This window comes from Halobellus ordinarius (assembly GCF_031823395.1).
Taxonomy (GTDB): domain Archaea; phylum Halobacteriota; class Halobacteria; order Halobacteriales; family Haloferacaceae; genus Haloquadratum; species Haloquadratum ordinarius.
The window spans coordinates 56209-141544 of the sequence record NZ_JAVQKJ010000015.1 but is presented as its reverse complement, the minus strand read 5'-3'; the positions used below and the strand labels follow the sequence as shown (position 1 = coordinate 141544).

General features: G+C 64.8%; 88 protein-coding genes, 2 tRNA genes, 1 other RNA gene and 1 pseudogene (1 of these 92 cut by a window edge). 46 read left to right on the top strand and 46 right to left on the bottom strand.

Annotated elements, in window-relative coordinates; all coding sequences use genetic code 11:
- Window positions 1-124 precede the first annotated feature (124 nt).
- Window positions 125-541, top strand: coding sequence for a tyrosine-type recombinase/integrase (locus tag RJT48_RS18995; RefSeq protein ID WP_311173931.1), 417 nt, complete (start codon window positions 125-127; stop codon window positions 539-541).
- A gap of 43 nt (window positions 542-584) precedes the next feature.
- Here the strand turns inward: RJT48_RS18995 and RJT48_RS18990 are convergent, their stop codons facing one another.
- Complete coding sequence (locus RJT48_RS18990; RefSeq protein ID WP_311173924.1) at window positions 585-1232, bottom strand: DUF8102 family protein; 648 nt, start codon at window positions 1230-1232, stop codon at window positions 585-587.
- 94 nt (window positions 1233-1326) lie between these two features.
- Between RJT48_RS18990 and RJT48_RS18985 the strand changes: the two genes are divergently transcribed.
- Window positions 1327-1506, top strand: a complete 180-nt coding sequence (locus RJT48_RS18985) for a hypothetical protein (protein WP_311173923.1) — start codon at window positions 1327-1329, stop codon at window positions 1504-1506.
- Window positions 1507-1729: 223 nt separating this feature from the next.
- Here the strand turns inward: RJT48_RS18985 and RJT48_RS18980 are convergent, their stop codons facing one another.
- Window positions 1730-2617, bottom strand: a complete 888-nt coding sequence (locus tag RJT48_RS18980; protein ID WP_311173922.1) for a hypothetical protein — start codon at window positions 2615-2617, stop codon at window positions 1730-1732.
- A gap of 368 nt (window positions 2618-2985) precedes the next feature.
- On the opposite strand from RJT48_RS18980, the gene RJT48_RS18975 reads away from it, so the two are divergent.
- Window positions 2986-3056 (top strand) — tRNA-Gly (locus RJT48_RS18975).
- A 158-nt stretch (window positions 3057-3214) separates the two neighbouring features.
- Here the strand turns inward: RJT48_RS18975 and RJT48_RS18970 are convergent.
- Window positions 3215-3913, bottom strand: a complete 699-nt coding sequence (locus RJT48_RS18970) for a hypothetical protein (protein ID WP_311173921.1) — start codon at window positions 3911-3913, stop codon at window positions 3215-3217.
- Window positions 3914-4047: 134 nt separating this feature from the next.
- Here RJT48_RS18970 and RJT48_RS18965 point away from each other — a divergent pair, with 134 nt between their 5' ends.
- A complete protein-coding gene (locus RJT48_RS18965) occupies window positions 4048-4776 on the top strand; it encodes a CPBP family intramembrane glutamic endopeptidase (RefSeq protein ID WP_311173920.1) in 729 nt (242 codons plus the stop codon).
- 27 nt (window positions 4777-4803) lie between these two features.
- On the opposite strand, the gene RJT48_RS18960 is transcribed toward RJT48_RS18965, so the two are convergent.
- Together RJT48_RS18960 and RJT48_RS18955 are read right to left on the bottom strand one after the other, a co-directional pair.
- Window positions 4804-5706, bottom strand: a complete 903-nt coding sequence (locus RJT48_RS18960; protein ID WP_311173919.1) for an acyltransferase — start codon at window positions 5704-5706, stop codon at window positions 4804-4806.
- Between the two features lie 139 nt (window positions 5707-5845).
- A pseudogene (locus tag RJT48_RS18955) lies at window positions 5846-6111 on the bottom strand (heavy metal translocating P-type ATPase); the annotation flags it as partial.
- Window positions 6112-6169: 58 nt separating this feature from the next.
- Between RJT48_RS18955 and RJT48_RS18950 the strand changes: the two are divergent.
- The gene (locus RJT48_RS18950) at window positions 6170-8026 is read left to right on the top strand and encodes an SLC13 family permease (protein ID WP_311173918.1); all 1857 of its coding nucleotides are present in this window, start codon (window positions 6170-6172) and stop codon (window positions 8024-8026) included.
- Between the two features lie 46 nt (window positions 8027-8072).
- Here the strand turns inward: RJT48_RS18950 and RJT48_RS18945 are convergent, their stop codons facing one another.
- From RJT48_RS18945 to RJT48_RS18935, 3 genes are all read right to left on the bottom strand, one after another.
- The gene (locus RJT48_RS18945; protein WP_311173917.1) at window positions 8073-8375 is read right to left on the bottom strand and encodes a DUF6360 family protein; all 303 of its coding nucleotides are present in this window, start codon (window positions 8373-8375) and stop codon (window positions 8073-8075) included.
- Window positions 8376-8529: 154 nt separating this feature from the next.
- Window positions 8530-10323 (bottom strand): nitrite/sulfite reductase, encoded by a 1794-nt coding sequence (locus RJT48_RS18940; protein WP_311173916.1) that lies wholly within the window; start codon window positions 10321-10323, stop codon window positions 8530-8532.
- A gap of 68 nt (window positions 10324-10391) precedes the next feature.
- A complete protein-coding gene (locus tag RJT48_RS18935; protein WP_311173915.1) occupies window positions 10392-10724 on the bottom strand; it encodes a DUF8134 family protein in 333 nt (110 codons plus the stop codon).
- 218 nt (window positions 10725-10942) lie between these two features.
- Here RJT48_RS18935 and RJT48_RS18930 point away from each other — a divergent pair, with 218 nt between their 5' ends.
- From RJT48_RS18930 to RJT48_RS18920, 3 genes are all read left to right on the top strand, one after another.
- A complete protein-coding gene (locus tag RJT48_RS18930) occupies window positions 10943-11125 on the top strand; it encodes a hypothetical protein (RefSeq protein WP_311173914.1) in 183 nt (60 codons plus the stop codon).
- Window positions 11122-11265, top strand: a complete 144-nt coding sequence (locus RJT48_RS18925) for a hypothetical protein (protein WP_311173913.1) — start codon at window positions 11122-11124, stop codon at window positions 11263-11265. Before RJT48_RS18930 ends, RJT48_RS18925 begins: the two co-directional genes overlap by 4 nt.
- A 104-nt stretch (window positions 11266-11369) precedes the next feature.
- Window positions 11370-12056, top strand: a complete 687-nt coding sequence (locus RJT48_RS18920; RefSeq protein WP_311173912.1) for a DUF7119 family protein — start codon at window positions 11370-11372, stop codon at window positions 12054-12056.
- A gap of 122 nt (window positions 12057-12178) precedes the next feature.
- On the opposite strand, the gene RJT48_RS18915 is transcribed toward RJT48_RS18920, so the two are convergent.
- Window positions 12179-14464, bottom strand: a complete 2286-nt coding sequence (locus tag RJT48_RS18915; RefSeq protein ID WP_311173911.1) for a PAS domain S-box protein — start codon at window positions 14462-14464, stop codon at window positions 12179-12181.
- A 195-nt stretch (window positions 14465-14659) separates the two neighbouring features.
- On the opposite strand from RJT48_RS18915, the gene RJT48_RS18910 reads away from it, so the two are divergent.
- Window positions 14660-14733, top strand: a tRNA-Lys gene (locus RJT48_RS18910).
- Window positions 14734-14948: 215 nt separating this feature from the next.
- Window positions 14949-15368, top strand: a complete 420-nt coding sequence (locus RJT48_RS18905; protein ID WP_311173910.1) for a universal stress protein — start codon at window positions 14949-14951, stop codon at window positions 15366-15368.
- A gap of 89 nt (window positions 15369-15457) precedes the next feature.
- Here the strand turns inward: RJT48_RS18905 and RJT48_RS18900 are convergent, their stop codons facing one another.
- The gene (locus RJT48_RS18900) at window positions 15458-16888 is read right to left on the bottom strand and encodes an FAD-dependent oxidoreductase (RefSeq protein ID WP_311173909.1); all 1431 of its coding nucleotides are present in this window, start codon (window positions 16886-16888) and stop codon (window positions 15458-15460) included.
- A gap of 203 nt (window positions 16889-17091) precedes the next feature.
- On the opposite strand from RJT48_RS18900, the gene glpK reads away from it, so the two are divergent.
- Window positions 17092-18630 (top strand): glycerol kinase GlpK, encoded by a 1539-nt coding sequence (gene glpK / locus RJT48_RS18895; protein WP_311173908.1) that lies wholly within the window; start codon window positions 17092-17094, stop codon window positions 18628-18630.
- Complete coding sequence (locus RJT48_RS18890) at window positions 18630-19400, top strand: carbon-nitrogen family hydrolase (RefSeq protein WP_311173907.1); 771 nt, start codon at window positions 18630-18632, stop codon at window positions 19398-19400. Before glpK ends, RJT48_RS18890 begins: the two co-directional genes overlap by 1 nt.
- 174 nt (window positions 19401-19574) lie before the next feature.
- On the opposite strand, the gene RJT48_RS18885 is transcribed toward RJT48_RS18890, so the two are convergent.
- A complete protein-coding gene (locus RJT48_RS18885; protein WP_345784767.1) occupies window positions 19575-20876 on the bottom strand; it encodes a dihydroorotase in 1302 nt (433 codons plus the stop codon).
- A 150-nt stretch (window positions 20877-21026) separates the two neighbouring features.
- Window positions 21027-21671, bottom strand: a complete 645-nt coding sequence (locus RJT48_RS18880) for a lipoate--protein ligase family protein (RefSeq protein ID WP_311173929.1) — start codon at window positions 21669-21671, stop codon at window positions 21027-21029.
- A 192-nt stretch (window positions 21672-21863) separates the two neighbouring features.
- On the opposite strand from RJT48_RS18880, the gene RJT48_RS18875 reads away from it, so the two are divergent.
- Window positions 21864-22868 (top strand): DUF8155 domain-containing protein, encoded by a 1005-nt coding sequence (locus RJT48_RS18875; protein ID WP_311173928.1) that lies wholly within the window; start codon window positions 21864-21866, stop codon window positions 22866-22868.
- A 72-nt stretch (window positions 22869-22940) separates the two neighbouring features.
- Here the strand turns inward: RJT48_RS18875 and RJT48_RS18870 are convergent, their stop codons facing one another.
- Entirely contained in the window at window positions 22941-23522 is a 582-nt protein-coding gene (locus RJT48_RS18870; protein WP_311173906.1) for a cysteine hydrolase family protein, read from the bottom strand.
- A gap of 106 nt (window positions 23523-23628) precedes the next feature.
- On the opposite strand from RJT48_RS18870, the gene RJT48_RS18865 reads away from it, so the two are divergent.
- Both RJT48_RS18865 and RJT48_RS18860 read left to right on the top strand, forming a co-directional pair.
- Window positions 23629-25086, top strand: a complete 1458-nt coding sequence (locus RJT48_RS18865; RefSeq protein WP_311173905.1) for an Hvo_1808 family surface protein — start codon at window positions 23629-23631, stop codon at window positions 25084-25086.
- 107 nt (window positions 25087-25193) lie between these two features.
- Window positions 25194-26351, top strand: a complete 1158-nt coding sequence (locus RJT48_RS18860; protein ID WP_311173904.1) for a nicotinate phosphoribosyltransferase — start codon at window positions 25194-25196, stop codon at window positions 26349-26351.
- Between the two features lie 27 nt (window positions 26352-26378).
- Here RJT48_RS18860 and RJT48_RS18855 read toward each other — a convergent pair whose 3' ends face one another.
- Window positions 26379-26981 (bottom strand): TIGR00296 family protein, encoded by a 603-nt coding sequence (locus tag RJT48_RS18855; protein WP_311173903.1) that lies wholly within the window; start codon window positions 26979-26981, stop codon window positions 26379-26381.
- A 195-nt stretch (window positions 26982-27176) separates the two neighbouring features.
- Between RJT48_RS18855 and rnpB the strand changes: the two genes are divergently transcribed.
- The 3 genes from rnpB to RJT48_RS18840 all read left to right on the top strand — a co-directional run bounded on the left by rnpB (window position 27177) and on the right by RJT48_RS18840 (window position 29304).
- An RNA gene (gene rnpB, locus RJT48_RS18850) (RNase P RNA component) lies at window positions 27177-27586 on the top strand.
- Window positions 27587-27820: 234 nt separating this feature from the next.
- The gene (locus RJT48_RS18845) at window positions 27821-28924 is read left to right on the top strand and encodes a matrixin family metalloprotease (protein WP_311173902.1); all 1104 of its coding nucleotides are present in this window, start codon (window positions 27821-27823) and stop codon (window positions 28922-28924) included.
- A gap of 47 nt (window positions 28925-28971) precedes the next feature.
- Complete coding sequence (locus tag RJT48_RS18840; protein ID WP_311173901.1) at window positions 28972-29304, top strand: WNWW family protein; 333 nt, start codon at window positions 28972-28974, stop codon at window positions 29302-29304.
- A gap of 14 nt (window positions 29305-29318) precedes the next feature.
- On the opposite strand, the gene RJT48_RS18835 is transcribed toward RJT48_RS18840, so the two are convergent.
- Complete coding sequence (locus RJT48_RS18835) at window positions 29319-30557, bottom strand: MBL fold metallo-hydrolase (protein ID WP_311173900.1); 1239 nt, start codon at window positions 30555-30557, stop codon at window positions 29319-29321.
- A 209-nt stretch (window positions 30558-30766) separates the two neighbouring features.
- Here RJT48_RS18835 and RJT48_RS18830 point away from each other — a divergent pair, with 209 nt between their 5' ends.
- On the top strand, window positions 30767-32071 hold the full coding sequence (locus RJT48_RS18830; RefSeq protein ID WP_311173899.1) for an acetamidase/formamidase family protein: 1305 nt from the start codon (window positions 30767-30769) through the stop codon (window positions 32069-32071).
- Between the two features lie 51 nt (window positions 32072-32122).
- On the opposite strand, the gene RJT48_RS18825 is transcribed toward RJT48_RS18830, so the two are convergent.
- From RJT48_RS18825 to RJT48_RS18815, 3 genes are all read right to left on the bottom strand, one after another.
- Window positions 32123-32383 carry a MoaD/ThiS family protein gene (locus tag RJT48_RS18825; protein ID WP_311173898.1) on the bottom strand — a complete coding sequence of 87 codons (261 nt, stop codon included), beginning with the start codon at window positions 32381-32383 and terminating at the stop codon, window positions 32123-32125.
- Between the two features lie 111 nt (window positions 32384-32494).
- Window positions 32495-32800, bottom strand: a complete 306-nt coding sequence (locus RJT48_RS18820) for a DUF5789 family protein (RefSeq protein WP_311173897.1) — start codon at window positions 32798-32800, stop codon at window positions 32495-32497.
- Between the two features lie 88 nt (window positions 32801-32888).
- Window positions 32889-33815 carry a DUF5806 family protein gene (locus RJT48_RS18815; protein WP_311173896.1) on the bottom strand — a complete coding sequence of 309 codons (927 nt, stop codon included), beginning with the start codon at window positions 33813-33815 and terminating at the stop codon, window positions 32889-32891.
- A 106-nt stretch (window positions 33816-33921) separates the two neighbouring features.
- On the opposite strand from RJT48_RS18815, the gene RJT48_RS18810 reads away from it, so the two are divergent.
- On the top strand, window positions 33922-34290 hold the full coding sequence (locus RJT48_RS18810; protein ID WP_311173895.1) for a universal stress protein: 369 nt from the start codon (window positions 33922-33924) through the stop codon (window positions 34288-34290).
- The gene (locus RJT48_RS18805; protein ID WP_311173894.1) at window positions 34287-34835 is read left to right on the top strand and encodes a GNAT family N-acetyltransferase; all 549 of its coding nucleotides are present in this window, start codon (window positions 34287-34289) and stop codon (window positions 34833-34835) included. The genes RJT48_RS18810 and RJT48_RS18805 overlap by 4 nt, the downstream gene beginning before the upstream one ends.
- A gap of 188 nt (window positions 34836-35023) precedes the next feature.
- On the opposite strand, the gene RJT48_RS20845 is transcribed toward RJT48_RS18805, so the two are convergent.
- Entirely contained in the window at window positions 35024-35410 is a 387-nt protein-coding gene (locus RJT48_RS20845; RefSeq protein WP_425604734.1) for an HNH endonuclease, read from the bottom strand.
- Between the two features lie 161 nt (window positions 35411-35571).
- Between RJT48_RS20845 and RJT48_RS18800 the strand changes: the two genes are divergently transcribed.
- Window positions 35572-36033: a hypothetical protein gene (locus RJT48_RS18800; protein WP_311173893.1), complete on the top strand. Its 462-nt coding sequence runs from the start codon at window positions 35572-35574 to the stop codon at window positions 36031-36033.
- A gap of 251 nt (window positions 36034-36284) precedes the next feature.
- On the opposite strand, the gene RJT48_RS18795 is transcribed toward RJT48_RS18800, so the two are convergent.
- On the bottom strand, window positions 36285-36743 hold the full coding sequence (locus RJT48_RS18795; RefSeq protein ID WP_311173892.1) for a universal stress protein: 459 nt from the start codon (window positions 36741-36743) through the stop codon (window positions 36285-36287).
- Between the two features lie 200 nt (window positions 36744-36943).
- On the opposite strand from RJT48_RS18795, the gene RJT48_RS18790 reads away from it, so the two are divergent.
- Window positions 36944-38173 carry a hypothetical protein gene (locus RJT48_RS18790; protein ID WP_311173891.1) on the top strand — a complete coding sequence of 410 codons (1230 nt, stop codon included), beginning with the start codon at window positions 36944-36946 and terminating at the stop codon, window positions 38171-38173.
- 21 nt (window positions 38174-38194) lie between these two features.
- Here the strand turns inward: RJT48_RS18790 and RJT48_RS18785 are convergent, their stop codons facing one another.
- Window positions 38195-39871, bottom strand: coding sequence for a glycosyltransferase family 39 protein (locus RJT48_RS18785; RefSeq protein ID WP_311173890.1), 1677 nt, complete (start codon window positions 39869-39871; stop codon window positions 38195-38197).
- A gap of 83 nt (window positions 39872-39954) precedes the next feature.
- On the opposite strand from RJT48_RS18785, the gene RJT48_RS18780 reads away from it, so the two are divergent.
- Together RJT48_RS18780 and RJT48_RS18775 are read left to right on the top strand one after the other, a co-directional pair.
- Complete coding sequence (locus RJT48_RS18780; RefSeq protein ID WP_311173889.1) at window positions 39955-41781, top strand: ABC transporter substrate-binding protein; 1827 nt, start codon at window positions 39955-39957, stop codon at window positions 41779-41781.
- A complete protein-coding gene (locus tag RJT48_RS18775; protein WP_311173888.1) occupies window positions 41781-42665 on the top strand; it encodes a phosphatase PAP2 family protein in 885 nt (294 codons plus the stop codon). Before RJT48_RS18780 ends, RJT48_RS18775 begins: the two co-directional genes overlap by 1 nt.
- 164 nt (window positions 42666-42829) lie before the next feature.
- Here RJT48_RS18775 and RJT48_RS18770 read toward each other — a convergent pair whose 3' ends face one another.
- Window positions 42830-44431: a Na+/H+ antiporter NhaC family protein gene (locus tag RJT48_RS18770; RefSeq protein ID WP_311173887.1), complete on the bottom strand. Its 1602-nt coding sequence runs from the start codon at window positions 44429-44431 to the stop codon at window positions 42830-42832.
- Between the two features lie 266 nt (window positions 44432-44697).
- Between RJT48_RS18770 and RJT48_RS18765 the strand changes: the two genes are divergently transcribed.
- The 13 genes from RJT48_RS18765 to RJT48_RS18705 all read left to right on the top strand — a co-directional run bounded on the left by RJT48_RS18765 (window position 44698) and on the right by RJT48_RS18705 (window position 56290).
- Window positions 44698-44967 (top strand): AbrB/MazE/SpoVT family DNA-binding domain-containing protein, encoded by a 270-nt coding sequence (locus tag RJT48_RS18765; RefSeq protein WP_311173886.1) that lies wholly within the window; start codon window positions 44698-44700, stop codon window positions 44965-44967.
- 11 nt (window positions 44968-44978) lie between these two features.
- Window positions 44979-45458: a type II toxin-antitoxin system VapC family toxin gene (locus RJT48_RS18760; protein ID WP_311173885.1), complete on the top strand. Its 480-nt coding sequence runs from the start codon at window positions 44979-44981 to the stop codon at window positions 45456-45458.
- A gap of 107 nt (window positions 45459-45565) precedes the next feature.
- Window positions 45566-45991, top strand: a complete 426-nt coding sequence (locus RJT48_RS18755) for a universal stress protein (protein WP_311173884.1) — start codon at window positions 45566-45568, stop codon at window positions 45989-45991.
- Between the two features lie 156 nt (window positions 45992-46147).
- A complete protein-coding gene (locus RJT48_RS18750) occupies window positions 46148-47854 on the top strand; it encodes an outer membrane protein assembly factor BamB family protein (protein ID WP_311173883.1) in 1707 nt (568 codons plus the stop codon).
- 157 nt (window positions 47855-48011) lie between these two features.
- Window positions 48012-48518 (top strand): FKBP-type peptidyl-prolyl cis-trans isomerase, encoded by a 507-nt coding sequence (locus tag RJT48_RS18745; RefSeq protein WP_345784766.1) that lies wholly within the window; start codon window positions 48012-48014, stop codon window positions 48516-48518.
- 251 nt (window positions 48519-48769) lie between these two features.
- Window positions 48770-49147 (top strand): cupin domain-containing protein, encoded by a 378-nt coding sequence (locus tag RJT48_RS18740; protein ID WP_311173881.1) that lies wholly within the window; start codon window positions 48770-48772, stop codon window positions 49145-49147.
- 83 nt (window positions 49148-49230) lie between these two features.
- Window positions 49231-49971 (top strand): metallophosphoesterase family protein, encoded by a 741-nt coding sequence (locus RJT48_RS18735; RefSeq protein ID WP_311173880.1) that lies wholly within the window; start codon window positions 49231-49233, stop codon window positions 49969-49971.
- Window positions 49968-52166, top strand: a complete 2199-nt coding sequence (gene ppk1 / locus RJT48_RS18730) for a polyphosphate kinase 1 (RefSeq protein WP_311173879.1) — start codon at window positions 49968-49970, stop codon at window positions 52164-52166. Before RJT48_RS18735 ends, ppk1 begins: the two co-directional genes overlap by 4 nt.
- A 452-nt stretch (window positions 52167-52618) precedes the next feature.
- Window positions 52619-53401 (top strand): DUF7260 family protein, encoded by a 783-nt coding sequence (locus RJT48_RS18725; protein ID WP_311173878.1) that lies wholly within the window; start codon window positions 52619-52621, stop codon window positions 53399-53401.
- Window positions 53402-54123: 722 nt separating this feature from the next.
- Window positions 54124-54276, top strand: coding sequence for a hypothetical protein (locus tag RJT48_RS18720; RefSeq protein ID WP_311173877.1), 153 nt, complete (start codon window positions 54124-54126; stop codon window positions 54274-54276).
- A gap of 109 nt (window positions 54277-54385) precedes the next feature.
- On the top strand, window positions 54386-54832 hold the full coding sequence (locus RJT48_RS18715; protein ID WP_311173876.1) for a cytochrome c maturation protein CcmE domain-containing protein: 447 nt from the start codon (window positions 54386-54388) through the stop codon (window positions 54830-54832).
- Entirely contained in the window at window positions 54829-55596 is a 768-nt protein-coding gene (gene ccmA, locus RJT48_RS18710; RefSeq protein WP_311173875.1) for a heme ABC exporter ATP-binding protein CcmA, read from the top strand. Before RJT48_RS18715 ends, ccmA begins: the two co-directional genes overlap by 4 nt.
- Before the next feature lie 19 nt (window positions 55597-55615).
- Complete coding sequence (locus RJT48_RS18705) at window positions 55616-56290, top strand: heme exporter protein CcmB (RefSeq protein WP_311173874.1); 675 nt, start codon at window positions 55616-55618, stop codon at window positions 56288-56290.
- Window positions 56291-56325: 35 nt separating this feature from the next.
- On the opposite strand, the gene RJT48_RS18700 is transcribed toward RJT48_RS18705, so the two are convergent.
- The 5 genes from RJT48_RS18700 to RJT48_RS18680 form a co-directional block, all read right to left on the bottom strand.
- Complete coding sequence (locus tag RJT48_RS18700) at window positions 56326-57039, bottom strand: halocyanin domain-containing protein (RefSeq protein ID WP_311173873.1); 714 nt, start codon at window positions 57037-57039, stop codon at window positions 56326-56328.
- Between the two features lie 76 nt (window positions 57040-57115).
- Window positions 57116-57235, bottom strand: a complete 120-nt coding sequence (locus RJT48_RS18695) for a CcmD family protein (RefSeq protein ID WP_311173872.1) — start codon at window positions 57233-57235, stop codon at window positions 57116-57118.
- Window positions 57236-57237: 2 nt separating this feature from the next.
- Window positions 57238-58023, bottom strand: a complete 786-nt coding sequence (gene ccsA / locus RJT48_RS18690) for a cytochrome c biogenesis protein CcsA (RefSeq protein WP_311173871.1) — start codon at window positions 58021-58023, stop codon at window positions 57238-57240.
- A gap of 4 nt (window positions 58024-58027) precedes the next feature.
- Window positions 58028-58720, bottom strand: a complete 693-nt coding sequence (locus RJT48_RS18685; RefSeq protein WP_311173870.1) for a cytochrome c biogenesis CcdA family protein — start codon at window positions 58718-58720, stop codon at window positions 58028-58030.
- 24 nt (window positions 58721-58744) lie between these two features.
- Window positions 58745-60100, bottom strand: coding sequence for a c-type cytochrome (locus RJT48_RS18680; RefSeq protein ID WP_311173869.1), 1356 nt, complete (start codon window positions 60098-60100; stop codon window positions 58745-58747).
- Window positions 60101-60357: 257 nt separating this feature from the next.
- Between RJT48_RS18680 and RJT48_RS18675 the strand changes: the two genes are divergently transcribed.
- From RJT48_RS18675 to RJT48_RS18665, 3 genes are read left to right on the top strand one after another with little or no spacing between them, the layout of a single operon-like run.
- Window positions 60358-60927, top strand: a complete 570-nt coding sequence (locus tag RJT48_RS18675) for a thioredoxin family protein (RefSeq protein ID WP_311173868.1) — start codon at window positions 60358-60360, stop codon at window positions 60925-60927.
- Entirely contained in the window at window positions 60924-63374 is a 2451-nt protein-coding gene (gene ccsA / locus RJT48_RS18670; RefSeq protein ID WP_311173867.1) for a cytochrome c biogenesis protein CcsA, read from the top strand. The genes RJT48_RS18675 and ccsA (RJT48_RS18670) overlap by 4 nt, the downstream gene beginning before the upstream one ends.
- Complete coding sequence (locus tag RJT48_RS18665) at window positions 63371-64582, top strand: hypothetical protein (RefSeq protein ID WP_311173866.1); 1212 nt, start codon at window positions 63371-63373, stop codon at window positions 64580-64582. Before ccsA (RJT48_RS18670) ends, RJT48_RS18665 begins: the two co-directional genes overlap by 4 nt.
- A 352-nt stretch (window positions 64583-64934) precedes the next feature.
- Here the strand turns inward: RJT48_RS18665 and RJT48_RS18660 are convergent, their stop codons facing one another.
- Complete coding sequence (locus RJT48_RS18660; RefSeq protein WP_311173865.1) at window positions 64935-66155, bottom strand: carboxypeptidase regulatory-like domain-containing protein; 1221 nt, start codon at window positions 66153-66155, stop codon at window positions 64935-64937.
- Between the two features lie 554 nt (window positions 66156-66709).
- Here RJT48_RS18660 and RJT48_RS18655 point away from each other — a divergent pair.
- Both RJT48_RS18655 and RJT48_RS18650 read left to right on the top strand, forming a co-directional pair.
- Window positions 66710-67177: a universal stress protein gene (locus tag RJT48_RS18655; RefSeq protein ID WP_311173864.1), complete on the top strand. Its 468-nt coding sequence runs from the start codon at window positions 66710-66712 to the stop codon at window positions 67175-67177.
- Between the two features lie 70 nt (window positions 67178-67247).
- Window positions 67248-68480, top strand: coding sequence for a DHH family phosphoesterase (locus RJT48_RS18650; RefSeq protein WP_311173863.1), 1233 nt, complete (start codon window positions 67248-67250; stop codon window positions 68478-68480).
- A gap of 83 nt (window positions 68481-68563) precedes the next feature.
- On the opposite strand, the gene RJT48_RS18645 is transcribed toward RJT48_RS18650, so the two are convergent.
- Window positions 68564-69946 carry a glycosyltransferase family 87 protein gene (locus tag RJT48_RS18645; RefSeq protein WP_311173862.1) on the bottom strand — a complete coding sequence of 461 codons (1383 nt, stop codon included), beginning with the start codon at window positions 69944-69946 and terminating at the stop codon, window positions 68564-68566.
- 196 nt (window positions 69947-70142) lie between these two features.
- Here RJT48_RS18645 and RJT48_RS18640 point away from each other — a divergent pair, with 196 nt between their 5' ends.
- On the top strand, window positions 70143-70631 hold the full coding sequence (locus RJT48_RS18640; protein ID WP_311173861.1) for a universal stress protein: 489 nt from the start codon (window positions 70143-70145) through the stop codon (window positions 70629-70631).
- 117 nt (window positions 70632-70748) lie between these two features.
- Here RJT48_RS18640 and RJT48_RS18635 read toward each other — a convergent pair whose 3' ends face one another.
- The 14 genes from RJT48_RS18635 to RJT48_RS18570 form a co-directional block, all read right to left on the bottom strand.
- Window positions 70749-71090 (bottom strand): 2Fe-2S iron-sulfur cluster-binding protein, encoded by a 342-nt coding sequence (locus RJT48_RS18635; protein WP_311173860.1) that lies wholly within the window; start codon window positions 71088-71090, stop codon window positions 70749-70751.
- A 66-nt stretch (window positions 71091-71156) separates the two neighbouring features.
- Window positions 71157-71675 (bottom strand): DUF5807 family protein, encoded by a 519-nt coding sequence (locus RJT48_RS18630; protein ID WP_311173859.1) that lies wholly within the window; start codon window positions 71673-71675, stop codon window positions 71157-71159.
- Between the two features lie 45 nt (window positions 71676-71720).
- The gene (locus tag RJT48_RS18625) at window positions 71721-71876 is read right to left on the bottom strand and encodes a DUF7563 family protein (RefSeq protein WP_175454551.1); all 156 of its coding nucleotides are present in this window, start codon (window positions 71874-71876) and stop codon (window positions 71721-71723) included.
- A gap of 121 nt (window positions 71877-71997) precedes the next feature.
- The gene (gene truA, locus RJT48_RS18620; protein WP_311173927.1) at window positions 71998-72894 is read right to left on the bottom strand and encodes a tRNA pseudouridine(38-40) synthase TruA; all 897 of its coding nucleotides are present in this window, start codon (window positions 72892-72894) and stop codon (window positions 71998-72000) included.
- 85 nt (window positions 72895-72979) lie between these two features.
- Window positions 72980-74275, bottom strand: a complete 1296-nt coding sequence (hisS, locus tag RJT48_RS18615; protein ID WP_311173858.1) for a histidine--tRNA ligase — start codon at window positions 74273-74275, stop codon at window positions 72980-72982.
- Between the two features lie 75 nt (window positions 74276-74350).
- Window positions 74351-75121, bottom strand: a complete 771-nt coding sequence (locus RJT48_RS18610) for an energy-coupling factor ABC transporter ATP-binding protein (RefSeq protein ID WP_311173926.1) — start codon at window positions 75119-75121, stop codon at window positions 74351-74353.
- Between the two features lie 80 nt (window positions 75122-75201).
- Window positions 75202-76017, bottom strand: a complete 816-nt coding sequence (locus RJT48_RS18605; RefSeq protein ID WP_311173857.1) for an energy-coupling factor transporter transmembrane component T family protein — start codon at window positions 76015-76017, stop codon at window positions 75202-75204.
- Complete coding sequence (locus RJT48_RS18600) at window positions 76014-76343, bottom strand: cobalamin transport operon protein (RefSeq protein ID WP_311173856.1); 330 nt, start codon at window positions 76341-76343, stop codon at window positions 76014-76016. Before RJT48_RS18600 ends, RJT48_RS18605 begins: the two co-directional genes overlap by 4 nt.
- Window positions 76343-77023, bottom strand: coding sequence for an energy-coupling factor ABC transporter permease (locus RJT48_RS18595; protein WP_311173855.1), 681 nt, complete (start codon window positions 77021-77023; stop codon window positions 76343-76345). The genes RJT48_RS18600 and RJT48_RS18595 overlap by 1 nt, the downstream gene beginning before the upstream one ends.
- A 228-nt stretch (window positions 77024-77251) precedes the next feature.
- Window positions 77252-78430: a PQQ-binding-like beta-propeller repeat protein gene (locus RJT48_RS18590; protein WP_311173854.1), complete on the bottom strand. Its 1179-nt coding sequence runs from the start codon at window positions 78428-78430 to the stop codon at window positions 77252-77254.
- Between the two features lie 177 nt (window positions 78431-78607).
- Entirely contained in the window at window positions 78608-79225 is a 618-nt protein-coding gene (locus RJT48_RS18585; protein WP_311173853.1) for a DUF7411 family protein, read from the bottom strand.
- 7 nt (window positions 79226-79232) lie between these two features.
- Window positions 79233-79595 carry a DNA-binding protein gene (locus RJT48_RS18580; protein ID WP_311173852.1) on the bottom strand — a complete coding sequence of 121 codons (363 nt, stop codon included), beginning with the start codon at window positions 79593-79595 and terminating at the stop codon, window positions 79233-79235.
- Between the two features lie 84 nt (window positions 79596-79679).
- Window positions 79680-80135 (bottom strand): 30S ribosomal protein S19e, encoded by a 456-nt coding sequence (locus tag RJT48_RS18575; RefSeq protein WP_311173851.1) that lies wholly within the window; start codon window positions 80133-80135, stop codon window positions 79680-79682.
- A gap of 111 nt (window positions 80136-80246) precedes the next feature.
- On the bottom strand, window positions 80247-81293 hold the full coding sequence (locus RJT48_RS18570) for a lysylphosphatidylglycerol synthase transmembrane domain-containing protein (RefSeq protein ID WP_311173850.1): 1047 nt from the start codon (window positions 81291-81293) through the stop codon (window positions 80247-80249).
- Between the two features lie 143 nt (window positions 81294-81436).
- On the opposite strand from RJT48_RS18570, the gene RJT48_RS18565 reads away from it, so the two are divergent.
- Together RJT48_RS18565 and thiL are read left to right on the top strand one after the other, a co-directional pair.
- On the top strand, window positions 81437-81850 hold the full coding sequence (locus RJT48_RS18565) for an OsmC family protein (RefSeq protein ID WP_311173849.1): 414 nt from the start codon (window positions 81437-81439) through the stop codon (window positions 81848-81850).
- Between the two features lie 36 nt (window positions 81851-81886).
- Entirely contained in the window at window positions 81887-82759 is an 873-nt protein-coding gene (gene thiL / locus RJT48_RS18560) for a thiamine-phosphate kinase (protein WP_311173848.1), read from the top strand.
- Window positions 82760-82901: 142 nt separating this feature from the next.
- Here the strand turns inward: thiL and RJT48_RS18555 are convergent, their stop codons facing one another.
- The 3 genes from RJT48_RS18555 to RJT48_RS18545 form a co-directional block, all read right to left on the bottom strand.
- Complete coding sequence (locus RJT48_RS18555) at window positions 82902-84041, bottom strand: site-2 protease family protein (RefSeq protein ID WP_311173847.1); 1140 nt, start codon at window positions 84039-84041, stop codon at window positions 82902-82904.
- A 121-nt stretch (window positions 84042-84162) separates the two neighbouring features.
- A complete protein-coding gene (locus RJT48_RS18550; RefSeq protein WP_311173846.1) occupies window positions 84163-84429 on the bottom strand; it encodes a DUF7123 family protein in 267 nt (88 codons plus the stop codon).
- Window positions 84430-85304: 875 nt separating this feature from the next.
- On the bottom strand, window positions 85305-85336 hold the 3' portion of the coding sequence (locus tag RJT48_RS18545) for a molybdopterin synthase (protein WP_311173845.1). 763 nt of this gene lie beyond the right edge of the window; the window shows 32 of its 795 coding nt (coding positions 764-795); its start codon lies off the right edge, out of view; it ends in the stop codon at window positions 85305-85307.

Sequence of the window (85336 nt, the reverse complement as noted above, 5' to 3'; positions counted from 1 at the left end):
ATCGCTAGCCGTCTGAGCGATCCCATATCGCCAGACGGCGTCCAATTCCCGGTTAGCTTGACGGTATTTTCCTGTGAGAGCGTCTGAAACTACAGTCAGTTAGCGGCAAAACAAGGCATTTAATCTGGAAAATCAGATGATGATCATACCGAAGGACGAATCCTCAAAAAATGAAGAACGGTGGCGCTGTGCGATCCAGAACCGGACAGCAAATGCTCTTGAAAACTGGTTCGGTGAACGTGACTCGTTAGAAAAGTACCGCGAGACGGACGCAGTATGGCTGACGAAGTATGGAAATGGATACTCGTCGCATTCACTTAATCCGCTATTGGGGAGGTTGATGAAGAAGGCTGAGATCAATCAGCAAGGCCGAAATCTGTCGTGGTATTCGATACGGCACGGCGTGGCTACAATTTGGGCAGAGGAGAAGGGAATCTACAAAGCGAAAAACCAACTGCGACACAAGGATATTGAAACCACCCTTCGGTACACTCGAAACTCTGGAGAAGCCTTATCCAAGGAGATCAATTCAGTTTGGTGAAACGAATCCGTTGAAATATTTGTAACTGGTCGGCGGAAGCCGCTTACCGCATCTCAGGACTTTGGACGTAGTGTTCAATCAGCTGAGATGCGACTTGATAGGGTATCTTTCTCTGCCGATACAGTTTCATTACCTCCTCAGCGGCCTCATCCGGTTCCGCGGCTAAATCATTCTGCACTTGTCGGAGATAAGTCTCTTGTAAGATCTTGTTTCCGTATTCGAGTGATAGCGAGGCGGCCACCTCTTGATAGGTTTTGTAATTCTCGTGCTGATACTCTCGAATCCCCCTCTCTAATCCCGTGGTAATTAACCCCCGCATCAAATCGTGAGTCTCCTCCATATCACCGGCCAGCATCCCGTATGCATAGAATTCGAACAAGCTCAGCCAACTTTGAAGAAACATCGAGAGGTCGGGCGTAGTTTCCGTGTGCCCCTGCTCATTGAGATGGCGTCTCTCGCGTGACCATTCGTATGCCGGCTCAAATACCTGCTCTATATCCCGCAACGGAAGATACCGTGAGAGGAGATAGAAGTCTAAGATCGCGTTCTCAATGCGGTTCCGAATGTTGTAGTACCTCTGGTATAATGCGTTCTCGGTCAATTCTTCATCGAAGTCGCCCGTCAAAATCTCTCTGTCTCGTTTCGTCAGGATTCCTCTATCTCGGTCGATCAGATCAACTTCGTCACGCATCTTATTTTACGAGCTAATATTTTTCCCCCCTTACTTAGTTTTATAGCAAATTCGTCAAAGAAGATAATAAAATATCCGTCCATCGAGCAATTGTATGTCAGCTGTTCCAACCGCAGGCGCACTGCTGGCGGTCGCCTTGACACACGTACTGGCCGGGATTCTTCCGATAACGTTCAGCGGTGACGCGCACTTGGCGCTATGGTTAGTGTCATTGCTGGTGGGGATACTCACCTACGTTTCTCTTGAAAGAGAGATGGCAGGAGTTCGTGCGTGAAGTGACTAAAGAGCGTCAACGCATTGAGGGTGGATGACTTCACTCTAAGAGCTTTTTTACGCGTTATCCCGAGATACGGCAGGTTGCTTTCATCCAGAGAATATCATAGAACTATCTCCAAGAGTTCTTTTCACACGTTTGAGACTGAATCAGCCATCAGAACGCTCTTGCGGACTGATTAGAACCCTACGCAACAAAGTGAGTTACTGTGGGATTGAGAGGGTTACTCTGGGAGACGACATTCGAGAAGTTCTCCATCTTCAGGCGTTGTGGTATCTTCAGCCGATGTGGATTCTGCTCGCCAAACCACGTACTCTGTCACATAGTATCGATACTCTCCGCCGATGTCTCCGTGGACAAGTGCGATATCAATCTCTAAGAGGACACCAGTTCCATTAACGTCGAAATAAGCCAACTCATTCCCGCCGTTATCACCAATGAGTGATACTGCTGAGGAGAGATTTGCAATTTGTTCTGCGTACCGCTCTATCTCGGCTCCATCGTAAATAAAATCACTCTTGGCGGTGCCAGATTCCGCGGCTGACTCAAGTGTCTCTCGGAGACGCTGATCCTCAACCTCTTCGATTGAAACATACTCGGAATCTTTTGGTAGTCGAGACTCCTTGATATTATGATCTTCAGCTTTTGGAATACCCTCAGAATCAACTTCATAAGCCTTCAAAAACATTGTAGGCCTTTCAGAATACCCTTCAAGAATAACCGTAACCTCATATCCGGTATCTACCTGGGTTGGATCCTCATTTATATACGGAGAGAAATCGGCAGAGTGGAATCGTGATTGTGAGGTACGACCCCGGTACTCCCGAAGGAGATACGCTTCTTCGTATGCTGTGACGAATTCACCAACTGTGTCTGCGTCGAGTTCTCGTGGCCACCGAACATCGAGATCGAGCGATGTTGGACACCCCTCTGGTAGTTCGTTTTCGGTGGTTGTTCCCGACTCACTGAGACTTTCGTTTTCGGTGGTTGTTCTTGACTCACTGGGACTTTCGCCTTCACTTGATGTTCCCGACTCACTGAGGCCCGTACAACCTGCAAGAGCTATCCCTGGGAAAGACGCCAGAATTGCCCGACGTGTATGAGAATTCATACCTGACTGTCATCCAACTGTTTGTAAATGCCTTCTGGTGAGGAATTGATTTCAACAATATTGACCGCTCATAATAACGGGCAGTTTATCGATTTCTCTTTTGCTTGTACCGAACGATTCGTAGTTCCCCTGTACTGACCGATTCCGGGTGCGTGTGGGAGTATTCTATAACACCTCGCCCAATTTAAGAAGAGGGTATTACTTCATCGAGGAGGATAGAAACAGTCAGGGTGCGCTGTGCCCTTTGTGTTACAAGAGGTCCTCTGCGGGTCCTTGGTCTACACTCCGAACGTTTTATAGTAATCAGAGGGTGTTCGTTAGATGTGGTCGTCGAGGGCCGCAATAGAAGCAATATATACCGCATACAAGCGCCAGTGGTCCAGTGGTAGGACAGTGGCTTCCCAAGCCACTAGCCCGGGTTCAATTCCCGGCTGGCGCATCCTGCGGTGAACGTAGCTAACCAGCGGCGGGGCTTTCTGCCGATGGAGACGAAAATGCTCCAACGTCTGATAATGATTACTCTCACTTTTTCCCGCCGAGCGCCACCCCCGGTGGCGGCGCTCGGCGGGAAGAGACGAGAGTAATCATTATGAACCGTCAGGAAACCCAGATTCCTCTGGAGACGACGCTCCCGCCCTGATACTCGAATTTTATGCCACGGCCGTACAGTGGCCCCCCTTGGAACTCGTGGAGGAGAGCGACCGATTCGAGCGATGCCCCGTCGAAGTACCCCATCGCAGTGTTCTGGGTGTATCCGGTGAACTCTGCATCATCGGTCGTGTCCACGTCTAACTCCTGGCCACAGTTGGAGCAGAAGTTTATCTCGCCAGATGACGACGTCGGCATCGAAGAGATATCCGTTCCGCAGTTCGGACAGTCAGAGATACTCTCACCGGAAGCCTCGGTCTCGGAATCACCCTCCCCGTGTTCGTCGTGAGTTATCCGATCGGTGACGAGGACGACATACCCCTCGTCCGTTTCCTCACGAAGTACGGAATCCGTTACCGGATCGTTCGGATCGAACTGCTGTGGCCCCTCGACATCTGCTTCCTCGAGGAGTCGCAGGAACGCCTCCGACGTTCGGATCCGTTCGGAGAGGCGTTCTGCCTCCGCGGAGTCCGAGATTTTCCGTGCCGACAGCGGGACTCGGTTCGGAAGAGGTGTCGCCGCCGATTCCGACTGCCCCGCTGATTTCGGAAACGGCGTCTCGCAGGCGGGACACCGGTAGTTGTCTTCGGGAGGAACGAACTCCGCACTACAATCGGGGTTCAAACAGGTGACCGGGTCGTCTGACATACGTGAGACCCGGCAATCGACTCACAAAAAGCTCCGGACTGAAACGGGGGGTGTCGGAACTGCCCATCGATTAGAGCGAACGGGACTATTGAGATTCAGAGACAGTTTTACCGACGGAAGCGGAAACCGCCGGTATGCGACTGGCTTCGACTAGCCGACTGGATCGGACCGCCGCCCCGTTCGGCGCGCTCTCGACCCGCTTTCTCCTCGTCCCGCTGGCCCCCGTAGCCCTCACGGCGCTCGTGATCACGATCGGGTACGTCGCAGCCGGCGGCGACGCGCCCGGCTTCCCGCCGCAGTTCCCGACGCTCGCGTACGGCGTCGCGAACGTCGTCGTCGTCGCTCTCCTCTACCGGCGGGTGCCGACCGATGTCTGGAACGCGACCGCGCTCTTTCGGAGGCCGTCGCGCCGCGAGATCGCGGCGGGTATCGTCGCGACCGCCGCGGGGATACTCCTCGGCTGGCCCGCGACGGCCCTCGCCGCCGACGCGCTGGGAGTCGCACGGTATACGGTTCCGAATCTCACCGGGCCGATCGGAATCGGATCGCTGGTCTTCGGCGCCGTGATCGTCGCCCCGGTCGCCGAGGAACTGCTCTTCCGCGGGCTGCTCGTGGGGATCCTGCTGGAACGCGGCGTCGACACGGCGGTCGTTGCCGCGGGATCGCTCCTCGTCTTCGCCGCGATGCACGTCTTCACCGCGGGCGTCGGCGGCGTCGTCAACGCCGTGCTGCTCGGCGCCCTCCTGACGTGGCTTCGGTTCCGGTTCGACAACCTCGTCGGCGCGTGGCTTTTGCACGCGCTCAACAATCTCGCCGAACTCCTCGTGGCGCTTTCGGTGCTGCCGTCGCTGTACGCGCTTTGATCCGGGTCCTCCGTCGTCGGCCGCACCTCACTCTCCGGGCGGCGCCAAGTCCCGCTGGAACTCGTCGAAGGCATCGAGGTCCGCCGGCAGGTCGTAGTCGATCCGGCGTTCGGACTGCCGGTTCGGGAGTGTGTCCTCGACCGGCGCTGCGACCGCCTCCCAGCCGGGTTTGACCTTCAGGCTCTTGGCGGGGATGCCCGCCGCGATGTGGTGGTCGGGGACGTCGCCCTGCACGACAGAGCGGGCGCCGACGACGGCGTTCTCGCCGATCCGGCAGCCGGCGCGGACCATCGCGTCGTAGGTGACCCGGGCGTCGTCGCCGACGATGGTGTGGTAGTTTTCGACCGCGGTCTGATCGACGACGTCGTGATCGTGGCTGTAGATGTGGGCGTTGTCGGAGATGGAGGCCCGGTCGCCGACGGTGAGTTTGCCGCGGTCGTCCAGGTGGACGTCGTCGTGGATCACGACGTTGTCGCCGACGGAGATGTTGTGGCCGTACGTGAAGGTGATCCCCTTGAAGAACCGACAGTCGTCGCCGCAGTCGGCGAAGAGGTGCTCCGCGAGCATCTGTCGGAAGCGGAGCGCAAAGGCGACGTTGTCCGCCATCGGTGTGGCGTCGAACTGCCGCCAGAGCCACTGGAGGTGCTTCGAGCGCTGGAAGCGCTCTGCGTCCTTCTCGGCGTAGTACTCGGATTCGAGCGTCGCGTTACAGGGGTCGTACCCCTGCAATCGGACGCATTCGGCCGGAGACATATCCTCGCCCGCCTGCCAGCGCTCGTACGCTTCACGGTCGCCGTGTAAGTCGACGAGCGTCTCCGTGACGACGCGGCAGGTGTCCTCGTCGGAGGCGAGTCGGTCGTCGACCTCCTCGATGAACGCATCCACGTTCGCTTCCGCCTCCGGAGGAAGGGAGACGTTGACTTTTGTCATCGGCGCCGGATTCGGACTCCGGCGGCATATCCGTTCGGTTGTGTACTGCGGTCGACAGACCGCGTCGGGGCGGCGAAAATTCCGTCGAGCGTCGGGACGGACAAAAGCCTCGCTGTCTGTCACCGCCGCGAAGGAGCCCCAGCACTGCGAACTCGAACGTGGAGACGGCGCCGCCGGCCGCGGCCGGACCGCCCGCGACGACGCCCCACAGGGAGAGCGTCCCGACGAACCCTGCGAGTGCCTCGGGGGAGAGGCTCCTTGACCGTCTGAACGTTCTGCTGGATCGACGTATCCGCCCCGACCCCCGTCGCCTCGACGACGAGTACGCCGTTTGTTCACCGTCGAGCCCAGGACCTCGCCGCCGATGCGCTCCCTGCGACTCTCGCCCGGCACGGTGTTCCCACTGTTCGCCCCGTTCGATGCCCCGTAATGTATACCCCGATGCAAGACACTCGGAGAGAGTATGCCGCTTGTCGAGGTGCCCGGCATCGCCGTCGTCTTCGCCCTGGTCGTCCTCGCGCTCGTCGCGTTCGTCACGGAGGTCGTCCCGAACGACGTCACGGCGATGGCGATTATGGCCACCCTCGTCGTTCTCGAACCGTGGACCGGTGTCGGCGCCCGCGGCGCCATCTCGGGGTTCGCAAACCCCGCGACGGTGACGATCATCGCGATGTATATGCTGAGTGCCGGGGTTCAGGAGACGGGGCTGATCGACCGCCTCGGCGCCTATCTGGCGATATTCACGCGTGGCGACGAGTTCCGGGCGCTGCTTGCGACGGTCGGGACGACCGGGCCGATCGCCGGGTTCATCAACAACACCCCGGTCGTCGCCGTCTTCATCCCGATGATCACGGACCTGGCGAAGCGATCGAACACCAGCCCCTCGAAGCTCCTGTTGCCGCTGTCCTACGCGGCGATCCTCGGCGGGACGCTCACGCTCGTGGGAACGTCGACCAACATCCTCGCCAGCGACTTTGCCCGCCGACTCATCGACGGCCGCGACGGGATCGGGATGTTCGAGTTCACCGCCCTCGGCGCCGTGTTGCTCGTCGTCGGTACCGCGTACCTCCTGACGGTCGGCCGGTGGCTCACGCCCGCCCGGATTCCGGCCGACGCCGACCGCGTCGCGGAGTTCGATCTGTCGGACCATCTCGCGATGGTGCGCGTCCGTTCGGAGTCGCCCGCGGTCGGGACGCCGCTGGACGTATTCGACGAGGCTCAGCCGGAGATCAGATTGCTTCAGCTCCGCCGCGACGGCGACGCGCTCGCAGGGCCGGGAGCGGACACACCGATCGAAGCCGAGGACGTCCTCGTCGTCCACGGTTCGCTGCAGGCGGTGAACCGCTTCCGGGAGACGGCGGACGTGAGCCACCTCCTCCGGAAGTCCGTCACGGAGGATACGTTCGAGGCGACCGCGACCGACGGCACCCTGGCGCGGGCGCTCGTCCCCGATGACTCCTCGTACGTCGGCGAGAGAGTGGCCGAGACCGGCCTCCGTAAATATCACGCGACGACCGTGCTGGCGATCCGGCGCGGGGGCGAACTGTTGCGCACCGACCTCGACGATCGGACGCTCCGCGCCGGCGATCTGCTGCTCGTCCGGACGACGCCGTCGTCGATCGGGTACTTCCGCGATACGGGGAAACTCGTCGTCGTCGACGACGGCGCCACCGCGGGATCGGCTGGCGACAGCGATAGTGGCGACGCCGGCGGGGCTCTGCCTCCGATATCGTCGAAGGCGCCGATCGCGGTCGGGATCCTGCTCGGCGTCGTCGCGGCCGCGGCGCTCGATCTCCTGCCGGTCGTGATCGCTGCCTTGGCGGGCGTCGTCGTGATGGTCGTGACGGGCTGTCTCACCACCGCCGACGCCTACGACGCCGTCTCCTGGAACATCGTCTTCCTGCTCGCGGGCGTCATCCCGCTCGGACTCGCCTTAGACGAGACCGGCGGTGCGGCGTTGCTCGCGGAGTTGCTCGTCGCGGCCGGCGACGTCCTCCCGCTCGTGGGCGTCGTGTTCGTGCTCTATGTGGCTGTCGGCGTGCTCGCGAGCGTCATCACCCCGGTTGCGACGATCGTGCTCGCAATTCCGGTCGCCGTCGACGCCGCCGCTCGCCTCGGCGCCAACGAGTTCGCGTTCCTCCTGGCGGCGATGTTCGCCGCCGCGACGTCCTTTGCGACACCCATCGGCTATCAGACCAACCTGATGGTCTACGGTCCGGGCGGCTACGAGTTCGCGGACTTCCTCAGAGTCGGCGGACCGCTGCAGTTACTCCTGGCCGTCGTGACGACGCTCGGCGTCGCCACGATATGGGGGCTGTAGCCGAGTCACGGAACCGACCCGGTCGACGATCTGTCGCTCGCTACCGTCACTCTACGGCGTCGTCCCCGTTATCAGCCGCCGCTTCGACCTTGTCCGCGTGGGACTGCAGCGCGTCGGCGACCGTCCGCGCCTCCGACGGCGAGAGCGTCACTTCGTCGGCGTGGGCCGGCAACGACTCCAGGTGCGTGTTGTCGAGTTCCAGTTGGAGCTTGATGTGGTCGGGGTTCTCCCGGGGCGAGGTGACGTTCAGCACCGCGACACCCGAATCCGCGAAGTCGTGCCCGCGCGCCGTGGCGTCGACGAGGTCGAGTGTCGTGTAGGCGTTGACCTTGAGCAGTCGGTTCGGCATCGTTTCTATTGGGTGGTGTATCCGTAAGTTGCTACCGTTCCACTATCGGTGGGAGGGAGTCAGCGCAGCGTTCGGAGGGCCGAGCGCTTTGGGAGACCCAGCGCCTCGGAGGGCTGAACCCCGTCACGCGTTCGAAGAGCAGAGGACGGTCCGATTAGTCGTCAGCAGGTGCCGGCGGCTGTGCGTCCATCCCGTCCTCCTCGGCGTAGGGGTACCAGGTCATCTTGGTGTTGTGCATCATCGGGTCCTCGTAGTCGGTCTCCTCGGGGTCGACGAGTTCGGCGAGTTCCTCGTCGTCGTGGCGGGCGACGAACGCGCGGAACGACTCGCCCTCGTCGCGCTTGGCCGCGAAGTGCTCGATCAGGTTCGCGAGCGCCCCGGGGACCTCGTCGACGGGGACGCGCTGGGTGACCCAGCGGGCAAACTGTGGCTCGTCGCCGAGGCCGCCGCCGAGGCCCACGTCGAGGGCCTCGACCGCGTCGCCGTTCTTGCGGGTCTTCATCCCGCGGAGGCTCACGTCGGCGATCTGCGGCTGCGCACACGAGGCGGTGCAGCCGGAGAGGTGGACGTGGAACTGGTCGACGTCCGCGGGGAGGTCGACGTTCTCCTTCAGCCAGCGCGCGTAGCGCACCTGGCGGTTCTTCGTCTCGACGATCGACAGCGAACAGAACTCCGTGCCCGTACAGGCGACCGAGCCGCGCATAAACGGCGACGGGTCCGGGGAGTAGTGTTCGAGCAGATCCTCGTCGCGGAAGTCGTCGAGTTCCGAGTCGGGCACGTCGGTGACGATGACGTTCTGCCGCTGGGAGAGCCGGACCTCGCCGGAGCCGTACTCCTCGGCGAGGTCGGCGAGTTCGAGGACGTCCGCGGCGCCCATCCGGCCGACCAGGACGTTCAGGCCGACGAAGTTTGTGCCGTCCTTCTGCTCGTGGACGCCGATCAGGTCGTTGCGCGCGCCCTCGCCCGTGTTGTAGGTGTACTCCTCGCGGACGTCGCGGCCCGCGGTGTGGAGGTCGAAGTCGACATACTCCGCCTGGAGCGTCTCTCTGACCGCCTCGGCGCCCCACTCGTCGACGAGGAACTTGATGCGGGCGTTGTAGCGGTCCTCGCGGTCGCCGTTGTCGCGGAACAGCGCCGAGAGGCCGCCGGCGACGTCGGCGACGCGCTCGGGGCGGACCCACACGTCGATGTCGCGGGCGAAACGCGGCTCGTTGCGCGCGAGGCCGCCGCCGACGCGGACGTTGAAGCCGACGACGTCCTCGCCGTCGCCGGACTCCGTCCGGCTGCTCGTCGAGGTTTCCTCGACGGCGTCGATCTCCTTGTACGCGGGCTCGAAGGCGAGGTCGTTGATGTCGCCCTGCCCGGAGCCGTCGGCGGAGCCCGTCACCGAGACCTTCCACTTCCGCGGGAGGTTCGAGTGGTCGTCGTTGCCCGTGAACGTCTCGTTGAGGTCGCGGATGACCGGCCAGGCGTCGATGACCTCCTGTGCGTCTTTGCCGGCGACGGGGTTGCCGACGATGTTCCGCCAGGAGTCGCCACAGGCCTGCTGCGTCGAGAGGCCGTTGGATTCGAGTTTCTCGAAGATCGCCGGCACGTCCGACAGTTCGATCCAGTGCAGCTGGATCGCCTGCCGGGTCGTGAAGTCGGCGTAGGCGTCGCCGAAGATCGGGTTCGTGCCCGGGCCGCGTGCGTACTCGTCGGCGATCTCGCCGACGACGCGGAGTTGTCCGGGTTCGAGTACGCCGTTCGGCGTCCCGATCCGCATCATAAAGTAGCCCTCCTGCCCGTTCCGCTGGTGGTACAGCCCCCACCACTTGAAGCGCTCGAACCACGCGTCGCGCTCGTCGTCGGGGATCGTCTCGAAGCCCTCCTCCGCGAATCTAAACAGGTGGTCTCGGATCTCGTTCCCGTAGACCTCCGATTTCCAGTTTTCGACGTCCGATGGCATCGTTGTCCGATACAGTACCCCCACCTTCAAAGGGGAGTCCGTGGCGTCAACCCTTCCCGCTGCTCCCGCTAACCGGAGTCTTTTGCCGGTTCGTCGTCGGGGCGTGCACGGAGGACGCCCTCGCGGTCGAGATCGACGAACTCGCCGTGGAGTATCCGGCCGACCGGGACCCACCCAGTCGTCGATTTCGCCCCACAGACGATACACTGGCCGTAGACGCGCACTTCGACGGTTCGGCCGTCGACCCCGACCTCGAGGAAGTTCTCGACCACCATATCCGCGAGGTCGCAGTCGCAGAACCGCTCGGAGTCGAGCCGCCAGAGTTCGCTCACGCTCACACGGCGTTCGTCGTCGACAGAGAGCCACGCGCCGTCGTCGAGGATGCGGAGTCGAGTCGTCACACCCGACCGTACGGGCCCTGCGACCCCGTCTCTGACGGCGGTCACAAACCGCGACGCTGTCGCTGACGTCGGCTGTGGGGAAGATCCGACCGCTGTCGTGCGATTCTCGGCGGATCACCTCGTCGTAGAAGCCGGAACAACGTTCCGGTATCCGGGAGTAGTGGTCCGAATTACTCCGGAAGCGCCCCTTATACGGGACGGGTCCGTACGGCTGTTCGATGAGTGATACGGTCTCGACTGAGGACTACGCCGCTATCGACGGCGACGCGGGCGGGGTGCGACAGCACGCACCGGCCGACGTTGCGCCGGAACTGTACCAGCCGCCGACGGGCGACACGGGGGCACACGAGCCGACAGCGGACGGCGCACCGACGCGTGACACCACAACGGAGTACCGATGAGCCAGACGATGGGACTGGAGCCTGACGACGACGCGGCCGAGGAGTCGGACGACGACGAGTACAGTCACCTCAAGGATCTCTCTGACGGCGCCGGCTGCACGGAAATCTGGGAGCACCTCTCGGACAGCCGCGAGGAGTAGTTCCGCGACTTCGCACCGACCGTACGGGGAGCCGGCTGGGCTTCTCGCGGCGGGCGCACGAGGGGGAGAGCCTTTTAATCGCAGCCCCGTTAGGTGGATCAGGAATGGCAAACGAGGACGCCGACCGGGACAGGCGACTTCCGGCCGACCGCGAGGAACCCGTTGGGGAGCCGGTCGTCCGCGCCGACCCGGCCGTCACCGGGGAGCGGGCCCAGGAGGCGGTGGGGTTCGACCCGGACGACCCCGAAAGCGTCGCCGAGGCCGCCGAGACGGTCCGGGCGTTCTCGGAGAACACCGTCGGCGCCGCGGACAACGTCTACATGCTCCGCGGGGCGGCCGCCTGTGCCGCGCTCGTCAGGGGAGTCGGCTCATACAAGGAGGCGGTCGAGCGGGCCGGCGGCGACGTCTCGGTCTCCTTCGTCCGCAAGTGGGCGCGCGTCCACGACCTCCCGCAGGCGATCCGCCGGCACGTCGCCCGCGGCGACATCGCACCGACGGCGGCGAAGCACATCGCCCGCGTCTCCGGCGTCGACCGGTTCGACCTCGCGTGGGCCGTCGTCGACGCCGACCTCACCGTCCGGCAGGTGCGGCGGATCGCGAGCGAGATCGACGGCGAGACGACCGCTGCCGCCGCCCTCGCCGCCCGCGGGATCGAACTCGGGCGGATCGAGCTGTCGCTGCCGCTCGACGTCTACCGGGAACTACGGCGGCGGGCCTCGATCGAGAACCGCGAACCGGGCGATTTGGTCGCCGAGGCGCTCGAATCGCACTTCGCCGACACCTCGTACTGACTGTTGTCGTCTGTGTCCGGTGCGCACCGGTCTCGGAGTGGTCAATGACCCACGACCCCAGTCGTGGACTTTCTCTTTGCATATCTGCGAGCACCGGAACACAGGTACCACAGCAGTATCGGTCACTCGCGGGTGAACGAGTCGCGATCGCCAACCGCCGATTCTTCCGCATCCGACGTCGCCGGCGAGTCGAGGACGGCGCCCTCCGAATCCGACGGTGCGGACTCGACGTCGGACGATTCCACAGGGACCGGCAGATACAGTTCGGCGACGGTGCCGATGGAGTCGTCGTCGCCGTCGTCAGTCTCCGGCGTATCGAAGCGCAAGGAGCCGCCGGAGCGGCGCGCGACGTGGTGGACGAACTGCAACCCCAGCCCGGACCCGTGGAACAGCGGGGTGATGTCGGTCACCGCCCCTGCCGATTCCCGTTCCATCTCCGGGATCCCGGGGCCACGGTCGGCGACGCTGACGACGATCCGGTCGCCGTCTCGGCGCACCGACACCGACACGTCCGGCGTCTCGCCGCCGTGGGTGATGGCGTTCTCGATCAGTTCCGCCACCGCGTCGCGGAGTTCGGGGATGGCTCGCACCTCGTGGGCGGTGGAGCACTCGAGCGTGATCGGGTAGTCGGGGTACGCGTCACGGAGGTCCAAGACGACCGTCTCCAGAAGCGGGCGGACGTCGAGCCGTCGTGGCTCAGACTGATTGGTGAGCAGTTCCACGACGCGCCGCTCCTTGTCGGCGAGTCCGACGAGTTCGTCGCCCGTTTGTCGAATCTGCTGTGCGGAGTCCTGCAGTTTCCCGCTCGTCCCCGCTTCGAGGAGTTCCGCGTGGCCCTGGATCAGGTTCATCTTGTTGTAGAGGTTGTGCCGGAGGATCCGATCGAGCACCCGGAGGTGGTGCTCGCGCTCGGCGCGCTCGGTGACGTCCCGACAGATTGCGACCGTCCCGTCGACCTCGCCGTCCTCGCCGTAGTGGGGGTACCGGGTCGTGACGAACGACCGTTCACCCTTCGTCGGGAACGTCGGCTCGATCTCGTAGGTGATCGCCCGATCCGCCTCGATGACGCGGGCCTTCCGCTCTTGGATCAGCCGCGCCGAGTGATCGTCCATAAACGCGAACTCGTCTTCGCCGGTCAGTTCCGATTTCGACAGCCCGGCGTAGGTGGCGACCGCGTCGTTGACAATCTCGAAGTCCCCGTCGCGATCCTGGAACATAATCGGATCACCCAGGCGATGGACGATCTCCCGGAAGGTCTCGAGCCGCTCTTTCGTGTGGACCTGTTCGGTGACGTCGGTCTGGATCGCGACGAATCCCTCGATGTCGCCGTCGTCGACGATGGGCGCGATCGTCTCGGAGGCGTGGTAGTGCTCGCCGGATTTCCGCGCGTTGACGATCGGCTCGGACCACACCGCTCCCGAGAGGATCGTGTTCCACAGCCGGGTGTAGTACTCCTGGTCCATCTCCCCGGATTTGAGGATCGACGGATCCCGGCCGATCGCCTCCGCGGCGTCGTAGCCGGTGATCTCCTCGAACGCGGGGTTGACGTACTCGATCGTTCCGTCCTGTGCGGTGATGAAGATCGCGTGCCCGGCGGCCTCGACCGCACGTTTGAACCGGCGGACGTTCTCCTGGCTCCGCTTCCGCTCGGTGACGTCCTGGAACGCCCCGCTAACACCGACGACCTCACCGTCCTCGACGATCGGCACGCCGCGGGAGCGAACCCAGCGCAACTCGCCGTCAGCCTGGTGGAAGCGGTACGTCTCGTCGAACGGTTCGCCCGCGAGCGCCCCCTCGACGTCGGCACGGACCGACTCCCGGTCGTCGAAATGGTAGAACTCGATCGCCCCCTCGAGGGTCGGGTCGTACGATTCCGAGACGCCGTGAAGCTGGTAGGTCTCGCTCGTCCATCGAAGTTCCTCGCGGTCGGCGTCGAGTTCCCAGCCGCCGACGTCGGCGAGCGACGACGTCCGCGCCAGGAGATCACGCTCTGCTTCGAGTTCGTCCACGTGTTCGTCGAGCGCGTCGTCGACCGCATCCACCAGGAGGGCGCGGTCGTCGGTATCGATCGCACCCGGCACGTACCGGACCGCGTCGCCGTCGGCCGCCGCACGAGCGAATGCGGACACGGGAGTCGACGGAGACAGGATGACCGGGCAGTCGGTGGCCATCTCGCGGATGTCGTCGACCGGTGACGGGGTGGCTCGATCGGAGTCAATCGTCGAGGATGGTGCGTCCGCCCAGACGACGCAGTCGACCGGGGTGGCAGCGAGCGTCGCCCGCCACGTCGACGCCGGCGTCGTCTCAACGCGAACGGGCGGCGAGCACGCTTCGAGGGCGGCACGGAGCGTCGAGGCGAGTGCGTCGTCCTCGGACACCAGAACCACGAGGCGTGCGGCGGCAGTCATCGTCCACCGCGCGGCCCGGTTCGTCCCCGGCAACCGACAGCCGTCTTCTTCCCCCAGATACCCCCTGTCACAATCACTCTGGGCACCGTTCCGTCGCGAGCGTTTATATCCTTTTTCTGTGCTGTTAGGTCCGGTCGGGAGCGCGGAGCCCCGAGAGTAAACGCTTATGCCGGCCGCCGGGTTATGCCCCACTGCGGGCCGGTAGCTCAGTTCGGCAGAGCGTCTGGCTTTTAACCAGACGGTCGGGGGTTCAAGTCCCTCCCGGCCCGTAAGAACCCGAGGAGCGGAGCGAGTCGTGGTTCGCGATACGTCGGAGGACTTGAATCAGGGAGCGGAGTGACCGTGGTTCAAGTCCCTCCCGGCCCGCTCGTCGTCTCCGAACGACAGTGAGGAGCGACGCGAATACTCGGAGGACTTGAACCCGACCCGTAAGAACCCGACAATCGGACCACCATTTTATCCACATCTGTAGCGTAGTCAACGTATGATCTCACGAATTCTCGTTCCGATGGACGACTCGGAGATGGCCAATCGGGCGCTCGAGTACGCCCTCGAGAACCATCCCGACGCGGAGATCACCGTCCTGCACGTCGTGGGCGGACCGTCACCGTGGGGGAGAGCAGCAACGTCACTTGCGCTCGAAGATGATATCGAAGCGGCCGCAGAGGAGCGCTCGCAGGAGGTATTCGAGGCCGCCCGGGAACTCGCCGCCGAGTACGACGTTGAGATCACCACCGAGGTTCAACTGGGACATCCAGCGCGGGCGATTCTGAACCGAGCCGATGACTTCGATGCGGTCGTGATCGGGAGCCACGGCGGCTCGTTGTCCGACCGACTGGTCGTCGGGAACGTCACCCAGAAAGTGTTCCGCAACTCGCCCGTCCCAGTCATCACCGCTCGCTGAGCCGCATCAACTGAAGCCAACACAGCGGCGTGCCTGCGGGAACCGTTCGATATCGAGACTGCACGAAAAGCGACGCGCCAGCCCGGAAATCAGGACAGCGACCCGTTCAGCACCTTCGCGGCGACGAGCACGGGATCCCACACGGGGCTGAACGGCGGCGCGTAGCCGAGGTCCTGCTGTTCGAGTTCCGCAACCGTCATCTCCCCACCGAGCGCCGTCGCGATCGTATCGATCCGGATCGCCGCCTGATCGGTGCCGACGATGGTCCCGCCGAGGAGCCGTCCGGTCGATCGATCGGCGGTGAGCGTGACAGTCGTCTCCGCCGCGCCGGGGTAGTATCCCGAGCGCGACCCGGCGGTGATCGTCTTCGAGACGGGGTCGAACCCGGCCTCGCGGGCGCGCTCGTGGTCGATAACCCCTGTTCGGCCGCATTCGAGGTCGAACGCCTTCACCATCGCCGTGTTCGCGACGCCGCCGATCGGCGTCGGATCGCCGCCGACGGTCGATCCGATCGCGCGGCCGGCGCGGTTCGCCGGGAGCCCCAGCGGGTCCCAGGTCGGTTCGCCCGTGACCATATGTGGCATCTCCGCGACGTCGCCGGCGGCGTAGACGTCGTCGACGGATGTCCCCCCGTACGCGTCGGTCGCGACCGCGCCCGACCCCCCGAATTCGACGGGTGTGCCGTCGAGGAGCGCCGTGTTCGGCCGGATGCCGATCCCGACGAGCGCGGCGTCGATCGCGAGTTCCGCGCCGCTCTCGCAGACCAGGCCAGAGACGTGGTCGTCGTCCCCGCGGAGGCGGACAACCTCCTCTTCGAGGTGCAGCGTGACGCCGGCTTCTCGGAGGTGTTCGGTGACCGCCTCGCCGACGGCCTCGCCGAATCCCGGGACCGGACGAGGGCCGCGCTGGAACAGGTGGACTTCCCGATCCCACGCCGCGAAGGCCTCCGCCATCTCGACGCCAACGTAGCCGCCGCCGACGATGGCGACCGTCTCCGGCGGCTTCATCGCGCCGTACCGCTCTGCAACTGCCTCGTCGAGCGCGTCGCCGCCGCCCAGTGCCGCGACATCGAACGCAGACGGTTGCGTCAGATACGACCGGATCGCGGCCGCGTGATCCAGGCCGTGTAGCGTGAAGACGCCGTCCAGCGAGGCCCCGTCGATCTGCTCCGAGACGGCGTGGGCGCCCGTCGCGACGAGGAGGTCGCCGTAGGGCTGTTCGAACCGCTCGCCGTCGCTCTCGACGGTGACCGTCTGCGCCTCGGTGTCGACGGCGACGACTTCGTGGCCCCGCCGGAGGTCGATCCCCCGCTCTTCGGCCGCCCCGGGCGACAGCGACAGGAGGTCTTCGAGGCGCTCGACCTCGCCTTTCACGAAGTACGGCGTGCCGCAGTGGGCGTAGGAGACCCACTGACCCTTCTCGAAGACGACGACGTCCCGGTCCGGATCGGTGCGGAGACACTTGCTCGCCGCCGAGAGACCGGCGGCGTCGCCACCGACGACGACAAACGGATCAGACATACCGTGGAGTGTGCGGGCCGCCCGTAGATAGCTTTCGCCGGACAGCGACTTCCGTGCACACCCGGTACCGTCGACAATCGAGACCGACGGCTTTTATTCGGCCGGCAGTGAGTGTAGTCAACACTCAACACTCATTCGGGGCCGCCACCGGCCGCGATCGATCGGAACCGTCACCACACCGAACCGGCTCAGACACACGAAAGATGCAGGAGAACACCTACGTCGGCGCGATCGACCAGGGGACGACCGGCACGCGCTTCATCGTCTTCGATCACGCCGGCCAGCCAGTCGCAAACGCCTACGAGACGCACGAACAGTACTATCCCGAACCGGGGTGGGTCGAACACGACCCCGTGGAGATCTGGGAGAACACCGTCGCGATCATCCGGCGGGCGCTCGCCGACGCTGGAATCGACGCCGCGCAGTTGGCGGCGATCGGGATCACGAACCAGCGGGAGACGACCGTCGTCTGGGATCGGGAGTCGGGGATGCCCGTCTACGACGCCATCGTCTGGCAGGATCGCCGGACCACAGAGCGCATCGAGGAACTCGAACGCGAGGGCAAAGACGAGTGGATCCGCGAGCGGACCGGGCTCGAACCCGACGCGTACTTCTCGGCGACGAAAGTCGAGTGGCTCCTGGAGAACGCCGATCCGATCAAACTCCAGCGGATGCGTCCGGAAGACGTCCGCGATCGCGCCGAAGCGGGGGAACTCTGTTTCGGCACGGTCGACTCGTGGCTGATCTACAAGCTGACCGGCGAACACGTGACGGACGTGACGAACGCCTCTCGGACGATGCTCTTCGACATCCACGACCTGACGTGGGACGACGACCTGCTCGCGGAGTTCGACGTCCCGGCGGCGATGCTGCCAGAGGTTCGCCCCTCCGCCGACGAGTCGTACTACGGCCACACCGATCCCGAGGGATTCCTCGGCGAATCCATCCCCGTGGCCGGTGCCCTGGGCGACCAGCAGGCCGCGCTGTTCGGGCAGACCTGTTTCGAGGCCGGCGACGCGAAGAACACCTACGGGACAGGCTCGTTTATGCTCCAGCACACCGGGACGGAGGCCGTCGCTTCCGACAACGGGCTGCTCACGACGGTGGCGTTTCAGCGCTCCGGCGAGCCCGCGCAGTACGCCCTGGAGGGGTCGATCTTCGTCACCGGCGCGGCCATCGAGTGGCTCGAAGATATGACGCTCATCGACGATCCCGCCGAGAGCGAGGCGCTCGCGCGGTCGGTCGATTCGACCGATGGGGTCTACGTCGTTCCGGCATTTACCGGACTCGGTGCGCCGCACTGGGACGGTCGGGCCCGCGGCACCATCGTCGGAATGACCCGCGGGACGCGCCGCGAGCACGTCGTGCGCGCGACACTAGAATCGATCGCGTTCCAGACCCGCGACGTCGCCGAGGCGATGGTCGAAGACAGTGGGATCGAACTCACGAGCCTGCAGGTCGACGGCGGCGCGGTGAAGAACAACTTCCTCTGTCAGCTCCAGGCCGACATCGTCGGGACCGACATCGTCCGGCCGGAGGTCGACGAGACGACCGCTCTCGGCGCGGCCTACGCGGCCGGGCTCGCAGTCGGGTACTGGGATTCGCTGACCGAACTCCGCGAGAACTGGCACATCGATCGAAAGTTCTCACCCGAGGAGACCGACGCCGACGACCGCTACGAGCGCTGGCGGGATGCCGTCGAGCGGTCGCTCGACTGGGCGCAGGACGGAAAAGGAGAATAATGCAGGTCGCCACCATCCAGCTCGCTGCCGAGAACGACCCCGACGCGAACCGGGACCGCGCCGTTTCCCGGATCCGAGCAGCGGCGGACGCCGGCGCAAATCTGGTCGTCCTGCCCGAACTGTGGCCGGTTGGCTACTTCGCGTTCGACGCCTACGCGGACGCTGCCGAACCGGTTCCCGGGCCGACGACGGAACAACTCGGTGCAGTCGCCGACGAGCACTCGATTACCCTCCACGGCGGCAGCATCCTCGAACGAGATGGCGAGGACCTGTACAACACCTCGGTGCTGTTCGGTCCCGGCGGAGAACTACTGGCGACGTACCGGAAGATGCACCTCTTCGGCTACGACTCCGAGGAAGCGACGCGACTCACCGCCGGCTCGGAGGTCTGTGCGGTCGAAACCGACCGCGGAACGGTCGGACTGACTACCTGCTACGACCTCCGGTTCCCGTCGCTGTACCGCTCGCTCGTCGACGCGGGCGTCGAACTCATCCTCGTGACCTCTGCGTGGCCCCGCGAGCGGCTCGATCACTGGCACCTGTTCACCCGCACGCGGGCCGTCGAGAACCAGGTGTTTCTCGTCGCCGCGAACCTCACGGGATCGATCCGCGGCGTCGACCTCGCTGGCGAGAGCGTCGTGGTCGACCCGTGGGGGATCGGGCGCACGAATGCCGGAACCGGTCCCCGGACCGGCCACGCGCAGATCGATATCGGGGAAGTCCAGGAGACGCGCGAGTCGTTCCCGGCGCTCGCCGATCGGCGGCTCTGAGAAACGACGACGCCCAGTTCGGCGAGAGTTTATATACGATCGCGGGACCACCGATCCCGTGACGTAGCGTCAGCCCCGCGCCGAGTAGCGATTGCCCGGCACGTCGGTGCGGGATGCGGTCGTGCCGGCTGTCAGCCCCCTCTCCAGCGTCTACGCTCCGCGTTCCTCACTGCGTCACTGCCGGACGTTCTCCCCGGCCGGCTCGCCGACGAACTCACCGCCTTCGTAGACGATGTTCCCGCGAACGACCGTCAACGACGGGAAGACGCCGTGTTCCCCCTCGAACGGCGTCCACCCGCACTTCGAGTGGAGGTCCTCGCCCCGAATCTCCCGGCTGTCCTCGGGATCGACGAGCACGAGATCGGCGTCAGATCCCTCGGCAACCCGCCCCTTCTGCGGCAGGTCGAAGACCTGTGCGACGTTCGTCGCGGTGACCTCGCGGACGCGCTCGTAGCCGATTTTTCCCTGACGGGCGCGTTCGAGGAGCAGCGGCAGCATCGTCTCGACGCCGGGGACGCCGCTCGGCGCGTCCCACAATTCGGCGTTCTTCTCGGCGGTCGTGTGCGGTGCGTGGTCGGTCGCGACGATGTCGATGTCGCCGTCGACCAGCCGGTTCCACAGCGCCGCGCGGCGCTCTTTGCTGCGGAGCGGCGGGTTCATCCGCCCGTACGTGCCCAGTTCGGTCGCGTCCTCCCGGGAGAGAAAGAGGTGATGCGGCGTCACCTCACAGGTCGCCCCGCCCGCAACGGCGGCGTCGACGCCCTCGGGGGTGCTCGTATGGGCGATGTGGATCTCGGCGCCGGCCTCACGACCGACGTCGACAGCGCGCTCGACAGCGGCCGCCTCGGCGTCAGCGCTGCGGTACTGGCTCCAGACGTCGGCGTCGGCGTCGCGGCCGGCACCCCCCGCGTCGCGGTCGCGCGCCGAATCGTCGAACCGGTCGGCATCCTCCGCGTGGACAGTGACGACGACGTCCGCGGCCGCAGCACGATCGACGGCGTCGGCGAATCGCTCGATGTCGATTCCCATCTCGCCAGTCGAATCCGCGAGAAACACTTCGCCGAGTGCAAACAGCGGCCGCTCGAACAGGGATTCGGGATCCCACTCGGGCGTGACACCGCCGTTGATGCCGTAATCGACATACGACGCCGCGGCCAGGTCGGCCTTCTCGTCGAAATCGGGGCCCGTGACCGTCGGCGGCGACGTGTTCGGCTGATCGACGACGGTGGTCACACCGCCGGCCGCCGCGCTCTGTGAACCGGTGGTCCAGGTCTCCTTCTGCGGATCGCCGGGCTCCCGAAAGTGGACGTGGGCGTCGATCGCCCCCGGCAGCAGCAGTTGGCCGTCGGCGTCGATCACGCGATCGGCCGACTCCGCGTCGACCGAGTCGGCGACGGCGACGATCCGCTCCGCGTCGGTTCGGACGTCGCAGACCCGTCCGTCGGCGAGTCGCGCGTCGCGGAAGAGTATCGACATACCCGGGGGTCGCCCGCGGGCGACCTAAGCCCGACGGTTCCGCGCGATCGGTCGCGGAGGCGCGGCTTCATAATGATTACTCTGGTCTCTTCCCGACGAGCGCCGTCACCGGGGGTGGCGCTCGGCGGTGAAAAGTGAGAGTAATCATTATCAGTCGTCGAGCAGAGTCGCAGCCGAGACGCTCTGCCGAGGGAGCTCCCCACAGAAGGCGTCGACGAGCGCCTCGATCACGGCCTCGGGGACTGCGGGCCCCCCGCCGCGTTCGACACTCCCGACCGAATTCGGGTCGAAGGGAACACCGAGCGCGGCGTACACCGGATCGAGGACAGCGGCGAGTTCCTCGTGACCGTTCACGACGACGATGCCCGAGACGAGCGTGACGTCCTGACGGATGCGCTGGGCGATTCCGACGATCTTCCCGTGGGCCTGCACGGAGTGATCGCCGGGACAGAACGAGGCCGCCGGTTCTCCCCGGCGTGCGTGAACACCCAGCGCACGGAGTGCGCGCACCACGGCGGTCGTCGCAGCGTCGTACCGGGCCGCCACTCCTCGGCGCGCGTCGGCGATCGGGACCGCGACGGCGAACGCCACGGTCGTGCCCGTGTATGCCACCGCTCGTCCGCCGACGCTCCGCTCGACTGTTGGATAGCCATCGGCTTCGGCGACCGCCCGAGCGAGGTCGTAGCCGTCCGCACGCGCATCGCGGCGGCCGAACGCCACCTGCTGGGGTGGCGTCCACGCGCGGACGGTGGGAACGCCGGTTTCGGCTGTGCGGTCCAGCGCCGCGGCCGTCATCGAGCGATCGTTCTCGATGGTAGCTCCACGGCCGCGGACGGCCCGGACCGTCTCGGCGTCGGGAACGGTCTCCTCGATCACGGCCACACCTGCGTGCCGACGCACCTAAGCGCTCCCGGTCCCGCACCGACGTATGATCGGTGATTCCGGGTGACGGGATCGAACGGAAGCGACGGCGGTGAAGAGTCGACAGTGGAGACCGAATACGCCAGCGCAGTTCGGGTTCCGGAATCGACGCTCCAGCGGTACCGACGGTTCTCGCTGTACAACTCGCCGTATCCCGCCCACGACCGGGGCTGTGCGATCGATCTGTATCCGGCGACGAACGATGGCGTCTCTCCGGTCGCTGGCGAGGTGCTGGAGACGCGGACGGTCCGCGCACCCTCGAAGCCGTACGCCCACGACGAAGAGTACCTCATCCTCGTCGACGTCGATCGGGAACGGAGCGGTCTCGGATCAGCGGCCGCCACGAAATCTGAATCCGGAAGGGATCATCTCGTCGCACGCATCCTGCACGTGCAGCCGCGCGTATCAGCAGGCGACCGCGTCGCCGTCGGTGACTCCCTCGGACAGATGGTCCGCTCCGGTTTCTTCGCTCCCTGGGTCGCAAACCACGTCCACCTCGGGTTCCGCCGGAGCGAACAGCACCTCCACCGCGCGGGCGGATCGCTCCCCGTCGTGCCAGATGTCGAAGCGGTGCCGGTCCCGTGGGACGGGGTCGGGACGGTCGTGGAAACGGGGACGACGTACGCTCGCCTCGATGCGCCCGATCATCCCGCTCCAGACGATCGATTCGCCGGAATCGCCGGGCAGCGAACGCCCGACAGCGGAGGGGATAATAGTGACGAAGCGACTCCCGCTACGGACGAGCGGACGGTCCTCGACGGCGGTTTTACCCACTACGCCGGGGGCGGCGTATTGACTCCCGGGACGGGGACGAACGAAACGGCCGATAGTGACACCACGGAGACGCTCTCGTTCCTCGATCATCCGGTCGGCGACGTCTCCGGACGAAACGTCGCGTGGCGCGACGTCGACGTCCTAGCGAACGGCGACCGGATCACCGGCCTCTCGCTATTTGTCGGAGTCGGCCCGGAGTTCGGGGCGAAACTGGTCTGCCCCGATCGGGAGTTCCGGGAGGGACAGCAGGTTCGGGTGACGATCCGCGACAGCGACGACCCGATCCGACTGGGATAGGTGGATCGCCCGTCGGCCGGTTTGCGGTGTCGCCATCGCCGCCGGAGCGGGGCGCTTCGTCGCTTCCGCGACCTACCGAAACGCCACGTCCGAGCGGGCGAGCACTTCCCCGAACAGCCACTCGGCGTGGTCGAGAACGTACTCCTTGTGGTCGTCCTCGATCGCGCCGATCGCGTCCTCGACGAGCGCTGGCCGGTAGTCGCGCAAGCCGGCGCTGCCGGCGGTGTGGAGGACGCAGACGTTCGCGAGCGTCCCGCACAAGAGCAGGTTGTCGATGCCGCGGGCCTGCAACCACCCGTGGAGTTCGGTCCGGTGGAAGGCGTCGTAGGTGTGTTTCTCCACGACCAGATCGTCTTCACGGACGTCGAGTTCGTCGACGAGTTCGGCATCCCACGAGTCCTCGAGGACGTGTTCGCCCCATCGGTCGAACTCGTCGTAGTAGTGTGCGTCGTCGAACTGCTCGGGCGGGTGAACGTCGCGCGTGTAGACCACCCGCGCGCCGGCATCGCGCGCGTCGGCGAGGAGCGCCGCGACGTTGTCGATGACCGCTTCGCTCCCGGGCGCATAGAGGCTGCCCTCGGGGTGGCAGAACCCGTTCTGCATATCGACGACCACGACGGCGGTTCGGTCGGGATCGAACGGTTCCACTGACATACGCGTTGTTCGTCGGCGCAACGGCAAATGGATTTCTCCCGGACGAGCCCACGGTGCCGACGGCGATGCGGAAAGGTACTTTGCCGCGTAGCCCTTCCGGCCCGTAATGACGCAGCGACGCGGACTCGTCGTGCCGGCCGTCGCCCTGCTCATCCTCCTCGCCGGGTGCGGCGCGCCGACGATGGAGGCCGGTCCCGAGTCGGCGGGCGTGAACGCGGGAAGCGAGGCCGTCGCGACGCCCAACGCCGACTTCGACGACCCAGAGCGGGACGTCCTCGGGTGGGAAGACGGCTACTGGTACAACGAGTCGATCGACGTCGACCAGTCCGACGGACTGAGCGACGAGGAACTGCGGGCGTTCGTCGCCCGGTCGATGGCGCGCGTCGAGTACCTCCGGGGAGAGGAGTTCGAAAAACGCGTGCCGGTGTCCGTCCTCTCCCGGGACGAGTACCGCAACCGATCGTCCGGCGGCAACACCGACGGTCCCAGCGAGTACGACCGCTGGAACGATCAGGTGTGGGAAGCGCTGTTCGTCACCGGCGAATCCGAAAGCAGCGGCACGGCGATCAGTTCGACCCGAACCGCCGCAGTCGCCGGCTTCTACTCGCCGTCTGACGACGAGATCAAGATCATTACCGATGATCCGGAGTCGCCGACGATCAACAACGCGACGCTCGTCCACGAACTGGTCCACGCGCTGCAGGACCAGAAATACGACCTCACGAAAGCGAAATACGGCGGCGACACCCAGGACGAACAGCTCGCGGCCGACGGTCTCGTCGAGGGTGACGCGAGCTACATCGAACGGCAGTACGCCGCCAAGTGCGGCGGCGCGTGGGACTGCGTCGAAACGCCGTCTAGCGGCGGCGGCGGCAGTGGCGGCGGTGGCGGCGGACAGAACCTGGGGATCCTCCTGACGATCTTCCAGCCGTACTCCGACGGCCCGGTCTACGTCCACGACCTCGTCACCGACGGCGGCTGGAGCGCCGTCGACCAGCGCTTCGTGACTCCACCGGCCTCATCCGAGCAGGTCATCCACCGAACGGCCGAGCGGCCGGTTCCGATCGAGTACCGCGACCGCGCACAGAACGGGTGGGAGACGTTCGAGAACCAGGGCGAAGACGGCTCCGACACCGTCGGCGAGGCGTCGATGTACGTGATGTTCTGGTACCAGGCACGGGAGGCAGGTGCGGACACAATTAACCCCGGGAGTATCACCGACATCGAGAGCCGCTACGACACGTACAACTACGACTCGGAACCCTCCGCAGGCTGGGGCAACGACCGGCTGTTCCCCTACCAGAAGGGCGAGGGTGAACAGGCCGAGTTCGGCTACGTCTGGGTGACCGAGTGGGACAGCGAGGCCGACGCCCGCGAGTTCAGACGCGCCTATGGGGCGATTCTGGACGCCCACGACGCCGAAAAACGGGCGGAGAACACCTACGTGATCCCCGACGGCGAGTTCGAAGACGCGTTCCGCGTCACCCGCTCGGGGACGCGCGTAACGATCGTCAACGGCCCGGAAGTCGAGGACCTCGACGACATCCGGCCGCGGCCGTCCTGACTGCCGGCCCACCGAAACTTCAGCAGTGGACTCGATTGAAGAAATATGCCCTTCGGAGAGTCGAGCCGAACGAGTGAACTTTTCAACGACCCGGGCGAACGGCGCGTATGGAGTTCGACATCGTCGGTCCCGACGCCATCTCCGAGGGGTCGGCGACGGATGCGTACTTCGATCGGACGGAGACGACGCTCCGGCACGCGGGGCGAAACCCCCGCGTCGTCGCGGAGATCACGGCCGATCAGTTCCCCGACGGCGACTACGAACTGCTCGCGGGCGTGAAAGACGTCGCGGCGCTGCTTGAGGGCCGAAACGTCGACGTCGACGTGATTCCGCCGGGGCGGTTGTTCGACGGCGGCCCAGTGATGCGGATCGAGGGCGACTATCTGGAGTTCGCCCGCTTCGAAACCTCGATCCTGGGGTTTCTCTCCCACGCCTCGGGCGTCGCGACCGCCGCGCTCGACGTTCGGCGGGCCGCGCCCGAGTCGCTCGTGCTCTCCTTCGGCGCGCGGCACGTCCATCCCTCGATCGCGGCGATGATCGAGCGGAGCGCCTTGGTCGCCGGCCTCGACGGCTTCTCCCACGTCGCGGGCGGCGAGGTGATCGGACGGGAAGCCGGCGGGACGATGCCGCACGCGCTGCTCATCTGTTTCGGCCGCGGGAACCAGGAGGAAGCGTGGCAGGCGTTCGACGAGGCGGTCGGTCCGGACGTGCCCCGAGTGGCGCTGTGTGACACCTACAGCGACGAGACCGACGAGTCGCTGCGGGCCGCCGAGGCGCTCGGCAACAGGCTCGACAGCGTCCGCCTGGATACGACAGGGTCGCGACGCGGTGACTTCCGGCACATCATCCGCGAGGTCCGGTGGACGCTGGACGCTCACGACCACGAGGACGTCGGCATCTTCGCCTCCGGCGGACTCGGTCCGGCGGAACTCCGGGAACTCAGGGACGTCGCGGACGGGTTCGGCGTCGGCGGCTACGTCTCGAACGCCGACCCGGTCGATTTCGCACTCGACATCGTCGAGCTGGAGGGCGAGCCGGCGGCCAAACGGGGCAAACTCACCGGCGTGAAGGACGTCTACCGGACGGCCGACGGCGGCCACCACGTCGGCCTGCGCGACCAGGAGGGCCCGGAGGACGGGGAGCGGTTGCTCAAGCCGCTGCTCCGTGACGGTGAACTCGTCGCGGAGATCGACCTCGGCATAGACGCCGCCGCGGAGCGGGCCGACGCCGACGCCGAACGGTGTGACTACGGCGCCGAGCGCTGATACTGAGAAACAGTCGCGGATCCGCCGTTACAGTTCTTCGACGCTGCCGCCGTCGGCGCGCTCGCGGAAGACCTGCCCGTCGAAGAGCGTCACCGTCGTCTCGTCGTCCTGCCACGCCAGCGGCGAGAGGCCGGCCTTTCGACAGGCGTGGGTGAGGAACTGCTCTTCGTTCCAGTCGTTTTCGATCGGGATTGTCGGATACAGCCAGCCGTGGTTGCTGTCCTTGTCGACGACGACGCCGTGTTTTCCCAGTTCGATGTCGTCAAGCGGACGGTCGGTGTGGGTGTGATCGCAGACGATACACACCGAGATCGTGAGGTTCGAGAGCTCCGGCTGTTCGATCTCCGAGCCGCAGGAACTCCCCGAGGCGGCCTGGATCGCGGCGTCGACGATCGCGTGTCCCAGCTGGTCTCCCCCGCGGTACTCGCCCGCACACCCTCGCAGTCGCCCCCGCCCCCGCGTCGATCGGATTCGAACGAACGCCCCGGTTCGGGCGTAGAACGCGTCCCGCATACTGCCCGGTTGCTCACGTTGACCGTGGAGTACGTACGATTCGACCGATTCACGCGCTAATTCGACCGCCCTCGCCCCATCATCGTAGGTGAGACGAACGGTCTGCGCCTCGGACATACTCCGGTAGAAGCGCTCGCCTGACTTGAACGCTTCCCTTCTTTCGGCACCTGATGGGCCTCAGACGGGATATTGGGGGAGTTTGCGGATCGCAGTCGGGTGATTTCGCGGCCTCACGACGGGACTGGGCCAGCGGCAGCGTCCCGTTTCCGGGCGACCGAACGCCTTATTGGACTCACTCGCCTCGGATCGAACGGCAGAGAGAGCTCGGCTCCCGTCGGTCCACCCGGATCGATGAGGAAAGTCCCCCCACCGTCCGGACAGGTGACCGGGCGCAAGCCCGGAGTCGGAGACGGCTGGCTCTGGAACAGAGACGAGACCCCTCGGCCCGACCGATGAGACGCGAGCGGCGGATTCCGCCGCCGGCGCGAGCGGGGTGACTCGCAAGCGCGCGAACCGACCCGCAAGGGGAGGGAGTTGACCCGTCGAGGGTCGCGGTCGGGGCTAGATCCCGATCGCGTGCGCGATCCCGCGCAGACGGCCGAGAACGGATGGAACGGCGAATCCTCACCGGTGCAAGTCCGCGCCGCAAAGGTAGTCCGGACAGGGCGCGGACGCTCAGCCGAATGCCGAGACGAACAGAAGGGGGCTTACTCCTCTCAGCCGCTCAAGACCCCGAGTACCGACTCCGTTCGTGTTCCTCACCGAGTACCGACTCCGTTCGTGTTCCTCACCGAGTACCGACTCCGTTCGTGTTCCTCCCCGAGTGCCGACTCCGTCCGTGTTCCTCCCCGAGTGCCGACTCTGTGCTACAGTCCAGCGCTCGCAGTCTCCGAAAAGACGGCAGTAGCCGGGTTCGCGGGCGAACATTCTTATCCATCTCTGCCTTCCGCACGCCTGTGTCGACTCGTCTCTCCCGAGCGGCCCCGCTTGCGCTCGCAGTCGTCATCCTGCTGGCGGGGTGTGCCGGTCCCGTCGTCGACCTCCCCGAAACGGAGCCGACGCCAGCCGCGGACGCGACCGGGACGGGGCAGTCCTCGTCGTTCGCTGAGGCGACGACGGAGAGCACACAGAGGACCGACCGCGAGCCAACCCCGACACCCACTGCGGTCCCGCAGGCGGAGAACCCCTGGGGGTCAGAACCGATCGTCGTCGCCGTCGAGGACAGCGCCGGAACCGGACGGGAGTGGACGCCGCTGGTTCGTGAAGCGACGGCGTACTGGGAGGAGAACGCCGAACGCTTCGCCGGCTTCCCCGTCGAGTACGCGGTCGATCCCGACGCGACGAACCCGGATCTCGTCGTCGAATTCGTCGACGAGGTCCCCGAGTGCGACGGTGCGGCGGACGCCGCGGGCTGTGCGCCACTGATCGATGACAGCCGGGAGATCGACCGCCCGGAGACGGTGTTCGTCCGGACGGACTTTTCCGACGACTCGACGGTCCTGGTAGTCGAACACGAACTCGGGCACACGCTCGGGCTGACCCACGAGGACGCGCCGCAGGACGTGATGGCGAGTCGGTCGGTCCTCTACACGGAGCCGCTGCCGGACGCGACCGAGCGGGCGTTCCCGTGGGACGACGGCGACTTTACCGTCTACATCGACGACGACAACGCCTCGGACCCCGACGGATTCCGGGAGCAGGTCACCCACGCCCTGGAGTACTACGAGGACGACCCGCCGGGAATGCCGACGAACCTCACCTTCACCACGGTCGACGAGCCCGACGACGCGGAGATCGTCGTCAGGCCGGTCGAGACCTCGTCCTGCGGTGAGGGCGCGGCCTCCTGCGGCGGCACGATCGGCTGGGATCCCGACGGCGACGGCGCCATCGAGACCTACTCGGAGCTGCGGATATCGCTCGTCGATCTCGACACCGACGCAGTCGGCTGGCACGTCGGCTACTGGCTGGCGTACGGCTTCGGTGCCGAGGACGACGACGAGAAGCCGCCGCCGTTCCGCGACGCCTCCTACGAGGAGCGCCGAAGCGAGTGGTGGGAATAGATGGTCTTGGCGGCGGTTTCTTCTCTCTTGAGGACGAACGGCTACGTATGACCACAAACAGTGACGCGCACGGCGATGGGCCCCTTTCGAGGGCCGATTTCGACGCCGACGAACTGGCCGCGGCACTTGCGGACGCGTTCGCGGGCACGGACGCGGAGTTCCGCGTCGTCGCCAGACAGGCACGCGACCTCGCAGACGCCGGCATCGTCGCCGCCGACCGCGGGGAACCGCTCGCCGTCGACGAGGTGGTTCGGAACCTCGCGGACGCCCCCGACGGATCGAGCGTCGCGGACCGCTGGAACTGGTGGCTCGGGGCCCTGGAGGCGGCCTACGGTGGCTACCGCGAGTTCGAGATCAGGGCGGTTCCGACCGAGGAGTGAGGCACCGGGGAGGGCTATTCTCCGACGACGACCGTCTCCCCGTTTTCAGGGGCGCTCGCGTCGAACCCGTCGGCCGTGAGTTCCGCGGCGAACGCCGAACAGCGGTCGCCGTGGTTCACGAGAATCTCGGCGTCCCGGTAGCCGTCGAGGAACGCCCGGAGACCATCGCGGTCGGCGTGCGCCGAGAAGTCGTACTGTTCGACCTGTGCGCTGATGGGCATCACGCGACCGTCGATCTCGGCGCTGCCGGTCTCGACGAGGCGCCGCCCGGGCGTCCCCTCGACCTGGTAGCCGGTCAGCGTGATCTTGTTCGTCGGATTCGACCTGATCGCGGGGATGTACGTCATCGCGGGGCCGCCGGAGAGCATCCCGCTCGTGGTGACGATCGCCGCCCGCTGCTCGGTGATCCGTTTCCGCTGCCCGTTCCGACCGGTGACGAAGCGCGCGTGCGATTTCGCCCGCCGGAGCGCGTCGGGATCGCGAACGAACTCGGGGTACTGCAGCAGCATCTCGGTGACTCGCTTGCCCATCCCGTCGACGTAACAGGGAATGTCGTATGCCTCGCAGATCAGTAGCATCTCCTGCGTTCGGCCGATTGCGAACGCCGGGACGACGACCGTGCCACCCTCCCACAGCGTCGTCTCGACGCTCTCGACGAACCGCTCCTCGACGGTCGACCGGGCCTCGTGTTCGACGTCGGCGTACGTGCTCTCGCTGATGACGACGTCGGCCTCCGGGCGAGCGGTCGTACCGGAGACGAGGCGTTGGTCGTCAGTGTGGAAGTCACCGGTGTAGAGCAGCCGGGTATCGCCGTCGTCGACGAGGACGTGTGCGCTTCCGGGAATGTGGCCGGCGTTGGTGAACGTGACCTCGTGGCCCGCGGCCCGGAACGTCTCGCCGTACCCGTGCGTCTCGGAGACCTCCGTGACGCGCCGGACGTCAGTCTCGGTGAACGGACAGGACAAGGTCCCGCCGTGGAGTTTCAGCGTGTCGCGGGCGAGGGTGAGCGCCAGTTCGCGCGTCGGCGGTGTCCAGTGGATCGCCGGCCGAGCGTCGCCGGAGAGCAGCGCCGGGATCGCCCCCGCGTGATCCAAGTGCCCGTGGCTCACCACGACCGCCTCTGGTTCGGGGACGTCGATCGGATACTGCGGCGGCTCCCCGGCGAGCATCCCGTAATCCACGAGTAGCCGGTCGTTGACGAGGATCGCGCTCCGGCCGACCTCGCGGGCGCCGCCGAGAAACCGGATATTCATCGGTGGGAACTAGCGTATCCGGGTGTTTGATAATGGTTACTCTCGTCTCTTCCCGCCGAGCGCCGTCGACGTGAGTGGCGCTCGGCGGTAAAAAGTGAGAGTAACCATTATGACGCCGTCGATCGGGACGCTCCGTCCACCGGGGATTCACAGGTGCTTTGGTGACAGGGGCTAACGCTTAACCAATCTCAAACGAAAGATCATACACAATGTCTCAGCAAGTCGTCTCCGAACTCGACGTCGACGAGTACACGCTCGGTCTGGTCGGTCCGGATCAGGAGTGGGCGGGAACCGTCGCCGACGGCGGCACCGTACGGACACACACGCCGCCCGCGTGCTGGGGACCGATGATCACGCCGAAGTTCCGCGGCGGCCACGAGGTCACCAAGCCGATCGCCGTCGAGGGCGCGGAGGTCGGCGACGCCGTCGCGATCAAGATCCGCGACATCGAGGTGACGAGCGTCGCGACGAGCACCGGTTCGATGGACGAACGGGAGGAGGCGTTCGGCGACGACCCCTTCGTCGACCACAAGTGTCCCGAGTGCGGTGCCGAGTGGCCCGAGAGCGTCGTCGAGGGGACCGGCGAGGAATCGATCCGGTGTGCGGAATGCGGGGCGAACGCCTCGTCGTTCGCCTTCGAGTACGGCATTACGACGGTGTTCGACGACGACTACGAGGTCGGGATCACGGTCGACGAGGCGGCCGCTCACGGTCTGGCCGAACGCGCCGCGGAGGCGAGCGCCCTCCCGGAGAACTCGCGGCAACACCCCATTCTCCTCTACGAACCCTCGGAGATGCCCGGGACGCTCGGACACCTTCGACCGTTCGTCGGGAACATCGGGACGACACCGCCGATCGAACTCCCGGACTCGCACAACGCCGGCGACTTCGGACAGTTCCTCATCGGCGCCGACCACGACTGGGGGCTCGAAAGCGAGGCGGAACTCGACGCCCGCACCGACGGCCACATGGACATCAACGCGGTCCGGGAGGGCTCGATCCTGATCTGTCCGGTAAAGGTCGACGGCGGCGGCATCTACGTCGGCGATCTGCACGCCAATCAGGGCGACGGCGAACTCGCCTTGCACACGACGGACGTCAGCGGGTACACCGAGTTCGAGGTCGAACTCATCGAGGACCTCGATATCGGCGGTCCGCTTCTCCTTCCCAACGAGGAGGACCTCTCGCACATCAGCAAGCCGTACACGGAGGAAGACAAAGCGCGCGGACGCGAACTCGGCGCGGAGTACGGTGTCGACGTCGAAACGGAGATGGGGCCGATCCAGGTGATCGGCTCGGGCGCGACCGTCAACGACGCGACCGACAACGCTTTCGACCGCGCCGGCGACCTGCTCGGGATGAGCGAGGGCGAGGTCCGCACCCGGTGTACGTTCACCGGCGGCGTCGAGATCGGTCGGCTCCCCGGCGTGGTTCAGCTCACGATGCTCGCACCGATGGACGTCCTCGACGACCGCGGGCTGGCACACCTCGTGCGCGAGCAGTACGAACTCTGACCGGGCCCGTCGCCAGAAAACAGTTTCTCAGCCGAGGACCTCTCCGGACCGTCACCCACCCCGCATCGCGGGATGAACTGCGAGCGATGCGTCCGCCGGGCACGGTTCGTCGGGATCAGTGGCGGTTCCGTCGACGGAGAGGCGAACGCTCGGCACGATTCGCCCGTCGGCGTCGAACAGGTGTCGCTCGGCGCGCGGATACGCGTCGACGAAGGCGTCGACGGCGTCCCGAACGGTTCCGCCGCCGAAGTCGACGCTGACACGTTTCCCGCCGGTCGCACTCCGGAGCGGTCCGTACACGGTAACGTCCATAGCCAGTCGTTCGCGTTCGAGACAGTTGGATGCTTCCACGTTGCCGGCACTCGGTGACCCTGCTGAATCCGGTCGAGCCAGGAGAGAGACGCAGCGGCGGAATCGGGGGTATCAGAAGGAGACGTTGGCGTCGTCTTTCGGAGCGGAATCGGATTCCGGGGGATTGCCACCTCGATCGTCGTAGAACTTGCGCCCGATGTACTCGTCGCTCACGTTACCGATGATGGTATTGTACAACTCCTCGGCGGAGCCGTACGTCTCTTGACCGACGTCGCTGACGACCGTCGAGATCGTATTGCTTTTTTGATCAGCGGGCGTCCCGACTTCGACATCCCCGATTCGTTCGGTCATCACGTCGTGGTCGATCGGATACTCCAGTTCGTCGTCGAGAAAATCGAACAGTTCGTTGATCTTCATAATTAATGATGCACCTATGCGAGAATAACCCTTGTGGTGTCGAGACTACTGGATGTCGAAGGAGAGACAGGAGAGCCGACAGTCCGTATCAGTCGTCGTCGGTTTCGGCGTCCGAGTCGGGGTCGTCCTCCCCGGCTAACTCCTCGGCGCGGAGGTCGGCGCTGGCTTCCCGGACTTCCCGCATCACCGTCGAGATCCGGTCTTCGGCCTCCAGTTCCTCCTCGACGGAGAGGTCGACGCCCTCGACCTCCAGGAGGAACTTCGCGATCTCGGTGACGTCGTACATCAGTTCGTCGAGTTCCTCGGCGGTGAAAAAGCCCGACATCGCCCCGTAGAGGAACGTCGCCCCCGACTTGCGGACCTTGTCCTCGAACGAGGAGCGGGCCTGATTGACCGCCTGCGGGGTGTAGGTGTCCGTCATAAACGGCACGAGTTCCGGGAGGTTCTCACCGATCTTTGTCATCTCGACGCCCGTCTCGGTCCGGAAATCGGCACACAGCCGGGCGATTGCCCACTCGCGGGCGGTGATGTAGGTTCGGTCCCGGAGGAAGTCGTTGACGCGGTCGTACTGTGCGCCGTCGACTTTCTTGAACCGGGCGTACTTGCGCACGTCCGCGGGCGTGTCGTCGTCCGCGTCAGGTCCGTCGGCAGATGTCTCCGAATCGGGTCCGTCGGCAGATGTCTCCGAATCGGGTCCGTCGGCAGATGTCTCCGAATCGGGTCCGTCGGCAGATGTCTCCGAATCGGGTCCGTCGGCAGGACTCTCCGAATCGGGTCCGTCGGCAGATGTCTCCGAATCGGGTCCGTCGGCAGGACTCTCCGAATCGGTTTCGCCGGTGGCCCCCGCCGCCGCAGGATCGCCGTCGGTATCGCCGGCGGCCGCCCCCCGCTCGCCGGCGTCCGCTCCAGCGTCGGAGACGCTCGATTGCTCCGCCCCCCTCGACCGCGAATCCGACGCGTCGACGTCGCGTCGGGACGCATCGTCGGCCGACGTCTCGGCGTCGTCGTCGTCCATACTGCGGGGTGTCGTTCCCACGGCAAAAAGCGTTCCCTCGCTCCACGCCGGCGGACGCGGCGGCACACCCGACGATTTTTCTACTCCCGCGGAGACATCCGGGTATATGAGGATCCTCTTGGGCGTCGGCGGCGCCGACGACTCACTCAACGCACTGGAACGGACCGCCAGGCGGGCAGTCGATGCGGGCGACGAGGTGACGGTTGCGATCATCGAGTCGGAACTCGGGGAGCGACCGCTCGCGGACGTCGAAGCCGACGTCGAGCGGGCGCTCGACGAACAAGGTCTCGACGGAGACATCCGTTATATCGACGGCAATGCCGGGAGCAAACTCGTCGACATCGCCGAATCGGAGGGGTTCGACCGAATCGCCTTAGGCGGCGGGACGACCAGCCCGATGGGGAAGATCCAACTCGGGAGCACCGCCGAGTTCGTCCTGCTGAACTCCCACGTCAGCGTGCTTCTCATCCGATGAGTACCGATCGTCACTACCCCGACGAGATCGCGGGTCCGTTCGAAGCGCCGCCGATCGGGTTCGAGGATCGAGAGGGTCGTGAGATCGAGATCCGCGCCTACGAGGGGACCGACGAGGAGTACGAGGCGCTGGCCTCGATGTACGTCGCGTTCGATCCCAGCGACCGCGCACAGGGGATTCCGCCGAGCGACGAAAAGCGGATCCGCGAGTGGCTCGACAACATCCTGGCCGAGGAGTGTCTGAACGTCATCGCGTGGGACGGCGACCAGGCGGCGGGCCACGCGACGCTCGTCCCGGACGAGGACGTCTACGAACTGGCGATCTTCGTCCTGCAGACGTACCAGGAGGCCGGCATCGGCACGCGCCTGATGAAGGCGCTTTTGGGCTACGGCGCCGAGTCGGGCGTCGAACTGGTGTGGCTCACCGTCGAGCGGTGGAACAAGGCGGCGGTCGGCCTCTACAAGAAGATCGGCTTCGAGGTCAGCGATTCGGAGAGCTTCGAGCTGGAGATGGCGATCCGGCTGGGAGCAGGCGAGGAGGAGTAGCGGCTGCTCCGGTAGCGGGGTCGAATCTTCACAGGGATCAGTTCACGGTAGTGAGGCTGGATCGACCGTTAGACCGGGTCTGCTTGGTGAGACGCACAGACCGGTTAAACCCCTCGATTATTTCACAGTCTCGCACCTGTATCAGCCGTAAGGCTCCGTGTGCAATATACTATTTTTAGGTCTGTTTGCTAATTGTTCGTTTCTTGTCGGATGATATCGATGAGATTTTCCATATCTGCTTTCGGGACACACCAACAGTTGTCGGAGTCATCGAATATGGCAACGTCAAGCGAGCGCCAGTAGCGGAGATACAAGCTAAATTCTTCATTCTGCATCGTCCCATTGTCGAATTTTACACGAGGTGCCATACCGTTACCGTGGGCTGCTTTATGACACTCCCGACAGAGAACAACCATATTACTCAGCCGATTCGATCCGGCCCGTCCCCGCGGGACAATGTGGTGGACGTCGAGTGTAACATCGCTAGCGGTACAGTTGACGCAGCGGTGTCTATCCCGATCGCGGACGGCTTCTTTCCGTTCGTCGATATTTAGTGATGGTGTTTCCTTGGCCATTGTTGGTAGTAGGGTACACTGCTCAGGGCGTAGTTGGCACTAGTCGCTGGCAGTGTCCCCTGCTGCTCAATTCTTCGTGTCTTGCAACGTCTCTTCGCCAACCGACAGGATTGATGTCGGATGCTTACAAAATAGTCGTTGGGTCCATATCGTCACAAAATATGACGAATCACTCAATTTACGAAATAGTCGAAAACGAGTCGGATATTTTTTCCAGAGAGTACAATGGGGGGGAACGAGAAATACGACTGTTTGAGACACTCAATGACGGGATTCGTGTTGAGGCAGTAATACTACATCCACATCATCGAGATGCTGAGATAGTAGGTCGGGAGTTAGTCCGTTTACGCGATGGCAGAATCCTTGTTTTCCGACCCTCAAAGAATACGAGCGAACCACGGAAAGCAAAGCTGTTTGCCACCCTCTGGACAAAAACGGGCGATTTGTTAGCTGGATCTGATCCGAACCTTGTGCCGGTTGATATTGCTGTTATGGGTAAACCAGCCATCGCCGCTTATCTTCGAGTCGTTTATGGGCTTAGTCGAGGAGATATTGCGGATCAGATGGACGTTAAGAAGAAGACGGTCCAACAGTATTGGAATCGATTCATTGACCGTGCTTGATACATCCACTTTCAATACCTCAGAAGCTTCCTTTACAAGTACTGTAAGCACCAGAACTAGTCTGTATCTGAGTCTCTTGGACTGACCGATCCCCACAGTCCGTGTCAGGCTAGTCTCTTCTGCGGGATACATACCCTGGGTAGAGCGTCCGCGAGCGAGGCCGAAGGCCGAGCGAGCGGCCCGTTTTTGGTCCAGCTTTTTACAAGGAGTGGTCGCGCGGAGCGCGACCCGACGCAGTAAAAAGGTGGGTTTCAGACCGACAGCACCGGCTGACTCGCGTACAGCAGTACGTACTCGGCAGCCTTCGCGAGGATCTCACCGGGGTCGCCAGACAGCGGCTCCCGCGGGACGACGAGGAAGTCCGCGTCGACCTCCTCGGCGGTGTCGAGGACGACGCTCCCCGGGTGTCTGAGCTTCATCTTCGTCGAGAAGCCGTAGGCGACCGACGTCGAGAGTTCGACGTCGTGGTCGGCGGCGATCCCCTCTGCAGACTCCATTATCGCTTCGCCATCGGCGGCGACCTGCGCCTTGTCGACGTCGCCGTTCTCGATCGCTCGCACGTCCTCCTCGGCGAGCACGTGGACGGCGTGGACGCTCGCGTCGTACTCGGCGGCGATCGCGGCGGCGCACGCGATTGCGTCGACCGACTCGTCGCTGGCGTCCACCGGAACGAGCACGAGATCGACCGAAAGCGGCCGGCGGGTGGTCATACGCCTACGTCCGACGCCCGGCGGCAAAAAGGCTCACTTCGACGACGGGAACGCCCCCGTCTCATCACTGGCTGTTGTAACTTTTTCCCGGTGCTCGCCACCCACGGTACCGGCGGGCACCGGGAAGAGACGACAGCAGTCAGTATCACACACCCGCGACGGCACGGAGATTCATTACCGATGGGGGACCATACTCGGCCGTGCAATACCGTTGGGTGCTGCTGTTCCTCCTGCTCGTCGGCGTCGGCGCGCTGGGGAGCGCCGTCGTCGGCCCCGACGACGTCGGGGAGCGACAGGAACCCCCGCGGGAGCAACTCCTCCGACCGGTCGAGAGCGGAACCTACGTGTGGCCCTACACGAGCCGGAGTCGGTCGGTTCAGGGGCGGACGCTCGCGCTGAACGCCGTGATCGTCGGCACCCCTCAAGAAGTCCACAGCGTGCTCACCGACCGCTCGGAGCTGGAGTGGTCGACGGCGGACGGCGACCAGGGGCTTAACGATTCGCGGTCGGTCTCTCCCTGGCGGTCGGCCCGCGGCGCGGCACGCTACACGTACGTCGGAACCGATGCCGGCGATGGGAGGTGGGTCGAATCGGAGTACCAGCTTGCGACCGGTACGTACCTCGGTAGCCGGACGCACATCCGCGCGTATCCCGGGCCGTCCGACGAGTGGACGGCCCTGCAGACGCACACGGAGTACTGGGACTGGTACCGGCTGCGACACTCCGTGACCGGCGTCACCGAGGGCGCACGCACCCTCGAAGGCGACCTGCGCGACGAGCCGTTCATCGATTCGGTCAGCCGCGTCTATCACGGCCACGTCGGCGGCGGCAGCGACGGCTGGATGACGGTGATCGAACTCACCGCCGCGGCGCGGGTCGTGGGCGCCGACCCGGTGGAGAATGGCCTCGCCCCCACGCCGGTCGGCGGGATCGAATCAGTCCCGGTCGTCGCGCTCGCGGTCGCACCGCTGGTCGCGAGACTCGCACGCCGGATCCCCCCGGCTCGTCGGGAAGCGGCCAGGGACGCCGTCCTCCCGCTCGTGCTCGTCGGGATCGTTCTCGGCGTCCGCTCGGTCGGGATCGCCGCCGAGGGGCTGTTTCCGGCGGCGAACCCGAAGCTGTTCGCTGGGGTGCTGTACCCGCTTTTGGTTGTGGCGCCGCTGGGCGCGACCATACTCTTGGCCCGGGGGCGCCCCGCGACGCGAAGCGCCCTGCTCGCCGCGGCGGGCCTCGGTGCGGGTTTCGTACTCGACCTGGGGGCGGTTGGCGTCTCGGTCGTCCCCGTCAGGCTCGTCCTCCACCGGACCGCGCTCGTGGGTGTGCTCGGACTGTTCGCACTCGGCGTCGCGCGCGGCGAGCGGCGGGTCGCCGTCGCCGGCTTGCTCGCCTGGGTCGGGTTCCTCGTCGGCTCGCTTTTCGGGATAGTGTGATCGCGATGCCGCATCGCGCGATCACCTGGGATCGGTGTCACCGACCGCCTCGTAGATCACGACGCCGTCGTTCTCGTAGACCCGCTCCCAGCCGTCGGCGCGCTCGAACGAACGCACGAGCGTTCCCGAGTTGGTCGCAGGCTCCCCACGGACCGTGTACCGGTCTTTCGGCACGTAGACGTGCGAGGGGTCGCCAGCGACGCCGGCCGCGATGTCCTCGACGCACGCGGCGCGTTCGCACAGCGACACCGTCTCGTAGGCCGTCACCTGTCGCTGGTACGCGTCGGCGCTCTCCCACTCGACGCCCCACGGCCCGACGAGGATCGTCCGGCCGGACAGCGCGGGGAACCACTCGGCGGCGTCGCCGAGGGCGACGAACGTCGCGTCGGCGTCGGTCTCCGACGCAACCCACTCCATCGCCGCGACCGCGTCGTCGTCGAGGTACTCGGGCGTCGACGGATCGCTCGGGGACGTAGTCTCGTAAGCGAAGTACGCTCCCCCCGCCACCGTCCCCAGGAGTATCAGAATCACCGCCCCCGCGGCACGTCGGTCGGGGGCGCGGCGGGGGCCGAAACCGATCGCCGTCGACCCGATCGCTCTCGCCCGCGCGAACGCGGCCACAGCCGCCGGGACCAGCAGCGACGCCACCGTGTAGGCGAACCGGGGCTGTCTGAACAGGAGCTCCGCCGCGACGAGCCACGTCGGGAGGAAAACGGACCGTCGGGAGAGGAAATAGAGAACGGCGGGCACCGCAAGCACCAGCCCGGGCGAGAGGCTGCCCCGGAGGGCGTCGGCGCCGCCCCCGACCCCGCCGTGGGTGCCCGCCGCGACGGCGAACACGCCCGGTCCGTGGGTGGCGACGACCCACCACAGCCACGGTGCGGCGAGCAACGCGCCGCCGAGCCCGACGGCGAGACCCGACAGGAGTCCGCGCGGCGTGCGGTGCAGCGTCCCCCAGAGGACGAGGTAGCTTACGACGACGAATAACGCGTATACCGGGTGGGTGAGCACCGTCGCGCCGAACGCGATTGCGCCGATCGCGATCACCCTCCAGGGGAGGGCCTCCTGACGGTTCGTCCGCGTAAAGACGTGGTAGCCCGCGTAGATCGCGACTACCGCATAGAGGAACCCGAACGCCCGGACGACGCCGCCAGCAGAGACGTGCCACTCGAGAACCTGCGGGTTCAGCGCGACCAGTCCGGCCGCGGCGGCCCCCGCCGGCCGGGAGTCGGCGATATCGCGGCCGAGCAGATAGAGCGGGATCGACGCGGCCACGACGGCGACGCCTGGTAGAAGCCGGGAGACTGCGATCGGGTCGGCGCCGAGGTCGAGTAAAAGGGCGAACACGTAGAACTGTAGCGGGGGGTAGGCGAAGGGGACGCCGGTGGCGGTGTACCCCGGGATCCGGACGGGGAGCGCGTAGCCGTTCGCGAGGATTTCCGCAGCGATCTGCGCGTACAGGCCCGCCCCGTGAGCGGGGTAGGCATTCGTCGCGAGGTAGATGGCGACGGCGACGACGCCCGGGAGTACGGCGAGCACGAGCCAGGGCCGATCCCGGGTGTCGACCGGAAGCGCGCCGCGGATTCGGCGACTGACGGCGCGGGCCTCGGTCGATCGCGGTTTCGCGTCGGAGTCGGCGCTCTCGTCCGCTGCCGGCGGTTCACGGTCCGGGTCGTCCGTCGGGTCGTCGCGATTCATAGATCAGCAGGGCACAAGGAACGGTAGTCGTCCCAGACAGCCAAACCCAAGCGCTATTACTTTCGTCCGGCTACGACATAGCTATGGCGCAGTCGTCGAACGACGGGACTGTCCGGCGGCGGGCGGTACTCGGTACCCTCGCAGCCGGAACCTCGGCCAGTCTCGGCGGCTGTCTCCGGCGCGCTCGGTCGATTACGGGGTGGAACACGCAGGACCAGATCAGTCTCCGTATCAAGACGCTGCCGGCGGATTCTGACCCCTACGCGCTCGGGGCCGCCCGGTCGATCGCGTCGTGGTACGGGGCGGCGGGGATCGACGCCCAGGTGGTGCCGGTCTCCGAGGAAGAACTCCTCCGGCAGGTCCTCCTGAGCAACGACTTCGACGTGTTCGTCGCCCGAGGACCGGGCCGGAACCCCGATCCCGACGTCCTCTATGGGCTGTTACACTCTCAGTTCGCCGACACGCGCGGGTGGCAGAACCCCTTCGGGTTCGTCGACCTCGACGTCGACGAGTGGCTCGAAACCCAAAGACGGGTCGACGGCGACCGGCGACGAAAGGTGGCCGCCGACCTCCAGCGGTCGATCGTCCGCTCCCAGCCGTTCACCGTCCTCGCGTTCCCCGACGACATCCGCGCCGTTCGGCGGGCGAACTACGCGAACTGGCGGACCGCGAACCTCCAGTCCTCGCAGGGCTACCTGGTGCTCGAACGGAGCACCGAGAGCACGGAGGCCGAAACCGAAGAGTCGGCGGACGTGCTCCGGATCGCGACGACCGACCGCCGCGCGACGGAGAATCTGAACCCCCTGTCGGTCGAGTACCGTCGATCAGGCGTGTTCACGGGGCTGGTGTACGACACAATCGGCTATTTCACCCCCGAGGGAACGAGTCCGTGGTTGGCTGACTCGTGGACGTTCACCGAAACCGGCGACGCCCCCCGGGCGAGGGTACAGTTGCGGTCGGACGAACAGTGGCACGACGGGGAGCCAGTGACCGCCGAAGACGTCGCATTCACGTACGCACTGCTCGCCGACACGTCACTCGGATCAGCGAGCGATGAGGCAGAGACATCGGCGAATTCGCGGATCCCCGCGCCGCGGTTTCAGGGCCGCACCGACCTGGTCGACGACGTCATAGCCGCCGAGCAGGACGTCGCAATCTTCCAGTTTGCCGACTGTTCGCCGCGCGTGGCGACGCGCGCGTTCACCGTCCCGATCCTCCCGGAACACGTCTGGAGGGAGCGGACGGAACCGGCGTCGATCAGCGGCATCGAGGTGGGAACCGCGACGGAGGCGCTCGTGACGAACAACATTCCGCCCGTGGGCAGCGGTCCGTTCCAGTTCGTCCGCAACACGCCGCGGGAGTCGCTGGTGTTCGAAGCCAACCCTGATCACTTCCTCCTCGGCGGGACGGACAGCGAGGCGTCGCGAACCGTCGGCCCGCCGGCGTTCGATCGACTCGTCGTCCAGGTCGTCGGCTCCGACGACGCTGCAGTCGGGGTCGTCGCCGAGGGCGACGCCGACGCGACCGGAACCCCTGTCGGGGCGAGCACCGTTCCACGGATCGGCCGGAGCCAGTCGCTCGAACTGGTGGTGAAAGGGTCCAATATCCCGTATCTCGTCGGATACAACACGCGGACGGCCCCGCTCTCGAACCCCCGGTTCCGGGGGACACTCGCACGGCTCGTTGATCGGAAACACCTCGTATCCGAGATGTTCGACGGGTACGCCCGCCCCGCGACGACGCTGCTTTCGGGCACGGAGTGGGAGCCGTCGGACCTTCGGTGGGACAGCGGCGATCCGGTCGCGCCGTTTCTCGGATCGGACGGCGAGATTGCCGTCGGACGGGCCCGCGAAGCGTTCCGCGATGCGGGGTTCGGATACGATGACGGCCGGCTCGTCGGGGGGACATAATGGCACTCATCGACGTACTGCTCCAGGTCGGAGTCGTGGTCGTTCTCCTGCATCTGGTCGCCTACCGGCTGGTCGTCACCGGCCGTGCGGAACGCGGTCAGGGTCTTGGATGGAGGCCCCCGGGTCAGGTCGTGCCGGCGGGTCGGCAGATGTGGCAGAACCTGACCACGGTCGCCCCGACGCTGGGCGTGCTCGCAGCCGTCCTCGCGGTCAACAAGGTCGTCCGCGACGTCGGTGTCGAGCTCTCGTGGCTCATCGGGATCAACCTGACCCGCTACATCTATCTACTGGAATCGCAGTTCGTCGCATTCGTCCAGAGCTTCGCCAATCCGGCCCTGACGGCGTACTTCGGCTTCGTGTACGTGTTCGGCTACACGTTCCTGCTGACGTTTCCCATCGTCGCGTACGCCGTCCACGACGACGCCCGGCCGCTGCGTGTGCTGTTCGGCGCGTACATCCTGAACTACGGGCTGGGACTGCTCTGTTACGTGCTGGTCGTCGCCTACGGGCCGCGGAACTTTATGCCCGAACTGGTCGAGCCGCTGCTCTATACGAACTGGCCGCAGTCACAGTTGCTCGTCCAGCAGGTGAACACGAACACGAACGTGTTCCCCTCTCTGCACACGTCGCTTTCGGTGACGGTCGCGCTGCTCGCCGCCCGATTCCGCTCGGTCTACCCCCGCTGGTTGCCCATCGCGGTCGTGCTGGCGGCCTCGATCACCGTCTCGACGATGTACCTCGGGATCCACTGGGCGACGGACGTCGTCGCGGGCGTCGTCGTCGCCTGGGTGAGCGTCGTCCTCGCGGCGCGACTCGACCGGGAGTCGATGAAACGGTTGCGCCGTCGGTGGCGACAGCGGAAGTCCAGAACGGTCTCGAAGTGAACGAGTCGCCGGGAAACGGCAATCCTGGCGAGGGTGCCAGCGGCGCGATCCGCAAGCGGTCGAGAACCGTGTCTCACACCGACTGTTGGAGTCACTCACCGGTGGTCGCCGGTAGCGGTGGGTACGAGCACCGGGAAAAGGACAGCAGTCTGTATCAGTCCGTCTCAGTCGTTCTCGGCCGGCGCGATATCGGACGCATCGACCGCCTGGATGGGCTCTAGACCGCGCATCCTGGCGTGGAGTTCGGAGAGCCCGTACACGAGTCCGACGAGGATGACGACCCCCAACAGAAGCAGCAGGACCGGGGAAATTCCGGTGAATCCCCAGACGAGCATCAGCACCGCCACCACGATGGCGACGGTCCCGGCGTAGTACAGTTGTGTTCGGACGTGGTCGATGAGGTCGGCGCCCGTGAACGTCGAGGACAACACAGTCGTATCCGAGATGGGCGAGCAGTGATCCCCGAAGATCGCCCCGGAGAAGATCATCCCGACCATCACCGACACTAGCTGGTGGCTGCCGGCCAGATCCCAGGCGACGGGAATCGCGATGGGCGTCAGGATCGTCATCGTGCCCCAGGAACTGCCGGTCGTGAAGGCGATGAACCCGGCGGTGACGAACACGACCACCGGCAGGAGTTCGGGGGTGAGGAATGCGTTGACGACGCTGGCGACGTAATCGCCCGTCCCCAGTGCCGAGACGACCTCGCCCAGCGACCACGCGAGCACCAGGATGGTGACCGCCGTGAGCATGATCCCGAAGCCGTCGATGGTCGTATCGACGCTCTCGCCCAGCGAGAGGACGTCGAAGACGTACCCGATGATATACGTCGAGACGACCATCGCGAACGAGCCGAGTACGAGCGCCAGCGCGTAGTCGGCGTTTTCGATCGCGCCGCGGAGCGTCGCGTCACCGAAGAGCCCCCCACTCCACAGTGCGGTCACGAGGACGCCCGCGATCAACACGAGAATCGGAACGATAAAGGACGACAGCCGGGGGTCGTCGACGTTCGGACTGCCCAGGTCGCCCTCGACGTCCTGCATCGGTCTGGCGTCGTCGCGGGTGACTTTTCCGGTTTCGGCGGCCCGCCGCTCGGCGGTCAGCATCTCCCCGTAGTCCCGCTGGGAGAGGACGATGACCCCGACCATCGCGATGGCGAGGATCGAGTACATATTGTACGGGATCGAGTTCAGAAAGACGGTAAAGGAGTCCGGAATCTGCCCCTGGGGAATCCCCGTCGCCTCGTACCCCTGTTCGATCATCGACAGCTGGAACGCGACCCACGAGGAGATGGCGAGCGTCGCCACCGGCGCGGCCGTCGAGTCGACGAGGTAGGAGAGCTTCTCTCGCGAGATGTGAAGGTTATCGGAGATGTCTTTCATCGTGCTCCCGACGACGGCGGTGTTGGCGTAGTCGTCGAAGAACAGGACGACGCCGAGCACCCACGTCATCACCCCGGCCTTGCGCTGGGTGTCGACCTTTTCGAGCGCCCAGTTGCGGATCGCGTGTGAGCCCCCGAGTCGCCACATCATCGCCACGGCCGACCCCAAAAGCAGCGTGAAGATGATGATCTGTGCGTGGAACACGCTCTCCCCGACCGCCGTCGCGACCCAGTCGAACGTCTGGACGATCCCGAGGTTCTCGGCGTAGATGATCCCGCCGGTCCAGATCCCGAGAAAAAGCGAGAGGACTGCCTTGCGGGTGATGATCGCCATCGCGATCGCGATCAGTGGCGGGACAACCGAGAGGAATCCACCTTCAGCCATGAGAGTTGCTATCTAATAACAACTATTTATACGTATGGGAACACTCGCCGAGTTCGGTGGATGGTTGCTCGATCGGCGCGGGGTCAGACAAAAAAGATGCACATCGTCCAACGTCGTTGTGGGTGTCATAGAGCGATCACACTGTGGATAGTTTCATCGTACGACGGACTGAAAGAGCTGCTGTGTGGAGCTGCGTACTGATCAGTGTTTCAAGTAGCGAAACTACTTTATATGTAAGTGGTTTAGTGGGAAACAGGTGAGATAAAATGGGAGAGACGTCGTTGGAAGCCGAGAGCGGGGAAGAAATCACCCTCAGAGTGGATGATCGGGGACGGGTAACGCTCCCAAAAGAGGTTCGAGACCGATTAGGAATCGAATCGAACGATACCATTCCTGCAACCCTTGTTGGGTCGGTCCTCGAAGTCAACCCGAAACCAAGCTCGAAATTAGAGACAGCAACAGCCAACCGGGATCGTTGGGAGAACACGACTCCAACTGATGCCGGAGAAACGCTCTTTGGACCGATGGATCAGTGAGTGGCTCTCCAGTGACTGATTCTCTTCCGAGTGAGGTAACGGTTCTCACTGATGTGAATGTGCTCGCAATCGCGCTTACTGATGATCATCCTGCATATGACGACGTGTATCCGTGGATTCAGGACGCAATTGATGGGCCAAACGTCTTGCTCGTGTTCGATTACTATCCGTTGCGAGCGCAGTATCTGATGACGAGCAATTTCGGTGTGGACGCAACTGCTGCTCGAAACGCGATCCAGTCGCTTGTTCGGAGCCCCGCACGAATCATCGGTGCCACTGAGACAGTGTTGCTCGAAGCGTACGAGATTAGCGCCGAGAAAAATCACGACGTGTACGATTCGTTCATTTTAGCGCTTACACGAGCATATGACGCCGATTATCTGATCACGACTGACGGTGATTTCGACGATCTGTGCGAGGGTGAAGATGTCAAATACGTCAATCCGATCCCGCCTGAGAAACGTGAGAAATTAACACTCATTGATGGATAGTCGGTCTGCGATACATATGTGGACTGAACTGACCGATTCCCCTGTTGAGTCTAGTACCATCGCTATCACACCCGTGTTATTAGTATTCGAATACAGACATTGGGGGTATGGACACCGTCTTGGTCCCATACGACGGATCGACGATGGCACGCGGGGCACTGGAGTTCGCCTGCGAGACGTTCGACGACGCTGAGCTGGTCGTTCTGTACGTGGTCAACACCTCGATCACCTTCGAACCGGAGACGTACGTCGGGGTGAAGTTGGGCGAAATCTACGAGAAACGGGAAAAAGAGGGGGAGAAACATCTCGACGAGGCAGTGGAGATCGCCGACGGGTACGATCGGTCGATCACGACCGTGCTCGATCACGGCGAACCGTCGAAGGTGATCCTCAAGCAGATCGAGGAACGTGACGTCGATCACGTGGTGATGGGAAGTCACAGCCAGGGGACGATCGAGCGGTTCTTCCTCGGGAGCGTCTCCGAGCGCGTCGTCGAACGGGCGCCCGCGTCCGTGAGCGTCATCCGGGAGTGACGTTCGTGCGGAAAATCTCCCCGGGCAGAGTTTCCTGCCCCCGAAACTGCCTGCAGGATCCCCGCCGGGACCACGTGCGAAAGGATTTATGTCACCATAGAGACACGGTCGAGATATGACTACTGGGACACCACCGTCATCCGGTGATTCGAGCCGATGACGCTCACGCCCCGATGGGAGTCTACCACCGACGCGGACGCCCGCGTCCGATACTGTCGACCGGGGGTCGTCTGCGTGGGGATCTCCGACTCCCGACACGGTCCGGCCGTGAGGATTCTCTCCGCTGCGACTGGCAACGAGCGCGGCCGCGTCGATATCACCGGCCAGTTCCGGAGCGCCGTCTACCGCGAGGCGCCGGGGCTGCTCTTCGTCACCACCCGCGAGGACGACGTGTACGCTGTCGACCCGGAGACGGGCAAGAAACAGTGGGAGGCGAACGCCGCGGCCGTCGGGCCGGCGACGGCGGAGATGGTGTACACGTACGGCGGGGCGACCGTGTGGGCGGTCCGAGCCGCCGACGGCACGCGTGAGTGGACGGCGGTCCTGCCCGATGCAGTGAGCAGCGTCCACAGTCCCGATCGGCTGGACGGGGAGACGCTGCGTCTGACCGTCGGCGACCACCGCGACACCAGTCTCGTGGGAATCGACGCCGGGACCGGAACGGAACGGTTCCACCACCAGTCCCCCGACGTCAAGGAGTATCTCGTCGACGGCCGAACGATCCTCGCGCTCGTCGAGGACGAATATCAGGTGCAGGAAGTCGTCCGCATCGACGAGCGAACGGGCGGCGAGCAGTGGTCGCATACGCTCGCGGACCCAGGCAACGTCGACCAAGATACCGTCGAGGTTCGCGACGATGCGATCTACCTCGGCACGGGCGAGGACGGCGGCATCACCGTCCTGGACCCGGTGACCGGCCGGGTGATGGAAACACTGGAGGGATACAGCGGGCTCTTTTTCCACTCCGGGATGCTCTACTCGGCGAAGAACGGCGCCGCCGATTCGCTCGAACTCCACGCCATCGACCCGGGGACGCGACGGGTCGCGTGGCGCACTGGCATCGATCACCAACTGACTGGTATCGCGTTCGACGGCGAGTCCGAGGACCTGTACCTGAGCGGTGGCGGCGAGGACGAACCCAGCACGGTGTATCGAATCAACGGGGCGACAGGACAGGTCAGGTGGGAGTGTCCGATCGGCGAGACGGTCGATTCGATGCTGGCCGAGGCGTCGCCGCTTCTGGCGCACAGTTCGCTCCATCCGATGATGGCTGGGATGTTCAGCGACGACGGTAGAGCCGATCAGAGCATCTACGCGATCGACAAACAGCGCGGCCGCGCCGTCTGGAACTTCTCCGTCGAGAGCGCGGATGTCAGGGCCGCAACCGACAGACACGTCGTGATTCCGGACGACGGCAAACTCTTCGTGCTCGACCGGGACGACGGCCGGATCGAACTGGACGTCGACTACGACGACTACGATCTCGCGGCCGACGCGCTGTTTACGGCGACGGAAACGACGCTGTCGGCGTATCCCCTGAGCGAAACGTCGGCCGCGTTCTCAGCCGGGGGCGCGGCGACGGACGACGACGGGGATACAGCGATCTACGACGATACGGATACGGCGATCTACGACGATACGGATGCGGCGACCCGGGAAACGGACCTCGGAGCGGCGAACACGAGCGCGACGGAGCGACGGAGCGAGGACGACGACGAGACGTCCCCTTCGGAAGGAGCCACCAGGGCGTTTGCCAGCAGTGATTCCGGCTCCCCGTCGTTCTGTCCCGGGTGTGGCACCGATCTCGGTTCCCACGCCGACGCCAGCTTCTGTCCCGACTGCGGGGCCAACTTCACCGACTGATACTGATTACTCTCACTGTTTCCCGCCGATCGCCACACCCGTTGGCGGCGTTCGGCGGGAAGCGACGAGAGTGATCAGTATCAGAGCCCAAATCGCTGTTCGAAGAAGCTTGTGGGAGTCTGCGCGGAGGATCGGCGGAGGTGAGCCGACAAATACGATGGGTTTTCCGTACGGAGAGCGTTGTTCTAATGTGACAATAGCTACTGGCGACGCGGTGACGTTCGAGTACACTGGACGGCTGGACGATGACGGCGTCGTCTTCGACACCTCGCGGAAATCGATCGCGGAAGAGACCGGCCTCGCCGACGCCCAACCGCAGCGGGAGTACGGGCCAATAACGGTTGAAGTCGGCGCCGAGCAGGTAATCCAGGGCCTAGACGAGGGACTCGTCGGGCTGGAAACGGGCGAGACCAAGACGTTCGCGGTCCCCCCGGAGAAGGCCTACGGGAAGTGGAGCGACGAGCGAGTCCAGGAGTTCGAAACGGACGAACTCCGCGAGGTCCTCGGCGGTAAGACCCCCGAAGAAGGCACATACCTGGAGGCGCAAAGCGGCGAGCAGGGTGAAGTGATCGACGTCGACAACGACGTCACCAGGGTGGATTTCAACTCCGAACTCGCAGGAGAGACGCTGGAGTTCGAGGTCGAGGTCGTCTCGATCGACTGATACTGATTACTCTCGTCGCTTCCCGCCGAGCGCCGTCGACGGGGGTAGCGATCGGCGGGAAACAGTGAGAGTAATCAGTATGAGACTGTCGGACAGCCAGCGACCGCGGGTTTGCCGACTGACAGGGCTTTTGTACCTGTTTTCAGGGATCACAGAGAGGCTGCTGACAGACGACCGGAGAGCCCCACGCCACCCCAGAAGCGGCAAAGGCCGTGGACAAATCCAAGTTCTCGCCCACGAATAGGTGCGTGATGGCAGAGACAGATTCGACACCGCGCATCCGCCGGGCATCCGAAATCGCCTACGAGTCGGTCGAGTTGGCCGAGGGGCTGCAGAAAGGCGTCCTGTTAGGTGACGAACAGGGCACGCCGAACTTCAATATGCGCCGCTTCCTCCTCGAACCGGGCGCACGCGTCCCGCGACACACCAACGAGGTCGAACACGAACAGTTCGTCGTCGAGGGCGAATACGAGGTTGGCATCGGTGAGGAGACACACACCGTCTCGGCAGGCGATTCCCTACTGATTCCGGCCGGCGTCGAGCACTGGTACCGGAACGACAGCGACCAGCAAGGGTCGTTCCTCTGTGTCGTCCCGAAGGACGAGGATCAGATCACCGTGCGCGAGTGAATTCCGGAGGAGTACAGAGCACTACAGAGGCCGGTATAGTAAACATATAAACCGTGTATACCGGGGCTGTGGAGAATGCAGTAATGAGCGATCGCCCTACCCGCCATCGACCGCACTCGGAGGCTGCAGATCTGGACGTGAGAACCCAAATCGCCAGCCATCGACGAGTCGATCCCGACAACTGGAAGAATATCTACGTCATCGGCGACGTCCACGGCTGCCGGGCCACTCTGGAACGGTTGCTCGACCAGATCAGCTTCGACCCGACTGATCTGCTCGTCTTCGTGGGTGACCTCGTCCGGAAAGGCCCCGACAGTGCAGGGGTGCTCGATTTCGTCCGCATCCACGACAACGCAATCAGCGTCCGCGGGAACAACGAACAGGGCCTCATCGACGGGACGAAATCGGCCCCGGGGCTGGACGGCGACGATATCGCGTATCTCGAATCGTTCCCAGTCGCGATCTCCTGGGACGACCGATTGGTCGTCCACGGAGGCGTCGACCACCGCAAGCCACTCGGCGACCACGACATCGACGACCTCCTGTCGATGCGGTCGCTGACTGGGGGCGGGTACGAGCGGCCGTACTGGTTCGAGCGCAGACGACAGACACCGCGAGTGTTTTTCGGGCATACGGTGCTCGCTGAGCCGTTCGCCACACCGTGGGCGGTCGGACTCGATACGGGGTGTGTCTACGGCGGGTCGCTGACCGCATACGACTGTGCGAACGAGGAGTTCATCGCCGTGGCGCCGCCGGAGACGCACAAAGAACGGAGCGACGATAGCATCGTCGCGCCACGCCCGGAACTGGTACACGAGCGATGACGGACGAGGGAGCGTCGTCGTCCGTCGACCTCGACGATCCGGCGTACTACCTGAACAGGGAACTGAGCGAACTGCGGTTCCAAAAGCGGGTGCTGCACGAAGCCCGCGACGAGCGGACGCCCCTACTCGAACGCGTCCGCTTTCTCGCTATTTTCACCCGCAATATGGACGAGTTCTTTATGAAGCGCGTCGGGGGGTTGAAACAGCAGATCGACGCCGGTGTCACGGAGCGGACCGTCGACGGTCGCACACCCCGGGAGCAGTGGAGCGAGGTGCTGGATACCGCGCGGCCGATGTTCCGAAAGCAGGCTGACTGCTACCGTGAGACGGTCAAACCCGCGTTGGCCACGAACGGAATCCAGGTGCTCGAGTACGACGAGCTGACGGACACCGAACAGGCGGAGATGCGCACGTACTTCGACGAATCGGTACTCCCAACGCTGACGCCGCTGTCGTTCGATCCCGCACACCCGTTTCCGTTTATTTCGAACCGAAGTCTCTCGTTGGCGGTGCTGACGCGCAAACGTCCCGACGAAGAGTCGACGTTCACCCGGGTGAAGATCCCGCCAAACAGGCCGCGGCTCGTGGCGATCGAAGCTGGAAGCCGGTACGTCCGCATCGAGGAGGTGATCAGGGCGAACCTCGATCTGCTGTTTCCGAACGTCGAAGTCGTCGACACGGCACTGTTCCGGCTGACCAGAAACGCCGAGGTACGGCGGGACGAGGAGGTTGCGGAGGATCTCATCGACATCATCGAGGAAGTGATCGAACAGCGGCGGTTTGCGACGGTAGTCAGACTGGAACTCGAAGCTAGCGCCCCCGGGCAGGTCCGAGAGACGCTCGTCGAGCAGCTGAATCTGACCGAGCAGGAAGTGTTCGAGCTGCCCGCCCCGCTGGATTTCCGTGATTTCGAGGTGCTGACGGACCTCGACCGGCCGGATCTCCACGTCGAGCGCTGGGAGCCGCTTCCCCATCCACGTCTGACGCCGAGCCGTTCCGGAACCGACACGCGGCTGGACGGAACACAGGACGGTGACGTCTTTGCGAAAATCAGCGACGGCGATATCCTCCTCCATCACCCGTATCATTCCTTCGAAGATACGGTGCAGCGGTTCCTCGAAGCAGCCGCCTCTGATCCGGATGTCCTCGCGATCAAAGCAGCCATCTACCGGACCGCAAGCGACTCCCAGATCATCCAGTCGCTCATCGACGCCGCAGAAAACGGCAAGCAGGTTGCCGTGATGGTCGAGCTCAAAGCGCGGTTCGACGAACAGAACAACCTCGAGTGGGTCCGAACGCTCGAGGAACACGGGATCCACGTCGCCTACGGGACTGTCGGCCTGAAGACCCACACGAAGACGGCACTGGTGGTTCGTCGCGAGGACGACGGCGTCAAGTTGTACTCCCACATCGGCACGGGAAACTACCACTCCGAGACCGCAAAAGGATACGTCGACCTCGGGCTCCTGACCAGCGATGGGGATATCGGGCGTGACCTCGTGAAGCTCTTCAACTTCTTCACCGGCCCGTCGCTCGACGAACAGTTCCACAAATTACTCATCGCGCCCGTGGCGATGCGCGACCAGTTCACGCGGTTCATTCGACGGGAAGCCGCACACGCCCGCGAGGACCGATCCGCTCGCATCGTCGCCAAAGTGAACGGGCTGGAGGATCCCGCGATCGTTCGGGAGCTGTATGAGGCGTCCGAAGCCGGCGTCGACATCGATCTCGTGGTCCGAGACATCTGTCGGCTCCGGCCCGGTGTCCCCGACATCAGCGAGAACATCCGTGTTCACAGCCACGTCGGCCGGTTTCTCGAACACTCCCGCATCTTCTACTTCGAGAACGGTGGTGACCCCGAGTATTACATCGGGTCGGCGGACTGGATGACGCGAAACCTCGACTACCGCGTCGAGGCTGTCGCACCGATCACCGACCCCACGATTCAAGCGCAACTCCAGTTCATCCTGCGGCTGCTGTTGGCGGACAACCGTCGCCGCTGGGTGATGAACGCCGACGGAAGTTACACACAGCAACGCCCGGACGACGAGCGAGTCATCGACACGCAGGCCGTCTTGATGGACGAAGCCCGGCGGGTCCACGAAAGCGAGGAGTGGACGCAGGGGATTGCTCGGGAGACTGACCTGCCGGATGCAGGTCTACTGATCGACGGAGAGGCGTCGAGTGCCGAATAGGACCTGTAGAGACGGGAGAGTCGGAGAGACGGAGTTGCAGTGGCTGATCGGCCGCTGTCGTGCGCCGGAGGTGTCAGCGATAGTGTTTCGATGAGAAACACCCGGGTCTCTCGTGGTATCGATCGGCTTCACGAACGGACGTCCAGGGGAATCAGCGGAGCGCGCATTGGTCGCAGGTCACCGGTCGAGGGAGGCTCCGAGCCACTTGTTGCTGTCCGCGAGACCACGGATCGATTCGAGCAACCTTGCCGCCTTCAGATATAGTAGCGCCCGCAACTGATTGCTCATCCGATCGAACGCAGTCGTGTGATCGTGTGAGCGAAGACTTGCGAACGCTACTATAGCTTCGTGGAGCGTGACGCCCATCGGAAATACATACCCGTCAATACCCGTCTCATCGGCTCTGTAGACCTATTATAAGCCTTTACGCGGATTCCACAGCGAGGGCAGGTATGAGCTCAACAGTCGTCGTGGAGGAGGATGATATACGTCGTCTCTTCGGTGAGCTTCGTTCGTGCATTCGGATCGAACGGCGGTGTGTCGTCGACGAACTGGAAGCGTTCCAGGCGTTTCAAGACCGGGTAGAAGGTGTTAGCCCCTCGAAACCGATCCGCGTCGATAGCCGGCCACGATCCGTGCAGCACAGACAGACACTGGGACTGAACACGGTCCGGGACGAGTACGAATCGACCGTGATGAGCGTTCCACACTACGACGAGGAGTACGACGATAGCTACGAGGAAAGCGTCATCGAGGAGTTCGGCCCGGAGGTCGGGTTTCTGCTCACCGAGGGGTCGTGTTTCGATAGCCGGCTCAAGCAAGCGTTGCTCGACAGAGCACAGCAGTGTCAATCGGAACGGGAAGGGCTCCTGCGGACCCTCGATATCGAATCGGAATCGGTTACCGAGGTCGAAGAGGAGATTTCGCCCGTCGTTGCCGAACTTCAGTCTTTTTCGACGGAGCGTTCGCTACAGGAGAACTACGGCGTGATCGAGGCGGAGTGGTCGCGGCTGGCTGTGCTATCCGGCAAAGTGAATCAGATCGCAACCGACCGACAGCGGGCGATCAACCGACAGCGCAGGGAGTTCGAAATCGGCATCGACGCGCCCGATATCCCGACGTATCTCTACCAGGGTTTCGAGGACCGATATCCGCTTCTCTCGGTGCTTGTCGACGTCGAAAGACGGATCCAGGCGTTCCACTCCGAGCGGGAGCAGACGCTGTCGCAGGTCTGATACTGTCGGCTGTAGGTCTGTGGAGAATTTCGCGACTCCGGGTCGCGAATGTATCGAAGAAGTTACAGCCGATAGTACGAGAGCGCCTTCCGGAGCCGCGGAATCGCTACGAACCGGTGGCTGCGCCGCTTGGGTGTCGCAGCGGTTGCAGCTCTTCGGTGGAGAACCACGATCCGCCCCGTGAGCCACTCTATTCGCGCGCGTATACACTGATATGCGTCCCGACAAGTGCCTGCTACCACGTGAGGTAAACACCGTCGCTTCGGGGGTTCCTTGCCCGCTCGCTCACTCCGTTCGCTCGCGGTGCGTAGATCCACTGTCGTCCAACAGCGAAGAGATGATGAGTCGCTTGATTCCACGTCGGGGGAGACCACTGGCTGCAGGTTTCGAGATGTCCAGATCAGCGGCGATGACGAAGGTTTCTGGGAACGGTCCGGTTCGATTGGTCGACACTGGGGTGGTTCCGATGATGTTGGTCTTTCGATAGTAGAATCTACTTTCGCGGTCCGACCTGGTGGTTGAATAGCGTCGCCCAGATACCCTCGAACCGGCTAGTGATAAATGACGGGCCAACACCGGCGGGGAGGTAGAATTTCGGTTCAGTCGCTCTGGCTCGGTCGTCGGTGTGGTTTCGCTGTGCCATACAGAGAATGGACGACCGGTAACCCTATTCTTCTGTAGCTTAACCGTTTAATTCACTTATACCGGGTTCAGAATATTTGATGGATTCCCCGGACTACTTCCGCCCGTTACTCGGTGGCAACGGTGAGAACGACGGAGGGGGAGAGATACTGTCGGAGAAACTGTTGATGCAGTCGCTCGCCTCCCTGCGAGCGAGCAGGCGTCTCAGGACGTCCGTCCGAACAGGACGGTAGTGTTTGTCAGCCTTCGATCACGCGATCGCACGACTGCGTTCGATCGGATGCGCAATCAGTTCCGAACGCTACGACGTTTTTCGAGCGGCGGTGCCGTCCGGAACACCCGATGCAACCGGAGTCCCGACCGCAGTGGTTCGGTACAATGAAGGGCGACCGCGTACGAATCACACAAGTGCGCCGGAAGAACAAACTGCTCGTCACGACCGTCGGGATACTCGTCCTCTTGGCCGCCCTCGGCGTGACGAGTATGAACGCCTCGGCCGCGTTCGTATCACCGACGCAACTCTCCGAATCCGACGGCACGTATCAGGAGGAGTGGGTCAACCTCGAAGGCGTCGTCACCGACCTCGAGGTCGACGGAGAGACGATCACCTTCGAGGTGACCGACGAGAACCACACCGTTCCCGTGGTGTACGAGGGGACGGTCCCCGATACACTCCAGGACGGCCGTGTCGTCGTCGCCAAAGGGCAGTTCGAGGGAGACCGGCTAGTCGCAAACAAGCTCTCCGTCCGTGCCCACGAAGGCGAGGAACGACCTGAGAGCGCTCGATGACGCCGGACGTGGAACGCGCGGAGACGACCTCGAAACCACCGGCTATCGAGGTCGAACGCGTGACGAAAGCCTACGGGCACTTCACCGCCGTCGATGGCCTGTCGTTCGCCGTCGAGCGCGGCTCGACGGTCGGGCTGTTCGGACCGAACGGTGCGGGCAAGACGACGTTGCTTCGGATGATGGCTGGGCTCGCGCGACCGACTCACGGAACGATCACGGTCGACAGCGTGGAAGTCACCCCGGACGACCACACCATCTACCGAACGATCGGCGTCGTCACTCACGAGACGATGCTGTACGACGACCTCACCGCCCGAGAGAACCTCAGGTTCCACGCGGATCTCCACCGCGTCGACGACCCCGCAGATCGGTGTGCGTCAGTGCTCGAGACAGTCGGCTTATCCCACCGCGGGAGCGACCGACCGGCAGCGTTCTCACACGGCCTGCGAAAGCGGCTGTCGCTCGCCCGAGCACTGCTCCACGACCCGGACGTGCTGTTGCTCGACGAACCGTACACCGGACTCGACCAGCGCTCCGTCGCCGACCTCGAATCCGTCCTCGACGGATTCGACGATCGGACCGTCGTTCTGACGACGCACGACCTCGAGCGCGGTGTCACCCGCTGCGACCGGGCACTCGTCATCGACCGGGGTCGTCTCGAAGCGGACCTCGCGCTCGACGACGCGGCGTCGTTTGCCGCGGAGTATCGCCGGACGATCGGCGTCAAGTCAGACCCGGAACGCACGGGAGAAACGGCACGATGACAACCGCCGGCACGGGGCGATGAAGGCATTTCTCCGAGCGATCTACCGAGTGTTCAGGAAGGATATCCGGATCGAACAGCGGACGAAGCAGGTGACGACGACTGTCGCTGTCTTCGCGCTGCTCGTCGTGCTCGTGTTCGCGTTCAGTTTCGTCCAGACGCTACAGCGTTCGACGTTGCTCGGACGCGGTGCGCTGTGGATCGCCTTCGTGTTCGCCGGGACAATCGGCGTCACGAAGATAGTCGAACTCGAAGACAGAAACGGGGCGCTCGACGGGATGCTGGTCGCCCCGGTCGACCGGTCGGCAATCTACCTGGGGAAGGTGCTCAGTGCAGCAGTGTTCATTTTTGCGGTGAGTCTGGTGACGCTCGGCGCGACAACGGTCTTTCTCGGGTACAGTCCGTCGCTCCCCACGGCAGTCTCGGTCGCGGCCGTGCTCCTCGTCGCCGCCATCGGATTTGCCGCTATCGGCGTCGTCGTCTCGGTTCTGACGTTCCGGTCGGGCCTCGACGAACTCGCGCTACCGGTCCTCCTCGTTCCGCTCGTCGTTCCGCTGCTCCTCGCCGGGGTCGAACTCACCGCAGCGCTCGAAAGCGGTTCGCCGCTTGGCGGATGGCTCAGATTGCTCGGCCTGTACACCGGGATCGTGCTACTCGCTGGCGTCGCAACCTTCGAGTACGTCGTCGAGACGTGACACCGGAAGCGACGCCCGGGGGAGAGTCCCGTAGTTCACTCGGTTCTCGTCGGTGGTTCCGCGGACTCGGGCTCCTGTAGCAGGAGGAAGATGCCGAAGAAGATCGGAGAGAGTATTCCGAGGGCGAGGATGGTGATGAATGTCCCAATCTCGAAGGAGATCGGCGTCCCGGACCCGTCGGAGTCGCTCTCCGAGTCGCCGTCAGATTCAGCGTCCGATTCGCCACCCTCGCCGCTGGCTTCGAGAAGCGGCTGTTCGACCTGGCTCGAATCCAGGCCGCCGCTGCCGCCGACGACCACTGCTCCGAGCATTCCGAGTGACCGGTGCGGCACACAGTAGTACTTGTACATCCCCTCGCTCTCGAAGGTATGTTCGAACGTCTCGCCGGGAGCGCTGTAGAGTTCGCTCTCGAAGCTCCCGTCCTCGGCGACGACGTTGTGACTGTTCCCTTCGCCGGTCCACTCCCAGATGACGGTGGTCCCGGGGTCGACCCGGATCGCCGCGGGGCCGAACCCGAAGTACCCACCGTTGGCCTCGGAGCCGACCGCGACGGTCACCTCCGATTGGCCGGTGTAGTCGTAGGTCCCCTCGAAGTTGGACACCCCCTCGAACCAGTCGCCGTAGTCCGGATCAGATTGCGCGGCCACGGTGTCGCTGGCGAGTCCAATCGTCGCTGCCGCGCCGATTCCGGTCGCGGTCCGGCGCAGGAATGCTCGTCTGTCGGTCGATCTGTTGGGTTGTGCTGACATAGTGTAGTCGTGAATCGCCTGTGTTTGCGGTGTGTTGCCGGATTCGATCGGTCGACGGGTTCCTAACCCGTCGGTCTTACGCCTGTACGTCTTCGAGCCGTCGTTCGAGCCGTGCTATCCGTCGCTGCAGGTACGTCACGTATCCGAAGAGCGCGACGAAGAGCGCGGAGTAGCCGGCCAGGAGTAGTGGTTCCATCGCTATTGCCTCCGTGAGAGCCGCGCTCTGCGAACGGCCTGTTCGAGTTCGTGGATGCGGATCCGGATGCCCAGCAGGTAGAGATAGAGGAACGTCGCCGCGACGAGCGTCACGACGAGCGTCAGCGGGTCGATGTTCGCGCTGACGCCGCTGTTTCCGATCGTCGTCTCGTGGAACGTCGGCGTCCAGAGCCGCGTGGACGCGTACGACAGCGGAACGGTCACGAATCCGACGACACCGTAGACCGCCGCGTACCGGTCGCCGGACTGGGCGTCGGTCGCGGAGTAGACGACGAGATAGCCGGCGTAGATGAACCACACGATCAGGAACGTCACCAGCCTGACGTCGGTCCACTCCCACCAGGAGTTCCAGATGACGCGCCCCCACGCACTGCCGAGGAGCAGCGTCAGCGTCGCAAAGAGGAATCCCAGTTCCCCGGAACTGTGTGCAAGCCGGCTCCAGAACGGCCCCCGATAGCGTAGATACAGCGCGCTGCCGACGAACGTCGATCCGAGTGCGGCTGCGGCCACCCACGCAAGCGAGATGTGCCAGTACGCGAGGAGGTTCGCGCCGTGTTCGATCCCGTACATCGTGTCCGAGGCGACCCCGAAGATCAGCACCAAAGAGAGCAGTCCGAAGCCGAACGCCCCCCACGCGACGAACCGACTTCTCGTCACCCGGTGGAGGAAGGCCGTGACCGTCCCGAGGATCCGGGCGAACCGTACGTTGCTGCTTCTGTTTCCTCGGGCGCGCGAGTCGCCGTCGTCCGTCGATGAGTTGCCGTTCATACTGTTAGAGCCACGTCGTTACCGATGCGAGTGCAAGTTTGTCGAAACCGAAGAGCACAGCGATCCCGAGTGCGACGAGCGCGTAGCCAGTCGCCGTCCTGAACAGTTCGGTCGACGCCCCACTCGCGACGGAGTCGAGCAGTCGAGTGCTGCCGGCTTGCCCGAGGTACGCGACGCCCAAGAGCGGGACTGAAAATCCAGCCCCGTACGTCGCCAGCAGTCGAGCGCTGCCGGCGATATCCGACGTCGTCCCCACGTACGCCAGGACGCCACCGAGAACGGGGCCGACACAGGGAAGCCAGATGACACCCAAGAGCAGTCCGACCCCGAACGCGTTACCCAGCGGATGCGTGTCTTCGTCGATCCGGCCGGTGAGCCGCGACGCCCGCCCGGCGAGACGGGAGGCATACCGCGAGTAGAGTTCGTTGAGGTCGTCGTCGGCCATCACAGCCCCGAACACCAGCATCAAGATAGCGAACGGCGCACGGACGGTGTCCGGCGTCACGGAACCGACCATTCCGGTCAGGACGCCGAGCGCGGTGAAGGTCACCGTGCTCCCGACGACGATAGCGACCGGCCGCAGCACGTGCCCGTTCGCGCCGACGACGAGGACGGGCACCATCGGGAGACAACACGGGGTCAGGATGGTTAAGAAACCCGCGAGAAACACGGTGACGGCGGTCGGGTCAGTTATCATTCGATACTGATCGTCGTGGATTCGCTAGCCAGCCGTCTCGCTCGTGGATTGCTCGCTTGCCAAGGCATTCGTGACCGCGTCCTGTGCGGTCACCGACGACTGGTTTGCGGCATCGTCGCTCGTCGAGTTGTCGACGTCCTCGTAGGTCCGAATCCACGTCGTCTCCCACGATCCGTCGACGGATTCGTTCCGAAGCGGTTGGTCGTATCGCTCGACGTCGTCGGGAATCACGCTCTCGTTGATCTCCGAGTCGTCAATCGGGATGTCCGCGAGCATGAGCTTCTTCGTCATCGGGTTCATATCGTATCCGAGACGCTGCTGCGTGCGGTTGTAGTAGACCGCTTCGTCGGGCGCACCGGCGGCGGCCCAGTCTTTTGGCTGTCGCGGGAGGTGCGGCCGCTTGTGCGCGTTCATAAACCCTGCGACGTCCTGGACGTCCTCCCAGTCGGAGAACGTATGTGCTGAGCCGTAGGGCATCGCCTCGCGGGTGAAGCCTGCAGACGTGTAGATGCGGCCCATTCCGGCCCCATCGTTGAACGAGCCCTCACCCCAAAGCGGCGGATACTGCCCCTCGATCCCCTGTCCGTCGGCCCCGTGACAGGAGGCACAGTTCTCGAGGTACAGTTCGGCCCCGCGGACGGGATTGACCTCCGAGACCGGGACCTTCTCGTCGCCCTCGGGCTTCTCGATGCCCCGCCAGTAGGGGACGGTCTCGCTCGGCGTGCCCTTGTTCAGCCAGACCATATACGACTCCATCGCCTGGATCTCGCGGCTGTCGTACGCGGGGACGCCCTCCTCGGAGCCCGAGGCGTCCATACTTCGGAGGAAGCAACCCATAATCCGCTGACGCATATCCCGCATCCGCTGGGTGCGGCCGGTCCACTCGGGATAGCCGGCTGCAGTCCCGACGAGCGGGATCATATCGATGTCCTGTCCGACCATCCCGGTTGTCGTGGGGAGGTCGCCGCCGCCGTGACAGTTCGCACACGAGAGGTCGTTCCCGACGTGTTCGGGCATCTCGTTGGACGTGTTCGCGAAGATCGCACGTCCTTCACGGACGAGTTCCCGGCGGTTTTCGTTCTCCGGGAGCGTCGAGTTGTTCATCTCCTTGGGGACGAAGTTAACCTCCTCGCCCGCGGTCTCGTTTTTGTACTCGAATCCCTGCTCGCGCAGGTCTTCGCTGTACCACTTGCTGCCGCTCCACGTGCCAGGGAGTTCGCGGACCTCGCCACCGCCGGCGCTCGCGGCCGGTACGTCCGCCGGGCCGGCGAGGAACGCGATGGCACCGTTGATGGCGAACACGACGACGATGGCGGCGAAAACCGTCCCAAAGACGAGAAGGACGGGTTTGAGCAGGAGCGTCGAGTCGCCCTGACTCATCCGTTGATCCACCTGAATGTTAGATCGTCTGTCATTTTCTTATCCCTCGACAGTATCGTGTTTGCGAATCAAGTAGGCAGATAATAAAGGTGGCCCTCTACACAACCGTAAGGAGAAAAATCCTAAATTCCGATGCAATTTCGGATTTCTGGTGGATGACAACTGTTAGATAGTGCTAAGTAAGTTCAATACTGTGCTAGATCAGCGGGACAGCGGCGGTAGACTTTACTGTCACAGTCCAGTAGCCGAGGATATCGATGAACCCCCGAAAGGCGATGACGATCGCCTTCTTCGCCGCACTGCTCGGAATCGGCTACTTCTCGATGAACGCGGCGCCCGTTCTCTCCGGAGAGGGATACTCTTACCACGGAGAGACGCGATGGCAGACCGATTACGCCGACGCCGTCGAAACTGCCGCCACCGAGGACGAACCGGTTGTGATCTATTTTTGGACGACGTGGTGTACGTACTGTGAGGACTACAACCAGAATCACTACAGCGATCCGGCGGTGCGATCTGAACTCGACGACTTCACGAAGGTAGCGGTGAACTTAGACAGCGACGCCGAGGATGCCACGCGGTTACAGCAGCGGTACAACGTCAATTATCCGCCGCAACACGTCATCGTGACGCCGGACGGGGAGGTGCTCACGCGGATCCCCGGTTACGCCCCGACGGACGACTTCCTCGCGTACCTGGAATCGGCCGAGGAACGCTATCAGTCCGGCGAGACGGCCGGTAACGGATCGGCGACGGGGACGACCAGTGCCGGACCGACGTCGACGCCCAGAACCGGGGTGGAGCCGACGACGGAGGCCGCACAGTGAACCCCGGAACGGTCCTGCTGGTGCTCGCATTCCTCGCCGGACTGGCGAGCACGGCCCTTCTCACGCGCTCGTATCTCGTCGACGACGACCAGTACCTCTCATACGTCCCGAAACTGACCGCGGGGACGGCGGTGCTTCTGGTTGCCGCCCTGGCGCATCTCACCTACCAGTTCGTGAGTCTCGACTACTCGAACGCGTACGTGTGGGAGAACACCGCAGCGTACCTTTCGATGCTCTACCGCGTGACAGGCGTGTACGCGGCCAACGAGGGATCGGTGCTCCTGTGGGCGTCGATCGTCGCCGTCGTCGCGATGATCGCCGGCGTGACGCGGGGCTTCCCGACGCGACGCGGGACGCTCGTCCACGCGCTCACGATCGGCGTCGTGACGTACTTCTCGGGGATGCTGTTGCTGCAGAGCCCGTTCGCGTCGATTCGGACGGCGTTCCCCAACGCGCCGCCGGGTTTCACGCCGACGAGCGGGCAGGGACTGAACCCCCTCCTCGTCGACCCGTATATGGCGATCCACCCGCCGGTGATGTTCATCGCCTACGCGCTGCTGACGACGCCGTTCGCAATCGGGGCTGCACACTTTATCGCGCTGTTCCGTGGCGACGAGGGTCTCTTCTCTGCGTGGGTCGGTAGCGTTACCCGCTGGCTCCGACTCGCGTGGCTGTTTCTCACAGCAGCCGTCGCGCTGGGTGGACTCTGGTCGTACACGGTGCTCGGCTGGGGCGGTATCTGGGCGTGGGACCCCGTCGAGACGGCCATCCTGATCCCGTGGCTGTTCCTGACGGCGACGCTGCACGCGGTCACGAACTACCGCCCGGGCGGGCGGTATCGGATCCTCGCTCCCGCGATGACGGCCAGCGTGTTCGCGCTCGCGGTGTACACGACGTCAGTGGTCCGCAGCGGCGTGTTCAGGAGCATCCACTCGTTTGCCGACGGCGGGATCGGCGCGTCGTTCCTCATACTGATGGGCGTAACGACCGTTCTCGGCGTCGTGCTGCCGCTCACCTACTGGGCGATGACCGAAGAGAGCGGCGACGACACGTCCGACCCCGGGGCGACCGATGAGAGCCGGCTCGCAAGATGGATCACCCGCTCGAACCTGCTTCACCTCGCCGTCCTCCTCTTTGGACTGCTGACCTTCGTTTCGCTGTGGGGGCTCTCGTTCCCGGTCATTCGGAGCGCGATGACGGGCCTCGAGGTGTCGGTCGAATCGCGCTACTACAACCTGTGGAGTTTCCCGCTCGTCCTCGCTGTGTTGCTCCTCCTCGGGTTCTATATGGACCACGACCGGGAGGGTCTGCGCCGGAGCCTCGCCGGACTGGCGGTGTTCGGCCTCGCGACGCTCGTCGGTGCCGCTGTCGCGCCCTCGGAGACGTGGCGACTGGCGTCCACTCGCCCGGGCGACGCGCTCATCTATCAGGTGATCGGCAATGCGAGTGCGCTCTCGGTACTGCCACCCGTCGCGTACGCAATTCTTGGAACGGTCAAGCGAACAGGGGGACGTATCGCCGCGACGGGGAGTCGAGACGCGAAACTGAAAGAGACGGGGATCACGCTGATCCACGTCGGCGCGGCGCTGCTCGTGCTCTCGTTGCCGTTTATGTATCTCTTCGCCGGACAGGCGTCGGTGATGGCAACCGGCGTCGCGGCCGGCGCAGTCGACACATCCCAGCGCGACGTCGGTACATCCTCGTACGACATCCGCGTTCTCGGCTACGAGCGAAACGAGTTCCCGAACGATCCCGACCCGGGGACCGACGCGCTCACCTCGTCGCAGGTCCTCACTCGCGGACAGTCGTTGAACACGTCGGTGCAGACCGTCCACGGGACGGTGACGGCGATACGCGAGGGACCGCAGGCGACGGTGGTACAACTCGATAACTCCCAGGTGTGGGTCGGCATCGCAGGGAACGGAACGGTGGGCGTCGAAACCGGCCAAGAGATCGTCGCCCGCGGGCAAGTGATGTGGGAGTTCGTCCCGAGCGCTGATGCCATCGTTCTCGCCGGGCCCGAAACCGTCGGTCCCGCCGACGACCCACCGGACGCGGCTGTCCCGACACGGGTGATCGCCACCGGCGTGTCCCTCGGGGTGTACGACGATAGCGGTCTCGTCGTCTCCGGCGTCGCCGGTCAGCGAGAGTACCCCGAGCAGGGTGGGCTTCAGGTCAGAGACGTGCTGATCGATCGCGGACTGCTCGTCGACACGTACGTCATCGCCGGAGTCAGTGAGGGGACGGCCTCGATATCCGTCAAACGGATTCCCTTCGTGACGCTGATGCGCCTGAGCATCGCGGCGCTACTCGCCGGGATGGTACTCGTGTTGATCTTCGACCCACGACACGGCATTCGAACGAACTCGATCGCCGGGTCCGGAGATTCAGTCTCGTCGACGGCGCAGAGCCCTCCGGAGGGCGTCACAGAGGTGTCGGATCAATGAAAAGACTGCTCGCGCTCCTCGTCGTTCTCAGCGCGCTCGGGGTCGTCCCCGTCGCCAGCGCGACGACGACAGTGGGCGGCACAGTCACCGTCGACAACGGGAGTGCAGACGGCGCTCGCGTCGAAGTCGTCCCCCTCACCGAGCAACAGCAGCGGGTGGACGATGCGGTGACCACGACGGTCGAGGGATCGTCCTTCTCGGTCGACGCGCCGGATGCGCCGGCGTATGCCGTCCGGGTCGAGCACGGCGGCGCGACGCATTACGAAGTGCTGCAGAACCGAACGCAGGTCGAATTCGAACTGTCCCAGCGGCTCTCCGGGCAGGTTGTCGACGCCAACGGGACCGCACAGTCCAGCGCGGTCGTCGAACTGGTCGACGAAAACCGGTTCGTCGTCGACACCCGACGGACGAACGAGACGGGCGCATTCGCGTTCGGTCCCCTCGAATCCGACGAGACCTACGAACTCCGAACCACGGTCGGGGATGCAGAGTACCGACAGACGGTCGATCCGTCGACGAACCAGAGCGTGACGGTCACTGCACTGCCGCCGACGAACGACACGTCCGTACTCAGGGTTGCAAACCGGACGCCGACCGGACACGTCGTCCAGATCGTGCCGCCCGGGAACGACTCGGACGCGCCGAGCGCCATCGAGACGATAGCCTTTGAGAATCCGAGTGATCGGCCATTCCTCGGGACCGTGACGATCGGACTGCCCGCCGACGCGTCGCCGTACGCCGCGATGGTCGACGGCTCACAGGCTGAGTATCGGCAGACGGATGCGGGCGTCGAACTGAACGTCAGCGTTCCGGCGAACGGAAGTGCGCAAGTCGGCGTGGCCTACGACCTCACCGGGACGCAGTTCGAAAAAGAGATCCGACGGAATACGACGTCGATCGCGGTCGTCCTACAGGGATACGATCCGTCTCGGGTGCGCCACTCCGAAAACCTCCAAACCGGATCGGCACCGATCCCGATGCTCACCACGAACGGGTCGCTGGAGGCAGGCGAGACGATCAGCGCCGATGTCGCCGGTGCCCGGACGAACGCTACGGAGTCGACGGCCGGAAGCGACTCCGCGTCTAACGCGGTCGAGACATCGTCGTCCGAGAGCGGGTCAATCTCCGCTTTCCCGGGCGTCCCGATACTCGTCGGGATCTTCGGAACAGTCGTCGTCGGCATAGGCGCGTACCGAGTGACTCGTTGAGAGGACTGAGCGCGTGCGAAGAGATCGGGAGTGTTTTTGAACCGCTGTCGTAGCAGCGTTCATATTCCCAAGGCCACGTTCGTATTCTCAAAACCATCGTGAGCGCGTCTACGCCCCAAGAGGCGCTCGTCTCGGTTCGCTGTCGTCAACGAGACCGCGGGTTTCGGCGGACTCAGCCACCTCGTCGGTACGCCGTGACGAAAGCGGGCCTGTTCGTGGCAGTCGGCGCGCTCGCCGGCGTCGCGGGCGGGCGAACTCTCGACGACTTCGGGGGGATGGCAGAACGCGCGCCGGTCGTTCGCCGCGGTCGGGCCGCCAGCCCACGGACGTCGGCCGCGAATCGACCCCGCACTCAGCGACGACGGAGCGCGAAGATCGAAAGCGACACGACGATAGCGAGTACCGCAGTGAGTGGCGTGAAGCCCGGAGTGCTGGAGCCGGAACCGGGCGAGGTCTCAGCCGTCGTCAGCGTCTGCGTCGACGTTGACGTCACCGTCTCCCCCTCCTCGGGAATTGCGCGGATTGTCACCGAAGAGGAGTTCAAGCCGTCCTTGTTGGCGGCGAGCGTGTGATTCCCCGGCTCCTCGACTGTCACTACCGCACGGCCGTCGGCGTCGGTGGAGTCGACGTCCTCACTGTCGAGCAGTATGGTTGCGCCCTCGATGGGGTCGGAGTACTCGTCGACGACTCTGACACCCACCCGTTCACCCGCCACGACGCGCGTGTTCATCGATTCGAGCTGCAATGAAGGTGTCCGGTTCGCCGAGACGTTCACGCGAAGATCGGATTCTTCGACCGCTACACGCTTCGTTACGTCGTTGTACTCCTCCTTCTCGACCGTGATCGACAGGTCGGTGTTGACCGGCACGCTGACGCGTGCCTCTCCGCCGGCGAGCGTCTGGAGTTGACCGACTGATCCGATACGGACTGTAGCATTACTGATAGGATGGGGTGGCGAGAAGTGCGGGTCCTGCACGGCGACGGTTAGCGAGACGGTTCCGCGTTCGACGAGTATCCGAGTCCGATTCGACGCGCCGACCTGCACGGTAGTGACGTTCCGGAAGTACCCCGGCTTCACTACGGCGACAGTGTACTCGCCCTGCTCTATGGATTCCGAGGCGAACACCCCGCTTTCGTTGGTCCGCACCTGCGATACGATCCGGCCGTTCTGCCGGAGGACGACTCGCGCGTCGGCGACCCCCCCGTTATCGTCGGCGACGACGACCGACAACTGACCCTGCTGGTACGCCGGGATCGTTACGTCCTGCTCGGTCGCGTTCTCAACGGTGAACGGCTGGTTGCGGATATAGTCTGGGTGTGATACGGTGATCGTGACGTTCGCCCCCCGTTCCACGTCGATGAACGCCTTGCCGTTGCTTGCGGTCGTCTCGGTCGCCGAACCGTTCTCCCAGGTCGCCGTCAGTTCGGCGTTGCTGATCGGATCACCGTCCTGATCGACGACCGAGACGGTCAGCGTGACCTGATCAGTCGACTGCGCGGCCACCGTCGTTGCCGCCGGACCGGTCAGGAGGAGTCCTGTCACCGCCAGCGCGACCAGAAGCCGGGCTCTCATACAGTGGGGTTGTCTTGAAATTATTAAATTATAGGCCCATTACTCAGTCTGAGAGGGGTACGCGCAGCGAGAACTATCACGCTCTACTCGTGTTTCTGCTCGTGAATACACCGTCGTATGACTCCCCTGCGTGGGTCAGAACCCCCACGCTACCGCCCCTCGCTTTTCCTCTCGGCGCGGTGCTCGGAGATGATCTGATCGACCATCGAGGTTGTCCGATCCCGACGCCGTTCCTCGGCGCGGCATTCCCAGTCGTCTCGCGGCTCCGGTCTCCGACTCGCGGGTACCAGTCGCTCGGTGGAACTGCGGACGGCTTGAACGATATATGACCGTCGCACAATTCCATCGCTGTCCGGTGATTCCGAAACGAGACGTGGGTGAACGGACCTGACGGGGATTCGCCACGAAGCGAGACAAAACTCGCTCACACGTAAACTCCGCAAAACGGACTCGACGGGGGTCACGTGAGCGTCATCGAACGTGACTACGTGGGGAAGTGAGCGAAGCGAACGGACCCGACGGGATTTATGCCGGCCGAACGCGAACCGCCGACTATGTTCGAGACGATCGTCGTCGCCACAGACGGCTCCGGGAGCGTCCGCCGGGCCATCGACGTGGCGCTCGATCTCGCCGAGCGGTTCGACGCCGAGATCCACTGTCTGTACGTCGTCGACGAGGGCGACGTGGCGTCCTCGCCGGAGCGACTCCGCGGCGAGATGCGTGATGCCCTCGAAGAGCGCGGCCGCGAGGCGATCGCCGAGGTCCGTGAATCGACGGACAGCGAGGTCGTCACCGTCATCCGGGAGGGGCACCCCGCGTCCGTGATCGACGAGTACGCCCGCGGTGTCGACGCCGATATGGTGGCGATGGGAACCCGCGGGCGACACGGGGAGAACCGGTTTCTCATCGGCTCGGTCGCCGAGCGAGTGGTCAGAACGTGTCCCATCCCCGTCTTGACCGTCCGACAGCTCGCCGCCGACGAGGGTGAGACGGAGTTGAGCGGCACCCCCGAGCGGGCCTGAACGGCGCGACCCCGTCCAACAACGACGTCGAACCGCGCCGGTTTTCACCCGGGCGCCCGTCTCGAAGGCTATGGACGACGAACTCATCGACAGCGCGAGTCTCCCGCTGACCCGGAAGTCACAGCTCCCGGGCACGGGCTTTTTTTACCCCGACTCGCTCGACGAGGACCGAACCGAAGCGCGGGTCGAGGCCGCCGTCGACGGCGCTGAAGCCGTCGTCGTCGCCGACACCGACGCCGACGGTCTGGGCTGTGTCGCGCTGCTCCGCGAGATGTACGACGCCACTCTCGAGTGGGCGTCCTTCGAGTCCGACGTCACGGACCGCATCGAGCGCTGGGAGCGCGACACTCCTTCTGACGATGACGACGAGGCCGACGAGACGGACGAACCTCGCTCGACAGTCGCGCTCGTCGGTGCGGGTCCCTACTCGCTGGACGAGGCCCTGGAAAACGTCGCCGAGTACGCGCCCGCGGGCATCGACCTCTACGTCTGTGATCTCTGTCCCGACGAGTACGAGTGGATCGCCGAGGAACTCGCCGCTGCGGGCGAACTGGCGGCGTCGGTCTCGTGGTACGACCACCACCAGTGGGACGAGGCGACCGCCGCGGCGGTCCGCGAGGCGGGCGTCGACCTCGTCGTCGGCGAGTCCGACGAGGAGTGTACCGTCGACGTGGCGCTCCGGTCGCTCGACTACGACTTCGACGACCAGTGGGTCGACCTCGCGGCGGTCACGCGCGATCACGACCTCTGGCAGAAGGACGACCCCCGCAGCGACGACCTCGCGGACTACGCTTACTGGGTCGATCCCGAGGAGTACGTCACCGTCGTCGGGACCTTCGGCGCCGACCTCCCCGACGTCGTCGAAGAGTACATCGAACTCCGTCGCGTCGAGAAGCGCGAACTGATCGAGGCCGCGGTCGACCGCGCAGAGATGAAGCGCGTGGGCCCGTGGACGGTCGGGGTGACGTACGGGCGCTGTTCGCAGAACGAAGTCGCCGAGGCGCTCCGCAAAGAGGGTGCCGATGCCGCCGTGGTCGTCAAACCCGCCGGCAGCGCGAGCATCCGCGGTTCGGAGGGATTCGAGCGCGCCCACGAGGTCGCCGGCTACGTCAACGGGGGCGGCCATCCGCGGGCCGCGGGCTGTAAACCCGATATCTACGACGATATGCTCGATTACGCTCACCACTGGTCGACGCAGGGAGCGACCACGAAGCGCGTCATCCTCCGGGCGTTCGAGCGGGTGGCCGCGGAAGTTGCGGCGGCGGACGATACTGACGGGAACCCCGACGAGGACGAACGGTAGGCTCGTTTCGGTTCGGTCGGCCTGTCGTCCCGGATTTCGACTACTGCCTGATGTCGTATTTATCAACGGTTTCAGGAGCTATTTTACTCATTCCAAGGACGAATATGAGGGATGTTGGATTCCGAGAGGAGCGGTTCGACGACGCGGTATCCGGCCAGTCCGCACAGGAGGAGGTTTCCAAGCAGTCCCGGCTGAAGGAAGGCCATCGCAGGCACGAGGAAGTCGAGTCTCGGTACCTTAGACGGGACTATCCACGCGAGGAGACGGAGCGCCTGTAGATGGACGCCGAATAAGGCCACCGCAACGGGGGCGACTGACGGGACGCCGCCGGTGCGCTTCCACTCGTCGTAGCCAAGCATAATAGCTGCGGGCAGGAGTGATGCGAACTCGATGGTGTATGCTTCGGGTGCAAGTAGCGGTATGGCCGCTAGTCCGAGCACGAAGGTCGGCCGTTCCACGTCTGGACGACCCCGGGTAACCACGACTAATCCGACGAGGCTAAAGAGGAGCAATCCCCGGAGTGCAAGCGAGAAGGACCCCGCCACATAGAACGGGTTGTAGTAGCCGGGATGGAACCCGTCGTGTGCGAACGACGCGAGTGGCATCGATTCTCCCCACCCCTTCCCAACCATGAGGATCTCGAAAAATCTCAGATGCTGTTCGACCCCGAAGACGACGACCGAGAGGCTCCCGAGGAGGACGAGCGTACCGAGCGCCCCCGTCAACCGATCGCGGTCGTGGAGCAGGTGGGCGCCGGACGTCGCATAGAAGAGTTTCGGGAAACTGGCGAGAGTCGTCAGCACACCGGAAATGAGGCGGGTCCGTCGGCTTCCTTGCTGACGTTGGTCGGGTGCATTTCGCCCGCGTTCGAAGGCAACGGCGGCGAAGCAAAACAGCGCCGCCAACGCGACTGCTATCTGTCCCTGTTTGAGGGCGTAGAGGACTGGTTGAAACCCGACAAGCGCCCAAAGCACCAGCACCTTTTCGACCCGGGATAGGGTGACGCCGTAGGTCCGGACCAGCGAAAGGATGCCGACCCAGAGGGCGAACAACGACACGACGTTCCAGAGAACGTACGCCGCCTGGAACGGAAGGAGACTGAACGGGACGAACACGAGGACGATTACGGGTGGATAAATGTACGCGCTGACTCTTGGATCATCTGCAGGCGGGAGGACATCTCCGAGTCCCAGTGTCTCGGTCGCGGAATAGGGGGTATACCCGTTTCCTGTAACGATCACCCCGATTTCTTCAGGGTAGAGATGGACTCCGGCAAGAAACCGTCGGGCAGCAAGATAGTATGCGGCAAAGTCGTGGCCGCTCTCAGGCGTGAACGGATAGCTCAGTCCGATACTCTGGAGTATAACGTCGAGGACGGGATAAGCCAATAAGAGGCAGACCGTTCCCACTGAGACCGCAAATAGCACTGGTCGCTTCGTCCGGAGGCCCCACAGTGACCGGAGCATAGCTTCATACTATACTTTCGCATCGATAGTTAGTTGGACGATAACTCGCATCAGATTCCAGTTGGCTATTTTATATTAGCACAAATTCACGTATCAACGGTTTCCGCCGTACCGGACGAAACTGAACGCAGCGACGGTGGTACCGTTCGATGTTCGATACGAAAACTACTCGGAACACGACCGTCTGTCTCGGCGTATGTCACTGGTCGTCCCGTTCGACGGATCGCCGCTCTCGCAGGCGGCGCTCGTCCGTGCGGCGCAGTTTGACACCGTCCTGAACGAGGGTGTCGTCGTCGTGAGTGTGATTCCGCAGGGCAATACGAACTACGCAAGAGAGAAGGGCTGGATCGATACCGGCGAGCAGTTCGACGCCGAGGCGGTCGTCACACACCTTCGAGACGCGGTCGCGGAACTGGCCCCGGACGCGGAGTTCCGGCACGTGTTCGTCGACAGGTACGCGCCGCGCGGGACGATCGCGGGGCGGATTCGACGGGTCGCCCGCGAGAAGGACGCGAGTATCGTGTTCGTCGGCAGCGACAACGCGGGCCGGGTCGTCACCGGGATCACGGTCGGCCAGTCAGTCGCAGGGGACGGCGCCTACGACACGTTCGTGGTCACTCGCGAGGAACTGCCGACGATCGAGGCGCTCGACGAAGCGCTCCCGGCTGACGAACTGCTGTCCTGATACTGATTACTCTCGTCTCTTCCCGCCGAGCGCCCTCCCCGTTGGCGGCGCTCGGCGGTAAAAAGTGAGAGTAATCAGTATGAGAGGCGAGAGCGGCCGGTGGATTGTTCCACCACCTCACTCGCTCTCGGATCGCCGCGGGACGACCTGCCCCCAGACGTACTTGTCCAGCAGGCGAACGCGCAGTGGTTCATCGACCGTGAGACAGCAGGAGAGTCGCGGGTAACCGAATCTGACCGCCGCGGCGTCGTGCCAGTGGGTCGGCTCCGGCGCGGGGTCGACCTCGACGGTACAGGTCGCACACAGCCCCCGGCCGCCGCAGTTGGCGTACTGAGAGACCGTTCCGTACACCGGGAAGTCGTGGGCGAGCAGCGCCGCTCTCAGGTTTGTACCGCGCTCGACTGCGATGGTCGTCTCCTCGCCGTCGGCCACGACCGTAACCGGCACCTGCTCGGCCATAGGCGCTGATTCGGCGGCCTCCATCCTGGGTTTACCGGCCGTCGGATGACCGGCGCATCGGGTAACCTACTCGGCCGCGTCGATCGGCTCGGTGCCGCCGGGCTGGACACCCGTTTCCCTCTCGCTACCGACGACCCACTTGTCGGAGTAGCTCACGCCGCAGGCGCAGTGAGCGTACGCGTGAATCACGTCGCCGTCGGCGTAGAGCCCGCCGACCTCCTCGTTTTGCGCCTCGGAGAACGCGAAGATGAACTCGACCTCGTGGTCGCCGTTTCCGGGCTCCGCCTCGTCGCTCGAGGTCTTATCCGCCGATTCGGTCGCTGCGGGACACTCGCCGCCGTCGAGGTCTCTGGAGATGTGGCCGCGCGTCTCCATCGCGCCGCGGGCGAACTCCATCGCGTCCATTCCGGTGCCGGCGCTGAAGGCCCGGCGGCCGTCGTCGCCGTCGACGACGAGCACGTAGCCCGAGTCGACTGCCTCGCCCATCTTTGGGAGTTTGCCCTCGCTGTCGAGATACGCGTCGGTGAGAAACAGCGCGACGTCCTCGTGGCGCTCACCCGCGAGGAACTCCTCGAGTTGGCTCATACCGTCGGAAAGGGGCGGAGGGTGAAAAGACGCGTGAAACCGGCGTCAGTGTCTCGTCGCGCGCGCCTCACGGACGTCGGCACCGTCGCGGACCTTATCCTCGCAGTTCGGGCAGACGCGTGGGTGCTCCATCCCGTTCGGTGCGAACACCCGGACGTACTCCGCAGTGACGAACGAACCGCAGTTCTCGCATGTCGGCATCGGCCGGGGATTTGTATTGAATCGAAATAATATTTAGGGACAAACAAATCGCGATCGAACCGAACGCAATCGCCCGACTGCACCACTGCACGAGAATCTGATGACGAACCAGACGGTCGGCTTACGGATCGTCGCCTCCGCTCCCATCGCCGACCTGATCGCCCCCATCACTGACCTGATCGCCCCCGCCGGCGACCCGGTCGCTCTCCTCCGCGCCGACCCCGTCGACCAGGCGACCTGTCACCCGTGCGCGGCGCAGCGCCTCCCGCCGCCGGGTTCCGAACACCTCGGTCGCGCTCGCGGCCGCCTCGGGATCCCGCTCGAACGCGACGTCGGGATACGAGACGTCCGTCAGCACCAGCGGCTCCGGGGGGGCTGCGGGGACTCCGTGAGGGCCGTCGAGTGCTTCCGCACCGAGCAGTCGGCGCACGTCAGCGAGTGTTCGATCACCCGTTGCGACACCCCGTACGAGCGAGGCGAGCCGCCGGACGAGCTGTCGCGGGAAGCCGTCGGCGGCGACCCGAAGCGGCAGGAACGTGCCGTCGCGCTCGACCCGGATCGAGAGCTCCCGGACGGTCCCCTGCTCGTCGGGCGTGAGATTGTGGAAGTCGTGTTCGCCGCGGAGTTCGTCCGCAGCGGCCGCCGCTCGCTCTGCGTCGAGGTCGGGGCCGTAGAGGTCGTAGACGTATTCGCGGCGGACCGCATCGTGGGTCGCGTGGAAGCCCTCGGGAACCGCCGCAGCGGCCCAGGCACGGACGTCGGCCGGGAGTTCGCCGTTCAGCGCCCGCGGCGTGCACCACTCGGGGCACTCGACGGCGACAGTCTGCCCGAGCGCGGAGACGCCGGCGTCCGTGCGACCCGCGGCGGCGTAGTCGGGTGGTCTGTGCTGCGTCTCCGGATCGTACACCCCCAGCGCGTCGAGCGCGTCGAAGAGCGCGTCCTCGATAGTCGGCACGGTGGGCTGTCGCTGGAAGCCGTGGAACGGCCGCCCGTCGTAGGCGATCCGGAAGGCGCGCACCGTCATACTGAGTACTCTCGTCTCTTCCCGCCGAGCGCCGTCAACGGGGGTGGCGCTCGGCGGTACACAGTGAGAGTACTCATTATCACTCCGCGAGGTCGTCGTACGTCGGCGAGCCCTCGCCGGGGAACGACTCGACGTCGACGGTGGTCTGGTCGCCGGAGGCCATATCCTTCACCGTCACCTCGCCGTTCGCGAGGTCCTGCTCGCCGACGATGACGACCGTTTCGGCGTTGATGCTGTCGGCGTAGCCCATCTGCGCGCCGAAGCTCCGGCCGGCGACGTCGGTCTCGACGACGTTCCCCGCCTCGCGGAGGTCGCCGGCGATCCGCGCTGCGACGTCGCGGGTGTCGCCGACGGTCAGCACGTAGTAGTCGGTCGAAAGCGCCTCCTCGGGCCAGACGCCGGCGCGCTGACAGAGCAGCGAGAGGGGGGCGAGCCCGGGGGCGACGCCGACCGCGGGGGTGGGCTGACCGCCGAAGCTCTCGATGAGGTCGTCGTAGCGGCCGCCGCCGAAGACCGAGCGGGAGATCTCACCCGTCGAGTCGAAGCACTCGAAGACGACGCCGGTGTAGTAGTCCAGGCCGCGGGCCGTCGTCAGCGATACCTCGCAAAACTCCCGGGCGCCGAAGTCCTCGGCGGCCGCGAGGACGTTCCGGAGGTTCTCGACCGCGCTCGCGACGTCGTCACCGCCGAACGCGGCGATCTCGTCGAGGTTGCCGGTCGCCACGAGGTCGTCGAAGGATTCGGCCTGGTCGTAGGACAGCCCCGCATCCGAGAGGAGCCCGAGGTACTCGGTCTCTTCGACCTTCGCCCGCTTGTCGACCGCGCGGATCGCCGCCGGCACGTCGACGTCGGCGTCGAACTCTCTGAGGAGTCCGCCGAGGATGTCGCGGTGGGAGACGCGGAACTCGAAGTCCTCGCCGGTCAGCCCCAAGCTCGTGAGCGCGTCGGCGGCGAACGCCAGCACCTCGGCGTCGGCTTCCGGTTCCGACGAGCCGAAGATGTCGACGTTCGTCTGGTAGAACTCCCTGAACCGCCCCTGCTGGACCTGCTCGAAGCGCCAGAACGGCCGCGTGGAGTACCACTTGATCGGCTTCGAGAGCGCCTGCTGTTTCGCGACCACCATCCGCGCGACCGTCGGCGTCAGCTCCGGCGTCAGCGACACCTCGCGGCCGCCCTTGTCAGCGAAGGCGTACAGTTCCTCGACGATCTCCTCGCCGCTTTTGTCGACGTACATCTCCGTCCGTTCCAGGGCGGGCGTCGAGATCTCGCGGAAGCCGTACCGGGCGGCCGCGTCCTCCAGCGTGTCGATGACCTCCCGGCGGGGGGCCATCTCCTCGGGGTAGAAGTCCCGAAAGCCCTTGAGTCGGTCGTACATACCGCGTGGTTCGGCGGTCTCGCGCTTGAAACTGTTGAAGCCGCGGTGGGCGGGGCGCCCGCCGATCGGGACGCGTCACCGCGTCGGTTCGGCAACGCGGCCGGAGAGGTGTGTCACGAGGTCAGCCTCAGTGACGGGTTGCGTGTCGGTATCGAGACCCAGATCGCGGGCCACGCGCACTGCGCTCGGCGGGTGGAGGTTCGCCCGCGCCAGCAGGGCGTCGTCGTAGAACACCTCCCGCGGCGTCCCGGTTCCGACGACGTTGCCGTCGGCCATCACGCAGAGGCGATCGGCGACGGCGGCGGCGAACTCGAGATCGTGGGTCGACAGCACGACGCTGATTCCCTCCTCGCGGATCTGCTCGATCCGGTCGGCGACCAGCCGCGAGCGCTGTGGGTCCAGCCCGGCCAGCGGTTCGTCGAGGACGACGACGCTGGGTTCCAAAACGAGGACGCCCGCGAGTCCGACGAGACGTTTCTCCCCGCCGCTGAGGTAGTGGGGAATTCGGTCTTCGAGATGGGCGGCGTCGACCGTCGCGAGTGCCTCTCGGGCCCGACGTTTCGCCGCCTCGCCGGACACGCCGTAGTTCTGCAGGCCGAACAGCACGTCGTCGAGCACCGTTGGCGCGACGAGTTGCGTATCGGCGTTCTGGAAGACGAAGCCGACTTCGCGGCGGGCACGGCCCCGGTTGTCCGCCGTGATCTCCGTTCCGTCGACGACGAGTTCGCCGTCGTCCGGAACGAGCGTCGCGTTGAGATGTTCCAGCAGCGTCGACTTTCCCGCGCCGTTGCCGCCGACGAGTGCGACCAGTTCGTCGGGGTAGACGCTGAAGTCGACATCGTGCATCCCGACCGTCCCGTCCGGGTACGTGTGGGCCTCACAGTGGAGGTCGATAAGCGGTGACCGACCGTCGGCCGCGTTCGCGCTCATAGAGGCACCACCCCGGAGCGGGCGACCAGCGCATAGCCGACGACGCCGACGTAACAGGCCACGACCGCGAGCACCTCGCGACGGGGCGGCCGCGGGACGTCGCCGTACAGCGTGATGTCCCCCTCGTAGCCCCGAGCGTCCATCGACACGACCAGCCGTTCGGAGCGTTCGATGGCGGTCAGAAGCGTCATTCCGAGGATTCGGGCGTACGTCCGCCGGTTCGTCCAGAACTCCGTGGGTGTGGCACCCCGGGCGAGCACGGCTTTGACCAGTTCTTCGAGCGTTTCGAGCATCACGAAGGTGAACCGGTAGGTGAGCAGCGCAATCTGGTCGATCGGCCGCGGGAGGAGTCTGCCGAGTAGGTATGCGATGTCCGCGTATCTGGTGGTCATCGTCGCGGCGAGCGCGAACGTGACCACCGTGAGCGACCGGCAGGTGAGTTCCCCGAACAGCACCGCGCCCTCCCACGTGACCGACAGGTCGCCGACGGGCGTCGCCAGCACACCGCCGATCGGCGTCCCCGGTTCGAGGAACGCGAGCGGCCCCGCCACCGAGACGAGGAAAAGCGACGGCAGCGTATACCAGGCGCCGAGCCGACGATACGGGAGGCCGGCGATTCCGTAGACCGCAAGCGTCGCCGCGTACAGCCCCGCGAGGACGGCGAGGCTCTCGACCACCGTCACCGCGAGGACGAGCGCGCCCACGACGCCGACCTTCGTCCACGGATTGATTCGGTGGAGCGGCCCGTCCCGGTGTTCGGCGTAGGCGGTGATGAGCCGCGGGTCGGGAACGTGATTCGAGAGCGTCGTCACGGTGATCGGGGAGCCGGTTCCGCGTCGTCCACTCCACGGTAGCGGTTGACGTAGACGTAGAGGCCGACACCGATGGCAGCCAGGAGAACGACGGCGCCGAGGTACTCGACCAGCAGCCCGCCCTCGCGGATCGGCCCGGCGACGACGATCCCGCGTCCGAGATCGACGAGCGCGCCGCCACCCTCCTGAATGCCGCGCTGGAGGGTCTGGGCGGATCGCTTGGCCCACGGGAGCGCGCCGCCGGTCGACGTGAACCCCCACAGGCCGGCGGCAAGACAGACTGTCAGCAGCCCGAAGAGCCCGCCGTACTGCTTCCAGCGCTGCATCAGACTGCCACCTCCGTAGAGCCCTCCTGGGTGTTGTCGTCGACCAGGCCGAGGAGGTCCGGCCGCACCGACACGAGGAACTGAACGACGAACCCGGTCAGGATCCCCTCGACGACTGCCACCCCGAGGTTGAGCCCCACCAGTCCGGCGACGGCGATCGTCAGGTCACCGCGGGGCAGAGCGCTTCCGTTGACGCCGCTGACGACGATGATCACGCCCATCAGGACGGCACCGGCCGACAGTCCGAGCGTGGCGGCGCCGGTGCTCGCGGGGAACGGGTCCCAGTCCAATCGAAGCAGCGTTCTGAACACGTAGTAGGCGACGACCGCCTCGGATGCGTTGACCAGCGTGTTCGCGCCCAACAGCCCGACGGCCCCGTGGCCGAGCGCCGCAGAGAAGATGTTGACCACGAGCGCGATGAGCGTGCCGAGAAGCGGTCCGGCGAGGATACCCACGAGTCCGGTGAGGTTCATGTGGATCCCTCCCCAGACGGGGATGTTCAACTGGAAGATTGCGAAACTCGCCGCCGCACCGATACCGGCGAGCGCGATGTGGTGACTCTTGATTTCCTCCTTCCGGATACGGTAGACCGCCGCGCCGATCAGGGCGACACCGAGTGTTGTCCAGAGGACCAGTGCCCAAAGCGGGAACGTCCCTTCGCCGAGATGGATGTGCGCCATACTGTTAACAACTATTGACTCAGTTATATTAAAATATGCTATTCGAGTAATTCTTCTTGTTAATACGCCGGGCGTGCCTGTCCGGTAGCACGGTTCGTTTGTCTGTCACCGACCAGACCGGCCGCCTGCGGCGCACCGAGGGTACGTGAGCGCGCACTGGTTTGTGCCGGACGCACCGAGCCGATGTTGACGCTACAGTGACTGGAAACGGCGAGGAGCAGCCGTGATCTATTCGTCGGTGACGGGGAAGCGACGGGTCCACGTCCGGCCGGCGACGTACAGCCCCCCGCGGTCCAGCGTCGCGTCGGTGATCCGCTGGACGTCACCAGACCAGCCACAGACCTCATCGTTCGACCGCTCGACGATCCGAACGCGGGACTCGCTGCTCCCTTCGCCGGAGAGACGATGGAGACCCCCCGTGCGGTCGACGGCGACGACCCCGACGGCCGGATCGGCGGCGATCCCGTCGACGGGCGCCCCGGCGTCGTACTCCCAGCGGACGCGGTCGCCGTCGGCTGCGACGGCGACGACGAGCCCGTCTTTTCCACCCACGTACAGCGTGTCACCGCTCCACTCGGAGGCCGTCGTTTCGCCGACGACAGACTGCGTCCGACGGAGCGTCGCGTCAGGAACGTCCACGTACCCGACCGTCCCGTCTTCGGTGATCAGACTCACGAACTCCTCGCCGACGGTGGAGAGCGGCGCTTTGACCCCGCCGGGGAGGGAAAACTCGAACCGCACGCCGCCAGTCGCCGGATCGAACCCGTAGAGCGTCCCACCCCGAGACGCTGCGACGACGGTGTCGTCGACCCACACCGGGCCAGCCCAGACCGTCCGGGACACGTCGGTCTCCCACAGTTCGGTGCCGTCGCCGGGGTCGAGCGCGACGACGCGGTGCGTGTAGTCCGTCCCGTCGGTGGGATCGGCGTCCGGATCCATCGAGTGAGAGATCCCTGCGTAGATCCGATTGGCTGCGACGAGCGGCGCACCCCACGCACCGCCTCCGTACTCCTCGCGCCCGCCCGCCTCGTACGTCCACCGGCGGGCGCCCGTTTCGGCATCGAGAGCGCGCACCGTGTCGCGTCCGGTGCCGACGTAGACGGTGCCGTCGTGCCGTGTCGGGACGCCGAATCCACCCCCCTCGGCGACGACAGACCAGCGGGCCTGCCCCGTGTTTCGGTCGACGGCGGCGAGTCTGTACTGCGATCCGCCGGTGACGCCGTACCCCTCCGGGAGAAGGAGCGTTCCTCCGTTCGGGACAGCAGGTCCCCAGTGCTCGCCGCGGTACGTCCAGCGCGGCTCACGCCGCGGGCGGCAGTGGGGACGTTCGACGAGATACCAGCCGCCGCCGGCGAGGCCGACGGCACCGATCGCTGCGAGGAGGCGCCTGCGGGACCAGGAGGGCATCGTCGCGACTACTCGCTCGGGACGCAAATATCTCCGGTGAGAACTGCGGACGGCTGGGCGTGATCAGTCCGACGATGGCCGTCGAGGGACTCACGCATACTGATTACTCTCGTCTCTTCCCGCCGAGCACCGTCGATGGGGGTGGTGATCGGCGGGGAAAAGTGAGAGTAATCAGTATCAGGCCCAGTTATCTGCGTCCCCGTCCGATCGAACGCCGCGCACGTACGACTGCTCGTGGTCGGGAAACACCGACGCGACGGCGTCGTCGCCGGCTTCTGCCGCGATCAGTGCCCGGAGTTCGGCTTCGTAGTCGCCTTTCGGAATCGACTCCGAGGGGCCGGTCTGGACGTCGAGCGTCTCCGCGACGAGTCGGTCGACGGCGTGGCGACCGAGGCCGGCGAGCGGCGAGAGGTAGTCGACGCCGTGACGGTCTTCGAGGCTCTGGGCCTGCGCCCGGGAGATCGTCGGCACCCGATCGTCGCGGCGCGTCCCGTCGGCGACGGCGTCGACGTCGAGATCGGCCGCTCGCTCTAAGGCGTGTTCGTGGACCTGCTGGATCCCGTTTCGCGGGTAGCCGTCGTCGAGCATCCGCTCGGCGGCCGCCTCCGCGACCGACCGATCGAGGTCGACGGCCGCGAAGGGGTACCCGAGCCGGTCGGCCGCGGCCGCGGCGTGTTCCCAGTCGTCGGTGACGCCGAAGCGGCCGGTGACGAGCCGGACGTCGTAGAAGGAGTCGAGAAACAGGGCGGCGAGCGTCGAGTCCTTCCCGCCACTGTAGAGAAGCGCGAGCTCCACGATCCGCCTACCGTCTGCGGATATCGAAGCTCTTCGAGTCGGGCTGGAGCTCCTTGAGCAGATCCCGCATCTGCTCTTCGTCGATCCGGTCTTGGATGCGGCCGCTCTGGGCGAGCGCCAGGATCTGTTTCTTCGCCGACTCCGCGAAGTCGGGCTTCGACATCTCGACGGCGTTCAGCCGCTGGCGGGCCCCGTCGGTGAGATACTGCTTCAGCATCGCCTCCTGTTTGGCCTCGGCCTGCTCGCGGGCGGCCTCCTGTGCGGCCTCGTTCGCCTGGCCGCCTCCCTCGCCGCCGGCCTGTTCACGGAGCTGCTGCATCTTCTTTTCGCGCAGTTCCTCGAGTCGGTCGTCGTCGGGTGATCCACTCATCGTGATAGTGATTCCGTCGCAGCGCTAAAAACGGTTACGTCGTCAGACGTCTGTGAACTCGGCTGGTTCCCGTCGAACCGGTGCTCACGCGTACCGTTCGAGTTCCGGCCGGTCGAGGTCTTCGAGGACGTCGTCGGCGGCGTTGTCGAGGAAGCTTCGGCCGTCGTCGGTGAGCTTGCGGCCCTGCCCCTTGGCGGTCTCGATGAGGCCCTCCTCTTCGAGCTGCTGGAGCGCCGTCCGGATGATCTTCTTGCTGCCGCTCGCGGAGCTGTTGCCTGAGACGCGGTAGCGGTTCGAGCCGCGCTTGCGGCCGCCGTACTCCGTCGAGAGCCGGTCGACGCCGATCGGGCCTTCCTTGGCGACTTTCCGGAGGAGCGACGCGGCGCGGACGTGCCAGAAGTCGTCCTGCTCCGGCGGCATCTCCTTCGTCTGGCCGGTCTTGGCGAACTCGATCCAGTCGGGCTCCTCGATGCGATCCGCGAGGCGGTCGGCGACGTCCTCGATGAGGGCGTCGGCCGGAACGTCGTAGACGCTTACCATAGCTACGCGTACCCGACGACGTCGTTTAAAGCCATCGTATCGGGGCTACGCGCCGTGAGACGGATTCTCAGGAGGCTGGACGGACCGCGATTTCGATCGGCGACAGCGATCTCAGCCCGGGTCGCCGATGCCGAGCCCCGTCCCGATCCAGGCGACGACAACCCCGCCGAGGATCGTCGGCACCCAGTAGACCGCGCCCCGGAAGATCACGACGGCCGCGACGGCGGTCGCCTCCCGGACGCCGGGAAGCGGCGCTGCCAGCAGCAGAATTACCAGCACGGTCTCGATACCGCCTGCACCGCCGGGCAGCGGTGTCACGCCCGCAATCGCGGCGATCGGTACGACCACCAGCGCGATCGAGAGCCGCACGTCGACGCCGATGGCCTCGAAGGCGAGGCCGAGTGCGGCCATCTGACAGAGCCAACCGACCGCCGACGCCGCGAGCGCGAGCGCGAGTCCGCGCGGATTCGACGCCACACGCTCGATCGCCCGGAAGAACCCGTTGATCCGCCGTTCGATCCCCTCGGGCGTCGGCACCGGCACGCGCGGAACCAGATCGGCGACCCGTCGGATGAGCGGCGTCAGCGCGTCGACGACGCGGGTTTCGAGCCGGTAGCGACGCTGCCATCCGAGGTAGATGAGCGAGGGCACGACGACCGCAAGCCCCACGACGGCCCCGACCGCCGCGAGGAGGTTCTCGTTTGCCCCGAGTGCGACCTCGGAGGCGAAGTAGCCCGCACCGACGAGTGCGATCGTGATCGAGGGGACGAAGTTGAGCGTGTCGACGCTTGCGATCGCGGCGAGGCTCTGCTCGTACTCGGTGTCCGCGACGCGGGAGATGAGGTAGGCGGTGATCGGCTCCCCGCCGGCCTGCCCGAACGGTGTGACGTTGTTCGCGAACGTCGCCCCGGCGAAGACGAGAAAGGAGGTCGAATACGCGAGATCGACACCGAGAACGTCGAGAACGGTGTTCAAAGAGAGGCTCCACGCCAGAAGCCACCCGAGCGTGACGAGCAACACGAGTGCGACGTATCGGAGATCCGCCCGCCCGAGCGTCGCGAGCAGTTCGTCGATGCCTGCGAAATAAAACAACAGCGCGAAGACGCCCGCGGTCGCCGCGAAGCCGACGGCGGTCGCACGGAGGTTCTCGCGGGCCATACCCGTCCGGTCGGCCGTTCCGGGCATCAACCCATCGAAACGGACGGCGGTCGACCGCTCCCGGGCGCGGCGTCGGCACCGCAGTCGGCGTCGTGACGCGGGAAAACCAAACTGTATTCTTTCGGGCCTGCGAACACCCCTCTATGGGCGATTCGGACCTCACTCACTACGAAGTCACTGCATCGCGTCTCAGTCCCAAACGGACGCAGGTCGACACCGGCGACGCGGAGTTCGTCGTCGGAAAAGACGTGAATCCCGTGGAGTACTTCCTCGGCTCGGTGTTAGCCTGCCTCAACTCGACAGGGACGATGGTCGCACGGGATATGGACATCGACATCGAGTCGCTCGAGGCGACAGTCGAAGGCGACATCAATTACGCTACCTACCGAGGGGAAGATGTCGACGACCGTGCGGGCCTCCAGGGACTGGACGTGAGGCTCTCAGTCGAGACAGCGGGCGACGCGGATCTCGACGCCTGGCTCGCGTCGGTAAAGGACCGGTGTCCGGTCACTGACAACGTCGAAAACGAGACCGGTCTCGACGTCACGCTCGGGTGACGTCGGCTTTTTGCCCGGGCGGGCCGGATGCGACCTATGGACGAACGCTCGGCGCTCCGTCGACTCGCGGCCGCCCTCCCGTCCGCGGGTGACGACGCCGCCGTCGTGGACGGCCTCGTCGTGACGACGGATATGCTCCACGAGGCGACGGACTTCCCGCCGGGAACGACGCGCTACACCGCGGGCTGGCGGGCCGTCGGCGCGTCGCTCTCGGACGTCGCCGCGATGGGCGCCGAGCCGACCGCCGCTGTCGCCGCCTACGCCGCGCCGGCACTCGACGAAGCGGAACTCGACGCCTTCCTCGACGGCGCGGTCGACGTCTGCGAGGGCGTGGGCGCCGAGTACGTGGGCGGCGACCTCGACACCGCCGCGGAGTTCACCGTCGCGACGACCGCCCTCGGGGAGTCGGACGACCCGGTCCGGCGTCGCGGCGCCAGTCCGGGCGACGTCGTCTGCGTCACCGGCACACTCGGACGGACGGCAGCCGGCCTCCGGGCCTTCGGGGCCGACGACATCGACTGCGGGAACGAACTCTTCCGGTTTCAGCCGCGCACCGACGCCGGCCTCGCGCTCGCGCCCCACGCGACCGCGATGATGGACTCCTCCGACGGGCTGGCGCGCTCGCTGCATCAGCTCGCGGAGGCCTCGGACGTCGGCTTCGAGGTCTCGTGGGATGCGATCCCGGTCCACCCGGCGGTCGACGACTACGCGGCCGACGCGACTGACCGGCGGCAGATGGCGACGACCGTCGGCGAGGACTTCGAACTCGTCTGTACCCTGCCCCCCGCCGCTGTCGAGGATGCTCGCGCGGCCGCGCCGGTGCCGCTCAGCGTCGTCGGCGAGGTCGTCGGCGACGGCGTCCGCCTCGACGGCGAACCGCTCGAAGACGAGGGGTACACGCACGAGTGAAGCATATCGGCGGCGACGGCGAAGTCGCGCTCTGCTGAGTTCGGCCCGACGGATCACCTCATACTGATTACTCTCGTCTCTTCCCGCCGAACGCCGCCAACGGGGGGTAGCGCTCGGCGGGAAACAGTGAGAGTAATCAGTATCAGACGGTCATCACTTCGATCGGAACGAGCAGGAAGCACAGCGCCCCCAGCGCGAACGTCGCGACGCCGACGAGCAACCGCGGCGTGCCGAGCGGCGACTCGTCGATCGGGTTCGCGGGCCCCTTGAAGGCGATCACCGCCGAGAGCAGGCCCCAGAAGCCCCAGAGCCCGACGGATTCGTCGATAGCGTAGCCGAGTACGTAGTGGAGATACGCGGCGAGGCCAAACAGGGCAGCGGGGACGAGCGCGGCGACGCGCTCCTGGGACTCGCCTAGCATCGCCCGGACGATGTGGCCACCGTCGAGTTGGCCCACGGGAAGCAGGTTCAGCACGGTGAAGAACATCCCGACCCAGCCGCCGATGATGACGGGGTTGACCGAGACCGCCGGATCGGTATACTCCGTGGGCTCACCGAGAGCTGTCGCGATGAGGTCCAAAAGCGGCGGGTTGTTGAACACGATGACCCGGCTGCTCCCCTCCAGCGCCCACGCCGGCACCTCGACCGGCGGCAGCGACAGGCCGATCGCGGTGACGACGATCGTCGCCGCCAGCCCCGCGAGCGGCCCCGCGACGCCGATATCGAAGAGTGCCTTCCGATCCGGCATCTGGCCGCGCATCCGGATGACGGCTCCGAGCGTTCCGAACGGGAAAATAAAGGGGATCACGTACGGCAGCGACACGTCGACGCCGTGGTACCGGCCCATCACGTAGTGGCCGAGTTCGTGCGTCGCGAGGACGCCGAGCACGGCCGCGGTGAAGGGCCACGCTCGGAAGACGGCAAGCGGGTTCGCGAGCAGTTCGTCGGCCGGGATGTAGTACCACGTCAGCGCCCCGACGAGCAGCGTCGAGGCGATCGTCGCGAGGAACAGCCCGATATTCTTCCAGGGGATGCCGTCGATCCCGGACTGGACCGGCCGGGCGACGACGACGTCCTCCCGGCCGCCCCGGGCTGTGGCCACCTGGACTTCGTAGCCGGCCTCGCGGAACGCCTCCCAGACCTCACGGACCAGCATTCGCTCGGGCACCAGCGATTCGCCGTAAAACAGCACCCGATCGCCGTCGCGTCGCGTCTCGTGGAGATGAAAGACGGACCGAAGGGCGTCGACCGGCGGTTCCGCCGCCGTATCGCGGGAATCCATCGGATACCGGTACGTGATACAGCCGGATAAACTCCGCGACGACGGACAGCGGGACCGGGCGGCTGGGGACCTCGGGGCGGCGAGGCAGTTGCGTCTCGTCGGAGTGTGACGTTCGGACCGGCTACGCCGTCTCGGCGGGTTCGACTCGCCACGTGGTCGCGCTCGTGTACGACCACTTCTCGACGGTTAACTCGGAGGCCGAGTCCTTGAGCTTCACCATCAGGGCGCCGATCTCCTTCGGTGAGAGACCGACCTCGTCGGCGATGAACTTCGATTTGAAGTACATCTCGCCGTCTTCTGCCTTCGTGAGCAGATAGGATTTCAGCCGTTCCTCTTTGGACGGCTCTTCGCTCGCGGACTCGGTGGAGGGTGTCGCGGTTGCGCTCATCTATGTCACCTCGCTCTCGGCTTGTTCTCGGGGGAGTATATAAACGGATGAACGTTAGTGGAAATTCGGGTCTCTTTACCGGTAAAATCGGGTATAATCGATGTTTCAAAAACTGCTTAAAGTAAACTAGATGTTTTAAAAACTTCTTAGAGTTTTTATTTCTTCGATTGAAATAAGAATATTATATCCGCACGCAACGGGCTCATCTCGCAGTTTTCGCCGGCGTGCACGGTGAAGATCCGCCGACTACGGCCGGCGCGCGCGGTCGACAGCGACTCTGCTTGCGGATTGACATCCCCCTCCGGCTTCAGCCGGAGGAATCCCGAGCGGTGGGAGTTTCAGGTTTACAGTCCACTCACCGGACTCCCAGTCCTTTCGGGCACGGGTAGTCCCACAACGTCGGACTGGTGGACTGCTGGCCATGCCAAGTGGCCGTTACCCCTATCCTCGGCGATATTTGGCGTCCCGGTGTTGTTTGTGCCACGGGGGCGCCAGCAGGCGTCAGTAGAGTCGGGGGTATCGTGTCGCGTGCTTTGAGCAGTCGGCACATCGGCACACCCTTCGAGGATGTGGCGTTCACCGGCCGTCTTTCGGATACTGCCTCGTTACGTGGGCGGACAGGCCGCCTCCGAAGGACGGTTCGGAATCCGCTCCGTTCCGACCGATTCCTCCCTGCTGAGAGGGTTACCTGTCACTTAAGCGCCAGTGTTCCGAAACTCAGGGAAGGTCGTCGAACGTGGATTCTCTCCCAGGTGGCGGCGCGTATCCACGGCCTGAAGGCCGTGGTATTGCGCCTGTTCAGGCTATAACTACCGCGTGAGACACGTTCGAGTAGCCGGACTGCGGATCTCGTAAGAGGTGCTTTCGGCACACCACTACGGCCGATCGTGGACCCAGAAGTCCTCCT

Bases quoted from the DNA above. Each gene is read 5' to 3' on its own strand.
- RJT48_RS18890 (WP_311173907.1), top strand. From the start codon at position 18,630: ATGCAGGTCGCCACCATCCAGCTCGCTGCCGAGAACGACCCCGACGCG.
- RJT48_RS18965 (WP_311173920.1), top strand. From the start codon at position 4,048: ATGCGACTGGCTTCGACTAGCCGACTGGATCGGACCGCCGCCCCGTTC.
- RJT48_RS18835 (WP_311173900.1), bottom strand. From the start codon at position 30,557: ATGAATATCCGGTTTCTCGGCGGCGCCCGCGAGGTCGGCCGGAGCGCG.
- RJT48_RS18735 (WP_311173880.1), top strand. From the start codon at position 49,231: ATGAGCGATCGCCCTACCCGCCATCGACCGCACTCGGAGGCTGCAGAT.
- RJT48_RS18550 (WP_311173846.1), bottom strand. From the start codon at position 84,429: ATGAGCGCAACCGCGACACCCTCCACCGAGTCCGCGAGCGAAGAGCCG.
- RJT48_RS18860 (WP_311173904.1), top strand. From the start codon at position 25,194: ATGGAGTTCGACATCGTCGGTCCCGACGCCATCTCCGAGGGGTCGGCG.
- RJT48_RS18990 (WP_311173924.1), bottom strand. From the start codon at position 1,232: ATGCGTGACGAAGTTGATCTGATCGACCGAGATAGAGGAATCCTGACG.
- RJT48_RS18565 (WP_311173849.1), top strand. From the start codon at position 81,437: ATGGGCGATTCGGACCTCACTCACTACGAAGTCACTGCATCGCGTCTC.
- RJT48_RS18970 (WP_311173921.1), bottom strand. From the start codon at position 3,913: ATGTCAGACGACCCGGTCACCTGTTTGAACCCCGATTGTAGTGCGGAG.
- RJT48_RS18725 (WP_311173878.1), top strand. From the start codon at position 52,619: ATGAGCTCAACAGTCGTCGTGGAGGAGGATGATATACGTCGTCTCTTC.
- RJT48_RS18645 (WP_311173862.1), bottom strand. From the start codon at position 69,946: ATGCTCCGGTCACTGTGGGGCCTCCGGACGAAGCGACCAGTGCTATTT.
- RJT48_RS18960 (WP_311173919.1), bottom strand. From the start codon at position 5,706: ATGACAAAAGTCAACGTCTCCCTTCCTCCGGAGGCGGAAGCGAACGTG.
- RJT48_RS18810 (WP_311173895.1), top strand. From the start codon at position 33,922: ATGAGGATCCTCTTGGGCGTCGGCGGCGCCGACGACTCACTCAACGCA.
- ppk1 (WP_311173879.1), top strand. From the start codon at position 49,968: ATGACGGACGAGGGAGCGTCGTCGTCCGTCGACCTCGACGATCCGGCG.
- RJT48_RS18825 (WP_311173898.1), bottom strand. From the start codon at position 32,383: ATGGACGTTACCGTGTACGGACCGCTCCGGAGTGCGACCGGCGGGAAA.
- RJT48_RS18925 (WP_311173913.1), top strand. From the start codon at position 11,122: ATGAGCCAGACGATGGGACTGGAGCCTGACGACGACGCGGCCGAGGAG.
- RJT48_RS18820 (WP_311173897.1), bottom strand. From the start codon at position 32,800: ATGAAGATCAACGAACTGTTCGATTTTCTCGACGACGAACTGGAGTAT.
- RJT48_RS18805 (WP_311173894.1), top strand. From the start codon at position 34,287: ATGAGTACCGATCGTCACTACCCCGACGAGATCGCGGGTCCGTTCGAA.
- RJT48_RS18940 (WP_311173916.1), bottom strand. From the start codon at position 10,323: ATGCCATCGGACGTCGAAAACTGGAAATCGGAGGTCTACGGGAACGAG.
- RJT48_RS18555 (WP_311173847.1), bottom strand. From the start codon at position 84,041: ATGGATTCCCGCGATACGGCGGCGGAACCGCCGGTCGACGCCCTTCGG.
- RJT48_RS18800 (WP_311173893.1), top strand. From the start codon at position 35,572: ATGACGAATCACTCAATTTACGAAATAGTCGAAAACGAGTCGGATATT.
- RJT48_RS18700 (WP_311173873.1), bottom strand. From the start codon at position 57,039: ATGTCAGCACAACCCAACAGATCGACCGACAGACGAGCATTCCTGCGC.
- ccmA (WP_311173875.1), top strand. From the start codon at position 54,829: ATGACGCCGGACGTGGAACGCGCGGAGACGACCTCGAAACCACCGGCT.
- RJT48_RS18765 (WP_311173886.1), top strand. From the start codon at position 44,698: ATGGGAGAGACGTCGTTGGAAGCCGAGAGCGGGGAAGAAATCACCCTC.
- RJT48_RS18635 (WP_311173860.1), bottom strand. From the start codon at position 71,090: ATGGCCGAGCAGGTGCCGGTTACGGTCGTGGCCGACGGCGAGGAGACG.
- RJT48_RS18640 (WP_311173861.1), top strand. From the start codon at position 70,143: ATGTCACTGGTCGTCCCGTTCGACGGATCGCCGCTCTCGCAGGCGGCG.
- RJT48_RS18775 (WP_311173888.1), top strand. From the start codon at position 41,781: ATGGCACTCATCGACGTACTGCTCCAGGTCGGAGTCGTGGTCGTTCTC.
- RJT48_RS18855 (WP_311173903.1), bottom strand. From the start codon at position 26,981: ATGTCCGAGGCGCAGACCGTTCGTCTCACCTACGATGATGGGGCGAGG.
- RJT48_RS18745 (WP_345784766.1), top strand. From the start codon at position 48,012: ATGGGTTTTCCGTACGGAGAGCGTTGTTCTAATGTGACAATAGCTACT.
- hisS (WP_311173858.1), bottom strand. From the start codon at position 74,275: ATGTACGACCGACTCAAGGGCTTTCGGGACTTCTACCCCGAGGAGATG.
- ccsA (WP_311173871.1), bottom strand. From the start codon at position 58,023: ATGAACGGCAACTCATCGACGGACGACGGCGACTCGCGCGCCCGAGGA.
- RJT48_RS18680 (WP_311173869.1), bottom strand. From the start codon at position 60,100: ATGAGTCAGGGCGACTCGACGCTCCTGCTCAAACCCGTCCTTCTCGTC.
- RJT48_RS18665 (WP_311173866.1), top strand. From the start codon at position 63,371: ATGAAAAGACTGCTCGCGCTCCTCGTCGTTCTCAGCGCGCTCGGGGTC.
- RJT48_RS18595 (WP_311173855.1), bottom strand. From the start codon at position 77,023: ATGGCGCACATCCATCTCGGCGAAGGGACGTTCCCGCTTTGGGCACTG.
- RJT48_RS18815 (WP_311173896.1), bottom strand. From the start codon at position 33,815: ATGGACGACGACGACGCCGAGACGTCGGCCGACGATGCGTCCCGACGC.
- RJT48_RS18705 (WP_311173874.1), top strand. From the start codon at position 55,616: ATGAAGGCATTTCTCCGAGCGATCTACCGAGTGTTCAGGAAGGATATC.
- RJT48_RS18590 (WP_311173854.1), bottom strand. From the start codon at position 78,430: ATGCCCTCCTGGTCCCGCAGGCGCCTCCTCGCAGCGATCGGTGCCGTC.
- RJT48_RS18655 (WP_311173864.1), top strand. From the start codon at position 66,710: ATGTTCGAGACGATCGTCGTCGCCACAGACGGCTCCGGGAGCGTCCGC.
- RJT48_RS18985 (WP_311173923.1), top strand. From the start codon at position 1,327: ATGTCAGCTGTTCCAACCGCAGGCGCACTGCTGGCGGTCGCCTTGACA.
- RJT48_RS18625 (WP_175454551.1), bottom strand. From the start codon at position 71,876: ATGCCGACATGCGAGAACTGCGGTTCGTTCGTCACTGCGGAGTACGTC.
- RJT48_RS18830 (WP_311173899.1), top strand. From the start codon at position 30,767: ATGTCTCAGCAAGTCGTCTCCGAACTCGACGTCGACGAGTACACGCTC.
- RJT48_RS18740 (WP_311173881.1), top strand. From the start codon at position 48,770: ATGGCAGAGACAGATTCGACACCGCGCATCCGCCGGGCATCCGAAATC.
- RJT48_RS18880 (WP_311173929.1), bottom strand. From the start codon at position 21,671: ATGACGGCCGCGGCGCTGGACCGCACAGCCGAAACCGGCGTTCCCACC.
- RJT48_RS18950 (WP_311173918.1), top strand. From the start codon at position 6,170: ATGCCGCTTGTCGAGGTGCCCGGCATCGCCGTCGTCTTCGCCCTGGTC.
- RJT48_RS18980 (WP_311173922.1), bottom strand. From the start codon at position 2,617: ATGAATTCTCATACACGTCGGGCAATTCTGGCGTCTTTCCCAGGGATA.
- RJT48_RS18660 (WP_311173865.1), bottom strand. From the start codon at position 66,155: ATGAGAGCCCGGCTTCTGGTCGCGCTGGCGGTGACAGGACTCCTCCTG.
- RJT48_RS18945 (WP_311173917.1), bottom strand. From the start codon at position 8,375: ATGCCGAACCGACTGCTCAAGGTCAACGCCTACACGACACTCGACCTC.
- RJT48_RS18580 (WP_311173852.1), bottom strand. From the start codon at position 79,595: ATGAGTGGATCACCCGACGACGACCGACTCGAGGAACTGCGCGAAAAG.
- RJT48_RS18575 (WP_311173851.1), bottom strand. From the start codon at position 80,135: ATGGTAAGCGTCTACGACGTTCCGGCCGACGCCCTCATCGAGGACGTC.
- RJT48_RS20845 (WP_425604734.1), bottom strand. From the start codon at position 35,410: ATGGCCAAGGAAACACCATCACTAAATATCGACGAACGGAAAGAAGCC.
- RJT48_RS18600 (WP_311173856.1), bottom strand. From the start codon at position 76,343: ATGCAGCGCTGGAAGCAGTACGGCGGGCTCTTCGGGCTGCTGACAGTC.
- RJT48_RS18865 (WP_311173905.1), top strand. From the start codon at position 23,629: ATGACGCAGCGACGCGGACTCGTCGTGCCGGCCGTCGCCCTGCTCATC.
- RJT48_RS18650 (WP_311173863.1), top strand. From the start codon at position 67,248: ATGGACGACGAACTCATCGACAGCGCGAGTCTCCCGCTGACCCGGAAG.
- RJT48_RS18915 (WP_311173911.1), bottom strand. From the start codon at position 14,464: ATGACTGCCGCCGCACGCCTCGTGGTTCTGGTGTCCGAGGACGACGCA.
- RJT48_RS18770 (WP_311173887.1), bottom strand. From the start codon at position 44,431: ATGGCTGAAGGTGGATTCCTCTCGGTTGTCCCGCCACTGATCGCGATC.
- RJT48_RS18715 (WP_311173876.1), top strand. From the start codon at position 54,386: ATGCAACCGGAGTCCCGACCGCAGTGGTTCGGTACAATGAAGGGCGAC.
- RJT48_RS18685 (WP_311173870.1), bottom strand. From the start codon at position 58,720: ATGATAACTGACCCGACCGCCGTCACCGTGTTTCTCGCGGGTTTCTTA.
- RJT48_RS18750 (WP_311173883.1), top strand. From the start codon at position 46,148: ATGACGCTCACGCCCCGATGGGAGTCTACCACCGACGCGGACGCCCGC.
- RJT48_RS18755 (WP_311173884.1), top strand. From the start codon at position 45,566: ATGGACACCGTCTTGGTCCCATACGACGGATCGACGATGGCACGCGGG.
- thiL (WP_311173848.1), top strand. From the start codon at position 81,887: ATGGACGAACGCTCGGCGCTCCGTCGACTCGCGGCCGCCCTCCCGTCC.
- RJT48_RS18920 (WP_311173912.1), top strand. From the start codon at position 11,370: ATGGCAAACGAGGACGCCGACCGGGACAGGCGACTTCCGGCCGACCGC.
- RJT48_RS18630 (WP_311173859.1), bottom strand. From the start codon at position 71,675: ATGAGCCAACTCGAGGAGTTCCTCGCGGGTGAGCGCCACGAGGACGTC.
- RJT48_RS18905 (WP_311173910.1), top strand. From the start codon at position 14,949: ATGATCTCACGAATTCTCGTTCCGATGGACGACTCGGAGATGGCCAAT.
- RJT48_RS18900 (WP_311173909.1), bottom strand. From the start codon at position 16,888: ATGTCTGATCCGTTTGTCGTCGTCGGTGGCGACGCCGCCGGTCTCTCG.
- RJT48_RS18675 (WP_311173868.1), top strand. From the start codon at position 60,358: ATGAACCCCCGAAAGGCGATGACGATCGCCTTCTTCGCCGCACTGCTC.
- glpK (WP_311173908.1), top strand. From the start codon at position 17,092: ATGCAGGAGAACACCTACGTCGGCGCGATCGACCAGGGGACGACCGGC.
- RJT48_RS18930 (WP_311173914.1), top strand. From the start codon at position 10,943: ATGAGTGATACGGTCTCGACTGAGGACTACGCCGCTATCGACGGCGAC.
- RJT48_RS18840 (WP_311173901.1), top strand. From the start codon at position 28,972: ATGACCACAAACAGTGACGCGCACGGCGATGGGCCCCTTTCGAGGGCC.
- RJT48_RS18870 (WP_311173906.1), bottom strand. From the start codon at position 23,522: ATGTCAGTGGAACCGTTCGATCCCGACCGAACCGCCGTCGTGGTCGTC.
- RJT48_RS18570 (WP_311173850.1), bottom strand. From the start codon at position 81,293: ATGGCCCGCGAGAACCTCCGTGCGACCGCCGTCGGCTTCGCGGCGACC.
- RJT48_RS18885 (WP_345784767.1), bottom strand. From the start codon at position 20,876: ATGTCGATACTCTTCCGCGACGCGCGACTCGCCGACGGACGGGTCTGC.
- RJT48_RS18720 (WP_311173877.1), top strand. From the start codon at position 54,124: ATGGATTCCCCGGACTACTTCCGCCCGTTACTCGGTGGCAACGGTGAG.
- RJT48_RS18780 (WP_311173889.1), top strand. From the start codon at position 39,955: ATGGCGCAGTCGTCGAACGACGGGACTGTCCGGCGGCGGGCGGTACTC.
- RJT48_RS18785 (WP_311173890.1), bottom strand. From the start codon at position 39,871: ATGAATCGCGACGACCCGACGGACGACCCGGACCGTGAACCGCCGGCA.
- RJT48_RS18610 (WP_311173926.1), bottom strand. From the start codon at position 75,121: ATGCACGATGTCGACTTCAGCGTCTACCCCGACGAACTGGTCGCACTC.
- RJT48_RS18795 (WP_311173892.1), bottom strand. From the start codon at position 36,743: ATGACCACCCGCCGGCCGCTTTCGGTCGATCTCGTGCTCGTTCCGGTG.
- RJT48_RS18695 (WP_311173872.1), bottom strand. From the start codon at position 57,235: ATGGAACCACTACTCCTGGCCGGCTACTCCGCGCTCTTCGTCGCGCTC.